We start from the raw sequence: 113,955 nt of genomic DNA, 5'->3' as shown, positions 1-113,955 counted from the left end.
CGGTGCGTTCATCCATCACGGCGGAATGGTAGAGGTCGTAGACGATGCCGATCTCGGGGCGGGCGACGTCATCGACGATGTCGAGGACTTCGCGGGTCGAGTCGAGGAAATAGCCGACATGGTCGATGCGGATGTTGAGCGGTTCGACGCCGAGGCGCACGCCACTGCCTTTGAGGATATCGGCGCCGGCTTTCAGAGTTTCGGTGAGCGACCGGCGCTGCTCCTGACGGCTGAAGCCGGGAAGATCGTCGCCGGCCTGAGCAATCAGCACGGGTGCGTCGAGACGCCTGGCAACGGCAACGGAATCGGCAAGGCCTTTCAGCCAGGCCTGCCGGTTGGCAGCGTCGGTCAGCGCGATCATCGGTTCGGCGACGAGGCTGGTGACGGCGAGGCCGGTTTCCTCCAGCGCCGCCGCGATGGGATCCAGATCCTTGTCGGTCCAGCGCCAGAATTCGACTGCCATCAGCCCGCCAGCATGGGCGCGGCGGATCCGGTCGGCAAAGCTGTCGCCCTCTTCGGCAAACAGCCACTCTATGCAGGCTGAATAAAGTCGCATGAAAACTCCTCCGGTACGGCTCAGGCTGCGACAGAACGGAGTCTGCGGCAAGAGGCGTTTGCGTGCTTGACGACCGGATTCTTTGACGGAACACTCGTTACCTTCTGCCGGGGTGGCCGGCGCTTCTGGAGGAAGACATGGATCTGGGATTGAAGGGAAAGATCGCCGTCATAACGGGTGCGTCGGTCGGCATCGGGCTGGCGATCGCGGAGGGACTGGCGGCGGAGGGCGCCGACCTGGTGCTGGCGGCGCGCGGCGGCGGGCGGCTCGAGGCGGAAGTGGCGCGTATTTCCGAAAAGCACGGTGTCAGCGCAACCGCCGTCGTTGCCGATGTGGCGACGGTGGCGGGAACGGAAGCGATCATTGCGGCAGCCGCCGAAAGAGGTGGCGCCGATATCCTGATCAACAATGCCGGTACCGGATCGAATGAGACGGTGATGGAGGCGCCCGACGAGAAGTGGCAGGCCTACTGGGATCTGCATGTGATGGCCGCCGTCAGGCTTGCGCGCGGCATCGCGCCGCAGATGAAGAAGCGAGGCGGCGGCGTGATTCTCCATAATGCCTCGATCTGCGCCGTCCAGCCACTCTGGTACGAGCCGATCTACAATGTCAGCAAATCGGCGCTGATGATGTTTTCAAAGACGCTCTCGACCGAACTCATCCAGGACAATATCCGCGTAAACTGCATCAATGCCGGCCTGATCCTGACGCCCGACTGGATCAAGACCGCCAAGCAGCTGACGGCCGAAAGCGGTGGAAACTGGGAAGGGTACCTGCAGAGCGTTGCCAATGAGCATGCGGCCTCCAAACGCTTCGGCACGCCGGAGGAATTGGCGAACGTCTTCGTCTTTCTGAGTTCGGAGCGGGCGAGCTACTGCGTCGGATCGACTTATTTCGTCGATGGCGGCATGCTGAAGACGATTTGATCGAAGCTGTCGCAAAGAGCAGTGCAGCAAGCTGGTCCGCCGCTGCTGTGGACGTTGCCGATACAAGCTATAAATATTAGCTATTTTGTTGTATCTTCACGCTTTCGACGTTATTTGCCTGCTATTGAGGGGCAAATATTACGGGGTTCCAAAAGGCGACGACGATGCTGACGAAGAAGGGAAAATACGGCCTGAAGGCACTGGTCGATCTGGCGCGTCTGGCGCCGGGCGAGACCGCCTTCATCAATGACGTCGCGGCGCGCAACAATATTCCGAAGAAGTTTCTCGACACGATCCTGCTCGAACTGCGCAATGTCGGTATCCTGCGTTCAAAGAAGGGGCCCGGCGGCGGATATTCTCTCTCGCGGCCGGCTTCCGAGATCCGCATCGGCCATGTCATCCGCACGCTCGACGGTCCGCTGGCACCGATTCGCTGCGCCAGCCGCACGGCTTACGAGGCCTGCGACGACTGCGCCGATCCGGAAACCTGTCAGGTGCGGCGTTCGATGACCGATGTCCGGGACGCGATCGCCGCCATTCTGGATAATATGACCCTCGACCAGTTCGTCGCAGCCGGCGGCCGCATTGAAGATGCCGGGGACGAATTGCCGATCTCCGCCGCCAGCTGAGACCAATTCGTTTTCACGGGCTATAGGGCGCCGTGCCGAGATCATGCAGGTTTCGTTTCGACATATATTCGCCGGCGCGGTGCAGCAATCCATCCCGCGGCAGCGACAGCGCGTGGATGCGGGCGTTGCGCCAATGTCGGTCGAGATTGAGGCCGATGCCGGTTGACGCTTCGCCCGCGAGCTCGAACAGCGCGTTTGCGGCGCTGAGTGCCGTTTCTCCGGCAGTGATCGCGGCGGCCGAGGCGGAAAAATAGGCATCCGCCATCGCAGCCTCGACAGGATTGACCTGGGCAATGTCGAGTTTGCGGCCCGCCCGCTCCAGAGCTGCCGCCGCAATTTCGATGCCGACGGCGTGTTCGCCGAGCCGGGAGGCGTTGACGGTGCGCTCGTCAATCGTTGTCTTCAGGTCGGCCCATGCCGCGCGCGCGATGCCGAGGCTTACGCCCGCCTTGAGCAACAGGCCGAGCGAAATGCCGGTCGGATATCCGGACGAAGGGGCCGGCGCAATCGCGTCAACATTGACATGAACTGCGCCGGCGATCGTCGTCGCCGATCCATTGGTGCGCTGGCCGAAACCATCCCAATCATCGACCACCTGTACGCCTTCGTCATTGCGGCTGAGGTAGAGCGTCACCAGGCGGCTGGGCGGAAGTGCGAGGGCAACAGTAATCCAATCCGCATAGAGAATACCCGGCGCCTGCCGCAGCCGTCCGCTCAGGCGGTAGCCCGGTCCTTCGGCCGACAGCTCGGTGCCGTCGGCGACCGTTGCACCGGCGAAGCGATCGCCGAGCAGGGCACGGGCAAATAGCGATGCCTTCAGGTCCTCGGCCGCCTGGGTGCGGAGCGTCTCCAGTACGGAAAAGTGATTTTCCAGGGCCTCGCCGATCGAGGCGTCGGCCTCGGCAACGATCGCAACGATTTCGGCGAGCAGGGCATTCGGTACGTCGAGCCCCTCATGCTCGGGCGGAACAGAGATTGCCGTCAGTCCCGACACCGACAGCGCGTCGAGCTCGGCAAAAGGCAGGATGCGGTTGATGTCACGCTCACTTGCCTGGTGACGGAACGTGTCCGCGAGGTTGCGAGCTGTGGATACCGCCTCCTCCTCGGTTTCGATGCGGCGTGCTGGCGGCCTCAGGCAGTCTTGAAACTGCGATACTGTTCCCATCGCTCACTCTTTCCTCGACCGTGACAGGAGTGAAGGATTTTGCTGCTAATGATAAGAACCGTTTTTCCAGAAAAACCCGATGCTTCGAATTTTCTCACCAACTTGATCGCCTCGCCCTCCACGCTACTTATGGTTAACCGGGGCTTTCTTGATTGAGGAAAATGATGGCGACGCACCAAGCGCGCCATAGCGAGGTTTGGAAAATGGGGCGCCAGCCGAGACCGCGTCTGACGCTGGATATTGCCGATATTCCAACCTATGCAATCGGCGACATTCACGGCCGCTACGACCTGCTCTTGAAAGCGGAGGAGGCGATCCTGCGCGATGGCGCGCGGCTGCCCGGACAAAAGCTGATCGTGACACTCGGTGACTATGTCGACCGCGGCCCGGAATCGGCGCAGGTCATCGATCATCTCATGGAGCCGCCGCCGGATGGTTTCGATCGTATCTGCCTTGCCGGAAATCACGAGATCGCCATGCTCGATTATATCGACGGCTGGCTTTCTTATGACGACTGGATGCGGATGGGGTCGGCGGAATTGCTTAAATCCTACGGGCTTGATCCGGAGCATCTGCCGCTGGTCTTCCCCTCCGGCGTGCAGCTCGACGCCTTCCTGCGGCAGTCGCTGCCGCATACGCATATCGATTTCATGCGAACGCTGCCCATCATGCTGGACACGCCGAGCGTGGTGTTCGTGCATGCGGGCATCGATCCGATGCTGCCGCTCTCCGCGCAGACGGAGGAGGACCTGGTCCTCATCCGGCATCGCTTTCTCGAAAGCAGAGTCCCTTTGCCAAAACTCGTCGTGCATGGCCATACGCCCAGCGACGAGCCCGACATTCGCCCGAGGCGACTCAATCTCGATACGCGCGCCTTTCGCAGCGGCAGACTGACTGTCGCCCGGTTTTGGCAGGGCCGGGTGCATCTGTTTTCCACCTGACATCATCCCGCCGGGAGGCTGTGCCACCACGGCGATCAGACGGTCTCCCTTTCGGTCGGAACGGTTTCGACCGACCTTTCAACCGAGCGGCTGCGGCGCCGGCCGCGCAGCACGACGTAGAAGACTGGCGTCAGGAACAGGCCGAAGAGCGTTACGCCGAGCATGCCCGAGAAGACGGCGGTGCCGAGCGACTGGCGCATTTCGGCGCCGGGACCGGTGGCGATTGCAAGCGGCAGGACGCCGAAGATGAAGGCGAATGCCGTCATCAGGATCGGGCGCAGTCGAAGATGACTCGCCTCGATAGCCGCCTCCACCGGCGACTTGCCTTCCTCTTCCGCCTGTCTTGCAAATTCGACGATCAGAATGGCGTTCTTGGCCGCCAGCCCGATCAGCACGATCAGGCCGATCTGCGTCAGGACGTTGTTGTCCATTCCTCTCAGCGACACCCCGATCAGTGCTGCGAGCACGGCAAGCGGAACGATGAGAATGATGGCAAGCGGCAGAACCCAGCTTTCATACTGGGCGGCCAGCGCCAGGAAGACGAAAATGACGGACAGGGCGAAGATGTAGACGGCGGTATTGCCAGTATGGGTTTCCTGATAGGCAAGCTCCGTCCATTCGAAGGTTGTCCCCGGCGGCAGGATCTTTGCCGCCAGCTCCTCCATCTTCTTCAGGGCATCGCCGGTCGAGGTGCCGGGCGTCGGATTGCCCTGCAGCGGCACCGAGACATACATGTTGTAGCGCTGAACGAGCGCCGGCCCGCTGGAATCCTGAATATCCATCAGGGTTCCGAGCGGCACCAGCGCGCCGGTCGCCGAGCGCACTTTCAGGGCGAGGATGTCTTCCCTGTCCATGCGATATTGCCGGTCGGCCTGGGCGCGAACCTGGTAGACACGGCCGAAGGCATTGAAGTCGTTGACGTAAGCGACGCCGAGATTGATCGACAGCGCGTTGAAGATATTGGGAATCGGCACGTTCAGGAAGCGCGCCTTGTCACGGTCGATCGACAGGAAATATTGCGGGCTGGCATCGGAGAAGGTCGTAAAGACGCCGGTCAGTCCCTCGGTCGTTGCCGCCGCCCCCATCATCTGACGGGCAAGGCCGAGCACGCGCGTCATATCCGGGTTTTCAAGATCGGAAATCTGCATCTTGAAGCCGCCGGAGTTGCCGACGCCGCGCACGGACGGCGGCGGGATGGCGATGATGAAGGCTTCCTGGATGCTTTGCAGCTTGCCGAAGAGCTCGCCGATGATCTTGTTGGCGTTGTCTCCGCCTTCCTCGCGCTCGGCGAAGGATTTGAACGGAACGAAGACGACGCCGGAATTCGAGGCGTTGGTAAATGTTGCTCCGCTGAAACCGGCAAATTGCACGGCATTGCCGACACCGGGCACGGTTCGGGCGATATCGCCCACCTGTTTAACGACGGCATCCGTACGGGCAAGTGAGGCGCCATCCGGAAGCTGCACCACGATGATCGCGTAGCCCTGGTCCATGGTTGGAATGAAGCCAGAAGGGACCTTCGTGGTCATATACCAGGTCGCGCCGAGAAGTCCGGCGAAGGCGACCATTGAGCAGGTCAATCCCACCCAGCTGCTGACCAGGTGCCGGACCGTCCAGGAATAGCCGGAGCTCATCCGGTCGAAGCCGCGATTGAAACCGTTCGCAAGGCCGGTTCCCAAGCGCGATGCGATGCTTCTGCGCTTTCTCTCGTGGTCGTGGGGTTTCAGCAATATGCCTGCGAGAGCGGGCGAAAGCGTCAGTGAGTTCAACGCCGAAATCGCGGTGGTGACGGCGATGGTGACAGCAAACTGCCTATAGAACTGGCCTGAAATGCCGGGGATAAAGGCCGTCGGCACGAAGACCGCGATCAGCACCAGGGAGATGGCGATGACCGCGGTTCCCACTTCGTCCATGGTGACGTGGGAGGCCTCTTTCGGCGTCATGCCGCGCGCCAGATTACGCTCGACGTTTTCCACCACCACGATCGCGTCGTCGACGACGATACCGATCGCCAGCACGAGGCCGAAGAGCGTCAGCATGTTGAGCGAAAAGCCGAAGGCCAAGAGGACGGCGAAGGTGCCGATCAGCGAAACGGGGATGGCGACGATCGGTATGATCGCAGTTCGCCAGGATTGCAGGAAGACCAGAACGACGATCGCCACCAGGATGGCCGCTTCGGCGATGGTTTTATACACCTCGTTGATCGAAGCCGAGATGAATTCGGTCGTGTCGTAGACGATGCGATATTCCAGCCCCTGCGGGAAATTCTGTGAGATCTCCTTCATGATCGTCTGAACTTGATGGGCGGTGTCGAGGGCGTTGGTGCCTGGCCGAGCGAAAATACCAAGCGCAACCGCGGGATCGTTGTTGAGGTAACTGTTGGTGACGTAGTCCTGTGCGCCGAGTTCAATGCGGGCGACATCCTGCAACTGCACGAGCCGGCCGGCTCCCGTCGATTTGACGATGACGTAGCGGAATTCGCGCACGTCGGAGAAGCGCCCGTCCGTTCGCACTGTATATTCGAAAGCGTTCCTGCCGGTCACCGGCGGTGCGCCGATCTTGCCTCCGGAGACCTGGACGTTCTGGTCCCTCAAGGCGGAGACCACGTCGTCCGACGTCATGCCGTAGGCAGAGAGTTTTTCCGGATCCAGCCAGATTCGCATCGAATACTGGCGCTCGCCGAAGATCTGCACGTCGCCCACGCCGTCGAGACGCACGAGCACGTCGCGGATGCGGTTGCGGGCATAGTTCGAGACGTAAAGCTGGTCGTAACGATGCGACGGTGACAGGAGGTGCACCACCATCATCAGGTCGGGCGAGCTCTTGTCCGTGGTGACGCCGAGCCGCTGGACTTCCTCGGGAAGACGGGGCAGCGCGATGGATACGCGGTTCTGGACCAGCACCTGGACCTTGTCGAGATCAGTGCCGAGCTTGAAGGTGATCGTCAGCGACATGGCGCCGTCGGCGCTTGAATAGGAGGACATGTAGAGCATGTCCTCGACGCCGTTGATCTGCTGTTCCAGCGGCGTCGAAACGGTGTCGGCGATGGTCTGCGGGTCCGCGCCGGGATAGGAGGTGCGCACGACGATCGTGGGCGGCGCGATCTCCGGATATTGGGAGACCGGCAACTGCGTATAGGCGATGCCGCCGACGACGAGGAAGAGGATCGAAATGACGGCCGCGAAAATCGGCCGATCCACGAAGAAGTGCGCAAATCTCATTGTCCGGTCTCCGCATTTGCGGCTTCCGGCGGCGTATCCTGCCGCTCCTGCGGCAGTTCGCTCATCTGAGGCGTGATTGTCGAACCCGGCCTTGCGCGCATCAGGCCGTTGACGATGATCGTCTCGGCGCCGTCGAGGCCCTCGCGAATAACGCGATAGCCGTAGAGCCGTGGTCCAGGCCGCACCGGCTTGGTCGAAACCTTGCCTTGCGCGTCAACGACATAGACGACGCGTTCATTCTGATCCGAACCGATCGCCTCATCCGGCACGAGAATAGCCTTATAGGTGTTGGAGGCTGCGACCTGCACACGGCCAAACAGGCCCGGCTGCAGGACGAGATCGGGATTTGCTAGGCGAGCGCGGATGCGGATGGTGCCGCTCTCATTGTCGACCCGGTTCTCGGCGAAATCGAGTTTTCCCTTGAAGGGCTTGGCGGTGGGATCCGAGATCGTGACGGAGACGTCCACGCCGCCCCCGCCTAGTTGGAGGTCCGTGCCCATCTTGCGTGCGGTGTCGGCGAAATTGAGCAGTCGGCGCTCGTCGACATCGAAATAGAAATCGATCGGATCGAGGGAAACGATCGTTGTGAGCACCGTCTGGTCGGCTTGCACTAGGTTGCCCGTCGAGATCAGACGACGGTCGATGCGGCCGCTGAGCGGCGCCTTGATCTCCGTATATTCAAGGTCGAGAGCTGCGCGATCAGCGGCAGCCTGCGCGCCGCGGACATTGGCCTGGGCGGAATCGAATTCGCGGCGGCGATCATCAAGCGTCTGTGCGGATTGGCTGCCGCTCGAAGCAAGCGACTGGGCGCGCTTATACTGCGCATCGGCGAAGACAAGGGTGGATTGCGCCGCTTCAAGCGCGGCCTTTGCCTGGTTGAGCGCGGTTATGAACGGACGTTGGTCGATGATGAAGAGCAGGTCGCCCTGCTTGACCAGAGCGCCGTCCTCGAAATGAACTTCCTGCAGATAGCCGCCGACGCGCGAGCGCACGGAAACCTCGTCGACCGGCTGGAAACGGCCGATGAATTCGTCATTATCGACCACATCACGCACGACAGGCTTTGCGACAGTGACGGGAGGAGGCGCGGAGGGAGCGCCTTGGGCCATTGCGGCCAGAGGCATGAATGTGGTGATGCAGCCGAGCATCAATATCCGTCGAAGCACGTAAGTCATACCGGTCCCTCCAATCTCGACGGCCGATCGACTGCCGCCGAAGCTAAGATGAAGTTATGCTATTCATGTCTTGCTGCTGTGAACGGAAGCCTGGGCTCCCGTGATACCCCCGGCATCCGATCGATAGAAGGGAAGGCCGGCATGCGACGCACAATGGAAAGTCTTAACGCTATGGAACGGGATATAAACGGCTGCCGCGAAAAATAGCAAATGCCAATTGCCGGCGGTTATCAATTCTTTACGAGCGGCGTCAGCTTTCGACAATCTCATCGCGGCCTGGCGGTAAGGCTGCGAGTTCGGCCCAATCAAGTTCCTGTTCCAGCATGTGAAAGACATCGTCGTCGATCTCGCCGGCGCGGCGCATCGCGGCCAGTTTGCGGCGTTTGGCGGTGATGACGTTGCGGCGCTGTTTGTCAAGCCGGCTGACCTCGCGCGGGTGTTTTCCGTCAGCGGCGATCTCGCGCTCGGAGGTGTAGACATCGCGCAAGATGCGGGTGGATTTTTCATCGCCCTCAAGCTCGGCAAGCGCTGCATCGATGAGCGCGATGCGGGCTTTTGTGAGATCACGGTCCAAGGAGTTGTCCGGATCAAATTTCAGGAAGCGGATCAGCGGCCCGAGCGTCAGCCCCTGAACGATGAGTGTGCCGAGGACAACGGCAAGGGCGCTGAGTAGGATGATGTCGCGGTCGTGGAAGTCGATCGGCAACGCGAGCGCGGTCGCCAGCGTCACGAGGCCGCGCATTCCGCACCATCCGGCGATAAGGCTCGTCGCGAAAGTGGGAACGGCCTGTTTCGTCAGCCTACGCACCGCCATAAAGGTAATCACACGGTTATAGAGAAGCACCCAAGCCAGGCGGACCACGATGACGGTGATGAAGACCGAGGCGGCCAGGGTGATCGCGAAGTCGAGTCGACCGGGGTCGATATCAACGAAGATTTGGCGGACTTGCAGCCCCATCAGCAGGAAGGCGAGCACGTTGACCAGGAAGACCGCGGCCTCCCAAACCGAATAGGAGTGGATGCGATGGCGGGCGGTCTGCCTTTCGGGCATGTAGCGGGCGATCACCATCGCATAAACGACGATGGTCAAAATCGCTGAAAGGTGCAGCCGCTCGGCGATGATCCATGCGCCAAACGTGGCGACGAATTCGAGCAAGGTGCCGCCGAGCGTGCCGGCGAGTCTTACTCCGATGACCATGTAGAGACGGCCGAGGAGATAACCGAGGATGATACCTCCCGGCGCCGCCAGCGCCAGTTGCGCAAGGGCGCCGCTGAAGAAGGTCGGGCTTGAGGCGGCGGCCACCGCCGCGCTGAAGATCAGGAGCGCGACGGCATCGTTCAAAAGGCTCTCGCCTTTAAGGACCACATAGGTCTGCCGCGGCAGCTCGAAACGGTCGAGCATAGCGGTTGCCGCTGCCGCATCGGGTGGTGCGACGATGGCTCCGAGGGCCAAGGCTGCAGCAAGCGGCAGGCCGGCCGTCGTCATGGCGACGGCGGCGACTGCGACAGCCGTCAGGATGACGGCAATGGCGGCGAGCGAGAAGAGCGGCAGCCAGTTGCGCCTCAACGTCCGTGGCGGCAGGTCATAGGCAGCGTCGAAGAGGACGGGCGCGATCAACAGCGCCAGCGCCAATTGCGGATCAATGGCGACGTCGGGCGCCCAGGGCACGGCGGCAACGATGATGCCGGCGATCGCCAGCATTGTGGGATAAGGGATGCGGAATTTTCGAGAGAATTGCAGGAAGACGATCGCTACCAGAAGCAATGTCAGCATGCTTTCGAAGAACGCCATCCAGCCCTCCTGCACGCCTCCGGCGGAGGCTATCTCTGTCGAAAATTAGGGCCGAAGCCGGTCTGCGGCCACTGTACGAAGCCAGCTTTTCTCGCTGCGGCTGCGGCATTTTAGCCGCGGCTTCGGAATTTACCTGAAGCACCCTTGTGCAGTGCACGCGGCAGGAATATATCACCCATATCATAAGTATGCTTATAAATAGCCGGCAAATGTCCCCATGAACGCCACGCCGACACTCGGTTTTCTTTTGCACGACGTCGCGCGGCTGCTGCGCAAGCGGTTCGAGCAGCGCGCGAAGTGCCTTGGGTTGACGCGTTCACAATGGCAGACACTTGCCTATCTCTCAAACAACGAAGGCATCCACCAAAGCGGCCTTGCCGAAATCCTCGAAATCGAGCCGATCACGCTGGTGCGCATCCTCGACAAGCTCGCCGAGCGCGGGCTAATCGAGCGCCGCCAGCATCCCACCGACCGGCGTGTCTGGCTGCTCTACATGCGCGAGGAGGCGCATCCGCTGCTCGCCGAAATGCGCGAACTCGGCGATGTCACCCGAGCCGAGGCGCTGGAGGGCGTTTCGGCCGAGCAGCGCGAGCAGCTTTACCGGATCCTATCTGCAATGAAGACGAACCTGGTGCAGGCTTGCCGAACACCGGTCGAAGAGAATGAGATGAACGATGGCTGATCAACCCAACCTCCGCGTCGTTGCAGACGCCGATGCCAAGACATCTGAAGCAATCCAAATCAAACAGCAGGAAACGGTAGCCGAAGCGCCTTCATCCAGTTCAGCGCCGGCTGCCGCCGTGGCTGCGCCTGGCGGCAACAAGGTCCGCCGCCGGCGCAGTCTCACACGGCCCGTCCTTTTCGCCCTTCTGCCGGCAGCGCTGGTCATCGGCGGTTATTACTACGTCAATGGCGGCCAGGTGATGTCAACCGATAACGCCTATATTCAGGCCGACATGGTCGGGGTCACCACTGATGTCTCGGGCATCGTCGACGAGATCAACGTGCACGAGAACGAGGCGGTCAAGGCGGGCCAGGTGCTCTTCAGCCTCAAATCGGATTCCTTCAGGATTGCGCTCGATGGCGCCAAGGCGCAGCTCGGCGCGCAGCGCAACCAGATCATGAACCTCAAGGCGAGCTATCAGCAGTCACTCGCCGAGATCACCCAAGCTGAGGCCGATCTGCCCTATTACCAGGATCAGTTCGACCGTCAGCAGGCCCTCGTCAACAACGGCAGTGCAACGCAATCCGCCTATGACGAGGCCAGGCACAATCTCGAAGCTGCTCAACAGAAGGTCGCCGTCGCCAAGGCGGAAGCGGCAACGACACTCGCTCAGCTCGGCGGCAGCGCCGACCAGCCGGTCGAGGAAAACCCGCTCTATCTGCAGGCCAAGTCACAGGTCGATAATGCACAGCGCGAGTTCGACCACAGCGTCGTCAGGGCCCCCTTCGACGGTATCGTCACCAATGTCAACGCGCTGCAGGTCGGCTCTTATTTGCAGGCTTCGCAGCAGGCATTCTCGCTTGTCGCCACAGACCACCTGTGGATCGCCGCCAGCCCGAAGGAAACCGAGCTGACCTACGTCAAGCCGGGCCAGACGGCCGAGATCCATGTCGACACCTATCCTGGCGTGACATGGAAGGGCAAGATCGAGAGCATCAGCCCGGCCTCCGGCTCCAGCTTCTCGCTGCTGCCGGCGCAGAACACGACCGGCAACTGGGTAAAGGTCGTCCAGCGCATCCCGATGCGCGTCAGCATCGAGGATACCCAAGGCAAGCCGCCGCTTCGTGTCGGCATGAGCACGGTCGTCGATGTCGATACCGGCCACGCCCGCGGCCTGCCGAATTTCGTCAACAAGCTTCTGGGCCGGCCTCAGGGCAAGGACCATGACTAACGCTGCCCCCTCTCCGGTGAACCCGGTCGCCAATCGTGGCGCGATCACGGCCTGCGTCATTCTTGCCGTCATCATGCAGGCGCTGGATACGACGATCGCCAACGTGGCGCTGCCCTATATCCAGGGCAGCGTGTCGGCTTCCGCCGACCAGATCAACTGGGTCCTGACCTCCTATATTGTCGCGGCGGCGATCATGACGCCGCCCTCGGGTTTCCTCGCCGCCAGGTTCGGTCGCAAGCGCGTGCTGCTCGTCGCCGTTGCCGGCTTCGTCGGCGCCTCCATCCTCTGCGGTCTTGCGCAATCGCTGAACCAGATCGTCGTCTTTCGCCTGATGCAGGGCCTTTTTGGCGCATCGCTGGTGCCACTTTCCCAGGGCATCCTCCTCGACATCTATAGCGTCGAGGAGCGCGGCTCGGCGATGGCTCTCTTCGGCGTCTCGGTCATGGTCGGGCCGGTACTCGGACCCGTCATCGGGGGTTGGCTGACCGACAATATCAGCTGGCGCTGGGTGTTCTACATCAACGTGCCGATCGGGGCGCTCGCTTTTGCCGGCATCATCATCTTCGTCTCAGAAACGAAGAGGGATCTGCTCGCCAAGCTGGACTGGTTCGGTTTCGGTATGATGAGCCTGTTCATCGCCTCGCTCCAGCTCTTCCTGGACCGCGGCGAGCAGCTCGACTGGTTCTCATCGGTCGAGATCATGCTCGAAGCGATCGTCTGCGCCGCGGCGTTCTATCTGCTCCTCGTGCACACGCTGACCGCAGAGAAATCCTTCGTCAACCCGAAGCTGTTTCTCGATCAGAACTTCACGATCAGCATGATCTTCATCTTCGTGATCGGCATCACCTATCTCGCTTCGCTGGCACTGATGACGCCTTATCTGCAGACCCTGATGGGCTATCCCGTCATCACCGCCGGTATCGTCATGGGGCCGCGCGGGCTCGGCACCATGCTCTGCATGTTCATCGTCGGGCGGCTGATCGGCAAGGTGGATACGCGTTGGCTGCTGGTGCTGGGGCTCGGGCTCACCGCCTGGGCGATGTACGACATGACGGGCTGGACGCCCGACGTCTCGCAATGGACGATCGTCTCGATCGGCTTCATCCAGGGTGCCGGCCTGGGCTTCCTCTTCGTGCCGCTGACGACGATCGCTTTCGCCACGCTGCCCTCCCAGATGCGTGGCGATGGCACCGGCCTCTACAACCTTTCGCGAAACATCGGCTCATCGGTCGGCATTTCGATCGTCTCGGCCTTGATCGTCGAGAATACTCAGCGCAATCACGAATCGATCGCGGCCTATGTGACGCCGTTCAACCATGCCTTCAACGCCGCGGCGGCGCAGGGGCTTAGTCCTGTGACGGCTGCCGGACGCGCCTCGCTTAACGAGATCATCACGCTTCAGTCGACGATCATCGCCTATATGGACGATTTCAAGCTTTTGATGCTGATGTCGCTTGCGGTGATTCCGCTGGTGCTTTTGCTGCGCAAGCCGAAGGCGGCGCCCGCCGTCGATCACAGCGCCGTCATGGAATAATCAGCGAAAAGGTTTGCTGAGATAACGCGATCCCTGAATGCCGAAACGCCAGGGTGCCTCGGCATTTTTTGTAATGCCGATGCGTTTTCCCGAGACAATGGGCACCGGCGCAGACGGCGTTAGCGCATAGGGCGGGCGGTCGAGCAGCCGGTCATTGACTTCGATGTCAATGCCGAGGGCCTGGCAGAGCTTGCCCGGGCCGCTGCAGAGCGCCGTCAGCATATCGGTGCCGCGCCGCTCCCTCATGGCGGGAATTCCGGTTTCCGGCTCAAGTGCGCGGATCAGCACCGCCGAGCCCGGATGGCAGACGAAGTTCAGGCACCAGTACATGCCGTAGATGCGGTAGATGTAGACATTGCCGGGTCGGCCGAACATGGCGCCGTTGCGCTTGGTCGGGCCACGAAAACTGTGCGAGGCTTCATCATCGGGGAAATAGGCTTCGGTCTCGGTGATCCGGCCGCCGGCGCCATCGACTGCGAGATGGCAGCCCAGAAGGTCGCGGGCCACGGTGACCGCGTCGCGCTCGAAAAACGTCCTGAGGCCTTCGCCGGCAAGCGCGCCGGCGCCGATCGCGCCCTTCGTCATTCCACCATCGGTCATGGCCGAGGCAGATAACATCCCGCGCGTCCCTCGTCACCCCGAAACCGCGTCACGCTTTCGGATGGGCGTCAGCGAGCGGCGTTGGGATCGCGCATCGGAATCGAGGAGACGGTGACGGAGACCGGATCGCTTGCCGGAAAGGAATCCTCCAGACCCTCCTCCAGTTCCTCTTCGAGCAAGGCCGGATCCTTGCTGCGCGCGCCGTCGCCGTGGGCAGATCCAATTGCTGCCGCAAGCAGGGCCTTGGCGCGCGGGACCGCGTTTTCCAATGTCAGTTCGGGTGCGCTTCGCAGCGTTACGGCAATGCTGTCTTCGCCTTCACCGCCGAATTCGACGACGAAGCCGTCTTCCGTCTGGTAGACGGTGATATCGCTGAGTGTCATGGCTCTTCCCCCCAAAATGCTTATATTAGGAAAGCGTGTTTTTGGAATTTTGTCGAGCGAAGACCTTCACCAGCCAATCGATGAAGACACGCACGCGTCGGACTGACATGGCGCGTCGTGCGTTGGAGCAGGCGCACGCCGAGGCGAGCCTCGGGCTGCTTGACCGCATCGGTAACGGTCGAGCGCGGCACGCCTGTGTCTTCTGCTGCGAGGGTGAAGCTGCGGCGCTCCACAACGCGGCAGGACACACGCATGGCATCGAATCTGTCCATGGCGGTGCGATCTGACGAAGGCGCCGTCATCGCGATTATGTGAACGACGCTTGTAGGTTTTTCCTCTTACAATCTTGTGGAGAGTGCTTATAAGTAATTTCTCGCGAGAGAGCGGAGTTCCCTGACGCTCTCTCGCGAGCCTCCAGAGCCTGCCGCGCCCATGCAGCGGCGCGACAGGCCCGATGTTCAAAATATTGCGGCCCGTCGAAGGTCTCCCCTGCCTTCCGGGCCGTATCTGTTTGCCGCTGCGGCATGCCCTATAAATCGTTCAGCCTGGCCTCGACCAGAAGCTTCACCAGCCAGTCTACGAAGACGCGCACCTTGTTGCTGAGGTGGCGGTTCGGCGGATAGACCACATAGAGCGGAACCGGATCGCGGCGCCAATCCGGCAGCAGGCGGATGAGTTCGCCCCGCCGCATGGGTTCACGCGCCATGAAGGTCGGCACCTGCGCGACGCCGAGCCCGGTCAGGGCCGCGGTCAGATAAGTCCTGCTGTCGTTGACCGAGGCGATGCAGCGCGGGGTGGTCTCGACCATTTCGTTGCCCCTGCGAAATTCGAAGGGCAGCGTCCGGTTGTTTTGGGCGCGGAAATAATTGACGGAGTAGTGCGTGGCCTCCAAATCCTCCGGCCGTTCGGGCATGCCGAATTTCTGAATGTAGCTCGGCGAAGCGCAGGTGATCAGTTCCATCTCCGAAACCCGCCGGGCAATCAGCGATTGGTCGGTGGGCGTGCCCGCCCGTAGCGCGCAATCGACGTTTTCGACCAGGTAGTCCACCGTGCGGTCGCCGACCCCCAGATCCAGGCGGATGTCGGGATAGCGCTGGTAGAAGTCACAAAGCGCCGGAACGACGATGGCGTCAGCAAAGGCGCCGCTCATCTCGATACGCAGCCGCCCGCTCGGCAGGCTTTGTGAGTTGGAGAGGCTGCCATCGAGTTCTTCCAGTTCGGAGATGATCTGGGCGGCGCGTTCATAATAAAGCGCGCCGTCCGTGGTTACCATGACCCGGCGCGTGGTACGGTTCAGAAGCTTGGTGCGCAGATGCGCTTCGAGGCCCTGAATGAGGTTGGTCACCGTCGCTTTGGGCATGGCGAGCATGTCGGCGGCGCGGGTGAAATTGCCCGTCTCCACCACACGGATGAAGACGCGCATTGCCGAGAGCTGATCCATCGGTTTCAAGTCCGCAGTTTGCGTTGCACCATTATTCGAAAATTGGAACAGTGTAATCGCGATATTGCTTCTTATTCCTTCCGCTGAATAACAATATCTTTTTTGTGGAAAATGCAAGCGGCGGATGCGCCTGTTTGCTCCAATGCGGAAAGAGACCGGAAGCATGTCGGTGGAATGGAAAGATATGGTGCTGGACAAGGTGGCCATCGGCCCCGTTTCCGCACGTATCTACCAGGGCGCCGATTACGGCAAGGGGCCGCCGATCGTGCTTTACCTGCATGGCGGCGCGTTTCTCGACAGCGAGACGAATGTCGACCGGCCGGTGGCGATGAGCCTGGCCAAGGCCGGCGCGATCGTCGCTGCCGTCGACTATAGCAGCCTGTCCGGCAATATGTTTCCGAAGGCATTGGAAGTTTCCTTCTCGGTTTTCAGCTACCTCGCCAACAAACGTGCTGCCGGTCTTGGCGACCGCAAGTCGCTGCTTTTTGTCGCCGGTGAGGAGGCTGGTGGCAACGTTGCCGCCGGTGTGGCGCTGAAGGCGCGGGACCAGTTGCCTGATGCGCTCGACGGTCAGGTTTTGATTTCGCCGCTGCTTGATCCCTTCATGGGCACGTCCTCAATTCGTAAGGCGGAAGCCATCGGTATGCGCCAGCGTTGGACCGAGGGCTGGAGTCATTACTTGAGCGGCGGCGGTTGCCATCCCTATGCGGCGCCTTGCCTCTGTTCGCGTCTTTCAGGCGTCGCGCCGGCATTGATATTTACCGCCGAGGACGATCCTCTGCACGACGAGACAATCGGTTACGGCGCCCGCCTGAAGAAGGCCGGTGTCGGTGTCCGCCAGCATGTCCTTCCCGCCGGGATGGGCTGGCCTTTGATTTATGGTGGGAAATCCGGGGAAACGCCTGGTTGGCAGGAACACGTCAGCCGCCATTTCGGGAGTTTCCTTCAGGACGTAAGCGTCCAACCGCAATTGCATTGAAGAAGATCTGATATTTCGGCGGCTTGAGGCCGCAAGGAGAGTACTGATGACGTCCAGAAGTAAACGCTGGGCCCTGGTGGGTGCCGGCCTAGGTCTTATTGCGTCCGTTTCCGGCGCGGCATTGTTTTTCGAATTGCCTATGAGCACGGCTGCCACTGCCGCTTCCGCCCCGGCGGAGGCTCCTGCGGTGCCGGTGACGGTAGCCGTCGTTGCAGCGCGCGACGTGACGGCCTGGGAAAGTTTCTCCGGTCGCCTTGAAGCGGTCGATCGCGTGCAGGTGCGCTCCCGCGTCGCCGGCGCCATCTTGTCGGTAGCATTCCGCGAAGGCGCCCTGGTCAAACAGGGCGATCTGCTCTTCACGATCGACCCGGCGCCCTACCAGGCGAGCGTGGCACAGGCGCAAGGCCAGGTCGCTTCGGCCGAAGCCAGGGTCAGCCTGGCGCAGACCGAACTCGATCGCGGCCGCAGGCTTTCCGACAACCGCACCATCTCCCAGAGCGATCTCGATCAGCGCCAGAGCGCGCTGGCCGAGGCGCAGGCCGGGCTGCGTTCGGCGCAGGCCACATTGCAGTCGGCCCAGCTCGATCTCGATTACACCCAGGTTCGCGCTCCCGTGTCGGGCCGTATCGGCAAGATCGAGGTCACAGCCGGCAACCTCGTTGCTGCCGGGTCGGCCTCGCCGGCGCTGACGACGCTTGTTTCGGTCGACCCGATCTATGCGAGCTTCAACGCCAGCGAAGAGATGGTGACGCGGGCGCTTGCCCAGCTGCCGCAGACCGATAGCGCCCTGCCTCCGGTCGAGCAGATCCCTGTCGAAATCGGCACGCTGACCGATGACGGTACGCCGATCAAAGGCAAGCTGCAGTTGATCGACAACGAGGTTGATGCGGCGAGCGGCACGATCGGCGTGCGCGCCGTCTTCGACAATCCGGGCGGTCGGCTCATTCCCGGACAGTTCGTGCGGGTGCGCATGGGCCAGCCGAAGGCGGAGAACAAGATCGTCATCAGCGATCGCGCCGTCGGTACCGACCAGGACAAGAAATTCGTCTTCGTCGTCGACGGCGAGAACAAGGTCGCCTACCGCCAGGTGCAGCTCGGAACTGTGGCTGACGGCCAGCGGGTAGTCGAAAGCGGCCTGAAGGCCGGCGAGAAGATCGTCGTCAACGGTCTGCAGCGCATCCGTCCCGGCGCCGTGGTTGCGCCGCAGATGGAAGAGAAGGTCGCCACCGCTCAGTAAGATCCGGTCTTCCCCTGCGGGGAAGGGCGATACTCGATATCATATGACCCGCCGGCGGCGCCTCACCCGCCGGAGAGGGATTTTGCATCCATGTTCACCCCGGAGAGGGCTTTGATATGAACATCTCCAGATTTTTTGTCGACCGGCCGGTTTTTGCCGGTGTTCTTTCGGTCCTCATCGTTGTTGCCGGGCTGATAGGCCTGCGGGCGCTGCCGATTTCCGAATATCCCAACGTCGTGCCGCCGTCGGTCGTCGTGCGCGCCACCTATCCCGGCGCCAATCCGAGCGTCATTGCCGAAACGGTGGCGACACCGCTCGAAGAGCAGATCAACGGCGTCGAGGACATGCTTTACATGTCGAGCCAAGCGACGTCGGACGGCGTGCTTAACGTCACCGTCACCTTCAAGCTCGGCACCGACCCCGACAAGGCACAGCAACTGGTGCAGAACCGCGTTTCGCAGGCCGAGCCGCGCCTGCCGGCGGAAGTCCGTGCGCTCGGCATCACCACGGTGAAAAGCTCACCCGACTTCATCATGGTCGTCAATCTCGTCTCCGACGGCGAAAGTCACGACATCACCTATCTTCGCAACTACGCCACCCTCAACATCAAGGACCGGCTCGCCCGCATCCCAGGCGTCGGTCAGGTGCAGGTCTTCGGCGCCGGCGACTATTCGATGCGCGTCTGGATCGATCCGCAGAAGGCGGCCGAGCATGATCTCGCCGCCAGCGATATCAGCAACGCCATCAGTTCGCAGAACGTCCAGGCCGCTGCCGGCATCATCGGCGCGTCGCCGAGCCAGCCGGGCGTCGACCTGCAGCTCAACGTGAATGCCCAGGGCCGTCTGCGCACGCCCGAGGAGTTCGGCAACATCATCGTCAAGACGGGCGCCAATGGCGAGATCACCCGCCTTCGCGACGTCGCCCGCATCGAGCTTGGCGCCGCCGACTACACGTTGCGGTCGCTGCTCGACGGCAAGCCGGCTGTCGCCGTGGCCGCCCTTCAGGCGCCCGGTTCGAATGCGATCGAAATCGCCGACAATGTGCGCGCAACCATGGATCAGCTGCAATTGGCCATGCCTGAGGGCGTCAAATACGAAATCGTCTACGACACGACGAAATTCGTGCGCTCCTCGATCGAGAAGGTCATCGACACGCTGCTCGAGGCCATCGCGCTCGTCGTCCTCGTCGTCATTCTCTTCTTGCAGACATGGCGCGCCTCGATCATCCCGCTGATCGCCGTTCCGGTATCGATCATCGGCACCTTCGCGGTCATGTATGTCTTCGGCTTCTCGATCAACGCGCTCAGCCTTTTCGGGCTGGTGCTCGCGATCGGTATCGTGGTGGACGACGCGATTGTCGTGGTCGAAAACGTCGAGCGCAACATCGAACACGGGCTGTCGCCAAGAGCCGCCACCTACAAGGCGATGAAGGAGGTCTCAGGCCCGATCATTGCGATCGCGCTGGTCCTCGTCGCGGTCTTCGTGCCGCTCGCCTTCATCTCCGGCCTTTCCGGGCAGTTTTATCGCCAGTTCGCGCTGACGATCGCGATCTCGACCGTCATCTCGGCCTTCAACTCGCTCACCCTGTCGCCTGCGCTGGCAGCTCTTCTCCTGAAGGATCATCATGCGCCGAAGGACTGGCTGACGCGGTTCATGGACGCGATCTTCGGCTGGTTCTTCCGCGGCTTCAACCGTGTCTTCGGCGCAGGCTCGAATGCCTATGGCAAGGGTGTCGGCAGCCTGGTGTCGCGCAAGAGCATCGTCATGGTGGTCTACCTGGCGCTGGTCGGCGCGACGTACAGCATGTTCACCACGGTTCCGGGCGGCTTCGTACCGTCCCAGGACAAGCAGTATCTGATCGGCTTCGCCCAGCTGCCGGATGCGGCAAGCCTCGACCGCACCGAAGACGTCATCAAGCGGATGACCGACATCGCGCTCGCGCAGCCGGGCGTCGCAAATGCGATCGCCTTCCCTGGCCTGTCGATCAACGGCTTCACCAACTCCTCGAATGCCGGCATCGTCTTCGTGACGCTGAAGGATTTCGAGGAGCGCAAGACGCCTGATCTCTCCGGCGGCGCCATCGCGATGGCGCTGAACCAGAAGTTCGGCGTCATCCAGGATGCCTTCATCGCCATGTTCCCGCCGCCGCCGGTCAACGGCCTCGGCACGACGGGCGGTTTCAAGCTGCAGATCGAGGATCGTGCGGGTCTCGGCAACCAGGCGCTCGACGAGGCTACCAAGGCGGTGCTTGCCAAGGCCTATCAGGCGCCGGAGCTTGCCGGCCTGTTCTCCAGCTTCCAGATCAACGTGCCGCAGCTCTATGCCGATCTCGACCGCGCCAAGGCCGAGCAGCTTGGAGTTTCCGTCACCGACGTCTTCCAGACGCTGCAGATCTATCTTGGTTCGCTCTATGTGAACGACTTCAACGCCTTCGGCCGCACCTACAGCGTCCGTGTGCAGGCCGACGCGAAATTCCGTGCCCAGCCGGAAGATATCGGCCAGTTGAAGGTCCGATCGGCGTCGGGCCAGATGATCCCGCTGTCGGCCCTCCTGAAGGTGGAGCCGAGCACCGGCCCGGAGCGGGCGAACCGCTATAACGGCTTCCTCGCCGCCGATATCAACGGCGGTCCGGCGCCGGGCTTCTCGTCCGGTCAGGCACAGGCGGCAATCGAGAAGATCCTTCGGGAGACGCTGCCGTCCGGCATCGATTTCGAATGGACGGATCTGACCTATCAGCAGATCCTTGCCGGCAACTCGAGCGTCGTCGTCTTCCCGCTCGCCCTGCTGCTGGTCTTCCTGGTGCTGGCCGCCCAGTATGAAAGCCTGACGCTGCCGCTTGCGATCATCATGATCGTGCCGATGGGCGTGCTGGCAGCGCTGACGGGTGTCTGGCTCACCGGTGGAGACAACAACATCTTCACACAGATCGGCCTTGTCGTCCTTGTCGGCCTATCGGCGAAGAACGCGATCCTCATCGTGGAATTTGCCCGCGAACTGGAGTTCGAGGGCCGGACGCCGCGCGAGGCCGCGGTCGAAGCCAGCCGCCTTCGCCTTCGCCCGATCCTCATGACTTCCATGGCCTTTATCATGGGCGTCGTACCGCTCGTCGTTTCCACCGGTGCGGGCGCGGAAATGCGCGCGGCCATGGGTGTCGCGGTCTTCTCCGGCATGATCGGCGTGACTTTCTTCGGCATCTTCATGACGCCGGTCTTCTACGTGCTGCTGCGGCGGCTGACTGGCAACCGTCCGCTCATCCAGCACAAGCCGGACGAGCACAAGGAGGAAGAGGCCGAGGTTATACGGCTAGCGGCGGAATAAGCGGAATTCAACCTTCCTTTGTCGAGTAAATCGGGCGGGAACTTCGGTTCTCGCCCGTATCGTTTTTCTGACTCCAGAAGAAAATGCGTTACGTTCATCAAAACGGTTGCAACCGTGGACGAGGGGACTATCAAAGACGGATAGCAACTGGAGGATCGGCGTGGGCCTCAACCCCGCTATGCGGAAGGCGAAGCCGCAAAGCCGGCGCGCGCGTGCGGAAGACGGTGAAACGGAGTTTGGCGCTCCGCTTCTCGACTTCGATGAGAAGAATGGCCGATCGGGAGGATAATGATGACGGACAGCCAACCTAAGAAACGCCGCCTGCGTTCGCAGGATTGGTTCGACAATCCCGATCATATCGACATGGCGGCGCTCTATCTCGAGCGTTTCATGAATTACGGCATCACGCCGGAAGAGCTGCGCTCCGGCAGGCCGATCATAGGCATCGCCCAGAGCGGCAGCGATCTCACGCCCTGCAACAGGGTGCATATCGAGCTCGCCGAACGGGTGCGCGACGGTATTCGCGATGCAGGCGGCATTCCGATCGAGTTTCCCACACATCCAATCTTCGAGAACTGCAAGCGTCCGACCGCCGCCCTCGACCGCAATCTCGCCTATCTTGGCCTCGTCGAGATCCTCTACGGCTACCCGCTCGACGGCGTGGTGCTGACCACCGGCTGCGACAAGACCACGCCTTCGGCGATCATGGCTGCTTCGACGGTCGATATTCCGGCCATCGTGCTCTCCGGCGGGCCGATGCTCGACGGCTGGCACGAGGGGGAACTGGCGGGCTCCGGCACTGTCATCTGGCGCATGCGGCGGAAATATGCGGCAGGCGAGATCGATCGGGAGGAGTTTCTGCAGGCAGCGCTCGATTCGGCTCCATCCGTTGGCCACTGCAATACGATGGGCACAGCCTCAACGATGAATGCCCTGGCGGAAGCCCTCGGCCTTTCGCTGACCGGCTGCGGCGCCATTCCGGCCGCTTACCGAGAGCGCGGCCAGATGGCCTATCGCACCGGACGGCGCGCCGTCGAGATCGTGTTCGAGGACTTGAAGCCGTCAGATATCCTGACACGCGAGGCTTTCCTCAATGCGATCCGCACCAATTCGGCGATCGGCGGCTCGACCAATGCGCAGCCGCATCTGGCTGCGATGGCCAAGCACGCCGGCGTCGAACTTTATCCCGATGACTGGCAGGTGCACGGCTTCGAAATCCCGCTTCTGGCGAATGTCCAGCCGGCGGGCGCCTATCTCGGTGAGCGCTATCACCGCGCGGGCGGCACGCCGGCGATCATGTGGGAGCTGCTGCAGGCCGGAAAGCTCGACGGCAACTGTCGCACGGTGACGGGCAGGACGGTGGCCGAGAACCTGCAAGGCCGCCAGGCAAGCGACCGCGAGGTCATCCGGCCTTTCGACGAACCGCTGAAGGAGCGGGCGGGCTTCCTCGTCCTCAAAGGCAATCTCTTCGATTTCGCGATCATGAAGATGAGCGTCGTCTCGGAGGATTTCCGCCAGCGCTATCTTCTGGAGCCCGGGCGGGAGGGCGTTTTCGAGGGCAGGGCGGTGGTTTTTGATGGTTCCGAGGACTATCACAGACGCATCAACGACCCTGAACTCGGCATCGACGAGGACACCATCCTCGTCATCCGCGGCGCGGGTCCGCTCGGCTGGCCGGGGTCGGCCGAGGTCGTCAACATGCAGCCGCCGGATCATCTCCTGAAACGCGGCATCCGCAGCCTGCCGACGATCGGCGACGGCCGTCAGTCGGGCACTGCGGACAGCCCTTCGATCCTCAATGCCTCGCCGGAAAGTGCAGCCGGTGGCGGTCTCGCCTGGCTTCGCACCGGCGATATCATCCGAATCGACTTCAATGAGGGGCGCTGCGACATGCTGGTCGACGAGGCTGAGATCGAACGGCGCAAGGGCGACGGCATTCCGCCAGTGCCGGCGGATGCGACGCCGTGGCAGCGGATCTACCGCCGCTCAGTGACGCAACTGTCGGACGGCGCAGTTCTGAAAGGAGCTGCGGAGTTCCGCCAAATCGCGAAAAACCCGCCGCGGCACAATCATTGATCTGGTGTGGACGCAGATTGCGCTTTGGCTATCCCGCGCCGGCAGCCGAGACAGGCCGGCTGTTCCCGTCGATCACGGGCGGAGTGGAAAAGCAAAAGGCAGCGATAGATGGCTGATTTTCGGCCGAGATGCTTCTCTGTCTTCTGGATTGAGTAACCAGGAAAATCTCGATGCGACATTTATTCGCGTCGGCAGGAGGATTATTGGGCAGCAAGTAATTTTCTTGAGCTTGCAACGGCATTGTTTCATGGTAATGCGGAACGAAGCTTACTGCATTGCATCGAAAACGATTGTGCGCGTGGTCAAGACCATAGACGCCGCTTCTCCATCATTCGTTCGGTGCGATCGCAGAGCCGTGACCTGACAATTGCTTTGCCGTTGGCGGGATTGACTTGCGGGACATTCAATCTGGGAAGGTCGCATGAATTCGGAATTTGCCGTTCGTTCGATGCGGCCCGGCGAATTGGAGCTCGTGCTCGAATGGGCGCGTCAGGAGGGATGGAATCCGGGCCTCGACGATTCGCTTGCGTTCCTCGAAGCTGATCCGTCGGGGTTCTTCGTCGGCTCCATCGGTGAAGTCCCTGTCGGTTCGATCTCGGTCGTGAAATATGGAGACAGCTTCGCCTTTCTCGGCCTTTACATCGTTCACCCCGATTTCCGCGGCAAGGGTTACGGCAAAGCGATCTGGAAAACGGGGATCGCAACGGCGGAGGGCCGGACGATCGGCCTCGACGGCGTTACGGCGCAGCAGGAGAATTACCGCAGGGCCGGCTTCAAACCCGCTTATGCCACCGTTCGCTATGGCGGCGTTGCCTCCGCTTTGCCGGCCTCCACGCTCGTCGCTCATCCGGTGCTGGATTCACGCCTGGAAGGGCTGCAGCGCTACGATTCGGCGATCTTTCCGCAGCCGCGGGAAGCCTTCCTCGCCGCCTGGTGCACCAGCCGCAAGGGACGGCGTACGGCCGTGGTCCGCAAAAGCCACAAGATCCGTGGCTACGGCACGATCCGCCGCTGCTACGAAGGCTACAAGATCGGCCCACTCTTTGCTAATGACGCTGACAGCGCCGCGGCACTGCTTGCCGAATTGATCCCCGAAGCAAAGGGGGCTCAGATCTTCGTCGACATCCCCGTCGAAAACCGCGAGGCAATCGCACTTGCCGAAGGCATGGGGCTTCAGCCCGTGTTCGAGACGCTACGTATGTATCGTGGGCCGGCGCCGGCCATCCCGTTGAAGCACGTCTTCGGTGTGACGACCCTGGAGCTCGGCTAAAGGCTCTAATCCACTGGTGAGGCAGGCACGGTCGGAGCGGAAGCTTTCGGCCGGCCCTTTTCGGCGATAGCGATGCCGCCGAGCGTCAGCATCAGCGCTATTATATGGAAGGACTGAAGCCTTTCTCCGATCAGTACGACGGAGAGCAGTGTTCCGAACACCGGCACGAGGTTGATGAAGAGACCGGCGCGGTTGGCGCCGATAGCCTCGACGCCCTTGATATAAAGGATCTGCGCCAACAATGAGGGGAAGATCGCCGTATAGAAGGTGATGCTCCAACCGGCTTGGTCCGGCCACTGCGCAGCGCCACGGCCGATCTCCCAAAGAAGCAGCGGGAGCGAGGTCAGCATGGCGGCAAGGGCGGGGAATGCCATCAGCGTGCGCCAATCGACCGGCGGTTTCCAGCGTAGCAATATCGTGTAGAGCGAGTAGGCGGCAATGGCGATCAGCATCAGCCCGTCGCCACGGTTGAGCTGCAACTGCAGCAGCGTGGCGAGGTCGCCGTGGGCGGCCGTCAGCGCCACGCCCAGCAGCGTCGTGCCGAAGCCGAGACATTGCGCCAGCGAGATGCCAGTGCGGAAAAAGAAGAAATTCAACAGGAAGATCAGCATCGGAATGCCGGCTTGCTCGATGGCGACGTTGATCGCCGTCGTATATTGCACCGCCGAATAGAGCATGGCGTTAAAGAGTGTATAGCCGATGGCGCCGTAGCAAAGGAGGAGCGGCAGGTTTTTCTTCGCCACGGGCCAATCCTTCTTCAGTTGCGGCACAGATATTATGGCGATGAGCGCGACGGCGAGGAACCAACGCAGAAAGGTCAGCATCATCGGGCTGATATGGCCGACCGCAAGTTTGCCAGCGACGGAGTTGCCTCCCCAGCAGAGGGTGGCGATGACGAGGCAGAAATAGGCTGTGGCTTGCAAGAGCGTTCTTCCTCGTCTTTTGCAATCGATAATCGGCTATTTCCCAGGGGAAATAGACTGCCGGCTGCTGATTTGTCACGTAAAAAGCCCAATCGGCTGCGACAACAGGGTCGCTTTCCCAAAAACAAAGCTTTATAGATGCGCGGGTTTGAGCAGGTGCGCGGTTTTCCGCCGGTAATAGGAAGAGTTGGATGACGAACGTAGTCGTGGTCGGTTCGCAATGGGGTGACGAAGGCAAGGGCAAGATTGTCGATTGGCTTTCGGAACGTGCGGATATTGTCGTTCGCTATCAGGGCGGACACAATGCCGGCCATACGCTCGTCATCGACGGTACCAGCTATAAACTCTCGCTCTTGCCGTCCGGCGTCGTGCGCCCGGGCAAGATGGCCGTCATCGGTAACGGCGTCGTAGTCGATCCGCATGCGCTGATCGCCGAGATCGGGCGGTTAGAGGCGCAGGGCGTGACGGTTACGCCTGACAATCTGCGCATTGCAGACAATGCGACGCTCATTCTTTCGCTGCACCGCGAGCTCGACGCGATGCGCGAGGATGCGGCATCCAACAGCGGCACCAAGATCGGCACGACTCGCCGCGGCATCGGCCCGGCCTATGAGGACAAGGTCGGCCGCCGCGCCATCCGGGTGATGGATCTTGCGGACCTCGACAGTCTTTCCGGCAAGGTCGACCGTATTCTGACACATCACAATGCGCTTCGCCGCGGCCTGGGCGTCGCCGAGGTCAGCCACCAGGCGATCATGGAGGAACTCACCTCCATTGCCGATCGGGTCCTGCCGTTCCGCGACACGGTTTGGCTTTTTCTCGACAAGGAGCGCCGCAAGGGCGCCCGTATCCTTTTCGAAGGCGCGCAAGGGAGCCTGCTCGACATCGATCACGGCACCTATCCTTTCGTGACCTCTTCCAACACTGTGGCCGGCCAGGCTGCGGCTGGCTCCGGCATGGGGCCGGGCTCGCTCGGCTATATCCTCGGCATCACCAAGGCCTATACGACACGCGTTGGAGAAGGTCCGTTCCCGACGGAGCTGACCGACGAAATCGGCCAGTTTCTGGGTGAGAAGGGGCATGAGTTCGGTACTGTGACGGGGCGCAAGCGTCGCTGCGGCTGGTTCGACGCTGCGCTGGTACGTCAGTCGGTTGCTACCAACGGCATTACCGGCATCGCACTTACGAAGCTCGATGTGCTCGACGGTCTCGAGGAATTGAAGATCTGCGTCGGATATATGCTCGACGGCGAACAGATTGATCATCTTCCCGCAAGCCAGGGAGCGCAAGCTAGGGTCGAACCGATCTATGTCACGCTGGAGGGATGGAAGGAATCGACCGTCGGCGCCCGCAGTTGGGCGGATCTTCCGGCGCAGGCGATCAAGTATGTTCGCCAAGTCGAAGAATTGATCGGGGCGCCGGTCGCGCTCCTATCCACCAGTCCGGAGCGGGACGACACGATACTTGTGACCGATCCGTTTGAGGATTAAGGTCACGGGCCACTGTGGAGGACAGTTCGGCAGAGGCCGGACTTCTTGAGAAAGTACGAATGGCGGATTTTATTGCAGTTATTCGGCGGGCCGTCGACGGCCTGGCTGAAAATACCCCCGAGATGCGGGTAAAGGTCTACGAACGTGCTCGCGGCGCGGTGCAGCGGCAGCTCGAGAACATGAAGCCGCGTCCGCCGGAAGCCATGCTGCAACGCCAGCTCGATAAGCTCGAGGCCGCTATCCGCGAAGTGGAGGCTGAACACTCCGAAGCGCTGCCCCTTGATGAGGCGGCTGTCGCTGTCGCTGCGCCGGAAACCTTAGATCAAGCGGTTCCCGTCGAAAGCGAGTCACCCCCTGCGCCACAGACGGCTGTCGACGAGCCCGCCGATGAAGCCGATGCGGAATCGCCGACGACCGACGCCGTCCACGAACCCGATCACCAGGAAGCCGACGCACAGCAGGAAACTGAGGAAGAGGCCGCGACCGAGGAGCCGCTTTCTTCGGAACCTGAGCCCGCACAACCGCCACCTCCTGCGGAGACAGCTGCACCCGTCGAGACTCATTGGCATCCTTCGCATGAGGAGGAGGCGCCGGCCGAGGAATGGCATGCCGGCGAGGCGCGTGACGTCGCTGCCGAAGAAGTGCTGCCGGAACATCACGGCTTCGAAACGCCGTCCGCCGGTCATCTCTACGAGGAAGCGGACGAGCATCGTACCGATGAGCAGCATCCCGTGGAAGCCGAGGAGATTGCGGCCGAACCGGCGACGGTGGAAAGTCATGAGCCGAACGCCGAGGCGGATTACCAGCCAATCGAGTCGTTCCAGCCGATCACACGCGGCATAGAGCATGCATCCAACCGGCTGGTGGAGCCGGTTGCCGATTTCGATCGTGCGCAGGAATTCGTCGAGCATAGCCGCGAAGAACCGCTGCAGGCAGATGCCGCGGGACATTTCGATCCTGTCTGGACCGAGCCTGCCGCCGAGACGCCGGCTCCAGCGCCCAAGGATGCCGACACCGAGTGGGCCGAAGAGGAGCTCCGGCAATATTCGGAAACGGCGCCGGCGACCGCCGACGCTTCCGCGCGCGCATTCGAAGATGTGATATCGAGCCTCGAGAAAATGGCGCCCGCCGCTGTCATGCCGGTCGCCAAGGAGGCTTTCTCCTGGGAGAAGGCCGCCTTCGACGACCTGCCGCCGATCGAGGCGGGCACCGACAAGAAGACGCCGGTGTCCTCGCATTTCGAGGAAGTCGATATCTTTGCGGAAGTGCACGATGGCAAGCCCACACCCGCCGCCGGCGCACCGGGCGAGGGGTGGCGGGAAGCGAAGGCGCTGCGTGGCTATGATCGCCGCGGCTCGATCGTCATGGACGATGACGACGCCAATCCGGCGATGGATATCGATCAGATCGTCGCCTCCAAGCTGCAGGGCAAGAATTTCCGCATGGAGCCGAAGCGTCGCCGCTTCGGCATCGGCACGATTATCACTCTCCTCTTTGCGCTTATCCTGATCGGCGGCGGCGCCTATGCCGGCTGGATGAACAGAGAAGCGCTGGTGGCGATGGTCGATGGACTCGTCAGCTCGGCACCATCGCAGGCTACGAGGAATGAGCCGGCAACGACGACGGCGGAGTCCGAGACTCCAGTCCAGGCCACGACGACGCCAGCCGAGCCGGCCACGCCGGAAGCGCAGAATACGCCGGCGGCCCCGGCACAGCCGAACCAGCAAGTGGCCTCGTTGAACAACGACGGTGCGGCAGCCAACTCGAAGTTTACGCAGCGACTGCTCGCCGACGGGACCGAAGTCGACAGCGGTCCGGCGACGGTGCCGGGAACGCCGACGCCCGAAGGAAAATCGGTAGCCGAGCAGAATGTCGCTGCAGCGGATATGCCAGCTGCCGGCGCGCAGGGGGATACGGCACCGCCCCAGCCGCTGACGCCGAGCGGTCCTGCGACATCGCCACCGCAGGCTGCGCCGGTTGGCTCGTCCGAAAAAATGTTCCTCTATGAGGAGCGTATCGGCCAGAGCTCCCCGACGGCGATCGAGGGAACTGTGGTCTGGAGCGTGCAGCACGAGGCAGGGCAGAATGGCCGGCAGGTAGCGACGGTACAGGGCAACGTCACGGTTCCCGAACGCAATCTCTCGGCTCTTGTCACCTTCAAGCGCAATTCCGATCCGTCGCTGCCGGCAAGTCATCTTGTCGAGATTGTCTTCTCGGTGCCGCCCAATTTTGAAGGAGGCAGCATCGACAGCGTCCAGCGCATCTCGATGAAGCGCACAGAGCAGGATCGCGGCGACGCGCTGATTGCGGTTCCGGCCAAGATCACCGATGATTTCCATATGATCGCGCTCAACGACTATCCCGATGCGCGCAAGGCTAATCTCGATCTGTTGTCAACCCGCAACTGGATCGATATTCCCATTACCTATCGCAACGGCCGCCGTGCGCTGCTGACGATGGAAAAGGGTGGCACGGGAACGGATGCCTTCAACACGGCCGTCAAGGAGTGGACTGCGCTCGGGGATATCTCGACGAGTCAGTGAGTGGGCTCTCGGTGCGCCCTGCCGTCGTCCCGACAAAACAAAAACGCCACCTCCCGTCTAAGGAGGTGGCGTCCAATTCTCAAGTTCAGCCGATCAGGCAGTGGCTTCGACGACGCGAATGGCCTTGGCCCGCTCCAGGGCTTCCTTGCGGACAGCATCCTGTACCTTTTCAAAGGCGCGGACTTCGATCTGGCGGACGCGTTCGCGGCTGATGTCGAATTCAGCCGACAGGTCTTCCAGGGTCACCGGTTCCTCGGCGAGGCGACGGGCCTCGAAGATGCGGCGCTCGCGTTCATTCAGCACGCTCATCGCCTTCGCCAGCATGCGCCGGCGGGTTTCGAGCTCGTCCTGTTCGATCAGCACATCTTCCTGGCTGTCATGGTCGTCCACCAGCCAATCCTGCCATTGACCGCTGTCGCCTTCGGCCGCCTTGATCGGTGCGTTCAGCGAAGCGTCGCCGGAGAGGCGGCGGTTCATCGAGATGACCTCCTCCTCCGAGACGTTCAGCTTAGTGGCAATTTCCGAGACATGCTCCGGCTTCAGGTCACCGTCGTCGATCGCCTGGATGCGGCCCTTCAGCCGACGCAGGTTGAAGAACAGGCGCTTCTGATTTGCAGTCGTGCCCATCTTCACCAGCGACCACGAGCGCAGAATATACTCCTGGATCGAGGCCTTGATCCACCACATGGCGTAGGTGGCCAGGCGGAAGCCGCGCTCGGGATCGAATTTCTTGACGGCCTGCATCAGGCCGACATTGCCTTCAGAGACAACTTCGCCAATCGGCAGGCCGTAGCCACGATAACCCATCGCGATCTTCGCGACGAGGCGGAGATGGCTGGTGACGAGCTTATGGGCGGCATCGCGGTCGCCATGCTCGGCATAACGTTTGGCCAGCATATATTCCTGCTGCGGCTCCAGCATCGGAAATTTGCGGATTTCGTCGAGATAACGATTGAGGCCGGCTTCGCCGGCGGTAATGGACGGCAAGGTATTTCGGGCCATAGTGCACCCTCCTGAAGTGAATTCCGGTTCCCGATGGAAACGCGTCCCCGCGTCGAAAAGGCAAACCGGGACGTGCGGCTTTTCCCAAGCCCGCACTAAGTCTATATACAGATAAGTATGGCAAAACGGCGGTTCAAGGGTGCCGCTCACGCAGGTGTGAGGCGGGGGGCGGCAACCCGAGCCGCCTTTATCGCCGCAGCGCCTCGACCAGTTCCACCATATCGTCGGGCATCGGTACCTCGAAATGCATGAGGTCACCGGTGCGGGGATGCTCGAATTGCAGCATGAAGGCGTGCAGCGCCTGACGGTCGAAACCCTTGACCACCTTTCGGATCTCTTCCGGCAGCAGATTTGCCTTGGTCCTGAAGCCGGCGCCGTAAACCATGTCGCCGAGCAGCGGGTGACCGATATGGGCCATGTGCACGCGGATCTGATGCGTGCGGCCGGTTTCGAGGTGGCACTCGACCAGCGACGCGAGCGCCGTCGCATCAGGGTTTTCATGAAAGCGCTCGATCACCTGATAATGCGTGATTGCGTGATCAGCATCCTGACTGTCAGGGCGCTTGACGGCGCGGCGGGTGCGGTCGCCGGTGGCGCGGCCAAGAGGCGCGTCGACCGTGCCCGACAGCGTGCGAGGGCGCCCCCAGACGACTGCCTGATAAGCCCGCTCCAGCGGCATGGTGCGGCCGTGATCGGCAAATTGAAGTGAGAGGTTGCGATGGGCAATGTCGTTTTTGGCGACGACCATGACGCCTGTCGTGTCCTTGTCGAGACGATGGACGATGCCGGGGCGACGCACGCCGCCGATACCGGAAAGAGTATCGCCGCAATGATAAATCAGCGCGTTGACCAGCGTTCCTGTCCAGTTGCCGGGGCCGGGATGGACGACCAGCCCGGCCGGCTTCGATATGACGATGAGGTCGTCGTCCTCGTGCAGGATATCGAGCGGGATATCCTCACCCTGCGGAGTCGGGTCTTCCGGTTCGGGCAGTGTGATCTCGAAACTGTCGCCGACACGCACCTTGCGCTGCGGATCGGTAACCTGCTCGCCCCGCAGAGAAACCCGGCCGTCCTTGATCAGCGCCTTGATGCGGCTGCGGGAAAAATCCTCGCCGACCTGCGCCGTCAGCCAGGCGTCGAGTCGGCCTTCGGCGGTTTCATCGGCGGTCAGGACTTTTCTAATGCCGGCTGCTTGTTTAAAGGGGTCGCTCAAGACGCTTCTTCTCCGACTTATTTTTTTGAACGGGACGCACAGATGACAGCAATCGAGCCAGACGACCAGGACGAGAAGCCCCTTGATCCGGCAATGGAAAATGTCCGGCGCAAGATGGTCCGCCTGCAGATCGTTTCCGGCGCCATCATGTTCGTGAGCCTTATGGCGGTCTTCGGCGCCGTTGTCTACAAGACGATGCGGGAGCCCAAGGAGACCGCGTCCACTGCCGCAGCCTCCGGGGTGCCTTCGGATGCGCCGCTTGCGGCGACCCTTTCCCTGCCGCTCGGGTTCAAGGTGCAGTCCACTTCGTTTTCGGCGGGGCAGATCCTGTTCTACGGCGAAACGGTCGAGGGCAGGAACAAGGCACTGGTGTTCGACCTCAAGACCGGCCGCACTGTCGCCGACGTCACCGTCGCGGGGAATTGAGGCCGGATGGCCGCCGACCCGATCGTCATCGACAGCGCCGACGATCCGCGCATCGCTGAATTTCGCGACATCAGAGAGCGCGACCTGACCGGCCGGGAGAACCGCTTCATCGCCGAGGGTACCGTCGTGCTGCGCATGCTCGCCGAGGCGCATGCGGCAGGCCGCGGCTTTTCGGCCGAAAAGATCCTGCTGCTGCGCAATCGCGTCGACGGCGTGCAGCCCATCCTGGAACGCTTTCCGGCCTGTGTGCCGGTTTATGTCGCCGAGGCTGACGTGCTCGACGGTGTCGTCGGCTTTCATCTGCATCGCGGCGTTCTTGCGCTTGGCAGGCGGGAGGACCGTGGCGAGGCAGCGCTTCTCGACGCACTCCCGGAACAGGCGCTGGTGCTGGTCGGCTGCGGCATTTCCAACCATGACAATGCCGGTTCGATGTTTCGCAATGCTGCCGCCTTCCGGGCGGATGCGGTGCTGCTCGACGAAACCTGCTGCGATCCGCTCTATCGCAAGGCGTTGCGTGTGTCGGTCGGCTCGGTGCTGAGCGTTCCGCACCGGCGCGGCGGCAAGGCGCTGGACCTGCTCATGACGCTTGCCGAGCGGGGCTTTGCCATCTGGACGCTTTCGCCTCATGGCAAGGCCGATATACGGGCCATTCCGGCGTCGGCGCGGATGGCGCTCGTCGTCGGCACGGAGGGGGAGGGCTTGCCGGAGGCGCTGCTAGCGCGCTTTCAGAGCGCACGCATCCCCCAATCAGACGAGCTCGACAGTCTCAACGCCGCGACGGCGACGGGGATCGCGCTATTCTCCATGGCTTCTGCGATGGCGCGGCTCTGACGCCTACCGCACCGGATTGGCGATGATGGCGGCCGCCCTCTCGGCTAGGCTGACGCGGTCGTTCGGGTTGTTATTGGCGGCATCCGGCAGAAGCGTGCGGATCGGTGAGGAAGGGCCTTCGCTGAGTGCGGTCAGCGCCACCATATTGGCGGCGATCGAGGCGATCTCCTCGCGGATCGCGCCATCGCGGCCGGTGACGGCCTTTGCCTTCTGCAGGCGCTCGGCAAGGGCGGCGCTGCGCTTGCGGACATCCTCGCCCATCTCAGCCGCAATGGCGGCTGTGTCGAATACGGAGGCGGGCATGTCTTCGACCGTCAGTTCTGCCGGTAGTTCCGCAGCCATCTTGGCTAGGCCTGCGTCGCGCAGCACCCGGTTGATCTTGCGGATCTCGGCATTGGCGTTTTTCAACTGCTCCTTCAACTTGGCGATCTCGTGCTGACGGCGGGCGAGCAGAGTTTCCTTCTCGGCGGCGGAAGCGCTTTCGCGTGCAGCCTTGTCCTCCAGACGGATCACCATATGCTGCTGCTGCGTCAGTTTCTGTTCGGCATCCCTAGCCCGCTTCTGCAGCAGGTTGACGTCCTGGCGCAATGTGTCGCGTTCGTCGCGCAGCGCGTTAGCCCGGAATTTCAGGCTTTCCGCCTCGGTCTCACGCGCGGCCAGGTCGATCCTCAGCCCGTCGGCCTGTTCGCTGAGCTTGCTCAGCCGAGTCCGCATTGCCACCAGTTCGCTTTCCTTATTGGCAGCGGATTGCTCGGCAATATGCAGATTGGTCTTCAGCTGGCTGATATAGTTCTCATCCTTGCGCAGGTGCGAGCGCTGCTCGGCCGCCTCGACGTGCATCTCACCGATCTGCGCCTGCAATTCGCTGATTTCGGCGGCAAGCCTGCCGGCATCGACGGCGAGCGCATCGTGGCGCAGCTGGAGCGACAGGGATTTCTCGCGCTCACGCAAAAGGTCCTGGGTGGTGCGGGCATTTTCGGCGGCATGAAGGGCGCGCACCATATCCTTCTGGGCACGAACCTCCTGGGGGCTCAGCGGCATCGTCGCCTTGAGGCGGTTCTCGGTGTACCAGACAATGCGGCGATGAACGGCCGGCGAGACCAGAAAGACGAGGAAGGCGGCGGTCAGGAAGCCCAATCCGAACAAGAGAGCGTATTCGATCACGGCGCGGCCATCGATTCGACAGTTAATACGGGGTCAGCCGCGATGATTAAGCACGCATGGCACGACTGGGCAAGGCCGCCGATGAAGCCGGCGGCGATTTCCAGCGGCCCGGTGGCTTCAGAACGGGTTCCAGGTCGGCGCCTGGGTGATCTTGAGATAGCCGACATTGACGCCGAGGCGGGCGCCGACGCCGGTGCGGATCGGCACAACGAGCACGTCGTTGTTCTTCAAAACCGTCATGCCGAAGCCGGCGATCACATAGGCCGAGCCGCTGACTCCGCCGAAACGGCCGTAGATGCCGTCGATGGAGGGCAGGTCATAGACCAGCATCATGACGCGCGAGCCCTGGCCGCCGTAATCGATGCCGAGAGACGGGCCCTGCCAGTAGAGCGGATGCTCGCCGGCGTTCTTAGTATTCAGCTGGCCTTCGCCATAGGTCAGTCCGGCTATGAAGGCGCCACCACCTTCCTGTCCGAGAATATAACCGTTCGGCAGACCGTATTTCTGGAAGGCGCTCTCCACCACCTTGGCAAGGCCGCCGCTGGCGGAGCCGAAGAAGGAGTGGCCGGTATCGATAATTTCCTGCATCGTATACTGACCGTTGTTCTGGGCGGCGGCCGGCCCGGCAATTATCAGCGAGGAGAAGACGATGGCCGAAAGCAATCTGCAGAAGCCAATGAATCGGTGCGGAATTCGAGGGCGCATGATGTCATCCGTTCGTCGTTTGGCCGGGAGCGGACACCCGCTCGCGTCGATTGCTGCATTTTGCGCCGATGATCTTAACAATCGGTTTACCAAATATGGTGTCATTATGGCACCGAGTATGATCGCAAACTTCGCGCAATTTTGATGAAGCATATTTGCGGGCGCGATGAGATTGCCGCCCCTCAGGAGACGATGATGTCCAAGAACCCTAACCTCACCCTGTCCGGCCCCGATCTGGCCGCGCTTCTCTGCAGCCGCGTTTGCCACGATGTCATTTCGCCCGTCGGCGCGATCAACAACGGCCTGGAACTCCTGGATGAAGGCGGCGCTGATTCCGATGCAATGGATCTGATCCGCACCAGCGCGCTCAACGCTTCCGTCCGCTTGAAATTCGCGCGCCTCGCCTTCGGTGCGTCTGGTTCCGTCGGCGCCTCGATCGATACCGGCGAGGCCGAGCGGGCCGCCAAAGATTTTGCGCTTGCGGAGAAGAAGACCGAGGTGATCTGGAACGGACCGCGGGCCATCGTCGCCAAAAACCGCGTCAAGCTGCTGCTCAACCTCTTCCTCGTCGCCTATTCCGCCATTCCGCGCGGCGGCGTGCTCGATGTGACGCTCGAAAATCCGGAATTCGACGCCAAGTTCAAACTCACGGCGAAAGGCAAGCTGATGCGTTTGCCACCGAAGTTCGTGGAGATATCGACCGGCACGATCGAGGAGGCGATCGACGCCCATTCGATCCAGCCTTATTATACGGTGCTCCTGGCCGGGGAGTGCGGAATGGCGCTCGATCACAGTGCAAGCCCGGACGAACTGGTGTTCACGGCGGTGGTTGCTACGGTCTGAATTCGGCGCACGGAGGGGCGTTTGCGCTCGTCTGGTAACGATTCTTTAGCCTGATGGACCTATTCTCTTAGGTTGTAGGAGACCCATCGCTGCGACGAATGCGGGGAAAAGGAGCGGCCATGCAAAGGTTCATGATCACCGATAATTCGGACATCGTCCGCAAGGTCGGGAAGCGCATTCTCTCCGAACTCGACTTTCTCGTCAGCGAAGCCTCCAATGCCGCCGAGGCGCTGCAGCACTGCCAAGCGGAGCTGCCGGAATATCTGATCGTCGATTCCGGCATGGAGGGCGCGCTTGACCTCATCGCGGCCATCCGCGCCATGGACGGCGGCAAGGAGGTCAAGATCTATTACTGCGTCATCGAGGCTGACCTAAAGAAGCTGATGGCGGGTAAGAGAGCCGGCGCCACCGATTTCCTGCTGAAGCCCTTCGATCGCAAGATCCTGACCGCCGTCTTTGGAAACCGCGCGATCGCTGCCTGAGCGCAGTTTCTTTCCGACCGTATCGGCCGCCCAAACGCAGCCGAACTCCGGGCTTGATCAAGATATCGACCTGTCCAGCATCTGGATGGATCTCGACGTTTTAGCCGGCGAAGCTGAAACGAAAAATCCCGCCGGGAAGGGCGGGATTTCGTCATCCGATAAGGGGGATCGGAAGATCAAGCGGTTTCCGCATATTCGGTGCCATCCGGCTCGCGAAGAACGTAGCCACGGCCCCAAACGGTCTCGATATAGTTGGCACCGCCGGCGGCGTTGGCGAGTTTCTTGCGAAGCTTGCAGATGAAGACGTCGATGATCTTCAGTTCCGGCTCGTCCATGCCGCCATAAAGGTGGTTCAGGAACATTTCCTTGGTGAGGGTGGTGCCCTTGCGGAGCGAAAGCAGCTCCAGCATCTGGTATTCCTTGCCCGTCAGGTGGACGCGCTGGCCGCCGACTTCGACAGTCTTTGCGTCGAGGTTGACGATCAACTCGCCCGTCATGATGACCGACTGGGCGTGGCCTTTAGAGCGGCGGACGATAGCATGGATGCGGGCGACGAGCTCGTCTTTGTGGAACGGCTTGGTCATATAGTCGTCGGCGCCGAAGCCGAGGCCACGAACCTTGTCTTCGATGCCGGCCATGCCCGACAGAATGAGGATCGGTGTCTTGACCTTGGACAGCCGGAGAGTGCGGAGCACTTCATATCCGGACATGTCAGGCAGATTCAGATCGAGCAGGATGATGTCGTAATCATATAGCTTGCCCAGATCGACGCCTTCTTCACCGAGATCGGTGGTATAAACATTAAAACTCTCTGATTTCAGCATCAACTCGATGCTCTGCGCCGTAGCGCTATCATCCTCGATCAGAAGTACCCGCATAATTATCCCCTTTACCGCCGCCGAAAGGTGGTCTGGCCCCCTACACGATACCGAATAAGCTACGTGATTTGGAAGCTGCCACGAAATGGTTAACAAATTCTAATTCACTCTGGCAAGGAGTATCGAATTTATTAAATAATTTTTCCATTTCTCTGTTTTCCAATAGGAATCTCAAAAAGGCGTCCTCAAGTTTAACATGAAGAAACAGCGCTAATTGATTCATCCGACTCACCAATGAAAAGGTTCGGAATTCCTGCCGCGGCATTTACCGAGCCTTAAATCATCGGGCCTATCATTAACGATGCCCGTAAACGAAAGGTTACCAGCGGTAGGTTTTTGTTAATATCGCAGGAAATTTTTTAGCAAACCGTGTCAAAGCGGCGCGCAGGGCGGTTTCAAGTTGAGCCGGGGTCTCGCATCACGGGAGTAATGCGTATGAAGTCGCGAGAAAGTCTCGTCCGCCTGAAGGAGTTTCAGGTGAACGAAAAACGACGTCAATTGCAGCAATTGCAGATGATGATGTCCGAATTCGAACGGATGACGAAGGATCTGGAGAGCCAGATCGTCGTCGAGGAAAAGAAGTCCGGAATATCAGACCCGAATCACTTTGCTTATCCGACCTTCGCCAAGGCTGCGCGTCAGCGGGCCGACAACCTGCAGGTTTCGATCAAGGAACTGAAGATGCAGGAAGAGGCGCTGGAAATGGCGCTCGAGGAGATGCAGGCGGAATATGCAAGGGCGACGGCGCTGGAAGAACGGGACAGCGGCGCCCGCGCCAGGGCCTAAAAAACAAACGGGCGCCGGCTTCGGCGCCTGAGGATCGCCAGAGAGAAGCCATGTATGACGGGCGCGCTGTCCGTCATACATGGCTTTTGGTGTTTCGCCTTTTACGTCTGAATGTCGTCGCCCAAACCTCATCTGCTTCAGGCCACGGCATCAGTTCACGACATCCTGCCATTCCGGGTGGCGTTGCGCTTGCGCCTTGAAGAAAGGGCAGAGCGGGATGATCTTCCAGCCGCCCGCGCGAGCCGCTTCCACTGCATGAAGCGCCAATGCCTGGCCGACGCCCTTGCCGCGCAAGGCGTCGGGAACCGCCGTATGATCGATGATGACGAGCTTCGGCGACGCGCGCGAATAGGTCATCTCCGCCTCGTGCCCCTCGACCTCGGCGGCATAACGGCCGCCGGAGCCGCCTTCTTCATTTCGAATGTCCATCGCCTTACCTCGTACACAGATATTGTTGCCGCCGACGGTGACACGGCGGCGCGGCCGTGCCAAGCCGGTGAAATCATTCCTGAGGGAGACACAGTGTTCATGGAAAATATCGGATCGACACGAGCCTCTGGGCAATGAGAGCGCTTTCGATCGTCCGTCCCGCTCTTCTCGTTGCGGCGCCGTTCCTCCTGGCACTCGGGCTCATCTTACCGCTGGTTCGTTTCGAGACGCTTTATTTCTTCGATCAGACTCCGTCGCTCATCGAAATCGTCGTCTCGCTCTGGCAAGGCGGCGATGCGCTGCTGGCGGCGATCGTTGCGCTGGTCTCAATCGTGCTTCCGCTTCTGAAGATGATCGGGATCGCGGCGGAAGCGACGGCTGCCGGCGGCGGGGCCGGGAGCCTGTTCTATCGTCGCGTCGTGCCGCATCTGTCCAAGTGGTCAATGATGGACGTGCTGCTTGTCGCGATCGTTATTGCTGCGGCGAAGACAACGGGGTTGGCGGATGCGTTCACGCAGCCAGGCCTTTGGTGCTACGCCGCCTCGTCAATAATTTCGGGCCTTCTTCATTCCCTGATGGGAGATGCGTCCGGCCCGAAATAAATGTCGACGATGGCATGCGATCAGTGGCGGTATTGCTGGATGCGGGTGGTGCGCAAGCCAGCCAGGCCATGGCTGTTGATCGACGACTGCCAGGAAAGGAACTCTTCGACCGTGAGCGTGTAACGCTCGCAGGCCTCTTCCAAGCTCAACAGGCCACCGCGCACTGCCGCGACAACCTCTGCCTTGCGGCGGATCACCCAGCGCCGCGTATTGGGCGGCGGAAGATCGGCGATGGTCAGGGGGCTGCCATCGGGGCCGATGACATATTTCACTCGGGGACGTATCATTTCGGTCATTGGACTCTCTACACAACGCAAGACCACGAGCGCCACTCTAGCCTGCCACATTTAAAAATTGCCTAAGCCCAACGTAAGACTTTGATAACAAATTTAGATGCCCGCTGCCGCCGGTGAATGAACGACCGGATCAGCAATTGGCCCCAAAGGTCGCCGGCTTTCAAAGGCGCGTCGATCCTTTTCATTGCAGCAGATTGGTGACGCCGATGAAGCGATCATCTGCAAGGAGGGATCGTTTGCGGGGGGGACGGCGCCACGACACTGGCCTGAAACAAGACACTTTCGCCTTCTCAGACAGGTCCATGTCGGCTCGGGAGTGCCCAATGGCAATGTTCTATAGCTGTACGAGCTTCTGGACCAGCTCTCGTGAACAACAATCCGGAAGATCGCTCGCCGGAAACGTTTGCCCGGCGCCAGATCGAAGAGCTGCGCTGTCGACGGCAGGCAAGAGCAGCGATGAGACTGCGATCATTCTCGCTCCCTCGTCGCACATGGTCGATGATTGTTTGAAGAGCGCGATGCGCGAATCCCATGCGGTCAACCGCACGCAGGCGGTCGCCGGAAAGGACCGGCTGCCCCGAGGCAGCCGGTCCTTTCTCACTAAAAGCTTAGAAGCCTTTTCCGCCGGTCAGTTCAGAGACGACGGTACCGACGATGATGCGCATATCCATCCAAATCGAGAAATTCCCGACATAATAAAGATCACAGGCGATGCGCGCGCGCGCCTTGGCGGGACGATCGGTCGGGCCACGCAGGCCACGCATCTGGGCAAGACCGGTCATACCGGGGCGCATCGCGTGGCGTTGATGATATTCCGGTACCAGCTCTTCGTAGAGCATGCCGCCGGCGCGCATGCCGATTGCATGGCAGCGAGGACCGACGACCGACATGTCGCCCAACAGCACGTTCAACAACTGCGGCAGCTCATCGATGTTAGTGCGGCGCAGAATAGCGCCGATGCGGGTGATGCGCGGGTCGTTCTTCACCGTCTGGGCAACGCCCGAGACATCGCAGAGATCGGTGCGCATGGAACGGAACTTGTAGACCTTGATGGCCTTGCAGTTCTTACCCCAGCGGGTCTGCTTGAACAGCACCGGTCCCGGGCTGTCGAGCTTGATCAGCAGGGCGACGAGGAGAAGGAAAGGGGCGAGGACGAGGAGGGCGCTCAACGATGAAACTATGTCGAACGCCCGCTTCAGGGCGAGATCCACCCACGGCGCCTGGGAGGCATCGCTGTGGATGACAGGGGTTTGAATCTTCAGGCTCGGCTGCTGGCGGCGGCTCGGCCGGAAGGAATCAGTCGAAATGGTGTTGTTTAATTCCGTGATGCTCAAGGATCGTACTCTGTTGTCTTCGAGGGGCGCGGCGGCAATAGGCGATCAATGGTTTACCCTGTCACCAGGGCTGCACTCAGGTGTTGGTAACCCTACTAAAACGGAAAAATGCGACAATTGTGTAATGCTGTCCAGAGAAATATCGCATCGCAATAAATCTTTCGCACTTGCGTTAAGTTGAGGCAAGCTCATGATATTTCGTTAAGAATTGGAATTTCGTCAAGGTTTTTAGGCCTTTGGCGAGGGCTTCCAGGGGTCTGTCGCCGTGTTGTTTCGACACGCGACCGACAGTTGGCATACGGCATTTTTAACGAATTCCGACGTGAATTTTTTCGCCGGTTATGTTCGGCCGTTCTCAAACTGTGTCACAATATGACAAAATCAAGGCCGAATCGACGCGGTCGAAATTGCTGGATGAGGCCTCGTTAAGACCCGACTCGGCAGTTGCTGATCACCTGCCGATTCTGCGGCAGTCTGCTTTGCGCTTCGATCGCTGCAGGATTATCTCTGGAGAACTAATAGCTGGGGCCGCGACGGGCGCTGCGCGCCAAGGCATTTGTGCATGGCGCCACAAGTGCAGGACATCATAATGAGCGGTATCGCGCCATCACAGTATTTGCGGACTTCCCCGCGATGATCACGCTGGCTCGAGCACGCGTTTCCTGCCGCCCCAGGAGATGAAGTTCGGGTTGGCGAAGTCGAAATCCGCCGCCGTTCCCGTCTTGCCATAGGTCAGCGGCGCTCCGTCGAGCGTCACCGTCGATCCCCCGGCGGCGCGCAGCACCGCGTCGCCGGCCGCGGTGTCCCATTCCATTGTGCGGGTGAACCGTGGATAGACATCGGCCTTGCCCTCCGCCAGCAGGCAGAATTTCAGCGAGGAGCCGATATTGGTGCATTTGGAGATCGCGTGATCGGCGAGGAAGGTTCCCGTCTCCGGGCTGTTGTGACGAAGGCTTGCAAGCGCAAGCCGATCGTCCGGCTGCTCGCGCACGGTGATTGCGGTCCGTGCCCCGATGATGAAGTCCTCCGTGACGACGAGCCTTTCGGCACGGCCACGTTGCCCACAGAAGGCGAGCCCGAGCGCCGGCGCATAGACGATCCCCGCGACCGGGGCGCCGTTCTCGATGTAGGCTATATTGACGGTGAATTCGTGCCGTCCGTCGACGAATTCGCGGGTGCCGTCGAGGGGATCGACCAAAAAGAAGCCCCGGCCGTGAATGTCGGGCACCTTGCCGGCCGCAACCGACTCTTCCGCCACGACGGGTATATCGGGATAATCCCTGGCGAGATGGGCGAGTATGATGCGTTCGGCTTCCTCGTCGGCGACCGTCACCGGGCTTGCATCCGCCTTCATGGCAATGGGAAAGCCTTCGCGCAAGACCCCGATGATGGCCCTACCGGCTTCGAGCGCCGCCTTTTCAAATGTCGTCAGCATTGTCCTTTGCCGTCCGCCGCGCGGCGAGCGCCCGCTGTCGCTCGTCCGTCAACCATCCCTGTCGCACCAGATTTCGATATGGTGGTTCTCGCCGCGTCCCGCACCCCCGATACGCAGATTGAAGATGCTACCATAAGTTCACGCAGCTGTCAGGCGAGGATCATGGCATTTGCTTGTGAAATACCATTCGCAAAAAGTCAGGGCTCGGGGGCTGAATTTGCGCCTTCTTCTGATCTTCTGGAATAGCTTACGCCGGAGGCGACGCAGGAAATTGAAGGTTCGATTGCTGGATGGTTAAGCCAGGGCGAGGTTTTGGCTAAAAATGGGTCTGTCTTTGCCGATTTTCTGTGGATTTTGGTTCAAAATGCACCATTTCGGCCTGTTCGAACAAGAATCTGCTGGAGTAAATCCTTTTTGTCTTCACATTTTCAACGAAACCGCTATGCATGCGGCCTATGAGGTCCCTGCATGGGGAGCCGAATAACCAAAAAGAGGTGCAGCGTCTTCCGCTCGCATCCAGGGGAAAGCGACATATGGAGTATTTCGTCCAGCAGCTCTTCAATGGGCTGACGCTCGGATCCATCTATGGCCTTGTGGCTATTGGCTATACGATGGTTTATGGCATTATCGGCATGATCAACTTCGCCCATGGCGACATTTTCATGCTCGGTGGTTTCGCCGCTCTTATCGTCTTTCTCGTCCTCACATCCATCTTCGCAGGTCTCCCTGTGGCAATTTTGCTGTTGGCGATGCTTGTGGTCGCGATGCTGATGACGAGTTTGTGGAATTGGACGATCGAGCGTGTTGCATACCGTCCGCTGCGCGGATCCTTCCGCCTCGCGCCGCTGATCACCGCGATCGGCATGTCGATCGTACTGTCCAACTTCATCCAGGTGACTCAGGGGCCGCGCAACAAGCCGATCCCGCCGATGGTGAGCTCGGTTTACCAGTTCGGCAACATCTCGGTGTCACTGAAGCAGATCATCATCATTTTGATCACGGCGGTGCTGCTGACGGTCTTCTGGTACATCGTCAATCATACCGCCCTCGGCCGCGCCCAGCGCGCCACGGAACAGGATCGCAAGATGGCGGCGCTGCTCGGCGTCAACGTCGACCAAACGATCTCGATCACCTTCGTCATGGGTGCGGCGCTCGCTGCCGTCGCCGGCACGATGTATCTGATGTATTATGGCGTCGCTTCGTTCGCTGACGGGTTCACGCCGGGTGTGAAGGCATTTACCGCAGCCGTTCTCGGCGGCATCGGCTCGTTGCCCGGCGCCGTTTTTGGCGGCCTGCTTATCGGCCTTATCGAGTCGCTGTGGTCGGCATACTTCACCATCGCTTATAAGGACGTCGCGACCTTTGCGATCCTGGCTTTCGTGTTGATCTTCAAGCCGACCGGCATCCTCGGGCGGCCGGAAGTCGAGAAGGTATAACGTCATGGCAAACATCGAAGATTCTGTAGGCAAGCCCGATGCCGGACTTGTCCGCAAAGGCCTTACCGAAGCTCTTTTCGCAGCGGTCCTGTCGTTCGGCATGTTTGTTCTCTATGTCGGCCTCAAGACCGATCAGAACATCAGCAATGAGCTGATCATTGTCCAGCGCTGGGGCCTGCTTGCGATCTTCGTCGCGGTCGCCGCTATCGGCCGCTTCGCCATGGTCGTTTTCATCAGGCCGAATATTGACCGCCGCAAGCTCAGCAAGGCTCGCGAGGGCGAGCTCGACATCTCGACAGAGAAGAGCTTCTTCCACCGGCATTTCCTGAAGATCGCGCTGATCGCGCTGCTGCTTTATCCGATGGTAGTGGTTGCGATCAAAGGCCCTCAGGGCTCGCTCACATATGTCGACAATTTTGGCATCCAGATCCTGATCTATGTGATGCTCGCCTGGGGGTTGAACATCGTCGTCGGCCTCGCCGGCCTGCTCGACCTCGGCTACGTCGCCTTCTATGCCGTCGGCGCCTATTCCTACGCGCTGCTTTCAAGCTATTTCGGCCTGTCCTTCTGGGTGCTGCTGCCGCTTTCGGGCATCTTCGCGGCGCTTTGGGGCGTCATTCTCGGATTCCCGGTGCTGCGCTTGCGCGGCGATTACCTCGCGATCGTGACGCTTGCCTTCGGTGAGATCATTCGTCTCGTCCTCATCAACTGGACTGAAGTGACGAAGGGCACCTTCGGTATCTCCAGCATCCCGAAGGCAACCCTCTTCGGCATTCCCTTCGACGCGACGGCCGGCGGTTTTGCGAAGCTGTTTCACCTGCCAATATCCTCGGCCTATTACAAGATCTTCCTGTTCTATTTGATCCTGGCGCTCTGCATGCTGACAGCCTATGTCACCATCCGGCTGCGCCGCATGCCGATTGGACGCGCCTGGGAAGCTTTGCGCGAGGATGAGATCGCCTGCCGTTCGCTCGGCATCAACACGGTGACGACTAAGCTAACCGCCTTTGCGACAGGCGCGATGTTTGCCGGTTTCGCCGGCTCGTTCTTCGCCGCCCGCCAGGGCTTCGTCTCGCCGGAATCCTTCGTCTTCCTGGAATCGGCCGTCATTCTCGCCATCGTTGTCCTTGGCGGCATGGGGTCATTGACCGGCATTGCAATCGCCGCCATCGTCATGGTCGGCGGCACCGAGTTGCTGCGCGAGATGAGCTTCCTAAAACTCATCTTCGGACCGGATTTTACGCCGGAACTTTACCGCATGTTGATCTTCGGCCTCGCCATGGTCATCGTCATGCTGTTCAAGCCGCGCGGCTTCGTCGGCTCGCGTGAGCCGACAGCCTTCCTCAGAGAGCGCAAGGCGATATCCGGAAGCTTTATCAAGGAGGGCCATGGTTGATGAGCCCCGTAACGAATACTATGTCTGATGACACCCTTCTCAAGGTCGAACATCTGTCGATGAAGTTCGGCGGCCTGATGGCCATCAACGACTTCTCCTTCGAAGCGAAGCGCGGCGATATCACCGCTCTGATCGGGCCGAACGGCGCAGGCAAGACCACTGTTTTCAACTGCATCACCGGCTTTTACAAGCCGACAATGGGGATGATCACGTTCAACCAGAAGAGCGGCAAGCAATATCTGCTAGAGCGCCTGCCGGATTTTCGCATCACGAGGGATGCCAAGGTCGCGCGTACCTTCCAGAACATCCGGCTGTTCTCCGGTCTGACCGTTCTCGAAAACCTGCTGGTTGCCCAGCACAACAAGCTGATGAAGGCATCGGGTTATACGATCCTCGGCCTTATCGGTGTCGGCCCCTATAAGCGGGAAGCGGCCGGGGCGATCGAGCTCGCCCGTTTCTGGCTCGAGAAGGCCGACCTGATCGACCGTGCCGACGACCCCGCCGGCGATTTGCCCTACGGCGCCCAGCGGCGTCTGGAAATCGCCCGCGCCATGTGCACCGGCCCGGAGCTGCTTTGTCTGGATGAACCGGCTGCCGGCCTCAACCCACGGGAATCGGCAACGCTCAACGCGCTGCTCAAGAGCATTCGCGCCGAAACCGGAACGTCGATCCTGCTGATTGAGCACGACATGTCGGTGGTCATGGAAATCTCCGACCACGTCGTCGTCCTCGAATATGGTCAGAAGATTTCCGATGGCACGCCGGATCACGTGAAGAACGATCCGCGGGTCATTGCGGCCTATCTCGGCGTCGAGGATGAAGAAGTGGAAGAGGTGATCGCAACCGTCGAGCAGCTCGAAGGAGGCGCAAACTGATGGGCGATGCAGTAATGACGGGTCAACCGCTCCTTCAGGTGAATGGCGTCGAAACTTATTATGGCAATATCCGAGCGCTCGCCGGCATTGATGTACAGGTCAACAAGGGCGAGATCGTCAGCCTGATTGGCGCCAACGGCGCCGGCAAGTCGACGCTGATGATGACGATCTGCGGCAGCCCCCAGGCGCGCACCGGTTCGGTCGTCTTCGAGGGCCGCGAGATCACCCGTATGCCCACACACGAAATCGCACGGCTGCGCATTGCGCAGTCGCCGGAAGGGCGCCGCATCTTTCCGCGCATGACGGTCATGGAAAATCTCCAGATGGGCGCCGGCCTCGACAATCTGAAACACTTCGCCGAAGACGTCGAGAAGATCTTCACGCTCTTCCCGCGTCTCAAGGAACGTCATGCCCAGCGTGGCGGAACACTTTCGGGCGGTGAGCAGCAGATGCTGTCGATCGGCCGCGCGCTGATGGCGCGCCCGAAGCTATTGCTTCTCGACGAACCCTCGCTCGGACTTGCGCCGCTGATCGTCAAGGGCATCTTCGAGGCGATCAAGAAGCTCAACGAGGCGGAGGGGCTAACCGTTTTCCTCGTCGAGCAGAACGCGTTCGCCGCCCTCAGGCTTTCTCACCGCGCCTACGTGATGGTGAACGGCAAGGTGACGATGAGCGGCTCCGGCAAGGAGCTTCTTGCCAATCCCGAGGTCCGCGCCGCCTATCTCGAAGGCGGAAGACACTAGGTCGAAAGGAGAGTTTGATATGCAGGGACTTTTCTTCGAAGCGGATGCCGGTCCCCTTGTGGCGATCCGTGTCATCGTCTTGCTCTTAGGCTTCTGGACGGCTTGGCGCGCTGGCAAAGCGGTTGCCGAGGGCTGGGGCGACTATCCGCTGGTCATCGTCTACACATTTCTGCTCGCCTGGGCGATGCAGTTCCTGCATCATGCCTTGTTCAATGGGCCGATGCTCAACGCCTTTTACTATATCCTCGACTTCGTGACGCTGCTGGTCTTCTCGACGGCCGGCTTCCGCTACCGCCGCACCAATCAAATGGTCAACAACTATTACTGGCTGTACGAAAAAACTTCCGCGTTTTCGTGGAAGGACAAACATTGACAGTCCGTTGAAACTAGGCATGAATTGCCTTCAGAGTGGAACAGCTTTCCTGGCGCAGTCAATGGTGGGTAATGCGTCGGGCCTTGGACCGGAACCCGCCCAAAAATTGGGAGTAACAATATGAAGAAGTCTCTTCTGTCGGCAGTGGCTCTGACGGCGATGGTCGCCTTCAGCGGCAACGCTTGGGCCGACGTCCTCATCGCCGTGGCTGGTCCGCTGACCGGCCCGAACGCCGCTTTCGGCGCTCAGCTTCAGAAGGGTGCCGAGCAGGCGGCTGCCGACATCAACGCTGCCGGCGGCATCAACGGCGAGCAGATCAAGATCGAGCTCGGCGACGACGTCTCCGACCCGAAGCAGGGCATTTCGGTCGCTAACAAATTCGTTGCCGACGGCGTCAAGTTCGTCATCGGCCACTTCAACTCGGGCGTTTCCATCCCGGCTTCGGAAGTCTACGCCGAAAACGGCATTCTCGAAATCACCCCGGCCGCCACGAACCCGAAGTTCACCGAGCGCGGCCTCTGGAACACGTTCCGCACCTGCGGCCGTGACGACCAGCAGGGCGCCATTGCCGGCAAGTATCTTGCCGACCACTTCAAGGACGCCAAGATCGCAGTCGTCCATGACAAGACCCCCTACGGTCAGGGCCTCGCCGACGAAACCAAGAAGGCCATGAATGCCGCTGGTGTCACGGAAGCCATGTACGAAGGCATCAACGTCGGCGACAAGGACTTCTCGGCCCTCATCGCCAAGATGAAGGAAGCCGGTGTCTCGATCATCTATTGGGGCGGTCTGCACACCGAAGCCGGTCTCATCATCCGTCAGGCTGCCGACCAGGGCCTGAAGGCAACGCTGGTTTCGGGCGATGGTATCGTTTCGAACGAACTGGCATCGATCGCTGGCGACGCCGTTGCCGGGACCCTGAACACCTTCGGCCCCGATCCGACGCTGAACCCGGCCAACAAGGAACTCGTCGAAAAGTTCAAGGCTGCCGGTTTCAATCCTGAAGCCTACACGCTCTATTCCTACGCCGCGATGCAGGCGATCGCCGGTGCTGCCAAGGCTGCCGGTTCGCTCGATCCTGAAGCCGTCGCCACGGCGATGAAGGAAAAGGGTCCGTTCCCGACCGTTCTCGGCGACATCTCGTTCGACGAAAAGGGCGACCCGAAAATTCCTGGTTACATCATGTACGAATGGAAGAAGGGCCCGGACGGCAAGTACACCTACGTCCCGCAGGGCATGTAAGCTTTACTTCCTTTCCGAGAATATGATCATTGAAGCCCGGTTTCGACCGGGCTTCTTTTTTGGCAGCACTTCACCACCGCGGACGCGGCGCTGGCTTGCACGGAGGGAGAAGTGGAATCTGCTGCCGCATGTCGGCGGTGCGGCGGAGGAGACGCGAACCACGGAAGGCCCTCCGCTATCCCTCACATCTCATGCAGGACATGCGTCGCCTTGACTGCGGCCGATGCCCGGTTTTCCACGCCGAGCTTCACGTAGATCTGCTCGAGGTGTTTGTTCACGGTGCGCGCCGACAGTCCCAGTATTTCGCCGATATCGCGGTTGGCTTTGCCCTTGGCAATCCAGAGCAGCACTTCGGATTCCCGTTGCGTGAGCGAGAAGCGCTGGCGCAGCACCTCATCATCGCTGCGCTGGCTGGCGGCGGTAAGACGGAAGAGATATTCGTCCGGGCCGATCGCGCCGAGGAAGGCGAGCTGCAGCGCAGCCTGGCCAGCATGGGTGATCGAGATGATGCCATCGCGCGCTGCTGCCATGCGGTCGCGCATCCAGCCAGCGATTTGGCGGACGACGATCTCCATGCCGTCGTCGCTGCCCAAGGCGGCATTGACCAGCCGCGTCGCCTGCGGCGTCGACCAATGGATGGCGCCATCGCCCTTGACAGCCAACAAATGGCGGCCGGCGGCATCGAGTGCAACACGGGCGCTCTGGGTCGAGCGGGCATTGCGCAGGTGAACGCGGATGCGGGCGCGCAGTTCGTCGATGTTGATCGGCTTGCTGAGGTAGTCGACGCCGCCGGATTCCAGCGCATGCACGACATGCTCGGTTTCCGTCAGGCCGGTCATGAAGATGACCGGCACCTGGGCGACGGCGGCATTCGCCTTCAGCCTGCGGCAGGTCTCGAAGCCGTCCATCACAGGCATGACGGCGTCGAGCAGGATGAGATCGGGCGTGATCCGCTCTACGATGCCAAGTGCTGCCGTGCCCGAGGTGGCGATCAGAACGGAGAAGCCGGACTGTTCGAGCGCATCTGTGAGGAAGCCGAGCGCTTCGGGCGAGTCGTCGACAAGCAGAACAATGTCGCGAGGGAGGGCCGGCTCAGCCAATGTATTCCACCTTTTCGTCGAAGTCGTTTAGGAAGGTCATGAAGCCGGCCAGATCGAAGGCGGCGACATAGGGTCGAAGAGCTTCCGTGAATGGCCGATTTTCCTCCAGGTTGGCAAGGTCCGAAAGCTTGGCTTCGATGCCCCTGATGTAGCCGATCTCGCCGAGCCGCAGCAATTCCTGCACATGGGCAGCACCCGGGCTCAGCATCGGCGCTTCGGTCTTTGCAGGAGCGATGGGCGCCTCATCGGCATAGACCCAGTTCAGGCCGAGATGCAAAGCGAGCCTGTCGCGCAGCTGGCGGATATCGACCGGTTTGCCGATGGCATCATTGTGGCTGTCGTCGCTATCGCTCAGAACCATCGCATCGCCGATATTGGCCGAAAGCATCAGCACCGGCGCTGTCTGGCCGGCCTCGCGCAGGCGCGAGACGAGCTGCCAGCCGCTCATGCCGGGCATCAGTATATCCACGAGGAAGAGATCGGGCATGATGCCGTCGATCAGCGTCAGGCATTCCGCACCTCCTGCCGCCGTGAGCACGGTGAAATCGAGCGGCGCGAGGATTTCGCGCATCATCTCGCGGTGATCCTCATTGTCATCGACGACGACGATTGTGCGGCGCGGGCCGTCGTAGCCGGCGATGCGTTTTTCCTGCGGCGGAGCGGCGGCGCGCATGACGGCGGACAGCATCAACCGCACGCGGAAGGTCGAACCTTCGTCCTTGACGCTCGAAACCGCAATCTCGCCGCCGAGCGTGTTGGTCAGAAGTCGCGTAATGGTAAGGCCGAGGCCAAGGCCAGGCATCGGCCGCACGCTGTCTGCCTCGCCCCGCTGGAAGGGTTCGTAGATGCGCGTCAGGTCCTTCTCGGCGATGCCGCGGCCGGTATCGGTGACGGTGAAGGTCGCAACCTGGCTCCGATAGCCGACATCGAAGGTGACGCTGCCCTCGTCGGTGAACTTGATGGCATTGGAGAGCAGGTTGACGAGGATCTGGCGCAGCCGCTTTTCATCGGTGCGGACGAATTGCGGCAGGGCTGGCGAGCGCTCATGCAAGAAGGCAAGCCCCTTCGCCTGCGCCTGCGGGCGGAACAACTCGATGATCTGGTCGAGGAAATCCTGGATGTTGGTCTCATTGGAGTAGACCTGCAGGCGGCCGGCCTCGATCTTGGAGATGTCGAGAAGACCATCGATCAGGCCGGAGAGATGCTCGGCGCTGCGGCGGATGACCTTGATCGAGGATTGGCGCGGCGCCGGGATCGTCTCGTCGCGCTCGAGGATCTGGGCATAGCCAAGCACGGCGTTCAGCGGCGTGCGCAGTTCGTGGCTGAGGCCGACGACATAGCGGCTCTTGGCGCGGTTGGCGGCTTCGGCCGTTTCCTTGGCATTCTGCAGGGCGGCGTCGGTCTTCTTGTGGGCGGCGATCTCCTTGAGCAGCAGCGTGTTCTGGCGCGAGGACTCCTCCTCTGCGACGACGCGGCTGTCATGGGCGAGCACATAGAACCAGCAGACGACGCCGGAAATTACCGAGAAGACGAAGAAGACGATGAGGATGGTGCGGTTGACGACTTCGGCCGTCTCGGGCGAGGCGGAGGCGACCTGATGGGCGATCATCGCCAGGATCGCACCGATGGCGGTCAGCGCCAGTGCGACAGCGATGCCATAGCGTCCGAGGCGCGTCGTCAGCTTGCCGATGATGCTTTCCGGCAGCAGCGTCCTAGCGACGGTGCCGACCTGCGCGTTGAAACGGGCCGCCGGCTTGCACATGTCGTGGCAGCGGCTGTCTAGCGAGCAGCAGAGCGAGCAGATCGGCGCGGCGTATGCCGGGCACCATGCCATATCTTCCGGCTCGAAAGGATGTTCGCAGACCGAGCAGGTGATGCTCGTCAGCTTCTTCCAGCTCTGGCGCGGTTTGCGGGCGAGATAGAATTTGCCATTCGTCGCCCAGGCGAGCGTAGGCGTGGCGATGAGCGCGATGACGAGGGTGATATAGGGTGCGAGCGAAGCGGCTGTCTCGCCGAAAGCGCCGAAATGGGCGACCAGCGATACCGTTGCCGACAGCGTCATGGCGCCTAGACCGACCGGGTTGATATCGTAGAGATGGGCGCGCTTGAATTCGATTCCGGGAGGGGCGAGCCCCAGCGGCTTGTTGATGAAAAGATCGGCTGATATCGTGCAGAGCCAGGCCATGGCGATGATCGAGAAGATGCCGAGCGTCTCTTCCAGTAGCCTGTAGATGCCGAGCTCCATCAAAAGCAGCGCGATCGCGACGTTGAACACCAGCCAGATAACGCGGCCGGGATGGCTGTGTGTCAGTCGCGAGAAGAAATTCGACCAGGCTAGCGATCCGGCATAGGCGTTCATCACGTTGATTTTCAGCTGCGAGACAACGACAAAGGCCGCCATCAACAGCAGTGCGGCGTTGTGCCAGGGAACCATGTAGCCGAAGGCGGTCAGATACATCTGCGCCGGATCGGCGGCACGGTCGAGAGGCACGCCCGAGGTGAAGGTCAGCACGACAAGGAACGAGCCAGCAAGCAGTTTCGGCGCCCCGATGATGACCCAGCCAGGACCGGCGAGGAAGACGGCGAGGCGATGGCGCCACTTGCGCTGCGGGACCGGCGGCAGGAAGCGCAGGAAATCGGCCTGTTCGCCGATCTGCGACATCAGCGCCAGGATAACGGCGGAAGCTGCGCCGAATTCAATCAAATCAAATTCGGCGACGGTTCCCGGAGGGCCGGAGGCGTCGCGGATGCCGGCGAAGGCGCGCCAGAGATCGAACTTTTCCCAGTCCATGAAGGCGATGAAGATGAAGGGCAGGATGTTCAACACGATCCAGAAGGGCTGGGTCATCAGCTGGAACTTGCTGATCAGCCGTACGCCGTGCGTCACCAGCGGAATTACCATGACGGCGCTGACGATATAGCCGATCCAGAGCGGTATGCCGAGGGTGAGTTCCAGCGCCCCGGACATGATCGAGGCTTCGATCGCAAACAGCATGAAGGTGAAGCTCGCATAGATCAGCGAGGTGATGGTCGAGCCGATATAGCCGAAGCCGGCGCCGCGCGTCAGAAGATCGATGTCGACGCCGTGACGGATGGCATAGCGACTGATCGGCCATCCGATCGCAAGCATGGCAATCGAGGCGCCGATGATGGCATAGAAGGCATTCGTGGTGCCGTATGAGAGGGTGATCGCGCCACCGATCGCCTCCAGCGCCAGGAACGAAATCGCGCCGATCGCCGTCTGCGAAATGCGCTCGGAGGAGAAATGCCGGGCGCTCTTTGCGGTAAACCGCAACGCGTAATCTTCCAGCGTCTGATTGGCGACCCAGCGATTATATTCGCGTCTCACCGGAATGATGCGTTGACGCGCTGTCATGCCCTCTTTCCGGCGCTCCGGTTAGCTTATCGTCTTCCGGGCAGTTTTGGCGGGATGAGCGGGAAAGGCAAGAGGCGGAACACCGGCGGGTTCACAGAACGGCGATATTTTTGAAAGCGGTCTGTCGCATGAGCGCTCTAACTCTCGCGCTGTTCGTTCAACCATTACACCAATGTCTGCTTTGAGCCTTTGCCGCCTCAGTGCAGCCCGACCTCGGCCAGCCTGACGATCAGCGGATAATTCCACCGGCAATTGGAACGCCATGCTCTGGGGAGGGGCGCCCCTCCTCCTCTTACATGCGCGTTTGCCCCCTGCGCCTACGTCATTTTGCGTATGTGTTTTTGCGCTGCAGCACCCGATAGTCCCATCGGCAACAGTAATTTCCGTTTCCGGCCTGTTGCGGAACAAGAGAGGGGAGTTCAATCAGATGAATCTCAAAACCACAATTGCAGGTGCCGCGCTCAGTGCCGTCATGGCGGCGTCGGCTGCCTTCAGCGGTGCGGTTGCTGCAGACGATACGATCAAGGTCGGTGTGCTGCATTCGCTGTCCGGCACGATGGCGATATCCGAAACCACGCTGAAAGACGCCATGCTGATGCTCATCGACGAGCAGAACAAGAAGGGCGGCCTTCTGGGCAAGAAGCTCGAAGCCGTCGTCGTCGATCCGGCCTCCGACTGGCCGCTCTTTGCCGAAAAGGCACGCGAACTGATCGAAAAGGACAAGGTTGCCGCCGTCTTCGGCTGCTGGACGTCGTCCTCGCGCAAATCCGTCCTGCCCGTCTTCGAAGAGCTGAACTCGCTCCTCTTTTATCCCGTGCAGTATGAGGGCGAGGAATCGTCGCGCAACATCTTCTATACGGGTGCGGCTCCGAACCAGCAGGCGATCCCGGCTGTCGACTATCTGATGAACACCGAGGGCGTGAAGCGTTTCGTGCTCGAAGGCACCGACTACGTCTATCCCCGCACGACCAACAAGATTCTTGCAGCCTATCTCGAATCCAAGGGCATCCCGAAGGAAGACATTCTCGTAAACTACACGCCGTTCGGCTTCTCCGACTGGCAGACCGAGGTGGCCAAGATCAAGCAATTCGGCTCGGCCGGCAAGAAGACCGCCGTCGTCTCCACCATCAACGGTGACGCGAACGTTCCTTTCTACAAGGAACTCGGCAACCAAGGCATCAAAGCGACCGACATCCCGGTCGTAGCCTTCTCGGTCGGCGAAGAAGAGCTTGCCGGTCTCGATACCAAGCCGCTCGTCGGCCATCTCGCCGCCTGGAACTACTTCGAGTCCGTTGAAAGCCCGGCCAACAAGAAGTTCATCAAGGAATGGCATGCCTTCACCAAGAACGACAAGCGCGTGACGAACGACCCAATGGAAGCCGCCTATATCGGCTTTAACGCTTGGGTGAAGGCCGTCCAGGCCGCCGGCACCACCAATACCGATGCCGTTCTCGACACCATTATCGGCGTCACCGTTCCGAACCTCTCGGGCGGCTATGCCACCGTCATGCCGAACCATCACATCACCAAGCCGGTGCTGATCGGTGAAATCCAGGCCGATGGCCAGTTCGAAATCGTCCAGCAGACGCCCGCCGTCGTCGGCGACGAATGGTCCGACTACCTGCCCGACTCCAAGGACCTGATCTCCGATTGGCGCAAGCCTCTCTCCTGCGGCAACTTCAATGTCGCGACCGGCAAGTGCGGCGGCAAGGGCTCCTGAGCAGGGCCCAACCGTTGACAGCCCGAAGACTTCCGCCCGGAGCTGATCCGGGCGGAAGCTCCGTCCTTACCGCTGTGCCGCAAGGCCGACGACAATCCAGGCGAGAGAGCCGATGTTTCGCGCCATCAAGATTTTCCTTCTGACTTTTTGCCTGATGCTTTCGGGCCTCACTCTTTCGGTAAGCAGCCTTCGCGCCGAGGGCGACGTGCACACTCTCGTCGATGCGCTCGGCGTCGGCGGCTTTCCCGAGCGCGACGCGGCCATCCGGGCGCTCGCCGCTTCGGGGGATCCGCAGGTCAGCCAGATCCTGCAGCAGTTGAGCGATGGCCAGCTCTACGTCAATTCGGAAGGCGGTCCCGTTCTTGTTCTGGGCGGCACGGAGGACGAGCCTGTCTATTCCGATCCGATAACCGGCGAGGCGGTCGCCGATGTCGACCCCGACATGATGTCGAAGGTCAAGATCAACAATGCGCTGCGCACCACGATCACGACGTTGATGAGCCAGCTGACGCTTCTGAGCCCGGATCGTTCCGCGCGGCTCGCTGCGGCTGAGGGCATGCTCAGGGATGCCGATCCCGCCAATCTCGATCTTCTGAACTCGGCTCTTTCAGGCGAGAAGGACGGCGAGATCAAAAACACGATGGAAGCGGCGCGCGCCGTGATGACGCTGAAGAGCGATGCCGGCAGCGAGGAAAAGAAAGCCGCGATCGATACGATCGCCACCCGCGGCGGTCGCGATGCGTTGACGATCCTGACGACGGCGATGGCAAGTGCGCCTGATGATCTGAAACCCGCGATCCAGGCGGAGATCAATGCAATCAACCGCGACCTGGCGCTCTGGGATGTCGTCCAGAACGTCTGGTACGGCCTGTCGCTCGGCTCGGTGCTGCTGCTGGCCGCGATCGGCCTTGCCATCACCTTCGGCGTCATGGGCGTCATCAACATGGCGCATGGCGAGATGGTGATGATCGGCGCATACACGACCTATGTCGTGCAGGAAACAATCGCTTCGGCCTTCCCCTCGCTTGCCGATCATACGCTGGCATTCGCCGTGCCGGCCGCCTTCATCTTCACCGGCTTCGTCGGCCTCGTTATCGAACGATCGGTAATCCGCTATCTCTACGGCCGGCCGCTGGAAACCCTGCTTGCCACCTGGGGCGTTTCGCTGATCCTGCAGCAGGCAATCCGCAGCTATTTCGGCCCGACCAATCGCGAGGTCCGCAATCCAAGCTGGATGTCCGGCGCCTTCGATTTCGGCGGTCTCGTCATCACCTGGAACCGGCTCTGGATCATCGTTTTCTCGCTGGTGGTATTCCTGACGCTCTTGATGCTGCTCAAGCGCTCTGCTTTCGGTTTGCAGATGCGGGCGGTGACGCAGAACCGGCGCATGGCCTCGTCGATGGGCATCCGGACCGGCTGGGTCGATGCCTTCACCTTCGCGCTCGGCTCCGGCATCGCCGGAATGGCCGGCGTGGCGCTCTCGCAGATCGACAATGTCTCGCCGAACCTCGGCCAGAACTACATCATCGACAGCTTCATGGTCGTCGTCTTCGGCGGCGTCGGCAATCTCTGGGGCACGTTGGTGGGCGCGCTGTCGCTCGGTGTCGTCAACAAGTTCCTCGAGCCCTTCGCCGGCGCCGTCCTCGGCAAGATCCTGGTGCTCGTCCTCATCATTCTCTTCATCCAGAAGCGTCCGCGCGGGCTCTTCGCACTCAAAGGAAGGGCGGTGGAAGCATGATAACGGCCTTCCTTCTCCGGTCTCTCGATCGCAGGATCTCCTTCGCCGTCGCCCTGCTGCTGGCGATCGCCATTCTCGTGCCGGTGCTGAACCTTGCGACCGGCCCCAGCCATCCGCTGCACGTGCCGACCTACATCATGGCACTATTCGGCAAGTATCTTACCTATGCGCTGCTGGCGCTGGCGCTCGATCTCGTCTGGGGTTTCTGCGGCATCCTTTCGCTCGGCCACGGCGCCTTCTTTGCACTCGGCGGTTATGCGATGGGCATGTATCTGATGCGCCAGATCGGTCCCCGCGGTGTCTACGGCGACCCGATCCTGCCGGACTTCATGGTGTTCCTGAACTGGAAGGAATTGCCCTGGTTCTGGTACGGCTTCGATCAGTTCTGGTTCGCGGCCCTGATGGTGCTCCTCGTGCCCGGTCTGCTCGCCTTCGTCTTCGGCTGGTTCGCCTTCCGCTCGCGCGTCAACGGCGTCTATCTCTCGATCATCACCCAGGCGATGACCTATGCGCTGTTGCTTGCCTTCTTCCGCAACGACATGGGTTTCGGCGGCAATAACGGCATGACCGATTTCAAGGACATCCTCGGCTTCAACATCCAGGCCAATGGCACGCGCGCCAGCCTCTTTGCCGCGACCGCGATCTTCCTGGCGCTGTCGCTCGCGATCGCATCGGCGATCGTGCGTTCGAAGTTCGGCAAGGTGCTCGTCGGCGTGCGCGATGCGGAAAGTCGCACCCGCTTCCTCGGCTACCGCGTCGAGCATTTCAAGCTCTTCACCTTCGTCGTCTCGGCGATGATGGCGGGCATCGCCGGCGCGCTCTATGTGCCGCAGGTGGGCATCATCAATCCCGGCGAATTCGCGCCTGCCAATTCGATCGAGGTCGTCATCTGGACGGCCGTCGGCGGACGGGGGACGCTGATCGGGCCGATCATCGGCGCGATCCTCGTCAATGGCGGCAAGACCATCTTTACCGGCCTCTTCCCGGAAATCTGGCTGTTTGCGCTCGGCGGCCTCTTCGTCGCCGTCACGCTGTTCCTGCCGAAGGGCGTAGTCGGCACGATCACCCACCATCTCGGCAGGCGGAAAGCCGTCTCCGAGGCTGCGCCGCCGGCGACGCAGGAAGACGGCATCGAGCCGAAAATCCAGGCAGCGGAGTGAACTCCATGATTCCCGACGTCAAACCGAACAGCGTGCTCTATCTCAGCGGCGTCTCCGTTTCCTTTGATGGTTTCAAGGCGCTGAATTCCTTGTCGATCGTCATCGAACCCGGCGAACTGCGCGCCATCATTGGCCCGAATGGCGCCGGCAAGACGACGATGATGGACATCATCACCGGCAAGACCCGGCCCGATGAGGGCGAGGTGTTCTTCAATGGTACCATCGATCTTACGACCAAGGATGAGGCTGACATCGCTCAGCTCGGCATCGGCCGAAAATTCCAGAAGCCGACGGTATTCGAAAGCCACACGGTCTGGGACAATCTGGAATTGGCGCTGAACCGTCGGCGCGGAGTGTTTTCGACGCTGTTATACCGGCTTTCGGGCGAAGACAGGGCGCGCATCGAAGAGATCCTGGAAACGGTGCGGCTGACGCACCGGCGCGACGAGCTGGCCGCCAATCTCTCGCACGGGCAGAAGCAGTGGCTCGAGATCGGCATGCTCCTGGCGCAAGAGCCGAAGCTGCTCCTCGTCGACGAGCCTGTTGCCGGCATGACGGATGCGGAGACGGCGGAGACGGCGGTCCTGCTCAAGAATATTGCCAAGACCCGGTCGGTCGTCGTCGTCGAACACGACATGGGCTTCATCCGTGACCTCGGCGTCAAAGTTACCTGCCTCGCGGAAGGGTCGGTGCTCGCGGAAGGGTCGATCGATTTCGTGAGTTCGGATCCGAAGGTGATCGAGAACTATCTGGGGCGGTGACCAGTGCAACTTGAAGGCTTGAACCCGACAACAGAACAAGCTCTAAAGCGAGGGGGTTTTATCGTGGGGTTTCAGCATGGCTTTTCTCGGTATTCTGGTCGCCGCGGTCAGCGGTGCGGTCATCTGGTATTGGCGTTTCAAAATGGTGCGTGAGGCGGGAAACGAGATCATCGATTCCGTCGAGCGGATGCGGGGTGCTTACAAGCGCGGAAAGCGCCGCAAGCAGGCGGAGGCGGCGCCGCTGGCTTCGATTGCTGATCCGGCGATTGCGGCGGTGGCCTTCTTCTTCTGCCTTGCCAAGGAGAAGCCGATGTATGCCGACGCGGCGAAGGATGTCATCCGCAGCCGCATGAAAGGCATCTTGCGGCCGGGCGACATGGAAGAGGTTCTGGTTTTCGGCGAGTGGGCGTCCAAGAACGTCACCAGTCCCGAAGATCCGATCCGCCGGTTCCGGGACCGCTGGATGAAGACGCTCGACATGGAGGAGCGTCAGCAACTGATCGGTATTGCCGAGGATGTGGCCGCTGTCGGCGGCGAGAGAACGAAAGAACAGGACTACGCCCTGCAGACGCTGAGGCGTAGCCTGATGAACTGATGGGAGCGGGTAAACGGATGCTGACAGTCGAAAACGCAAATCTGCATTATGGCTCGGCGCAGGCTTTGCGCGGCATCTCCATCAAGGCGGAGATGGGCAAGATCACCTGCGTGCTGGGCCGCAACGGCGTCGGCAAGAGCTCGCTGTTACGCGCTGTCACCGGCCAGCACCCGCTGTCGGCCGGCACCGTCACCTTCAACGATACGAAGCTGAACGGCTTGCCGCCCTTTGCCCGTGCCAAGCACGGCATCGGCTACGTGCCGCAGGGGCGCGAAATCTTTCCGCTGCTTACCGTGAAGGAAAATCTCGAAACCGGCTTTGCGCCGCTTGGCCGCCGCGACCGCAATATTCCCGACGACATCTTCAGTCTGTTCCCGGTTCTGAAATCGATGCTGTCGCGTCGCGGCGGCGATCTTTCAGGAGGACAGCAGCAGCAGTTGGCGATCGGACGCGCCATGGTGACACGGCCGAGGATTCTCGTGCTCGATGAGCCGACGGAGGGCATTCAGCCGTCGATCATCAAGGATATCGGCCGGGCGATCCGATATCTCCGCGATTCCACCGGCATGGCGATCCTGCTCGTCGAACAATATCTGGATTTCTGCCGGGAGCTTGCCGACTATGTCTACATCATGGATCGGGGCGAGATCGTGCATCAAGGGCCCGCCGAGACGCTGGATACGCCGGAGGCGCGCCGTCATCTGACTGTCTGATCGGCAAATGCCTCATTTAACAGCAGTGGGAGCAGCGGCGCGCTGATCTCTTCCGCGCGGAGTGAAGCCCGGTCGGGCGGCACGAGAATTGCTTGCATTCCGTCATCCTCGCGATTGAATGGAACTCCGATCGCGCGACCGAAAGGAACGATATGACGATTGCGGCGGCAAGTTCGAGACCGCAAAGAGCGGAGGGACGCGGGCATCTGGCGGCAAGGCTGCTCGATGGCCGCACGCGCATCCGTGAGCTCTATCAGGAAGGCGCGGCGAAGATCCGTCTGCCCGATACTTTCGATGGTTCGATGGAAGCCGTCATCATCAATACATCAGGCGGGCTGACCGGCGGCGACCGGATGAATTGGAGCGTCGTTGCCGGCGCCGGCACGAAGATCGATGTCACCACCCAGGCCTGTGAGAAGATCTATAAGGCATCGGCTGGAACCGCCGAGGTGACGACGCGCATCGAAGTTGGAGCGGGAGCGCGCGTCGACTGGCTGCCGCAAGAGACGATCCTCTTCGACCACGCCTCACTATTCCGCCGGCTCGATGTCGATCTCGACGAGCGCGGCGAATTCCTGGCCGTCGAGGCGGTGCTGCTCGGCCGCAAGGCGATGGGCGAGGCGGTGGAGACGGGGCTCTTTCGCGACCGCTGGCGTATCCGCCGTTCGGGCCGGCTGATCCATGCCGAGGAGCTCCGGCTTTCCGAGGGCGTCGCGGCATTGGCAGCGCGCCAGGCGGTGCTCGGCGGGCAGGTCGCGTTCGCGACGCTGCTATATGCCGGTCCGCTAGCAGAAGCCTATCTCGGCCGGGTGCGGCCGCTCGTCGAAGTGCCGATGGGCGGCGCAAGCGCCTGGAACGACAAGCTCGTCGTGCGCCTTGCCGCAGCCGACGGCTTCTCGCTCAGAAAAATCCTGATCCCGGTCATTTCCACCTTGCGCAATGGTGCGCCTGTGCCGAAAGTCTGGAATCTATGAATTCAAGCACGAAGCAGATGGGCACGTAATGAACCTCACTCCGAGAGAAAAAGACAAGCTGCTGATATCGATGGCGGCGATGGTGGCGCGGCGGCGGCTGGAGCGCGGCGTCAAGCTGAACTATCCCGAAGCGATCGCGCTTATCAGCGATTTCGTCGTCGAAGGCGCTCGCGACGGCCGTCCGGTCGCCGAGCTGATGGAGGCTGGCGCCCATGTGATCGGTCGCGACCAGGTGATGGAGGGCGTTGCCGAAATGATCCACGACGTGCAGGTGGAGGCGACCTTCCCAGATGGCACCAAGCTCGTCACCGTGCACGAACCGATCAGGTAAGGAGAGGATATGCTGGAGCTCAGGCCCAATTGTGAATGTTGCGACAAGGATCTGCCGCCGGAGAGCATGGAGGCGCGGATCTGCACCTATGAATGCACCTTCTGCGCCGATTGCGCTGATGGCGTGCTGAAAGGTCTCTGCCCGAATTGCGGCGGCAATCTCGCCGCGAGGCCCACCCGGCCGTCCGCCATGCTTGCCAAAAATCCGGCGTCGACGAAACGTGTGCTGAAGGCCGAGGGCTGCACGCCCAGGGCGGCTTAAGGAGAACTGGATGATTCCGGGCGAAATCATTGCCGCAAGCGGCGACATCGAACTCAATGCCGGCGCGCCGACGATCACGCTGGAGGTTTCCAATACGGGCGATCGGCCGGTGCAGGTCGGCAGCCATTATCATTTCGCTGAGACCAATGCCGGGCTTTCTTTCGACCGCGCGGCGGCGCATGGCAAGCGGCTCGATATTCCGGCGGGAACCGCCGTACGCTTTGAGCCCGGGCAGACGCGCTTGGTGACGCTGATCCCGCTTTCAGGCAAGCGCGAGGTCTATGGCTTTCGTCAGCTGGTAATGGGCAAGCTTTAGAAGACCGGGAGGGATGGAATGCGCTTGAACATGTGCCTCATCGGGCCGGCAATGTTGCTGGCTTCAGGCGCGGTCTCTGCCGAGGATATCGACTGCCAGAATCCCAAGACGCAATCGGACATGACTTCCTGCGAAGCGGCGCGTCATGAGACTGCCGACAAGGCGCTGAACGAACAATATAAGAAGACGCGTGCCGCCATGATTGCGATCGACAAGGATCTCGATGGTGACATGAAGGGTGCCGAAAAGGCGCTGGTCAAAGCCCAACGCGCTTGGATCGACTATCGCGACGCCCAATGCGACGCCTTCGGCTTTCAGGCCCGCGGCGGCACGATGGAGCCGATGCTGGTTGCTGGATGCCTGGCCGAAGAGACGGATAAACGCACGAAAGAGCTGAAAGAGCTCGAAGACTCGATGAGCAACTAAGGTGATGAAAAAGATCGTGATCGTCGGCAATGGCGAGGTCGGAGAAGGACAGGCAGGCATTATCGACGCTGCCGATTTCGTCATCCGCTTCAACGATTGCCGCTCCTACGGGGCGGGCGGCAGCCGCACCGATGCCGTGGCGGTCTGCAATACCGGCCGACCGGCAAAGGCAATGCTCTGCTCGCCCGAGTGGCGCGCTCATCCTGGCGTCGTTGCGGCGCGCGAAATCTGGAGCGTACGTGATCCGGAAAAGTTCGCCGCGATGCGGGCGCCGCTTGCCGTCTCGCATCCTGATCTCGACGATTTCTGCGACGACTATACGGATGAATTCAGCGCCTTCTGTGCCAACACCGGCAAGACGCATATCGTCATCGATAAATCCGTTCATGCGTCAGTCGACGCCTCGCTTTCGGCCTTTGCGACCGCGCCCTATGTCGTGCCGAGCAGCGGCATGATCGTCATTGCCGAGGTGCTGAACAAATTTGTCGACGCCGAGGTGATGTTGGCCGGCTTCGGTCATGTTGGCTGGGAATGGCACCCGTTCGCGGCTGAAAGGCAATTGGTCGATAGCTATGTTGCCGCCGGCCGGCTCACGCGGCTCAGCGGAAAAATACTTGTTTCTTCCTTCTAAGGAGCCTGATGGATGCCCTACAAGATCTCGCGCGCCGCTTATGCCGGCATGTTCGGACCGACCACCGGCGATAAGGTGCGCCTTGCCGATACGGAGCTCTTCATCGAGATCGAGAGGGATTTCACCACCTATGGCGAGGAGGTGAAGTTCGGAGGCGGCAAGGTGATCCGTGATGGCATGGGCCAGAGCCAGGTGACGCGAGCGGACGGCGCGGTTGATACCGTCATTACCAATGCCGTGATCTTGGATCATTCGGGAATCTACAAAGCCGATATCGGGCTGAAGAACGGGCGCATCGTCGCGATCGGCAAGGCGGGCAATCCCGACATGCAGCCCGGCGTCAATATCATCGTCGGTCCCGGCACGGAGGCGATTGCCGCCGAAGGCAAGATTGTCACCGCGGGCGGCATGGACAGCCATATCCACTTCATCGCGCCGCAGCAAATCGAGGAAGCCCTGATGTCAGGCATGACCTGCATGCTCGGCGGCGGCACGGGGCCGGCGCATGGCACGCTCGCCACGACCTGCACGCCCGGCCCCTGGCATCTCGCGAGAATGATCGAAGCGGCGGACGCTTTCCCGATGAACCTTGCCTTTGCCGGCAAGGGCAATGCCTCGCTGCCGGGTGCGCTCACCGAAATGGTGCTTGCCGGTGCCACCTCGCTGAAACTTCACGAGGACTGGGGCACGACGCCGGGCGCCATCGACTGCTGCCTGTCGGTCGCCGATGAATACGATGTGCAGGTGATGATCCACACCGACACGCTGAACGAAAGCGGCTTTGTCGAGGATACGATAGGTGCCATCAAGGGCCGCACCATTCATGCCTTCCACACGGAAGGCGCGGGCGGCGGGCATGCGCCCGATATCATAAAGATTTGCGGCCAGCAGAACGTCATCCCGTCCTCCACCAATCCGACGCGGCCCTACACTGTCAATACCATTGCCGAGCATCTTGATATGCTGATGGTCTGCCATCACCTGTCGCCGTCGATTCCGGAGGACATCGCCTTTGCCGAAAGCCGCATCCGCAAGGAGACGATCGCCGCCGAAGACATTCTGCACGATATCGGCGCCTTCTCGATCATTTCGTCCGACAGCCAGGCCATGGGCCGCGTCGGCGAGGTGGCGATCCGCACCTGGCAGACGGCCGACAAGATGAAGCGCCAGCGCGGCCGGCTGAAAGAGGAAAAGGGCGATAACGACAATTTCCGCGTTCGCCGCTATATTGCCAAATACACGATCAATCCGGCGATCGCCCACGGTCTCAGCCATGAGATCGGCTCGGTCGAGATCGGCAAGCGGGCCGACCTCGTGCTCTGGAACCCGGCCTTTTTTGGCGTGAAGCCCGACATGGTGCTACTCGGCGGCTCGATTGCCGCCGCTCCGATGGGCGATCCGAACGCCTCGATCCCGACGCCGCAGCCGGTGCACTACCGGCCGATGTTCGCTTCCTATGGCCGCAGCCTCACCAGTTCTTCCGTGACCTTCGTCAGCCAGGCCTCGCTCGATGCCGGTCTGAAGGGCCGGCTCGGGGTCGCGAAGGAACTCGTGGCGGTGAAGAATACGCGCGGCGGCATCTCCAAGGCGTCGATGATTCACAACGACCTGACGCCAGCGATCGAGGTCGATCCGGAGACCTATGAAGTCAGGGCAAACGGCGAATTGCTGACCTGCGAACCGGCAACGGTGCTGCCGATGGCGCAGCGTTATTTCCTGTTTTAGGCCATTCTTTCGTGCGCCCCGGGCGGCTGATGAGGACGGGGACCCGCTGGCTGTTGCGGGTCCTATTCCTGCTCCTGGTTATGGCGGCGGGAGGGACGTTCATTCCCCGGCCGCTGATTGCGCCGGTCAAGGCGTCGTCCGCAGCCCACCGGGTCCTTCTGCTGTCGGGGCCGATTCATACCGACATTGCCATTCCGCTCGATGAGGAGACGCGGGCGGCCTTTTCCTTCCTCGATGATCCCGATTTTCCACTCAGTCAGCCAAATGCAGAATGGCTCGTGGTCGGCTGGGGCGGCCGCGCCTTTTACCTGGAAACACCGACCTGGGCTGAGGTGAAGCCACTCCCGGTGCTACGGGCGCTGACGATCGATCGTTCGGTTCTGCATCTGGATCTCGCGGGCCATATTGCTGAGCCGCACCCGGCCGTTACGGCATTCGATATCGGTGATCATGAACTGACGCGGCTTCGTCGCTTCATCGCTGACAGCTTCGTCCGCAACGCGGGGGAGATCGCGCCGATACCGGATGCCGGTTACGGGGAGGTCGACCGGTTTTTTGAAGCCAAGGGATACTTCAACGCCCTCTTCGGCTGCAACACCTGGACCGCCGCTGCACTTCGCTCGGCGGGGCTTCGGACAGGCTTTTGGAACCCGCTTCCACAATCACTGCGATTATCTGTCAGTGTCTACAATTGACGCGTCCTCCGGCCGATCCGCGCTTAAACGCAATTGTGAATGGATTCCCCATTCGGTTGTAAAAATCGGAGAGAAAACCTGCGTTTTCCCCAAATAGACCATTCTGGAACAACCTGGCTTCGAAACCCAAAACAAATATTATCTTTCAGACACTTAAGTACTCCTATACCTTGTTCGATTCAGGGATTGGAAGCTTGCAGCCCATGCTAGAAAAAATCTGCGCGGCGAATCGTCCAGAACCGTTCGGATTTTAACGAGTCGATTAAGACACCCGCAGCAATTGGGCTTCTATCAATGCCTTGAAACGCCGGGCAGGAAGGTCGATTCTGATGAGAAACTGGATGTCGCTGCAGGCCGATTTCGGCAATTTTCAATATCGCAGGAACGTCTATGTCTTTGCGTTGAAGATGAGCTTTCTTGCCGTCATTCTCTCCGGCGCCATCATCGCGCTGACAATACCGCCGCTCGGTTTTCTTGGGTTGCTGCCGGTGACGCTTTCGCATGCGATCGGCTTTGGCGCCATTTTCTCCTGGCTCGTCGGCGGAACCGTTTCCGGCATGCTGTCGCTTGCGGCGGGTTTTACAATGCATGAGCTGACGCTGTCGCGGGCGGAGTTCGAAAAGCTCAGCCGCACCGATACGCTCTCCGGACTCCTGAACCGGCGCGCCTTCACCGAAGCGCTGGACAGGACCGAAGGCGATGCCTCGCTCGTCATCTTCGATGTCGACCGCTTCAAGGCGATCAACGATCGCTTCGGTCACGCCTGCGGCGATGCCGTCATCACGGCGGTCTCGGCGGTGCTGCTCTCCGCCTTCGACGAATTGTCCGTCGTCGCGCGCCTGGGCGGGGAGGAGTTCGGCGTCATCGTCTCCGGCGAACCGCTGGAGGCGCGGCTGGAGCGGATCGAGGCGGTGCGGGCGAATATTGCCGGCAGGCCGATCGTGGCGGATGGGTGTCAGATCGCCATCACCATTTCCGGCGGCGTTGCCGATCTTGTCGCCGGGCGCAACAAGCAGCAGGTCTATGCTTCGGCAGACCGGGCGCTTTATCTCGCCAAGGCACTCGGACGCAACCGCGTCGTGCATGAGCGGGAGGGATTGCATCACGCCTGGCACGGGCTTGCCGAACCCCGTGCCGACGCCGAGGGCAGGGGGCTGGGCAGCGACAACGTGATGCAGGCCTACGGAATATAAAAGCCGATCTCCCATACGAAAGGCCATTGGTGCTTGCATCAGCAAGAGCTATTTTGCATGTTCGCCCTTTCAGCAAAACGGACATGTCATGCAGCGCGTCACCTCCTATCTTCCTGCCGGAACCCCTTCCTCGCATCCGACCGCTCAGGTCAAGCTGCCGCATGACCTGCGCCATTTGCGTCGCAAACTGCTGCATCTGGAAAATGGCGAGATGGTCATGCTCGATCTCAAGGATCCGGTGCTCTTCGCCAATGGCGACCTTCTCGTGCGGGAGGACGGGGAGCTGATCGAGATCCTGGCCGCCGACGAGAAGCTCTTCGAAATTCGCGGACGCGACCGCACGCATCTGGTCGAGCTGGCCTGGCATCTCGGCAACCGTCATCTCGCCGCGCAGATCGAGGAAGACCGCATCGTCATCCTGCGCGACCATGTCATACGCACCATGCTGCAGGGGCTTGGCGCCACCGTCCTCGATATCGAGGAACCCTTCCAGCCGGCGCGGGGAGCCTATCATTCCCATGGCGGGCATTCGCATGATCACGGACATGCTCACCATGACCACGGGCACCACCATGACCACGGGCATGATCATGGGCACGATCACGATCATGATCATGGCCACAAGCACGACTGAGGCGCGATGACTGGAGATCGCGAGTTGCAGGCCGTGCTGCGCCTGACGGCATGGCTTTCACCGGCCTTTCCCATCGGTGGTTTTGCCTATTCGAGCGGATTGGAGCGTGCGGTGGCGGACGGGCTGGTCACCGATGCGGCTTCGCTTGCGGAGTGGATCGGAACGCTGATCGGCCACGGCTCGACCTGGAACGATGCTGTGCTTCTGGCCGAGAGCCACAGGCGCCAGGCGGAAGCGGCACGCCTTGCCGAGATTGCCGCACTCGCCGAGGCTCTTGCCGGATCGCGCGAGCGTCATCAGGAAACCATACTGCTCGGCGAGGCCTTCCTCGCGGCGGCGCGGGCCTGGCCGGACGCGGTCTTCCAAAGGCTGCCTGGCAAGACCGCCTATCCCATCGTGGTCGGAGCGGTTGCGGGCGCGCATGGCATAAGGCCTGAGAAGGTGCTCGCGGTCTTCCTGCATGCCTATGCCTCGCAAGCGGTTTCAGCAGGCATCCGCCTCGGCGTCGCTGGGCAAGCGAGCGGCGTTGCCGTGCTTGCCGGTCTTGAAGAGCACATAGCGAAGGTGGCGCGGCGGGCGGCAGGATCGACGCTCGATGATCTCGGTTCGGCAACGGTCCAGGCCGATATCGCCATCCTGCGCCACGAAACTCAAACTACGCGGCTTTTCCGCTCGTAGCGGACCAAATTATCCATGCAACTGCGTCATTTGACGGTGGCGCGCGCGTGCGGCGTCGCTATCATCGGCATCCTATTGGAGTACAACATATGAAATCGAGAAACGGACCCTTGCGCGTCGGAATCGGCGGCCCGGTCGGCTCTGGCAAGACGGCGCTGACGGAAAAGCTCTGCAAGGCGATGCGCGACGATTATTCCGTCGCCGTCGTCACCAACGACATCTACACGACCGAGGATGCGGAGGCGCTGGTGCGCATGCAGGCATTGCCTTCGGACCGCATTGTCGGTGTCGAGACGGGCGGCTGTCCGCATACCGCCATTCGCGAGGATGCGACGATCAATCTTCAGGCGATCGCGAGTCTCAACGAGCGTATCCCCGATCTGGACGTCGTCTTCATCGAGTCCGGCGGCGACAATCTGGCGGCGACCTTTTCGCCCGATCTAGCCGATATCACCATCTATGTGATCTCCGTCTGCCAGGGCGAGGAAATCCCGCGCAAGGGCGGACCCGGCATTACCCGCTCCGACCTGCTCGTCATCAACAAGAAGGATCTGGCGCCCCATGTCGGCGCCGATCTCGAGGTGATGGATCGGGATGCGGCGCGCATGCGCGCAAGCCGCCCTTTCGTCTTCTCCGACATGAAGCGCGGCGACGGCGTCAGCTCGATCGTCAGCTTTTTGAGAGAGCAGGGCGGCCTCTGAGCGGCAAGCCCGCAGCAGGCCGAAGTCGCTGACGGCGACGAGGGTGATAAAACAAAAGGGGCCGGGAAATCGCTCCCAGCCCGTAGTTATTTCTTCGGTTTCGCTCACTCCGCCGCAAAGGGCGGCAGGCGGAGCACATTGGTGTCGTTGGCGTTGGCGCTCTTGCGCTTGCCCTCCGGCTTTTCGATCGCTGTGAGCCGCTCGTCCAAAGCGTCGATGTCGCTGCGGTTCTCGCGGGTCACGCGGGTGAGATCCTCGCGCGACAGCGGCAGGTCCTCCTCGTCTTTCCTGCCGACCAGGCGGCCGAACATCCAGCCGAGCAGGCGGGACAGATCGTCCATGATCAGGAAGAAAGACGGTACGACAACGAGCGAGAGCACCGTCGAGACGATGATGCCGCCGATCACCGCAATCGCCATCGGCGCGCGGAACGAGCCGCCTTCGCCGACGCCGAGTGCCGAAGGCAGCATGCCTGCCGACATGGCGATCGACGTCATGATGATCGGCCGTGCGCGTTTGCGGCCGGCTTCGACCATGGCTTCCACCCGAGGCATGCCCTGATGGCGCATTTCGATTGCGAAATCGACCAGCAGGATGGCATTCTTGGTGACGATGCCCATCAGCATCAGAATACCGATCATCACGGGCATGGACAGCGGATTGCTGGTGATGATCAGGCCTGCCGCGACGCCGCCGATGGCGAGCGGTAGCGAGAACAGGATAGTGAAGGGCTGGATGACGTCCTTGAAGAGCAGGATCAGCACCGTCAGCACTAGCAGGAGGCCCATCAACATGGCGTTGACAAAGCTCTGCTGCATCTCGGTCTGCACCTTCGTATCGCCGCTTTCGGCAAGATGCACCGTGGCCGGGATGTTTGCCGCCTGGACGATCTCGCGGAACCGGGCCGAAGCCGTGTCGAGCGCCACACCCTGCGGCAGATCGGAGCCGATCGAGACGACGCGGTTACGGTTGTTGCGCTTGATCGAGCTTACGCCTTCCGAATAGTCGATATTGGCGACGCTCGATAGCGGAACGGTGCTGCCGCTCGCGGTCTGGATCTTCAGCGCCCGGATGGCGGCAAGGTCGCGGCGCATGTCGAGCGCCGCCTGCACGCGGATCGGAATCTGGCGATCGTCGAGCGAGATCTTGGCGAGAGCCGCATCGACATCGCCAATGGTGGCGACGCGGATCGTCTCGGAGATCTGCTGCGGCGTGATGCCGAGGCGGGCGGCCTCATCCTTGCGCGGGTAAACCTGCAGTTCCGGACGGGGCAGGGCGCCGTCGGCGCTGACATTGGCGAGCAGCGGGTCGGCGCGAAGCTTCGATTCCAGAATGCCGACGGCGTCGTTCAGGTCCTTCTCGTTCTTGGAGAGGAAGTTGAAGGAGAGGTCACGTTCACCACGGTCGTTGAGCTTCAGGATATGAACGTCGGGAATGTCGCGCAGCTTGGCGAAGACTTCCTTTTCAATGTCCCATTGCGGGCGCTCACGGCCGTGGACCTCCACCTTCGGCAGCATTGGCCCAATGAACGGGATGACGCCGAAGACGTCGTTGACCACCTTCTTGACCAGCGACTGATCGAGTTTGTGAAGCGCCAGCGTGATGGTCGCACGACGCAGTTCGAGATCACCCTTCGGCGATGCGCCGCCGAGTACGAAGACGCTTTCGACGCCGTTGATGTCCTTGACCCTGTCATAGATCGCCTTCGTCGTCTTCTCGGTGTCGTCGAGCCGCGCATTGGGCGGCAGTTCGACGGAGAGAACGATGCGCGAGGCATCTTCCGGCGGCAGGAAGCTGCCGGGAACCTTCATCAGCAGCATAACTGAACCGACGAGAAAGCCAATCGCCGCAAGCAATGTCAGATATCTCGAATATTTATGTCCCGTCGTGGCGCGGATCAGGCGCGTATAGCCCTTCATCAGCAGACTGTCATTGTCGTGATGGTCGTCCACGCCGTCTTCGGCGCGCATGAGGTAGGCGGCCATCATCGGGGTGATGAGGCGCGCCACCATCAGCGAGAAGAAGACGGAGAAGGCGACGGTCAGACCGAACTGGATGAAGTATTGACCCGGAATGCCAGGCATGAAGGAAACCGGCACGAAAACGGCGATGATCGTGAACGTCGTGGCGATGACTGCAAGTCCGATTTCATCCGCCGCCTCGATCGCCGCCCGGTAGGGCGTCTTGCCCATCTTGATATGACGGGCGATGTTCTCGATTTCAACGATGGCGTCGTCGACCAGGATACCCGTTGCGAGAGTCAAAGCGAGGAAGCTGACGAGGTTCAGCGAGAAACCCATGATATCCATGACCCAGAAGGTCGGGATCGCAGACAGCGGCAGCGCGATGGCCGAGATCAGCGTCGCTCGCCAGTTCTTCAGGAACAGAAGGACAACGATGACGGCAAGCAGCGCGCCTTCGAGCAATGTGTGGATCGCGGCTTCGTAGTTGCCGTAGGTGAAATAGACCGAATCGTCGATCATCTCGATCTTCACATTCGGGTTTTCTCCTCGCACCTTGTCGAGGCTCTGCGCCACGGTCTCGGCGACACTGACCTCGCTGGCGCCCTTAGAGCGGAAGACGCCGAAGGTTACAACAGGCGTATCGTTGAAGCGCGAGAAGGATTTCGGCTCCTCATAGGTGTCCTTGATGACGCCGAGATCGGACAGCTTGACGAAGCGTCCGCTCGGCAGCGCAATCGTCGTGTCTGCAAGCTCAGCGACGTTGCGGGCGTCGCCAAGAACGCGGATCGCCTGTTCGCTGCCTGCCACCTGACCGCGACCGGAGCCAAGGTCGATGTTGGTGCCGCGCAGCTGCTGGTTCACGCTTGCGGCGGTGATGCCGTAAGCATCGAGCTTGCCGGGCGTGAGTTCGATGCGCACTTCGCGCTCCGCGCCACCGTATCGGTCGACGCGGCCGATACCGGCTTGGCCCTGCAGCGCGCGCTTGATCGTATCGTCGACGAACCAGGACAGTTCTTCTAGCGACATGTCGGGCGAGGAAACGGCAAAGCTCTGGATTGCCTGACCTTCGACATCGACCTTGGTGACGATCGGGGTTTCGGCCGTTGCCGGCAGATCACTGCGGATGCGGTCGATCGCGTCCTTTACGTCCTGTACGGCCTGTTCCGTCGGTATTTCCATCCGGAACATGACGTTGGTCTGCGAGCTGCCATCGGTTACGGTCGACTGGATTTCGTCGATGCCGGTGATCGAGGCGATCGCGTCTTCGATCTCCTTTGTCACCTGCATTTCCAATTCGGCCGGCGAAGCGCCGCTCTGCGTGACGCTGATCGAAACGAGCGGCACGTCGATGTTCGGGAAGCGCGTGATCGGCAGCGTGTTGAAGGACTGGATGCCGATGAAGATCAGCAGGCAGAAGGCCAGGAGCGGCGCGATGGGGTTTCGAATGGACCAGGCTGAAAAATTCATCGGATGGTCTCTTTAGTTGGAAGCCGAGGGCTGTTCGCGCACCGGCGTGATGTGGTCGCCGTCGCGGACATAGGCGCCCGCCTTGGCGACGACTTCGTCGCCGCTCTTCAATCCATTGACGATCTCGACATAGCCGCCGTCCTGGATGCCGGTCTCGATCTTGGCGAATTTCACTATGCCACCTTCGACCTTGCGGGCGGAGGAGCCTTCATTGCCGGTGAGCACTGCTGTCAGGGGAAGCGATACGCCCTCGGTTTCGCGGACGATGATCTCGGCACTGCCATACATGCCGGAACGCGCCTTGCTGTCATCGTCGATCGAGATATGGACCAGGCCGAGGCGGGTCACCGGATCGACGGTGGGCGAAACAAGGCGCACGGCGCCGGAAAGCTTTTCGCGGCTGCCGGAAAGGGAAATGGTCGCCTTCTGGCCGGCCATGATCCTGACGATGTCGCTTTCGGCGACTTCCGCGACAAGCTCGATATCGCCGTCGCGAATGATGGTGAACAGCGGATCGCCGTTGCCGGCAGCGATCGCGCCGACCTTGGCGTTCTTTGCGGAGACCACGCCGGCAACAGGCGTCTTCACGTCGGTGCGGGCGAGTTTCAGATCGGCGTCGGCGATTTGGCTATCGAAGACCTTCAAATCGGCTTCGGCGACCTCGATCGCCTGTTCGGCGGAGACGACGCGGGCATTGGCGGCGGCGGCGGTAGCATCGGCCTGCTCGACCTGGGCGGTGGAAACAGTGCCCTTCTTGACCATTTCCTGGGCTCGGGCCTGCTGCTGCCTCGCCTGTTCGGCATTGGCCTGCGCCTCGATGAGCTGGGCACGCAGCTGAGCGAGGCTGGCCTCCCCCTTGGCCCTCGTCGCCATCATCTGGCTCTTCTCCAGGACCAGCGCGTCGTCGTTGAGCGTCGCCAGCGTGCTTTCGGCCTGAACCTTGTCGCCGACATCGGCCTTCAACGTCCGGATCGAGAGGCCCTCGACCTGCGGCTGGATATAAACTTCCTCGACGGGCTTGACCGTTCCGGTGCCGATGACACGGTCGACAAGTGTGCGGTTCACAGCTGTGGTGACGACGATTGCCGGCAGGTTCTGCAGCGGCTTTGCGGCCGGCGCTTCTTGCGAAAATGCGGTGGATGCAGCCAGCGCCGCTGCAAAAAGGGTGGATGCGCCTAGAATTCCATTCGGCTTGCGTGCCATTCGTTTTCGTCCAATCTCGTCACAAGGTTAGCCGAATTCGCGCGTCTGCCATTGAGGTCGCGACCAGGCCACTGCCTTTCCTGCATTCTCAGGGGTATCCACACATCATTTGCCGTCTTCATCCCTCGCCGGCAAATCGGCTTGTAGTTGGTATCGATTTGCTCGATATGCAAGCCCGGCAGAAAACAATTCCCCATGAGCCGATAATAAATACCCTCGGAACCTGAATCAATCACCGTAAGGTTATGTGAACATTACGATGATTGATCCTGCTTTTCCCTCAATGACGTTTGAGGCCCGAGAAATGCGACAGTTGCGAAGTGTTTTTTTATAACTGCGGAAAAAATACGAAACGCGCGGGGATGTCCCCGCGCGTTTCCCTTCAATCCGCCGCCTTACTTGGATGCGGCGTCGGTGATCTCATGCGTCCAGGCGCCTGATGGCTCTTTGCTGATGATCTTCTGATCGAGCAGCGCCTTCGCCGTGCGAGCATAGAGCGCTTCGTCCAGCTTGCCGGAGCCGTCGCCGACGAGTTTAGCGACTTCGCCCATCATCCGCTTCTGATGGTTTTCGTCCTGGCCGCCGTTGTCGACGACGATCTCGGCCGCCTCGTCCGGGTTTTCGGTCGCATATTTCCAGCCCTTCATCGAGGCGCGAACGAACTTGACCATCTTCTCCTTGAAGGCCGGATCCTTCAGCTTGTCTTCCATCGCATACAGGCCGTCTTCCAGAAGGTCGTTGCCCATCTCGGTATAATTGAAGACAGTCAGTTCCTCCGGCTTGAAGCCGGCATCGATCGCCTGCCAGTATTCATTGTAGGTCATGACGGAGATGCAGTCGGCCTGCTTCTGGACGAGCGGCTGTACGTCGAAGCTCTGCTTCAGCACGGTGACACCGTTCGGGCCGCCATCCGTGGATAGACCGAGCTTATTCATCCAGGCGAAGAAGGGATATTCGTTGCCGAAGAACCAGACGCCGAGCGTATGGCCCTTGAAATCGGCCTCGGTCTTAACAGGGCCGTCCTTCCGGCAGATCATTTGCAAGCCGGACTTCTGGTAGGGCTGGGCGATGTTGACGAGCGGAACGCCCTTTTCGCGTGCAACCAGGGCGCCGCCCATCCAGTCGACGATAACATCGGCGCCGCCGCCGGCGATCACCTGCTCGGGGGCGATGTCGGGACCGCCCGGCTTGATGTCGACGTCGAGGCCTTCTTCCTTGTAGAAGCCTTTGTCCTTGGCGACGTAATAACCCGCGAACTGGCTCTGTGTGACCCATTTCAGCTGCAGCACCACCTTGTCGGCTGCCATCGCATGAGCAGCGGCCAGCGACATGGCGCCCGCCACCATTGCAACCATCAACTTTTTCATTTTCTTGTCCTTACCCTCTGAAGTTATGCCCGGACCCCGTTTGCGAAGCCCGCGCGCGCCTAGCCACCACGGATAGACGGATGCCAGAACGTCACCGCCCGTTCCGTCAGGGCGATGATGCCATAGAAGATCGAGCCGGCCAGCGCCGCAACGGCGATTTCCGCCCAGACCATGTCGACATTCATGCGGCCGATCTCGGTCGAGATGCGGAAGCCCATGCCGACGATCGGCGTCCCGAAGAATTCGGCAACGATGGCACCAATCAGCGCCAGCGTCGAGTTGATCTTCAGTGCGTTGAAAATGAAGGGCATGGCTGCCGGCAGCTTGAGCTTGAGCAGCGTCTGCCAGTCGCTCGAGGCATAGGTGCGCATTAGGTCGCGCTCCATGCTGCCGGAGGCGGCAAGGCCCGCGACGGTGTTCACCAGCATCGGGAAGAAGGTCATGATGATGACGACGGCGGCCTTCGACGGCCAGTCGAAGCCGAACCACATGACCATAACGGGTGCGATGCCGATGATCGGTAGAGCCGATACCATATTGCCGATCGGCAGCAGACCGCGGCGCAGGAAGGCGATGCGGTCGGCCAGAACCGCCACCGCGAAGCCGGCGAGGCAGCCGATGATATAACCAATCAGCACTGCCTTGAAGATCGTCTGCCTGACGTCGTCACCAAGGATCGGCAGCGAGGCCATGATGCGCGCGCCGATCGCGCTCGGCGGCGGCAGCAAAATGAAGGGGACGCCGGCGCCACGCGTGATCGCCTCCCAGAGGATGAGAATCCAGGCGCCGAAGATCGCCGGGATCAGCAGCTCAAACGCCGACTTTCCGAAGGTGGTGACGGGCTGCTGGTTCGACAGCTCCGTGACGCAGCGCCAGGCAAGCAGCCAGCAGGCGAAGAGCAGTAGAAAGAATGCCCGCGTCGCCATGCCTTCATTGCCGGAAAGAGCCGAAAGCAGCATCCAGGCGGCTCCATGCGCGCCGATAAACAGCACAGTGGCGCGGTAGGCCGGCGGCTGCGGCGCGAAAGACAGGAGGGCGGCCGCAATGACGATGATGAAGACGAGGCTTGCCATGCCGTCCGTCAAGGGTTGCGCCGCGCCCTCGGCCAGAAGCGGTAGGCTCGTCAGCGCCAAGAGGCAGAGGAGGAGGGCGACGACGCCCTGCCAGGAGAAGTTCAGATGTCTCATGCCGGTCTCCCGCCCATGGCGCGATCAACCATCTTGCCGGCAAGGCCGACGATTGCAACCAGGATCCCCGCCAGCAGCGACCCGGCGACAAGGGCTGCCCAGATATCGATGGTCTGGCTGTAATAGGAGCCGGCGAGCAGCTTCGAACCGATGCCGGCAACCGCGCCCGTTGGTAGTTCGCCGACGATGGCGCCGACCAGGCTTGCCGCGATCGCGACCTTCATCGAGGTGAAGAGAAAGGGGATCGAGGCAGGGACGCGCAGCTTCCAGAAGGTCTGCATCGGGCTGGCGTTATAGGTACGCATCAGGTCGAGATAGATGATTTCGGGCGACCGCAGCCCCTTCACCATGCCGACGGCGACCGGAAAGAAGGAGAGGTAGGTGGAGATCAGCGCCTTGGAGACGAGGCGCGAGGCGTCGGAGTCGAGATTCAGGAGATGCGCCAGCGCATTGTCGCCGGTGAGCACGTTGTAGGAGATGATGACGATCATCGGAGCGATGGCGAGGATCGGTATCGTCTGGCTTGCCACAAGCCAGGGCATCAGCGAACGGTCCATGGCGCGGTTGTGCACGATCAGCACGGCAAGAAGAATGCCGAGCAGCATGCCCAAGCCAAAGCCGAGCAGGGTGGAGGAGAGCGTTACCCAGCTGTGATAGACGAGGCTGCGGCTGCTCGAAAGGCTGCGCAGGAAGGTGTTCTCGTAGACATTCTCAGCCACCTGATGCGGTGCCGGCAGGATCGGCTTCGGCTGGGCCAGCGTCTTGCCGATGAATTCCATCGTGGTCGGCGTGACGCCGGCGCGGCTGTCCATGTCGCGCTGGAACGGCGCATTCATCAGGATGGCGGCAACATACCAGATGACGATGAGGGCGAGCAGGATCGTGGTGACAGGAACGATCTTGTATTTGAAGGTGTCGGGTTTCACAGCGACTGCCTCCATTTGTTGGCGTCGAATGCGCAGCCACCCACCCTTGAGCTCAACGCCCTAAACCTCATGGCTATGCCCCGTCCTCAGCCCCTCGCGGACGCGATGGGCGATTGCCAGGAATTCGGGAGTGTCGCGAATGTCGAGCGGGCGTTCGGCCGGAAGAGTGGATTCGATCACGTCGGTTACGCGGCCGGGGCGCGGCGACATCACCACGATCCGGGTCGAGAGGTAAACCGCCTCGGGGATGGAGTGGGTGACGAAGCAGATCGTCTTGTTGGTGCGGGCCCAGAGTTTCAGCAGTTCTTCATTCAGATGGTCGCGGACGATCTCATCCAGCGCGCCGAAGGGTTCGTCCATCAAGAGCAGATCGGCATCGAAGGCGAGCGCGCGGGCGATCGAGGCGCGTTGCTGCATGCCGCCGGAGAGCTGCCAGGGGAATTTCTTCTCGAAGCCGGAGAGACTGACAAGGTCGAGCGCTTCGGCGATCCGCCTCGTCCGATCGGCGCCGCTATAACCCATAATCTCCAAGGGCAGGGCGATATTGTTTTCGATGGTGCGCCAGGGATAGAGCGCCGGCGCCTGGAACACGTATCCGTAGGCGCGAGCCTTGCGGGCTTCCTCGGGCGTCATGCCGTTGATCGAGATCTCGCCTGAGGTGCTCCTTTCGAGATCGGCGATGACGCGCAGGAAAGTCGTCTTGCCGCAGCCGGAGGGGCCGATGAAAGAGACGAAATCGCCCTTGCGGACATCGAGATTGACATCGCTCAGCGCCCGCACCGGGCCATCATTCGCCTGGTAGGTGAGACAGAGGTCCTTGGCGGATACGACGGAGGGTGCTTGCATTAATGCGACCGATCTTGTTTTCCCCGCTTGAAGGCGGTTTGCATGTTACCATCGCCGCCAGCTATGCCGGCGGCACAATTCTTGGAGGAAGAAAATGGACGCGACATCAAAACCCACCTGCCACATCGTTCGCCCCAAGCACGCCTATGACGGCAAGCAGGGGCTCAGCTATTTCGAAGGGATCGCGGCCGAGACCGTCGGCGCCACAGGCATTTGCATGCATCTCCTGACGATCCCGCCAGGCGTGCGCGCCAAGGCGCACCTGCACGAGGCGCATGAGACAGCGATCTACGTGCTCTCCGGCGAGGCCCATACCTGGTATGGCGACCGGCTGGAGCATCACGTCATTACCCATGCCGGCGAGCTCTTCTACATCCCGGCGGGCGTGCCACATATGCCGGCGAACCTCAGCAGCACGCCATGCACGGCGGTCATTGCCCGCACCGATCCGCACGAGCAGGAAAGCGTCGTGCTTCTCCCGGAGCTGGACGCTCTCGTGCCCGCGTGAGGTCATCCGCATGGAGACGTCGTTCCCCGGTTGATGGCCGTATCTTTATGCTCCATCGTCATACGCCGGTTGCCGGGATGCCGCTGCGTTCCACCTTGCGCGGAGAGGTGATCTCCTTCCAGGTGGATAGTGCCTTGCTGACGGCAGTGACCGGTTCGCGCCTGACGAACTCGCCGTGGCCCTCGCGGGTCTTGACCGTGCTTTCCTCGATCGCCACGACGCCGCGCGTCAGCGTGAAGCGCGGCAGGCCCGTCACTTCCTTACCCTCGAAGACGTTGTAATCGATCGCCGACTGCTGGGTCTTGGACGAGATGACCTTCGAACGGTTCGGGTCCCAGACGACGATATCGGCATCGGCGCCGACGAGGATCGCGCCCTTCTTCGGATAAATGTTGAGAATCTTGGCGATGTTGGTCGAAGTAACCGCGACGAATTCGTTCATCGTCAGCCGGCCGGTGTTGACACCGTGCGTCCAGAGCATCGGCATGCGGTCTTCGAGGCCGCCGGTGCCGTTCGGAATCTTGGTGAAGTCGCCGACGCCGAAACGTTTCTGCGCCGTGGTGAAGGCGCAATGGTCGGTCGCGACCACCTGCAGCGAACCGGAGGCAAGACCGGCCCAGAGCGAGTCCTGATGCTGCTTGCTGCGGAAAGGCGGCGACATGACGCGGCGGGCGGCATGATCCCAGTCTGGGTTGGAATATTCGCTCTCGTCGAGCGTCAGGTGCTGGATCAGCGGCTCCCCATAAACGCGCATGCCTTTAGCACGAGCGCGGCGGATCGCCTCGTGCGCCTGTTCGCAGGAAGTATGGACGATGTAAACGGGGCAGCCGGCCATATCAGCGATCATGATGGCGCGGTTGGTGGCCTCGCCCTCGACTTCGGCGGGGCGGGAATAGGCATGCGCCTCGGGGCCGTTATTGCCTTCGGCGAGCAGCTTTGCTGACATGGAAGCGACGACGTCACCGTTTTCGGCATGCACCAGCGGCAGCGCGCCGAGTTCGGCACAGCGCTGGAAGGATGCGAACATCTCGTCGTCGTCAACCATCAGCGCGCCCTTATAGGCCATGAAGTGCTTGAAGGTATTGATGCCCTTGTCGCGGACGATGGTCTCCATCTCCTTGAAAACCTGCTCGCTCCACCAGGTGACCGCCATGTGGAAGGAATAGTCGCAATTGGCGCGGGTGGACTTGTTGTCCCACATGGTCAGCGCTTCGAGCAGCGACTGGCCGGGTGCGGGAAGGGCAAAATCGACCACCATGGTCGTGCCGCCGGAAAGAGCCGCGCGCGTACCGCTCTCGAAATCGTCGGAGGAATAGGTGCCCATGAAGGGCATTTCGAGATGCGTGTGCGGATCGATGCCGCCAGGCATGACGTAACAGCCGGAGGCGTCGAGCGTCTCTTCAGCCGACAAGTTCGGACCGATCTCGACGATCTTGCCGCCGTCAATCTTGACGTCAGCCTTATAGGTGAGGTCGGCGGTGACGATGGTGCCGTTTTTGATGACTGTAGTCATGATCGTTCCCTATTCTTTATCGTTGTTCGGCTGGCGAATGAAAGCTGGGCGGATCGGCGCTGTATTCGAGCCGGCCCTGCAATGCCGCCAGGATCGTTTCGAGAACCGAGCGTCTTTCCCGCGAGATTTCCTGGTCCGCGGCGTCCACCGTTCCCTTCCCCCAGCGGGGAGAAGGTGGCCCGAAGGGTCGGATGAGGGGGCGGGCGCTGCGTTGGACATCACACCACGATCTCCGCCGTCTCGGCCACCGCGTGGAACAGCACATCGGCGCCAGCCGTCGCCCATTCCTTGGAGATCTCTTCCGCCTCATTGTGCGAGAGGCCCCCCACGCAGGGGCACATCACCATCGTCGCGGGGGCGACCTTGGCGGCCCAACAGGCGTCGTGGCCGGCGCCGGAGATGATGTTCATATGGCTGTAGCCGAGGTGTTCGGCGGCAGTGCGAACCGCGGTGACGAGCTTTTCGTCGAAGGTGACTGGCTCAAAGTGGCCGATCGCCTCGATGGAACAGCCGACACCCAAGGCGTCGCAAATGCCAGGCGCTTCCGCTTCGATCTTTGCCCGCATGCGGTCGAGCTTGGCCTTGTCGGGCGAGCGGATGTCGACGGTGAAGACGACCTTGCCGGGCAGGACGTTGCGGGAATTGGGGGAGAAGAAGACCTGGCCGACGCCGCCGACGGCGCCCGGCTGCTCGCCCATCGCCACGCTCTGCACCATTTCCAGGATGCGTGACATGGCAAGGCCGGCATTGACGCGCATGTCCATCGGCGTCGAGCCGGTATGGGCTTCCTTGCCGGTCAGCGTGAATTCCAGCCACCAGAGACCCTGACAGTGGGTGACGACGCCGATCTGCTTGGCCTCGGCTTCGAGGATCGGGCCCTGCTCGATATGGTATTCGAAATAGGCGTGCATCTTGCGGGCGCCGACCTCTTCGTCGCCGACCCAGCCGATGCGTTTCAGTTCATCGCCGAAGAGATTGCCCTCGGGATCCCTGCGGTTATAGGCGAAGTCCAGGCTGTGCACGCCGGCAAAGACGCCTGAGGCGAGCATGGCAGGGGCGAAGCGCGCGCCTTCCTCGTTCGTCCAGTTGGTAACGACGATGGGATGTTTCGTCTTGATGCCCAGGTCGTTCATCGTGCGCACGACTTCGAGCGCCGAAAGTACGCCCAGCACGCCGTCATATTTTCCGCCGGTCGGCTGGGTGTCGAGATGCGAGCCGACATAGACGGGCAGGGCGTCGGGATCGGTGCCGGGGCGGGTGGCGAACATGGTGCCCATGCGGTCAATACCCATAGTCAAGCCCGCTTCGTCGCACCACGTCTTGAAGAGGTTGCGGCCTTGCGCATCCGCATCCGTTAGCGTCTGGCGGTTATTGCCGCCCGCAATGCCTGGGCCGATCTTCGCCATGTCCATGAGACTGTCCCAGAGACGGTCGCCATTGACGCGCATGTTCTCGCCTGGTGCTGCCACCATTCTTCAAGCCCTCACCTGTTTGCGGCAGCCATGCAAGGGCATGCCCGCCTGTTCCCGTGGTCAGTCCCGCGCCTCTTATTGGTTTTGTCGAGCGCGGGAAAATCGCCAGTTGCCTTTGGTTTTCATCTGACGGATATTTGACCGATTGGTAAACATTACAGCTTCCACCGCCGGGCTCAAGACGAAAATCACGAAAATTGCCGATAAAAATGCGGGAAGTTGCTTAGAAAAGGGCAGGGAGCGTAACCTGCCGAAACTTGAGCGAAGAAGTTGAATATCAAGGGGAAACAATAGCCGATGGCTATTCCGAGAGCAGCGAAGACCTTGAGGCGGACGCGGATCCAGGAGGAGAAGGAAGAGCAGATCTTGGAGGCGGCGCTCGACGTGTTCTCGGCACGCGGCTTTCGCGGCTCGACGATCGACCAGATTGCCGAAGTGGCCGGCATGTCGAAACCCAATCTGCTCTATTACTTTCGCACCAAGGAAGCCATGCACCGGGCGCTGATCGACCGGGTGCTCTATACTTGGCTGGAGCCGCTGCGCGCCTTTGACGCCGAGGGTAATCCGGAGGAGGAGATCCGCAGCTACATCAGACGCAAGCTGGAGATGGCGCGCGATTTTCCGCGCGAGAGTCGGCTTTTCGCCAACGAGGTGCTGCAGGGCGCGCCCCATATCGAGGACGAGCTGAAGGGGCCGCTGAAGCAACTGGTCGACGAGAAGGCGGAGGTCATCCGCGCTTGGGCCAAATCGGGCAAGATCGTCGAATGCGATCCCTACCATCTGATCTTCTCGATCTGGTCGACCACCCAGCATTATGCCGATTTCGACGTTCAGGTGCGCGCAGTGCTGGGACAGGAACATTCCGGCGAAGGGCGCTTCGAGGATGCCGCGCGGTTTCTGGAGCAACTCTTCATTGGCGGGCTGCGGCCGAAGCTCGCTTGACCGTTCTACCCTCGCTTGGGAAGCTGCACCCGGGCAAGGAAATCCGTGATGCCTTCTGTCGTATATGGCTTCTGTAGCACCGGCGCGTCCGAGTGGCTGTTGGCCTGGGCGATGCCTTCCCCATAACCGGTGGCAAAAACGAAGGGTACGCCGTCGGCTGCCAAGCGGTCGGCAATCCCGAAACTCGTCTCGTCGCCGAGATTGACATCGAGAAGCGCGAAATCGAAGGACTGGCCGGCCAGGATCTCCATCGCCTCGGCGACACTGGGCACCGTTGTCACTTCGGCGCCGAGCCGGCGCAGGATATCCTCTCCATCCATGGCGATAATCAGGTTGTTTTCCACCAGCAGGATTTTCAAGCCCGAAAGCGGCTCTCGATCGACGGAAGCAGCCGCGCTTTGCGCAGCGCCGGCAGGCGCTACATCCGGCAATGGGCTTGAACCGACTGCATTCACATACCGAACCGGAATAAAGAAATCCGCCTCCAGCCCCTCCTTCATGTAGCGGACTTCGGCCTTGCCGCCGAGGTCGTAGGGAATGGAACGCCGGATGATCGTCGAACCGAAGCCGTGGCGTTTCGGGTCTGCGACGGGCGGGCCGTCCTTTTCGCGCCAGCCGATGCGCAGATTGCCCTCATCGTCACGATGCCAGTCGAGTTCGACGGTGCCGCTGCCGGCGCCTGAAAGGCTGCCATATTTGGCGCTGTTGGTCATCAGCTCATGGAAGACCAGAGCGGCGGTCGAAAAGGCCTGGGGATCCAGCAACACGTCTTCGCCGCTCATCCGGAAGCGTTGCGCGTTCTTTCCAAGATAGGCCGCGGTTTCGGCGGAAAGCAATTGACGCAGCGAAGCTGGCGCCCAGTGGTCCCTGGTGATCTGGTCATGGGCGCGGGCGAGCGACTGAATGCGGCCCTCGAGCTGGCGGATATAGTCGCCAAGGCTGACCGACGTCGTCTGCGACTGCCGAATGATGCCGGTGATGAGGCTCAATATGTTGCGGACTCGGTGATTGAGTTCGGCAATCAGCAGTTCCTGCCGCTCGTTCGCCATCTGGCGTGCCATACTGGCCTCGTCGGTCAGCCGCAGCACCACCTCGATCAAGGTGACGCGGATCGTTTCGGCGACCCGGCGCTCGGCCTCGGTAAAGGGGAGGGAGCGGCCGCGCACCAGTTCCGACCAGGCTTCGAAGCTCTTGCGCGGCGTCAGCCGCGGGCCGTTGGGGCCGTATTCCACCGGTTTGTGCGGATCGCCGCCCCAGCGGACTGTGCGCACCAATTCCTGACGGAAAAGCACGACATAGTCCCGCGGCGAACGCGAGATCGGTATGGCGAGCATGCCTGCCGCTCCATGGTCGATCTCAAGATCCGGGTAGGTTTCGCCGAGCCTGTCTACGGCATAGATGCGTCCGCCGGCGTTGCGGTTGAGATGGCGCACGAGGGCCGCGAAAGCCTTCTCGTCCGGCCCGGTGCCGGCAAGCGCGATCCGGCCGTTGATCCAGACACCGATCCCGTCTGCAGGAACGGCGTCGGCGAGAGCCTCGATCAGCCAGGCAGGGTCGTCGAGCAGGCTGGCATTATCCGCCACGGAAGTGAGAAGCCGGTCGGCGATGCGGCGCGCCTTCGTCTCGTAGTCGAGCGCCAGCCGCCGCTCGCGGCTTTCAAGGCGTGAAGCGAACATCTGGCCGAAGAGTTCGGCCGTGGAGCGGATTTGTGCCGACGGCAGACGCGGGCCGTAATGATGGCAGGCAAAAAGGCCCCAGAGCTTGCCGTCGACGACGATCGATATGGAGAGCGAAGCGCCGACTCCCATATTCTTCAGATATTCGATGTGGATCGGCGAGACCGAACGCAGCACCGACATGGAGAGATCGAGTGGCTGGCCCTGTTCGTCGAGCTGCGGGAGAACCGGCACGGGAATTGCATCGACATCGGCGATGATGCGGAACAGATTGCGCAGATAAAGAGCGCGCGCCTGCACCGGAATGTCAGAGGCCGGATAGTGTAGCCCCAGGAACGAGCCGATGCCGCTGCGGGCGGCTTCCGCCACGACCTCGCCTGAGCCGCCTTCATCGAAGCGATAAACCATGACCCTGTCGAAGCCGGTGAGTGCGCGTGCCTGCCTTGCGCCCTCGCGGAAGAAGGCTTCCAGCGTTTCAGTCTGATCGAGGCGCGACATCATGCTGCGCATGGAGAGCGAAGGGGCGTTGCGCTTGTCTTGCGGGCAGCGCTCGCCTTCGAGGATGACCAGATTTTCCTGGAGGTGGACGGCGAGGTCGAAGCGGGACTGATCAGGCAGCAGAGCAATGTCGAAAATGCGCTCGACGACATCCGAGCTGCGTATGGTGGTCAGCTTGTTGCGGATCGTGTGGACCGCCTCGGGCAAAATCAGCGAGGAAACGGGACGCCCGAGCGCGTCGGCCTGCTCCACCCCGAGAAACTCCGAAAGATTTGTGGAGGCCCGCGTGACCATCCAGTCGAGCGATACCGCCAGCAGGAAACCGAAGGGCTGGATTGCGCCGAGTTGATGGATGGGCTCGCGATCGCAATTGGTGAGATCAACGGGTTCTCGCAAGTCGCTCATGGGACGGCTTCCAATTCGAGCTGCCCTGCCTTGAGGAAAAGATCGAAGAGCGTGCGAGCAGTCCGAACGGCGGCAGCAGGATCGTCGATGTTGCTTGCATCGAGACGATCCATAAAAGTCCTGACGGCGCCCTTCGGGCCTCGAGGGGTGAGATAGCTGTTGGGTAGGCGATTGGGAACGGATTTAGCGAGCAGTGCGCCGCCGAGTTTGGAGCCTTCGAGGACGTATACGGCGCCCCAGAGCGCTGCGTCGCCGTCCAAGGCCGGCGGCGGAAGGCGCTCGGGCAGACGGTCGCCGAGTTCGCCGATATCGGCAAACAGCAGCTGCGCGCGCCTTCGTTCCGGCCAGTCGGGCAGCAGGCGAACGATCCCGGCTTCCTCAAGCGCATTTTCGGCTGCGGGGATGACCCGGGCGTGGGCGCGCAGGAATGTCCTGTACTGCTCTTTGCTGGAGAGGTCGAAAATGCCGAATAGCTTATCGACTTCGGCGTGGCAATCTGCTGTCTGTGCGCGGAGCACGCTGCGAAGTGACATATGGACCGTGTTCTTAGTGATGTGGCAGACGATGCCGAGAATGCGAGAGCGACAAACTAGCGATATATTGCAGCGTCTCGGCATTTCCAGAGAAAGACATAGAAAAACATGGGCTTCCCGGTCGGCTCGATTTCGTGCGACGGTACCTCTTTTAGCTCATGATCGCCGGCAGTTCCGCGGCCAGCATATCGATGGCAAGGCGCACCTTCGGCAGCATGACCGGCGATCTCGGCCAGACAGCATAGGCCTCGAAGATGGTGGACGGCACGTCGGTCAGAACCCGTACAAGTTCTCCCGACAGGACTCTATCCCGTACGAGCCAGCAGGTCAGCCAGGCAAGTCCACGACCTTCAACCGCGGCGTCGGCGATCGAGGCGAGATCGTCGAGCCGCAGCCGCGATTTCGGCAGGACGTCGCGCGGCGGACCGGCCGCCGTCGGGAAGGTCCAGGGCCTATCATTGTCGCCTCTGCGATAGACGATGCCCTGATGGTTGGCGAGATCGTCGAGCGTTTGCGGCACGCCGTACTCTTTGAGATAAGCGGGCGAGGCGCAGACCGTCATGGACTGCCGGGCGATTGTCCGCGCCATCAGGTCAGGATTGTCCTTCAGCGGGCCGTTGCGGACGGCAAGGTCGAAGCCATCCTCCAGAAGATCGACGACGCGATCGCTGAAGGATAAATCGAGTTCGAGGTCCGGATGTTCGTCCAGCAGGCGTGTCAGGATCGGGGCGGCGCAATGGCGGCCGAATAGTGCCGGCATCGATACCCGCAGCCTGCCGCGGACCTCACGTCTTCCAGATTCGAGCTGGGCTTCGCCGATGCGGATTTCCTCGATGGCTCTCAGGCAGCGCTCATAAAAGAAGCGGCCTTCGTCGGTGAGGGTCTGGGTCCGGGTCGTGCGGTTGAAAAGCCGGACGCCGAGCCGCTGTTCGAGCCTCGCGATCGTCTTGCTGACCGCCGAGCGGGTGAGATGAAGCCGTTCAGCGGCAACGGAGAAACTGCCCGCTTCCACTGTTTCGACGAAGATCGAAATGCCCTTCAGCCGCTCCATATTGTTTCCATTATGGCACCATTGTGGCGATCTAATATCGCAACAGGAGATGAAAGTTCAACGATATATCTGGTGCTCCTCCAATCGAGAAGGAGCAGAAAGATGCAGACGACAAGGCAGTGGCAAACCAATGCCATCGGGCCGGAGGCCAATCTGAAAATCGGTGAAGCCAGAATTCCCGAAGTGTCCGGCACGATGATCAGGGTGCGCACACAGGCGGTCTCCCTCAATTTCCGCGACAGGCTGGTGCTCGAGAGTGGCATGGGGCTGCCGTTGCAGTTTCCCTTCGTGCCGGCATCGGACATGGCCGGCGTGGTCGAGGCCGTCGGCCAGGATGTCACACGCTTCAAACCAGGCGATCTCGTTATCTCCACCTTTTCCCCGGACTGGATCGACGGCCGCGGGCCGGGCACCGCGCGTACTCCGCCCTACCAGACGCGCGGCGGCCTCTATCCGGGCGTGCTCTCCGAACACACGGTGCTTTCCGAGGAGTGGTTCACGCTTGCTCCGAAAACGCTCGATGCCGCCGAAGCGAGCACGCTGCCCTGCGCTGGACTGACGGCATGGGTCGCGCTGATCGAATGCGGCAGGCTGAAGGCCGGGGACAAGGTGCTCGTGCAGGGGACTGGCGGCGTCGCGCTTTTTGGCCTTCAGATTGCCAAGGCGCATGGCGCCGAGGTCTTGATCACGTCAGGCAGTGCCGAAAAACTGGAACGGGCGCAGGCACTCGGCGCTGATCATCTGATCAACCGACACGAGGGCGACTGGGTGGAGCGGCTCCATCATCTGACCGGCGACTACGGTGCCGACCACGTGCTCGAAATCGTCGGCGGGTCGCATCTCGGCCAGGCGCTGAAGGCCGTGGCGGTCAACGGCCGAATTTCGGTGATCGGTGTGCTCGAGGGTTTCGAGGTCTCGGCGCCGGTGGCACCGCTGCTTCTCAAGGCGCCTATCGTGCAGGGAATTGCCGTCGGTCATCGCCGGGCGCTGGAAGATCTGGTGCGCGCCGTCGACCAGACCGGGCTGAAGCCGGTCATCGACAGGCGTTATGCCTTCGCGGAACTGCCGCAGGCCCTCGATCATCTCTATCGGGGCCCCTTCGGCAAGGTCGTGATTGAGTTTTAAGAGATGCGCTCCTCTCTCATTGTTGAGGGAGCGTCAGCCTATTCGGCAGCAACGGCTTCGCTTTCGAAAGCGAAACCCTCGTCGGCCCAGCCCGTCATGCCGCCGATCATCAGCTTGGCCTTAAGGCCGAGCTTAGCAAGGCGGAAGGCGGCCTTGTCGGCGCCGTTGCAATGAGGGCCGGCGCAATAGACGACGAAGAGCGTGTCCCTTGCCCATTCCGACATGCGATGCGCGGTCATCTTGCCATGCGGCAGGTTGATCGCGCCCGGCACATGGGACTGCGCAAACAACGCCGGCGAGCGTACGTCGAGAAGAACGAAATCAACCTTCCCGGCCGCAAAGGCGGCACGGACATCCGAACAATCGGTCTCGAAGGCCAGCTTGGCGGCGTGATGGGCGGCAGCGAGATCGGGCTCGGCGGCGGGGATTTCGGAGACGGCGCTTGGCATCGGTCCTTCCTTTCGTGTTGGATTGCCGCCTGGTATCGCTGATGCTACAGCTTGGCGAAATTGGCCATCGTGACTGACAGCGTAAAGATCATGCCAAACGTGTCTCCGCAGACGAAGGGACCGCTAGTAGCAGTGCTCGCCTATGACGGGCTCTGCACCTTCGAATTCGGTATTGCCTATGAGGTCTTCGGCTTGCCGCGTCCGGAGATGGGTGAAGCCTGGTATCGCTTCGCGGTCTGCGGCATCGAGCCGGGGCCGCTTCGCGCCGCCGGCGGATTAACGGTCGCGGTCGATAAGGGGCTGGAGGTGCTCGACGAGGCGGACCTGATCGTCGTTCCCGGCTGGCGGGCGATCGATGCACCTGTGCCGGAACCGCTTTCCACGGCACTCAGGGCAGCGCATCAGCGCGGTGCGCGCATCATGTCGCTCTGCTCCGGCGTTACGGTTCTTGCCGGCGCCGGCCTGCTTGCCAACCGCAGGGCGACCACGCACTGGCGCTATGTCTCGTCGATCGCGGCGCGCTATCCGGACGTCACGCTCGATGCCGATGTTCTCTACATCGATGAGGGCAGTCTGCTGACGGCGGCCGGCAGCGCTGCCGGCATCGACCTCTGCCTGCACGTCGTGCGCGGCGATTTCGGCTCGGAGGCCGCCAACAACGTTGCGCGCCGCCTCGTCGTGCCGCCGCACCGCGAAGGCGGGCAGGCGCAGTTCATCAGAGCGCCCGTCCCGGAGGAGCGCGAAGGCATACGCCTCGGCCCGCTTATCGAGTGGATGCGCGAAAGCCTGGCCGAGGAGCAGCCGATCAGCCTCCTGGCCAAGAGGGCGGGCATGAGCATGCGCACCTTCCAGCGCCGCTTCGAAGCGACGACCGGTCTCAGCGTCGGCGAATGGTTGCTGAAGGAGCGGCTGCGCCATGCGCGCGACCTTCTCGAAAGAGAGCTTGCCGTATCGCTCGACGATATCGCGACATCAAGCGGCTTCGGCACGCTGGCGACGATGCGGCACCACTTCCGCAAGCGGTTGGGGACGAGCCCGCATGCCTATCGGAAGTCATTCGGCGGCTGAAACGCGTCGTGCCGAAGTAGCGTGCAACTTTCGATGTTGTCGAACCCGTACCCGTCGCTCGGCGAAACCACGTTCCCCCGAGAGCTTCACTTACACTCAATCGCGAAAGTTTCGTACGGCTTGAGCTCAACAGTTTCGCCGATCATGTGTACGGATTCATAATTGCAGATCAGGCATTCTCCGTTGATGGCCAGCTCCTTCGGCAAACTCAGCGTTATCTCCCTGGGTGTGAAGTTGGCGACCACGATGATCCAGCTCCTGTCGAGGGTGCGGGTATAAACGAAGACATCGGGGTGCTGGTCGAGCCAGGACCGGTATTCGCCATAGACGATGACGGGGTGGTTTTTCCGGAGAGCGATGAGTTTGCGATAGTGGTTCCAGATCGACTTTTCGTCGTTGATGGCCGCTTCGGCGTTGACCTTCGAATAATTAGGGTTGACCTCTATCCAGGGCACGCCGGTTGAAAAGCCGCCATAGGGGGCGGCGCTCCATTGCATCGGGGTGCGGGCGTTGTCGCGGCCGTTCTCATTTGCTCCCCGGATGAATTCCTCCGGTGAAAGGCCGGCCTCCACATGCAGCCTGTGCATGTTGATTGTTTCGATATCCCGATATTGTTCGATGGAGGTGAAGGGGACGTTCGTCATGCCGATCTCCTCGCCCTGATAGACGAAAGGGGTGCCCTTGAGGAGATGCAACACGGTCGCCAGCATCTTGGCCGACTCGACATGATAGCCGGTGGCATTGCCGTAGCGCGAGACGGCGCGCGGCAAATCGTGATTGCCCCAGAAGAGGGAATTCCACCCGTCTTCCGACAAGGCGAGCTGCCACTTGCTGAGGACCGTCTTGAGATTCACCAGATCGAACGGTTTCGGGCGCCATTTCCCATAGACCGCGTCCCACTGCTGGGTGACGTGTTCGAATTGGAAGATCATCGACAGTTCCCGGCGTTCGCGCCCGGAATAGAGCAGCGCTGCGCCGGGGGTGGCGCTCCAAGCTTCGCCGACCGTCAGTATGTCGCGGCTGCCGAAGGTTTTGGCGTTCATCTCCTGCAGATAGTCGTGCAGATGCGGTCCATCCTTGACGAGCTCCCGGTCCACCTGTTTGCCGATGTAGTCGATGACATCCATGCGGAAGCCGGCGATGCCCCGCTCCAACCACCAGTTCATCATGTCATAAATTTCCGCCCGTACCTTTTGGTTCTCCCAGTTGAGGTCCGGCTGGCGGCGGGAAAACATATGCAGGTAATATTCGCCGGTCGTGGGATCGAGGGTCCAGGCCGGGCCGCCGAAGGAGGATTTCAGGCCATTGGGCGGGCCTCCGTCCGGGGCGGGCTTGCGCCAGATGTAGAAATCGCGGAATGGATTGTTAGGCCCCTGGCGGGATTGAAGAAACCACGGATGCTCGTCGGATGTATGGTTGACGACGAGATCGAGCATGATGCCGATCCCTCGCTCTTTTGCCTCAGCTACCAGCTTGTCGAAATCTAGGAGCGTGCCGAACTCGGGTGCGATGTCTCGATAGTCGGATATGTCGTAACCATTATCGTCCATCGGCGACTTATAGATCGGCGAAAGCCAGATGATGTCGATGCCGAGCTTCTTCAGGTAGTCGAGCTTTGAAGTGATGCCGGGAATATCACCAATGCCATCTCCGTCGGAATCGCAGAAGCTGCGCGGATAGACCTGGTAGACGGTTGCCGTATGCCACCATTTCGGTTGGAGAGGGGAGCGCTCGGGACCTCCCAGCGGTGTCGTGGACTGATCCATCAAAGGCTTTCCTAGATGTTTGGGATATGGAGAAAACACCCCGGATGCCGGCAGGTTCCAACAAAGTGAGGCCTGCCTTGCCGTTTCCTGCCGCGCCCTGTCGCGTCAGCGGAAACGGAACCTGGTCCTTCCGGAACAGTTAGAAGCTTCCAAAGGACTGGCAGGAGAGTGGCTGTGCCGAACCGAAGCAGTAGCTGGTATGAGGAGGCTGTGATCTACAGCATCGATGTCGAAAAGTTCGCCGATGGCAATGGCGACGGCATCGGCGACTTCATCGGCCTTGCCGAGAAGCTGAGTTATCTTTCGGAACTCGGAATCACCTGCATCTGGCTCCTGCCGTTTTATGGCAGCCCGGACCGCGACAATGGTTATGACGTCAGCGATTTTTATTCGGTCAATCCGAAGGTGGGAACGCTTGACGACTTCCTGACCTTCCTGCACAGCGCCGGTGAACATGGGATTCGAGTGATCATCGACCTTGTCGTCAATCACACATCCGATCAGCATCCCTGGTTCCAGGCCGCCCGGCGGGACGACATGACGCGATACCGCAACTACTATGTTTGGAGCGCCGATCCTCCCCCCGTCGCCTCCGGGGCGAAATCGATTTTTCCGGGCGAAGTGAACAGCCTGTGGACCTATGACGAGGTGGCAAGAGCCTATTACTTACATAGTTTCTACGAATTTCAGCCCGAACTGAATGCCGCTAATCCGCAGGTCCGCGAAGAGATATTGCGCATCGTCGATTACTGGATCGCGTTCGGCGTCAGCGGGTTCAGGCTCGATGCCGCCCCGCTCATCATTGCCGACAAAGGACTTGAACATGCCAATCCCCGCGATCCTCATGGCATACTGAGGCAGATCGGCGGCTATCTGCAAAGCCGGCGGCCCGGCGGTGTGCTGCTCGGGGAAGTCAATCTTCCGCCGGAGGCATCCGACGCTTTTTTCGGAGAAGGGGACCAACTCCAGCTTCTGCTCAATTTCATGCTTGCCTGCTATCTCTTTGCCGGTTTTGCCGGAGAAGACGCCGCTTCGATCAATCAGGGGCTGAGCCTGCTTCCGGAGCCGCCGCCGGGTTGCGGCTGGGTCAACTTCCTGCGCAATCTCGACGAACTCGATTTTTCCCGCGTTCCCGAGGATTTGAAGAAGAAGGTCTTCGAAGTCTTCGCGCCGAAAGAAGAAATGCGGGTTTTCGGCCGCGGCATCCGGCGCCGCGTTGCGCCCATGCTTCAAGGCGACCAGCGGCGGATCGAACTCGCCTTCAGCATCATTTTTTCTCTGAGCGGGCCGCCCCTCATCGTCTACGGAGATGAGATCGGCATTGGCGAGGACCTTTCCCAGGCCGGACGCAATACGGTGCGGGTTCCGATGCAATGGTCGGCGGAGAAGAATGCAGGCTTCTCCGGCGCCAGCACCGGAAAACTGTGCCAACCGCTCGTCGCCGATGGGCCGTTTTCCTACAAGAAAGTGAATGTCGCCGACCAATCGGCGGATTCCAATTCCCTGTTGAACAGAATCAAGCGCTTCATTTCTCTTCGCCGGAACCAGCCGATTTTCACCAAGGGTCGGCTGGTGCGGTTGAGCGCCGAGGATCCGGCGGTTTTGGTCCATGGATTCGAAGATGCCGGGTCGCTCCTGTTGCTCGTCCACAATCTCTCGGATCGTCAAATCAAGACGGAAATCAATTTTGGCGGCATGCAACCCAAAGGGTTTCGAGATTTGATTGACGATGTCGAGTACGAGGGTCTCAAGGAACCACGCCTCGAGCTCCAGCCTTATTCCTATCGTTGGTTTATTTCAGAAGGCAATGGAACATGACGCTCATCGGCTATCACGCGTCCCACGAACAATTTTCGCCAAGCGAGCTCCTTGGTTATGTGCAGGCTGCGGAGGCTGCAGGTTTCGACTCCGTGATGTCATCCGATCACCTAACGCCATGGAGCGAGAGGCAGGGACAATCAGGCTTTGCGTGGGCATGGTTGGGCGCGGCGCTGCAGGCTACGCGATCCATTCCCTTTGGTATCATCACCGTTCCTATGGGCTGGCGTTATCATCCGGCGATTACTGCACAGGCCGGCGCGACGATCGCCGAGATGTTTCCGGGACGGTTGCCGTGGATCGCGGTAGGCAGCGGACAGGCCATGAATGAACACGTCATCGGCGAACGCTGGCCTTCCAAGGCTGAAAGAAATGAACGACTGCGTGCCGCGGTCGAAATCATGCGGGACTTGTGGATGGGGAAGCTTGTCAGCCGGGAAGGACCTATCAAAGTCGATCAGGCCCGCATCCATACTCTTCCAGAAGAGATACCTCGCATTGTTGCCGGCGCTCTTTCGCCGGAAACGGCCGAGTGGGCGGGAAGCTGGGCCGATGCGCTCATCACCATCAACCAGCCGCCCGACAAGCTCGGCGAAATCGTCGATGCCTTCCGGCGCGGCGGCGGGGAGGAAAAACCGCTCTACTTACAGACACATGTTTCTTATGCAGGCTCCGAAGAGGAAGCCAGAGCAAACGCCTTCGAGCAGTGGCGGAGCAACGCAATTTCCGCCGCGATCTCGGAAACGCTTCGTTTGCCGCAGGAATTCGATGAGGCGTGTCTGAAGGTGCGTCCGGAAGACATGGATGAGCACGTGCGCATCTCGGTCGATCCGCAACAGCATGTCGCGTGGCTGAAAGCCGACATCGCGATGGGATTTAAAGAGATTTATATTCACAATGTCGGGCGCAATCAGCGCGAGTTCATCAAAGCCTTCGGACACGAGGTCCTACCCGCTTTCAGGACAGGCGCGCCAGCTGCTGCATCGACCTCTCTAGGGGATGACTTGAAGGGCAGGCCAGGGGTCAGCTGATGAGGATCTCGCAAATGTGCCTGATCTCGCACTCGCACCGGTTGCCTGACCAAAGGAGGTAGCATGTTCAAGAAATACGCCTACGCCTGGATCACTGTCGGCTTCTTTCTATTTTCGCTCACCGGCCATTGGTTATTTGGTTGGTTTGCTTTTGTCGGCGAGCAGCAGAGCCACGGTCAGGTGCCTGATTTCAATGCCTATATCATGGAGATGGGCAGAGACACATTTGAAAATTGGCAGTCCGAATTCCTGCAGTTGCTCTGGCAGGTCGTCGGTCTTGCCTACTTTCTCTATATCGGGTCTCCTTCTTCGAAGGAAAACGATGACCGCACCGAAGCGAAACTGGACGCTCTGATCAGATTAAATGGCGGAGAGAAGGCTGAAGCGATCATCGCCGAGATCGATAAGCACTTCATGAGAACCGGCGGACATGCGGGACCATACGCCCACGAATTGGAAACGCATAGGGGCCCCCAGAGGGTTAGTGACGCCACGTAGGCCGGCTCAGGCGGATGACGGAGCTGCCGGTCGGTGGCCGCCCGCCCAGGACCCGCCGAGGGAGGCCGCGAACCGCGATGCGTGGTGAAGGATTGCGGGGCACCTCAGTCACGCGCGCCAATGGGTGGTACGTTATCGCACGGAAACAAGTCTCCCCAGACGACGTTCGGTCTAAGGAGTCAGGAGGATTCGTGCCACACGATGAACAGATATTGGCGATCGCCAGCGCGCTTGAACGCCGGCAGGCCATTTTGTTCGTTGGGGCAGGAATATCGATGAACGTCGGCTTGCCGTCATGGACCTGCCTCATCGACCAAATGTTGATAGATTTAGGGCTGCCTTCGTCATTCGCCGCCGAGCACGGCACGACCTACCAGGAAATCGCCGAATATTACCGGTTGAAACACGGTTCATTGTCTCAGTTGGTCGAATGGATGAAACGCGAGTGGCAGGTTTCGCCGGAGCAACTGAGGGCCTCGGAGTTGCATCGGCTCATCGTGGAATTGGATTTTCCTCTCGTCTACACCACAAACTACGATGACAACCTTGAAATGTCCTATGAGACGTTCGGGCGGGCGTTCACGCGGATTACAAGTGCGAAAGACATGGCGACCGCGCCGGTCGGCAAAACTCAGATCGTCAAATACCATGGCGACTTCTCCGATCCGGACACGCTGGTGCTGACGGAGTCGGATTATTTCGACCGCCTGTCGTTTGACGCTCCCTTGGATATCAAGTTCAGGAGCGATGCCTTCGCCTCGACGTTGTTGTTCATCGGCTACAGCATGTCCGATCTGAATATTCGCTTTCTGCTCCATCACCTGTGGTCAACATGGCGGCGGACAGGGATGGACCGACACCGGCCACCGCTATTTCTCTTCATGCACGAGCCAACCGAAGTCCAGGTGCATGTTCTGAAGAGGTGGGGCGTCACTGTCCTTGGTGGCGATGGCGAGAATTCAGGCCACTCCCTCGCTCAGTTCCTCAAACGTCTGCTTGAACGACGAACACCGGATGCCTGCAGTTAGAGCAATTCCAGCAAAAATGTGCAGCGGTTTTGCCGCCGGTATTGCGTAAAACAACGAGATGGAGCAATTCCGTGCTTCGAAGAAAGACGGAATTGCTCTAGGTGCCCGGACCGGCGGCTCTCAAAATGCCGGCTTGCCATTCCTCCATCGATACCGCCGAGGCGTTTTGCTGGTCGTCAACTTTTACGGGGGCGAGAACCAGGGCGATATCGCCATTCAATACCCAACGCTTCTGGAAGTCATAGGGGCGGCGTCCGCCGCCACCGTAAGAGGCATCTTCACTTGACCAAGAGAGATGCCATTGGTGAGCCTCTGGTGGAGCAAAAAGCGGGTCCGGCAGACTGTCGATCACGAGATCATTGCCGAAGTTGATCAGCAACAGCCTCTCGTCAGAAGGTTTCTCGGCGAAGAACCTGAGGAGGAAGGCGGTGCTGGACAAGATACTGCCGTCCATTTGGCCATCACGGGCGCAGGCTTGCTGAGAAAATGCCTTGTCTGTCTGACGTAGATTCAGCAGGTCGCGATGAAGCAGAACGACCGCCGCGTTCCTCTCCCATTCGGCCCAATCAAGCTTCACCTTGTCGAACGTTGCGCGAGCGCATGGATCTGCCATGCGTTTGATGAGTTCTTCATCTCGCAGGTTCGGGAATTGGCTAATGAAACTGCGCCGCCCTTGCCGTACGATGTCGGCGATTTCTCCGTCGTGATCCGCGAAATAATAGAACGGAGAAGAGGAACCAAACTCCTGCCCCTGAAAGAGCATCGGCGTCTGCGGCCCCAGTAGCTGGAGTGTCGTCAGGACCCGAAGGCGGGCCGGCGATGTTATGTGGCCGATCCTGGCTCCTGTGCCGGAGTTGGCGATCTGATCGTGATTTTGGAGGAAGTGTATGAAGTTCCAGGGCTTGAGGTCCAGCCCGGCGCTCCCCCGCGGTTTGTCCTGCCAATCATATCGCTGTCCTTGAAACAAGCAGCCATATTTGGCGGCAGAAACGAGCTCCTGGGCCGTACCCCGATGATCGTGATAATAGGCTTCGTTGCGGCCCGTCGCCGCCACTGTCGCGGAGCGGTGGAAATCCTCATTCCACAGGGCATCCAGCCCATGCCCTCCTGTACCTGCCGACCGCACCATATCGGTTTGTTGCGGCTCATTTTCGCTCACGAGATAGATCTGACGCCCTCCCGATGCCGCGCGAGCTTTTCTGGCGATGAGGGTGACTATGTGTTCGCGGCTTGAGTCGAACAAGGCCTGCGTTGCATCGATGCGCAGTCCATCAAAATGGAACTCCTCGATCCAGTAGGCCGCGTTCGTTGCGACATATTCGCGAACGCCACGGCTGTTCGGACCATCGAAGTTGATCGACTTACCCCATTCGTTCGAGTAACGCTCGGTAAAATAGTCTGATGTGAATTCGCAAAAGCGCTCGCCGTTACCGAAGTGATTGTAGACCACGTCGAGGATCACTCCCATGCCGATCCGGTGAGCTTCGTCGACGAAAGCGCGCACATCATCGGGTGATCCATAGAGCCGGGTCGGAGCATAGAGCAACGTGCCGTCGTAGCCCCAGCCGAATTCGCCTTCGAACTCATTGATTGGCATTACTTCCACGCAGTTGATGCCAATCGCACGAAGTTTGGCCAGCTTTTCCCGGGCTGCCGCAAAGGTACCATCCCTTGTGAAGGTGCCGATGTGCAGCTCATAGAGAGCAGCTCCGAAAGCGGGAATTCCTTGCCAATCGTGATCGTTCCACTGATACCGCGCCGGATCAACGATGACTGATGGCCCCAATGGACCATCCGGCTGAAATCGCGAGGCAGGATCGGCAAGAAGATCATCCGCGTCTCCAAAGTGAAACTGGTAGCGCGTCCCAGCAGTCAGACCGGGCAGATGGAGGCAGAAGTAGCCGCCATCCTCCGCCGACATCTCGTATTCGGAATTTCCCTCGATCACGAGGAAGCAGCGTTCTCTGGCAGGAGCCCATAGCCGGAACGAAACGCCGCCAGCATCAACCTCCGCTCCGATCGGGAGGCGTCGGCTCGAACTTGGAGGTATCGGTGTTGACTTTTCGCTGCCTGAGTGGTCGTGCATGGTTCTCTCGTGGAGATCGCCTGCGCTAACTTCGGTAGCCTTATGATGTTCCCATCATTGCTATTCGCTCCCTTTCGGGCTGCCTATCAACCCCCAAATCCGCATTTGGGGTACGTCGCAACGCCGCGGACCGAGCTTGTCCGCGGCGTTGTAAAGCCGTCACTCCGCTGCCTGGCGGGCCATCGGGTTGTTCGGGTGGGTCGTCCAGTTGGCATAGTTCGGATCGACGGCGCGGCCGGTACGTTTGTCGATGGTGCCGGCGGCAAGCGGTTCCATGGTGATGCAGTTCTCGACCGGACAGACGTTGACGCAGAGATTGCAGCCGACGCATTCCTCTTCGATCACCTCGAAGTGACGCAGACCGTTGAGGACATTGGTAATCGCCTGGTGCGAAGTGTCCTCGCAGGCAATATGGCAGCGGCCGCATTTGATGCAGGCGTCCTGATCAATCTTCGCCTTGGCGACGTAGTTGAGGTTCAGATATTGCCAGTCGGTGACGTTGGGCACGGCGCGACCGGTAATGTCGTCGAGGGTGCCATGGCCCTTTTCATCCATCCAGTCGGAGAGGCCCGATATCATCTCCTGTACGATCTTGAAGCCGTAGGTCATCGCCGCCGTGCAGACCTGAACGTTGCCGGCACCGAGGACGAGGAATTCGGCCGCGTCCCGCCAGGTGGTGATGCCGCCGATGCCGGAGATCGGCAGGCCGTAGGTTTCGGGGTCACGAGCGATCTCAGCCACCATGTTGAGCGCGATCGGCTTGACCGCCGGGCCGCAATAGCCGCCATGGCTGCCCTTGCCGCCGACCGTCGGGTTGGGGGCGAAGTTGTCGAGATCGACGGAGACGATCGAATTGATCGTGTTGATCAGCGAAACGGCGTCGGTGCCGCCGGCCTTGGCGGCGCGGGCGGGGCGGCGGATATCGGTGATATTTGGCGTCAGCTTGGTGATAACGGGCATGCGGGTGTACTGCTTGCACCAGCGCACGACCATTTCGATATATTCCGGCACCTGGCCGACGGCCGAGCCCATGCCGCGTTCCGACATGCCGTGCGGACAGCCGAAATTGAGTTCGATACCGTCGGCGCCGGTCTCTTCGACCAGAGGCAGGATCGCCTTCCAGGCCTGTTCCTCGCAGGGCACCATGATCGAGGCGATCAGCGCCCGATCCGGCCAGTTCATCTTCACCTGCTTCATTTCGCGCAGGTTGGTGTAGAGGTCGCGGTCGGTGATCAGCTCGATATTGTTGAGGCCCAGTAGGCGGCGGTCGGCGCCAAAGATCGCGCCATAGCGGGGGCCGTTGACGTTGACGACGGGCGGTCCTTCCTCGCCGAGCGTCTTCCAGACCACGCCACCCCAGCCGGCCTTGAAGGCGCGCTCGACGTTATAGGCCTTGTCGGTCGGCGGCGCGGACGCCAGCCAGAACGGGTTCGGGGATTTGATGCCGACGAAATTGTTGCGGAGATCAGCCATTGGTCATTCTCCCCTTCAAGCAACCGCGACAGCCGGAGCGGCCGTTGCGGAGAGGGCGCGATGGATGGATTCAGCCGCATCGCGGCCGTGGGCGACAGCGGAAACCGTGAGGTCCTCGCCGCCGAAGACGCAGTCGCCTCCGGCCCAGACGCCGTCAAGCGAAGTCCGGCCTTCGACGTCGACGGCGATGCGACCGGATTCCATGCGCAGTGAACCGAGGCCGGAGGCATCAAAGGTCTGGCCGATCGCCTTGAAGATCTGATCGGCGGCAATCACGCCGGTCTCGCCGGTACCGACCAGGCGGCCTTCGACGATTTTGGTATATTCCACCTCGATGGCGGCGACTTTGCCGTCCTGCGACAGGATTGATTTCGGCGCGAGCCAGTGGCGGATGATGACGCCCTTGGAACTGGCCAGATCCTGCTCGTATTCCGAGGCGTTCATATGTTCCTTGCCACGGCGGTAACAGATCGTCACTTCCTCGGCGCCGAGCAGCTTTGCCTGCACGGCAGCGTCGATCGCCGTCATGCCGCCGCCGAGCACGACGACACGGCGGCCGATCGGGATCTGACCCTTGTCTTCCGCCTGGCGGAGCGCGGCAATGAAGTCGACGGCATCATCGACGCCGGCAAGCCTTTCGCCTTCGATGCGCAACGCGTTGACGCCGGCAAGGCCGATGCCGAGGAAGACAGCGTGATACTGCGCCTGCAGATCGGAAAGCGAAAAATCGCGGCCGAGAAGGACGCCGTGCCTGACGTCGATACCACCGATCGACAAAACGTACTCGACTTCCTTCTGGGCGAAGTCATCGACCGTCTTGTAGGTGGCGATGCCGTACTCGTTGAGGCCGCCGGATTTTTCCCTGGCGTCGTAGATGGTCACGCTATGGCCCTTCACCGCCAGGCGATGGGCGGCGGCAAGGCCTGCCGGGCCGGCGCCGACGACCGCGATCCTTTTTCCGCTCGCCTCGCCTCTGACATAGAACTGCTTGCCTGCCTGCATGGCGGCATCGGTCGCATAACGCTGCAGGCGGCCGATCTCGACGGGCCGTTCCTCGGCGGTGTTGCGTACGCAGGCCTGCTCGCAGAGCTCTTCGGTGGGACAGACGCGGGCGCACATGCCGCCGAGGATGTTCTGGTCGAAGATCGTCTTTGCCGAGCCGAGCGGATTGCCGGTCGAAATCTGGCGGATGAACAGCGGAATGTCGATCGAGGTGGGGCAGGCCGTCATGCACGGCGCGTCATAACAGAAATAACAGCGGTCGGCGGCGACCAGCGCCTCATGATTGTCGAGGCGCGGATGCAGATCGGAAAAATTAGCTTCATACTCGGCGGGCGAAAGCCGCCCGGCATGAATCCCAGTTTCCAGTCGTTCCATTGAAGTTCCCTCATTATTGGTAAACGGCCTGTGAGGGAAAGCGTAACTCAGGTTCAAAAATTTATCAAACGGTAAAATTTTCCAACGATGGCTCCTGCATGCGTCTGTTTTTACACGATAAATTTCTTCATCTCGAACTGGTGATCCATTTGAGCGTGCGGGAGGGGACGGCCATTCAAAAAAAAATAAAAATAGGTCGATTTTTTTTGATGCCCAGGGAACCAAAGGTGAGCTTCGCCGTTATTGCGATATCCGGATGGTGATCGCATCGACCCAACATGCGCGCCCCCAACCCACCGTCCGGACGTACTCACGGTCCCCTCCCGGTGAGTGAAGACAGCCGGTGCGCCGCCCTCGCACCGGCTGTTTTTCCGTTGCCGGCGGCTCATCAGTTCTGGCTTTCACATGCGCTTGAAGATTTCGAATTCTGTTTCCGGAATGGTCAGCCGATATTCGATTCGGCCCGGCACGAGGCTCAGCTCCGCTTTACCGTTGACTGACGAGGGCACGACACGCTCCAGTACGGTGCGCCCGAAGCTGTTGTCGCTGAATTCATGGACTTCCGACTGATCCTGCAACACCTCGGCCCAGGCAATCTCGATCGCTTTCCTGTCGTTGATCATCGCCTCGCGGCAGTTCAAAGTGATTGAGGCGGCGCCGCTTGATATCGCTCCATAGGAGGCGGAGTTGACGATGAGTTCGTGGAGGGCAAGCCCGAGATGCACGGCTGCATTCGGCGTCAGGTGGGCATTGATGCCATAGATCGGCATGGAGCCGGCCGTCTCCGGCCAATAGGGGGCGAACTGTTTTTCGGCAAGCTCGAAGAGGTAGGCGCCGCGCCAGCTGGAATCCGTGACCAGGTCCTGGGAATTGGAAAGCGACTGCAACCTGCCGCGGAACTTGAGAAGGAAGCTGTCGAGCGAGAGCGTGTTGCGCGCTGTTTGCGTCGCGATGCCCTGAATGATGGCGAGAAGGTTCTTCGAACGGTGCGAGAGTTCGCGCAACAGCGATTTCAGCACCTTTTCACGATGCCGGCTTTCGGTCACCTCCGTCATCACGGATAGTAGCCCGAGCGTGCCGCGTTCGCCGGTTCGCTGGATTTTCAATTCATAGGTTCGCATTTCGCCGTCGACATCGATGTCGACCTCGGCATTGTTGGGAATACCGGTCTCCAGCACCTTACGCTTCAGCGCCGTGAGATATTGCCCCTGGACATCCCCGAAAAGGGCGGCATCACTGCCGCCGGGCAAAAAAAGCGCTGCGAAATGCGGCGGCAGATTTTCGGCGTAGAAGATCGAAAGCCGGGCGTCCTGGCAGAGGATTGAAATCCCAGCGCTGCCGAGCGCTCGCTCCATCATTGCGGCTTTGCCTTCGAAGGTGAAAGGCGTGTCCGACAATGGTTCAGTCGTATTCACTCGGCCGCCTTTCCTTTGTGACATCTCGGAGCGTCGCTGAACGGGACCCCTTTCAGAAACGCCTGCCAACTCTAGAATAAAGCGCTGCAAAAACCGTTAAAGTCGCCGGGGCGCCCCGGTAGCACCGGAACGCCTGTTTCGGCGGTTTGGTTCCGAGAGCCGGAAAATTGCGTCTCAGGCGGCTACCTTGGTCGATTCATTGAAGAAAAGCGCTTGACTGATCAGAGCCTTGACCATGTCGGGGTTGAACGGTTTGGTCACGAGGAAAGTGGGTTCGGGGCGCTCGCCAGTCAAAAGCCGTTCCGGGAATGCGGTGATGAAGATCACCGGCACGCTCGACGTCTTGAGGATGTCGTTCACCGCGTCGATGCCGGAACTGCCGTCGGCAAGCTGGATGTCGGCGAGCACCATGCTCGGCTTCGTCTTATTGTAGAGCGCGACGGCTTCGGCGTGCGTGCGGGCGATGCCGGTAACACGGTGGCCGAGGCTTTCGACCATTTGCTCTATATCCATGGCGATCAGCGGTTCATCCTCGATGATCATGATGTCGGTTGCGACCTGACGGGAGATTTCCTGTGAGGCCTTGTCGAGTAACTGCATGACATCCTGTTCATCGAGTTCGAGAATTTCTGCAATCTCTGCAACGCGGAAATTTTCCACCGAAGCGAGCAGGAAGGCCTGGCGTGCACCCGGTGAAACCTTGGACAGGTTGAGCGTAGCGCGCTGTTCCCATGCATAAGGGGAGGTAGGCTCTGGAATCTGGACTGCGGTGGAACCAAACAGTTGCGTGAACAGTTTGTAAAGTGCGACCCGGTCATTGGCCGTATCCGGGAAAATCGACAAGTCGGCTATAATGGCTTCGAGAACGGCAGCGACATAAGCGTCGCCTGAAGTCTGGGTGCCGGTAAGGGCGCGGGAATAGCGACGCAGATAGGGAAGGTGCGGCGCAATTCGAGTAGAAAGTGTCATTAATGGCTCCCGTATGCAGGCCGGTCATAGGTTCAATGAGCGATTAACGCTGCCTTGATAAAAAAGTTCCGGAACGGCAGGAACTTTTTTTGTCGCGCCGCATTATTCCAGCCGACAAAGAAAGGGCGTAGCATTTTGACCCATGCCGCGGCTAATATCAGCGACATCGATAGTGTAACGGTCGGTGTCGGTGTTTGATTTCGTGATTATCCGTGCACGCTCTGCATCAGACAAACGGCGAGAAGACGAATTGATGACGACACGCAAGAAAGATGCAGCTGATCAGCGAAAGCTGGAGCTGCGGGCAAGCGATATTTTGGACCCGAACAATCAGATCGGTGTCAGGTTGCGGTCGCTTTACGCGGCTGCACAGGATGAGGCGATCCCGGATCGCTTTCTCGATCTTCTCGAAAAACTCGACCATGCCGAGATGATGGCTTCCGCCAAGATGGCCGAATAGGATCGTCGCATGGTAGAAAAAGTGCAACCCAGCTTCAAGCGGGAACTGCTGGCCGCCCTACCTAGTCTTCGCGCATTCGCGATATCACTCATCGGCCGCCATGACCGTGCCGACGATCTCGTCCAGGATACGATCATGAAAGCCTGGGCCAAGCAGGATCATTTCGAGATGGGCACCAATATGAAGGCCTGGCTCTTCACGATCCTGCGAAATGAGCTCTATAGCCAGATGCGCAAAAGCGGCCGCGAGGTACAGGACAGCGACGGGCTGTTCACGGAATCGATGGCGATGCACCCTTCGCAATATGGCGCGTTGGATCTGCAGGACTTCAAAAAAGCACTCGACCAGCTTCCGCCCGACCAGCGCGAGGCGATCATCCTCGTCGGCGCCTCGGGCTTTTCCTACGAAGAGGCAGCAGAAATCTGCGGTTGCGCCGTCGGCACGATCAAGAGCCGTGTCAACCGCGCTCGTCAGCGGCTGCAGGAATTGCTGCAGATTTCAGGCGAAGCCGATTTCGGCCCGGATGCGACGTCCGCACCGCTGACGTCAAAGGCTTTTGCGTTCTAAGAAGTAACTGAGGCCGGCTGCTCTTTGGGATCCCTTTTGGGCTGTCATGAGCGTAGGCGCCACACGCTGCGGGCACCAAGCGCTCTCTTCCCTCAATCCTGTGCTCGTCACAAGACTCCAGTGCGTCCAAGTCCTTGGGCGCGAAAGACTCATTTGTTGCAATAAGAGTCATTCACGGCGCGGACGCGCCGTGGCTGGATATCTGTGACAGGCACAGGAATGAGGGAGGAGAGGTAGTGCGTTTCATTTCACGATCGATTTCAGGCCTTGTCCTGCTTACTCAATCCTCGCGCTTCGAACCCACAAGATTGGCCGCGACGATCGCCGCAAGCACGCCGGCGGTGAGCAGCGGCTGGGCGCGGACGAGGCCGAGGCCCACCGTCGCCAGAGATTCCAGCGCCGCGCGGCGATCGCGGGCGCGACGTGCCTCACGGGCGTTGATGATCGACATGACCACCAGCATGATGATTGCGATCAGCAGTGCGCAGACGGCCAGGAACAGGACTGCGGCAAGCGGACCATAGATGCCGGCGAGCCAGATGGCGCCGGCGGCCACCGCCAGCGCATAGGCCGTGAGGAGGAAGAGCGCGGCAAGCGCGATGAAGATGCTGTTGCGTTTGACGCGCGCGATGGTCCGATGCATGCTTGCGCCGGTCAGCAGGCTGAGGATCGAGAGCATCGAGCTTCCTCAGCGACGGGCGAGGAAGGCGAGGGCCAAGCCGAAAGCGGCAGCGGCGCCGATGGTCGCCAGGGGATGTTTGCGCACCGTCTCGCGCATTTCGGTCGCTCCGCGCTCATAGCCGTGCTGCAGCTCGCGCAGCAGGTCCTCGCTGCGGCTGAGCAGTTCCTCATAGCCGGCGTTGGCCTGACTGCGAATATTCTCGCTCTGGTGGCGCGAGTTCTTGCCGACGAGGCGCGTCAATGCAGCGAGCTCATCGCGCAATGCCTCGATCTGTTCTTCGATACCGGATTCGAGGTGGCGGAAGGTGCCGTTGCGGCGGCTGCGGCCGGACTGGAAGATAGAATAGCTCATGGCTGTCTCCATTGGCTGGGGCGCGCGCGAGCCCGCCTGTTTCGCACGAGGGTCACCACCGTCCGTTGCATGAATGATGTCGCCCGGCATTGACCCAGATCATTGCCGACAACGTCTTGCCGGGGCAAAAGTTCCGCTTGCGCAGGCTCAGGCGTGGGAGACGGCGCTGTGGGCAAGCACGAAAGGCGTGCCGTCGGCCGGGATTTGGTTGATCCTTAGCGCGCAGCCGAACACCGAAAGCATCGTCTCGTCCGTCATCACTTCCTCGATGCTTCCGGCGGCGGCGAGGCGACCGGATTTCATCAACACGATGCGGTCGGCAAAAAGCGCTGTCAGGTTGAGATCGTGCATGACGGCGATGACGCCGCCGCCGCGTTCGCAGAACGTGCGGGCAAGCGACATGATGGTCAGCTGGTGGCTGATGTCGAGACTGGAGACCGGCTCGTCGAGCAGCAGCCAGCAAGGCTTGCCGTCGGCGACGGGCTCGGAGATCTGGCAGAGCACGCGGGCAAGCTGCACGCGCTGCTGCTCGCCGCCCGAAAGTTCCTGATAAAAGCGGCCTTCGAAGCCGGTCAGGTCGACGGAGGCGAGGGCGGCTGCTGCCGTCTCGTCGGCCTTGTCCGGATGCAGGTTCAAGCCGGAGGTCAGGCCCATGCGGACGATCTCGCGCACGGTGAAGGGAAAGGAGATGGTGCTCGCCTGCGGCAGGACGCCGCGAATAGCAGCGAGTTGCCACGGCTTCAGCCCCTTCACCTCATCGCCGCCGATGCGCACGGAACCGTCGTAAGCGAGCTCACCGGAGATCGCTTTCATCGTTGTCGTCTTGCCGGAGCCGTTCGGTCCGGCGATCGCCGTCAGCTCACCCGCCTTGGCAATAAAACCGACGTCGCTGATGATGGTCTTGCCGGAAAGGTGCACGGAGAGGCCGGATACTTCGATCGTCTGCACATCGCTCACAAAATCACTCACAGGGCAAGACGCGAACGCTGCTTCAGCAGAATCCACAGGAAGAACGGCCCCCCGACCCCCGCGGTGATGATGCCGATCGGAAGTTCGGCCGGGGCGACCGCGGTGCGGGCGAGCACATCGGCGAAAATCAGCAGCGAGCCTCCGAGAAGGGCTGAGGCGGGCAGCAGGAAACGATGGTCCGGCCCGATCGCCATGCGCAGGACATGCGGTACGACGATGCCGACGAAGCCGATGCCGCCGCTGACGGCGACGGAGGCGCCGGTCGCAGCCGCGACGCCGACTATCGCCACATTCTTCAGCCCCTGCACCGGCACCCCCATATGAAAGGCGGCCGCCTCACCGAGAGTGATGGCATTGAGGCCGCGGGCCATGAAGGGCAGGGCGGTGAAGGACAAGAGGATGATCGGACCCGCGGCGGCGATCTTCGTCCAGGTGGCGCCGGCAAGCGAGCCCATGCTCCAGAACGTGAGATCGCGCAACTGCTGATCGTTCGCCATGTAGATCAGCAGGCCGGTCAGGGCCAGCGCGAGCGCGCCCAGCGCAATTCCGGCAAGCAGCATCGTCGCCACCGAAGTCTGGCCGTGGCGCGTCGCGATCCGGTAGAGCAGCAGCGTCGTGACGAGGCCGCCGCCGAAAGCGGCCGCCGGCAGAGCATAGACGCCGAAAAGTGCCTGTAGCGGGGCTGCGACACCGCTGCCGAGCACGATCATCACGACGGCGCCGAAGCTGGCACCGGAGGAGACTCCGACGAGGCCGGGATCTGCCAGCGGATTGCGGAACAGGCCCTGCATCACCGTGCCGGAGACGGCGAGCGAGGCGCCGATCAGGAAGCCGAGGATCGTCCGGGGCAATCGGATATCGAAGATGATGATCCGGTCGCGGGCGCTGAGCGCCGTCTCGGAGCCAGCCATGTTGGCGATAACGTCGACGATAGAGGCATCCGAGGCGCCCGTCGTCACCGAATACAGCATCGAGAAGGCAGAGCCCGCGATAAGCATGGCGATCGCCAGGAGGGCGAGAGGCGTCCTGTCGCCTGCCTGCCTGCTCTCGTGTATTGGCGCCATCGGGAATAATCGCCTTCGCTCCGTCAAGGCTTGCGGCAGGGCCATGATCAGCCCCCGTAGATCGCCGCGTTCAGGTCACGCACAGCGCTTGCCGTGCGTGGGCCGAAGCCGAGCAGGTAGACGCCGTCCATCCGTATGATCGCTTTCTTCTCACCGGCCGGCGTCAGAGCGATCGCCGGCTGCGCCAGCAGATCCTCGTTCCTGGTGCCGGCGCCATCGCCGCGGTTCATCATCAGGATGATGTCGGGCTTCGCTTCAATGATCGCTTCGTCCGTCAGCGGCTTATAACCCGGGAATGCGCCGACGGCGTTGATGGCACCGGCAAGTTTGATGACGCCATCAGCTGCCGTGCCGGTGCCCGATGCCATGATCCGACCGTTCTGGGCGCTGAGGATGAAGAGAACACGCTTGCGCTCCGCCTCAGGACGCTTTTCAGCGTCGGCAATCGCCGCGTCGAGACCGGCCGCGACCTTTTCTTCGAGCGCTTTCGCCTTGTCGGATACGCCGAGCAGCGCACCCACCCGGTCGATCTTGGCGATGATGCCGTCGCGTGTAAAGGTGTTCGGCACGCTTTCGAAAGGCACGCTGGCATTCCTCAAAACGGTCAGCGCCTCCGGCGGGCCTGATCCTTCGACGGCGATGATCGCTGTCGGGTTCATGGCGAGAATGCCTTCCGGGGAGAGCGCGCGCATGTAGCCGACGTTCGGCAGTTTCAGCGCCGCCTCCGGATAGAGGCTCGTGGTGTCACGGGCGATCAGCCGGCTTTCTTCGCCGAGCGCATAGATGATCTCGGTGACGTCGCCGCCGACCGAAACTAGGCGCGACGTATCGAGCTTCTTTTCCTCGGCCTGGGCGGCGCCTACAAAGGCGAAGCTCTTGCTGGCCGGCGTCGTCGGGATAAGCGGCAGCGCCATGACAACAGCCGTCACGGCCAGTTCCCAAAGGCGGATCCGGCGCAGATTGTTACGCATCTTCATCGCTATGATCCTTATGCGGCGACACTTGCCGCGCGCGGCAGGTTTTCCATGATCTCGCGCCATGCTGCGCGTTCGTCGAAACCTTCCTGCCGCTTGCCGAAGAACTGGATGATCATTTCCCCTTCGGCGTTGTAGGCCTCCAGCGAGGTCACATGGCCATCCTTGGTCGGCTTGCGAACCGCCCACGTCTCGGCGATGTGATCCTGGCGCAGATGCAGGTGGAAGGTCGGGTCCATGATATTGATCCACGGACCCATCGCCTGGACGTTGAAGATCGGGCCGGAATGGATCTGGACGATGCCGTTATTGGCGACGAAGCACATGATCGGCAGGCCCGATTTCACCGAAGCGTGCATCATCTCCGCCGTCGCGGTGTTGTCGAGCTTCCAGGCATAGTCGTCGCCGACGCTTCGGATGGCCGCCTGGCGGCCGATCTTCAGGCGCTTCAGCATGCCGAAGAACTCGTGGGTGTCGGTGAGCTTGCTCCAGTTGTCGCGCAGCTCGTCGCGGCTGACGTCGCCGGCTTCGTCAGCGGCATTCGAAACCTCGGCCTCGATGAATTCCTGCGACTGGTCTTCGAGCTTCAGCTCGGCGACGATCGCGTGATAGGCTTCGACATTCGAATTCGGGCGCAGATGCACCTTATGCACAGCGTTGCCTGCCTTGTCGAAATATTGCAGGCTGAGGCGTTCCTGATCGCCATCCCTCTTGGAGACGGCGAAACCGTACTCCCAGCGGCTCGGGAAGATGCGCAGGTCGATATTCTCGCCCAGCACGATCGCGCTCTGCATGCCCGTCTTGATGTTTTCGAAGACGCCGACCTTCTCGTGCACGGCGCTTTCGTTGCGCGAGAGCGCCATCACTTCGCCGAGGCGTTCCACGCGCTCGAGAAGTCTCATCGCGCTACCGTCGATGCGGGTGACGCTGATGCCGGCTTCCGCGGCGACGAGGGCTGCCTCGGAAATCTTCAGCTGGGCGGCGATATCGCGCTCGCGCATCTTCGGATTCTCGGCGCGAAACGCGCGGATTTCTGATGGAGCCGGTCTTTTCTGCTCAGTCATGTCTTGCCCTATTTATTGAGAATGAGTTTGCCCTGGCGGGTAATCTTCAGGCGGTAAACCAGCCCGTCGTGTCTGATCATGATCTCGTTCGTGCCGCGGAAAAGATCCGCGCTTTCGACGATCCGGTGTTGCGCCGCCGGCTCGCTGGGCAGTGGCGCATGCTTAAAGGTGTCTGGCTTTTCAACCATCATTTCGGCTGGCAATTCCGTGAGACCGGGGATCTGAAGGTCCCCGGTTGCGTTTACAATTATCTTGACTTTCTTACTCATAGTTTTTTAAAGACGCAATAGAAGACTAATGCAGTCAAGTTTTTGAGATTGCTGATATGAAGCCGCCCGCCGGCGGCTTGCGACAATGCGGAGAAGATCATGACGGGTAAGTTTGCGGCCGTTGCGGCCGGCATCGTGATGGCGGTTTCGAGCGCAGCCCAGGCGCAGGAGGCGGCGCCTGCAGCCTCCCTCGATGTCGAGCTCAATGCGCTGGCGACTTCGCAGAAGGGCTGCATGATGACCTTCGTGGCGCTCAACACGCTGCCTGCCGCCATCAACAAGGTTTCCTTCGAGCTCGCCTTCTTCAACGACAAGAATGCCGTCGACCGCATCACCGTTCTCGACTTCCGCGATCTGCCGCAAGGCAAGAAGCGGGTGCGCCAGTTCGACATGCCGAATGTCAAATGCGAGAGCGTGACCCGCATCCTCATCAATGACACGCCGGTCTGCGACGGGCCGGCTGCCGGCGAATGCATGAAGGGTCTCGTCACCCGCTCGCAGATCTCCGTTCCCTTCGAAGGATGAGAAGACGCCGGGGATGGACCCCGGCCGACATGTTTCCGGCTGTCCGAGGCGTAAAGAATGGCGACTTCAGCGAAATCCAGATCGAGACACGTGCTCGTGGGGGAGGAGAGCGCCGACATCAGGCTGAACGACAACATGCCCGGCATGCACCCCGGCCACGAGCTTCCCGAACTGCGAAACGCGCAGCGGCAGCCGGCCGGAGAGACGGTGATCCACTACACACGTTCTGCTCAGATCTCCTCCTTTCCAGACCATCCGGAAGCCGAACCGGCCGCTCCCGCTTCCGCGCCGCCGATGGATGCGGCGGTGGACAGGCGGGAAGACGAGCAGAAGCCGGTGCGGCGGCAGGTGGCGCTGACGTGTGCCGGTTCGTTCTTCTTTCATGTCGCGCTGGCCGCGGCGCTGCTTGTCGTTATGCCCAAGCCTTCTGAGGAGACACTGATGGAAGCGGGCGAAGCGATCAGCGTCGTTATGCTCGGCAGTTCTGATGTGGATCAAAGCGCAGCCGGCGAGACCGATGTCACGATCCAGCAAGAAATCGTTCCAGAGGCTGTCGAACCCGATGAGATCAACCCGATAGAGACAGCAGATGTGCAGCCGGAGGCCGTCCAGCCGACCGATGCGGAGCCTGTCGAGGCGGTTCAACCGACGCAGGAGATTACACGTCCGTCAGCGGAGACGGTTACGGCTGCGGAGCCGGAAGTTCTTGTATCGGAAACTCCGGCGGAAACTTCAGTCGTACAGCCGATGTCGACGGTGGTGCCTGAACAACCGGTGGACACTCAGGTGATGTCTGCCGAGCCGCCTGTGGTAGCCGCGATGCCCGAGCAGGAAGAGATTAAGCCTGTCGAGACGGCCGCCATTTCTCCCGAGCCGGAACAGCCGGCAGAAATCGTTACGCCAGCGCCGAAACCGAAGCTTGAGAAGACAGTGGAAAAGAAGCCGGTGGAAAGAAAACAGCCGCCGAAGAAAGCGCAGGGCTCGGAGGGCGATGACAAACAAGAAGCGCGCAGAGGCGCGGCAGATGGGCACGCAGACGCCAATTCCGATAGCAATTCACGGACATCGGGCGGGCGGAATGGAGCCGGCGGTGCGTCGGAAGCCAACTACAAAGGTAAGCTCGTTGCACGATTGTTCCGTTGCGTCGATCGGATGGAGGCGCGGTATCGGACGGCTCGCGCCAGCTTAACCGTTCGCATCACGGTCAGCCGCGGCGGCGATATCACAGCATCGGGTATCGTCCGCGGGTCAAGCTTGCCAGAGGTGGATCGTGCCGCACTTGCCAGGGTAGCTTCCTGCAATCTTCCGGCTATGCCCGATGACCTGACGGCATCCCAGCGCACATACACCTTTCCGGTTGAGGTCACCCCGCGGTAAATATGATCTTAAAACTCAACTTTATACTTTACTCTAAAAATCAAGTTTAATAAGGTCCGTCCGCACACGCAGGAATCGTGTGACGATCAACCAGCGATACGGGTGGCATATGGCTCGCAAGGGCAAGAAGGGATCGAACCGGGAGGTCCGCGACAGCGTGGGCGAGGAGGCCAGCCTGGCATCCAACGGACGATCCAAACTGGATGGCCGGAGTTTTCTTTATGTCGGCGGGCGTGACTGCCAGGTGGCGCATCTTCGCCAGATCGCCAGCAATTTCGGCGCCGAGCTCATTCATCACGACGGCGGCCTTCGCGAGGCGGTTTCCCGCATCGACACGCTGCTTCCCTCTGTCGACTGCGTGTTCTGCCCCATCGACTGTATCAGCCATGATGCGTGCCTGCGCGTGAAGACCGGCTGCAAGAAGTTCAGCAAGGCATTTATCCCGCTTCGAAACGGCAGCAAGTCCAGCCTGGAACGTGCGCTGCAGACGATGAACGAACGAGACAATTCCCGATGAATGACCAGCGCCTTAACGGCTTCACCATGATCGGCCTGCACAAGCTCGCCGCGCAGAGCGGCGAAGGCCTCGTGCCGGAGCTTTACGAACTTTTCCAGCAACATGCCGAACGCCAGCAGATCAATCAGAATGTGACACTCTTCCCGACCTGGGAAGCTCGCATGCCGGGGGAGGCGGCGACGAGGCCGCTTGGCGCGGCGGCGGCAACCGGCAATAATATTCTCGCCTTTCCCTCGCCTGCGGTAAGGGCGGCGGCCAAGAGAAAGGCGTAAGGGGAATTCATGTATATCGCAATGAACCGCTTCAAGGTCGCAACCGGGGCCGAAGGCGATTTCGAGACCGTCTGGCGCAATCGCGATTCCAGCCTGGCCGAGGTGCCGGGCTTCGTCGAATTCCGCCTGCTGCGCGGCAAGGCCAGCGAAGAGGAGGGCTACACGCTCTATTCCTCGCACACCGTTTGGAAGAGCGAAGAGGATTTTCAGAACTGGACTAAGTCGGAGAACTTTCGCGCGGCCCATCGTAACGCCGGCGACCGAAAGACGATGTATAAGGGGCCGCCGATGTTCGAAGGCTTCAACATGGTCGACGGTATATGAATCACGGGTCTGATCGCATCGAGGTCCTGCCGGTTCTGCCGTCGCTCGATATCGATGCGACGCTGGCCTTCTATCGAGACAAGCTCGGCTTTGCCAATGTCGTCTATCACGCAGAAGACTATCTCATATTGCGGCGTGACGACATGGAACTGGTTTTTTGGCGCACCAGAGATGCCGGGCTTTGATGAGAAGGCCACCATCTATCTCAGGGGCGAACCTATCGGCGCCCTCCACGCGGAATATCGCGAGCGGGGCATCGAGCGCCTGACCGAGATGGAAGTGCGGCCGTGAACATGGGGGGAATTCTACATCCATGATCCGCACCGCAATCTCTTGCGCTTTGGCCGTGTGCCACAGCAGCGCGCCTAAGCCCTTACGCGGAAGATGGCGCCTCCCGCAACGGCCAGCCAGCCAAGCATCATCGCCCAGCCGCCGGTCGGCGCGGCATAGGGGAAGAGACCGGAGCCGGAAAAGCGGAGCGTGACGAGATCGCCGGCGAAGAGCAGCGTTCCGACAATCATCAGAAAACCGGCCAGCCAGGCGGTTTTGAGCCGGGTGGTGCCCAGCGCCAACGCCAGCAGGGCAGGCGCATGCGCGAGGCACATGGCGGACGCGGATGCGGCAAGGCTGGATTCACCGCCGCCATGCGCGGCAAGCGCTGCGAGCGCCACGCCGGCTACGCCGAACAGGCCGGCAAAGAGATGGAGCACCGGTTCCAGACGCGCGTTGAGGCTCATGGTTATTCCTTGTTCTGCATGTGATAGGCAAGGCGCTCGACCGGCGCCCAGATGAGATCGCGCAGCGCCTGGCTCGCGATGGTCTCATCGAGCGCGCGGCGGAAGCAGAGCAGCCATTCGTCGCGCTCGATCGGCCCGATCTCGGCGACGAAATGGCGGCTGCGCAGGCGCGGGTGGCCGCGCTTATCAGTATACAGTGGCGGGCCGCCGAGATATCCGGTCATGTATTCGTAGAATTTCTCTTCGCTGCCTTCGAGGCTCGGCGGGTGCACGGCGCGCACGTTGCTTGCCTCCGGGAGTGTATCCATCAGCTTGTAGAAGCGGTGCGTCAGTGCCCGTACGGCCGGATCACCGCCAATCGCTTCATATAAAGTGGTGACCTTCTCCGTCACGAAACCATCCCGCTGTCATCCCATAGCAATTGCGCGATCCTTCATGCACCGGAGATAACATGATCGCAACTGTCATCAAGGTGCCGCGTCATTTCGCGCATAGTCCCGACACAGTTGGCCTTACGCCGATTTTTCTTGACAAAACCGTCTGGACGGTTTCTTTTGCTTGCATGTCGAAAGCTCACCATCGCAAGAAGCAGCCCGCTCTCGTGCGCCAGCAATTGCTGGAGGTTGCGGCGCGTCTTGTGGTCAGCGAAGGCATGGCCGCCGTGACGCTAGACGCGGTTTCTGCTGCCTCCAGCGTCAGCAAGGGCGGACTACTGCATCACTTCCCGACGAAGAATGCGTTGCTCGACGCGTTGTTCGAGAGCCTGCTCGACAGGTTCGACGCCGACATCGAGGAGCTGATGCGCGGCGATCCATTGCCGCAGGGTCGCTTCACCCGCGCCTACCTCAAAGCAGTCTCCGGCCTCAAGGATCGTCCCGACGATTCCAAAAGCTGGACTCAGGTAACCATCGCCCTGCTCGCCGAGCCCCGGCTGCGCCTGCGCTGGCGTCAATGGGTGCAGGCGCGGGCGGAGGAATATGTCGGCACCGATTCCTCGCTCGATGCGCAAATCGTGCGTTTCGCCGCCGATGGGTTGTGGTTCGCCGATACGTTGGACAGCCATGATATCAACGATGCTTTAAGGCGCGACCTCATCAACCGCCTTGTCGATCTGACCGGAAAGTAATCTAGGGAGTTCGCCATGAGCCAGGCTGCCGTTTATGGGCTGCTTCTCGTCGCCGTCGTGCTCGAAGTCATTGGCACGACCGCGCTGCAACTATCCCAGCAGTTCAGCCGCATGGGGCCGACGGCCATCGTTGTCGCCTGCTACGCTGCCGCCTTCTACTGCCTGTCGCTAACGCTGAAGAGCATTCCCGTAGGCATTGCCTACGCGATTTGGAGCGCTTTGGGAATCGTGCTGATTTCCTCGGTTGGCCTGGTATTCTTCAAGCAGCGTCTCGACGTGCCGGCAATCGTCGGCCTCTGTCTTATCATATCAGGCGTACTCGTGGTCAATCTGTTCTCGAAATCCGTTTCGCATTGATTCCATAGCGATATTGCGGAAAACCTCTTCTAGAGGCCGACGAGAGATTTTCCCCTTTGTCAAACTCCTGACAAAGGTCTATGTGTTCCTCTGACGTCGAGGAGACGAGGCGCTGTCAGCGACACTTTCCAAAGCGCTTTGAATTCGGCCTTTCCCGCCTGTTGATACTTCCAGCTTCCAGAGGAGCAAATCATGGCCATACGCACCGTCGTCTGGGGAGAGAATATTCACGAGAATACCAATGAAGTCGTCCGGGGCATCTATCCCGAAGGCATGCATACGACGATCGCGAATGCGCTGAATAAGGATCCCGGCATCTCGGCGACGACGGCGACGCTGCAGGAGCC

General features: G+C 60.9%; 107 protein-coding genes and 3 pseudogenes (1 of these 110 only partly in view). 62 read left to right on the top strand and 48 right to left on the bottom strand.

The genetic code is table 11. The features are described 5' to 3' along the window. Positions 1-556 carry the 5' portion of a TIM barrel protein gene (locus FFR93_RS34545; RefSeq protein WP_138396480.1) on the bottom strand. It extends 215 nt beyond the left edge of the window, so only the first 556 of its 771 coding nucleotides appear in the window; the start codon lies at positions 554-556; the stop codon falls past the left edge of the window. Positions 557-693: 137 nt separating this feature from the next. Here FFR93_RS34545 and FFR93_RS34540 point away from each other — a divergent pair, with 137 nt between their 5' ends. Both FFR93_RS34540 and FFR93_RS34535 read left to right on the top strand, forming a co-directional pair. Then, entirely contained in the window at positions 694-1,482 is a 789-nt protein-coding gene (locus FFR93_RS34540; RefSeq protein WP_138396479.1) for an SDR family oxidoreductase, read from the top strand. 164 nt (positions 1,483-1,646) lie between these two features. Next, a complete protein-coding gene (locus FFR93_RS34535) occupies positions 1,647-2,111 on the top strand; it encodes an Rrf2 family transcriptional regulator (protein ID WP_064706035.1) in 465 nt (154 codons plus the stop codon). A 13-nt stretch (positions 2,112-2,124) separates the two neighbouring features. On the opposite strand, the gene FFR93_RS34530 is transcribed toward FFR93_RS34535, so the two are convergent. Further along, the gene (locus FFR93_RS34530; RefSeq protein WP_138396478.1) at positions 2,125-3,276 is read right to left on the bottom strand and encodes a monooxygenase; all 1,152 of its coding nucleotides are present in this window, start codon (positions 3,274-3,276) and stop codon (positions 2,125-2,127) included. 164 nt (positions 3,277-3,440) lie between these two features. Between FFR93_RS34530 and FFR93_RS34525 the strand changes: the two genes are divergently transcribed. Next, positions 3,441-4,217: a metallophosphoesterase family protein gene (locus FFR93_RS34525; RefSeq protein WP_171049303.1), complete on the top strand. Its 777-nt coding sequence runs from the start codon at positions 3,441-3,443 to the stop codon at positions 4,215-4,217. A gap of 35 nt (positions 4,218-4,252) precedes the next feature. Here the strand turns inward: FFR93_RS34525 and FFR93_RS34520 are convergent, their stop codons facing one another. The 3 genes from FFR93_RS34520 to FFR93_RS34510 form a co-directional block, all read right to left on the bottom strand. Next, complete coding sequence (locus tag FFR93_RS34520; RefSeq protein WP_138396477.1) at positions 4,253-7,438, bottom strand: multidrug efflux RND transporter permease subunit; 3,186 nt, start codon at positions 7,436-7,438, stop codon at positions 4,253-4,255. After that, entirely contained in the window at positions 7,435-8,613 is a 1,179-nt protein-coding gene (locus FFR93_RS34515; RefSeq protein WP_138396476.1) for an efflux RND transporter periplasmic adaptor subunit, read from the bottom strand. The genes FFR93_RS34520 and FFR93_RS34515 overlap by 4 nt, the downstream gene beginning before the upstream one ends. Before the next feature lie 250 nt (positions 8,614-8,863). Then, entirely contained in the window at positions 8,864-10,405 is a 1,542-nt protein-coding gene (locus FFR93_RS34510) for a cation:proton antiporter (protein ID WP_138396475.1), read from the bottom strand. A gap of 217 nt (positions 10,406-10,622) precedes the next feature. Here FFR93_RS34510 and FFR93_RS34505 point away from each other — a divergent pair, with 217 nt between their 5' ends. The 3 genes from FFR93_RS34505 to FFR93_RS34495 are packed head-to-tail and all read left to right on the top strand — an operon-like array spanning position 10,623 to position 13,834. Beyond that, positions 10,623-11,087 (top strand): MarR family transcriptional regulator, encoded by a 465-nt coding sequence (locus tag FFR93_RS34505; protein WP_138396474.1) that lies wholly within the window; start codon positions 10,623-10,625, stop codon positions 11,085-11,087. Continuing rightward, entirely contained in the window at positions 11,080-12,300 is a 1,221-nt protein-coding gene (locus FFR93_RS34500; RefSeq protein ID WP_138396473.1) for an HlyD family secretion protein, read from the top strand. The genes FFR93_RS34505 and FFR93_RS34500 overlap by 8 nt, the downstream gene beginning before the upstream one ends. Continuing rightward, positions 12,293-13,834: a DHA2 family efflux MFS transporter permease subunit gene (locus tag FFR93_RS34495; RefSeq protein WP_138396472.1), complete on the top strand. Its 1,542-nt coding sequence runs from the start codon at positions 12,293-12,295 to the stop codon at positions 13,832-13,834. The genes FFR93_RS34500 and FFR93_RS34495 overlap by 8 nt, the downstream gene beginning before the upstream one ends. Here the strand turns inward: FFR93_RS34495 and FFR93_RS34490 are convergent, their stop codons facing one another. The 4 genes and pseudogenes from FFR93_RS34490 to FFR93_RS34475 all read right to left on the bottom strand — a co-directional run bounded on the left by FFR93_RS34490 (position 13,835) and on the right by FFR93_RS34475 (position 16,258). After that, complete coding sequence (locus FFR93_RS34490; RefSeq protein ID WP_138396471.1) at positions 13,835-14,452, bottom strand: DNA-3-methyladenine glycosylase; 618 nt, start codon at positions 14,450-14,452, stop codon at positions 13,835-13,837. A gap of 50 nt (positions 14,453-14,502) precedes the next feature. Beyond that, the gene (locus tag FFR93_RS34485) at positions 14,503-14,817 is read right to left on the bottom strand and encodes a hypothetical protein (protein WP_138396470.1); all 315 of its coding nucleotides are present in this window, start codon (positions 14,815-14,817) and stop codon (positions 14,503-14,505) included. A gap of 95 nt (positions 14,818-14,912) precedes the next feature. After that, positions 14,913-15,089 (bottom strand): annotated as a pseudogene (locus FFR93_RS34480) (LysR family transcriptional regulator); the annotation flags it as partial. Positions 15,090-15,346: 257 nt separating this feature from the next. After that, positions 15,347-16,258, bottom strand: coding sequence for a LysR family transcriptional regulator (locus FFR93_RS34475; RefSeq protein WP_064706024.1), 912 nt, complete (start codon positions 16,256-16,258; stop codon positions 15,347-15,349). A 163-nt stretch (positions 16,259-16,421) separates the two neighbouring features. Between FFR93_RS34475 and FFR93_RS34470 the strand changes: the two genes are divergently transcribed. The 5 genes from FFR93_RS34470 to FFR93_RS34450 all read left to right on the top strand — a co-directional run bounded on the left by FFR93_RS34470 (position 16,422) and on the right by FFR93_RS34450 (position 25,137). Then, complete coding sequence (locus tag FFR93_RS34470) at positions 16,422-17,237, top strand: alpha/beta hydrolase fold domain-containing protein (RefSeq protein ID WP_138396469.1); 816 nt, start codon at positions 16,422-16,424, stop codon at positions 17,235-17,237. 46 nt (positions 17,238-17,283) lie between these two features. Next, the gene (locus tag FFR93_RS34465) at positions 17,284-18,474 is read left to right on the top strand and encodes an efflux RND transporter periplasmic adaptor subunit (RefSeq protein WP_138396468.1); all 1,191 of its coding nucleotides are present in this window, start codon (positions 17,284-17,286) and stop codon (positions 18,472-18,474) included. 116 nt (positions 18,475-18,590) lie between these two features. Continuing rightward, positions 18,591-21,791, top strand: coding sequence for a multidrug efflux RND transporter permease subunit (locus tag FFR93_RS34460; RefSeq protein ID WP_138396467.1), 3,201 nt, complete (start codon positions 18,591-18,593; stop codon positions 21,789-21,791). Between the two features lie 291 nt (positions 21,792-22,082). After that, positions 22,083-23,867, top strand: a complete 1,785-nt coding sequence (locus tag FFR93_RS34455) for an IlvD/Edd family dehydratase (RefSeq protein ID WP_138396466.1) — start codon at positions 22,083-22,085, stop codon at positions 23,865-23,867. A gap of 421 nt (positions 23,868-24,288) precedes the next feature. After that, positions 24,289-25,137: a GNAT family N-acetyltransferase gene (locus FFR93_RS34450; protein WP_138396465.1), complete on the top strand. Its 849-nt coding sequence runs from the start codon at positions 24,289-24,291 to the stop codon at positions 25,135-25,137. Positions 25,138-25,142: 5 nt separating this feature from the next. On the opposite strand, the gene FFR93_RS34445 is transcribed toward FFR93_RS34450, so the two are convergent. Then, the gene (locus FFR93_RS34445; protein ID WP_064706019.1) at positions 25,143-26,060 is read right to left on the bottom strand and encodes a DMT family transporter; all 918 of its coding nucleotides are present in this window, start codon (positions 26,058-26,060) and stop codon (positions 25,143-25,145) included. A 191-nt stretch (positions 26,061-26,251) separates the two neighbouring features. On the opposite strand from FFR93_RS34445, the gene FFR93_RS34440 reads away from it, so the two are divergent. Together FFR93_RS34440 and FFR93_RS34435 are read left to right on the top strand one after the other, a co-directional pair. Then, entirely contained in the window at positions 26,252-27,550 is a 1,299-nt protein-coding gene (locus tag FFR93_RS34440) for an adenylosuccinate synthase (protein WP_064706018.1), read from the top strand. A 59-nt stretch (positions 27,551-27,609) separates the two neighbouring features. After that, positions 27,610-30,093, top strand: a complete 2,484-nt coding sequence (locus FFR93_RS34435) for a hypothetical protein (protein WP_138396464.1) — start codon at positions 27,610-27,612, stop codon at positions 30,091-30,093. Positions 30,094-30,186: 93 nt separating this feature from the next. Here FFR93_RS34435 and rpoH read toward each other — a convergent pair whose 3' ends face one another. Then, complete coding sequence (gene rpoH, locus FFR93_RS34430; protein ID WP_064695517.1) at positions 30,187-31,095, bottom strand: RNA polymerase sigma factor RpoH; 909 nt, start codon at positions 31,093-31,095, stop codon at positions 30,187-30,189. Positions 31,096-31,282: 187 nt separating this feature from the next. After that, positions 31,283-32,308: an RluA family pseudouridine synthase gene (locus FFR93_RS34425; protein WP_064706016.1), complete on the bottom strand. Its 1,026-nt coding sequence runs from the start codon at positions 32,306-32,308 to the stop codon at positions 31,283-31,285. A gap of 42 nt (positions 32,309-32,350) precedes the next feature. On the opposite strand from FFR93_RS34425, the gene FFR93_RS34420 reads away from it, so the two are divergent. Next, a complete protein-coding gene (locus tag FFR93_RS34420; protein ID WP_064706015.1) occupies positions 32,351-32,734 on the top strand; it encodes a hypothetical protein in 384 nt (127 codons plus the stop codon). A 6-nt stretch (positions 32,735-32,740) separates the two neighbouring features. Beyond that, on the top strand, positions 32,741-33,565 hold the full coding sequence (locus tag FFR93_RS34415) for an RNA methyltransferase (RefSeq protein ID WP_064706014.1): 825 nt from the start codon (positions 32,741-32,743) through the stop codon (positions 33,563-33,565). A gap of 3 nt (positions 33,566-33,568) precedes the next feature. Here FFR93_RS34415 and FFR93_RS34410 read toward each other — a convergent pair whose 3' ends face one another. Both FFR93_RS34410 and FFR93_RS34405 read right to left on the bottom strand, forming a co-directional pair. Beyond that, entirely contained in the window at positions 33,569-34,729 is a 1,161-nt protein-coding gene (locus FFR93_RS34410; RefSeq protein ID WP_138396463.1) for a hypothetical protein, read from the bottom strand. A 117-nt stretch (positions 34,730-34,846) separates the two neighbouring features. Next, entirely contained in the window at positions 34,847-35,434 is a 588-nt protein-coding gene (locus FFR93_RS34405; protein ID WP_138396462.1) for an EipA family protein, read from the bottom strand. A 195-nt stretch (positions 35,435-35,629) separates the two neighbouring features. Between FFR93_RS34405 and FFR93_RS34400 the strand changes: the two genes are divergently transcribed. Both FFR93_RS34400 and FFR93_RS34395 read left to right on the top strand, forming a co-directional pair. Further along, positions 35,630-36,277 carry a histidine phosphotransferase family protein gene (locus FFR93_RS34400; protein ID WP_138396461.1) on the top strand — a complete coding sequence of 216 codons (648 nt, stop codon included), beginning with the start codon at positions 35,630-35,632 and terminating at the stop codon, positions 36,275-36,277. A 119-nt stretch (positions 36,278-36,396) separates the two neighbouring features. Further along, a complete protein-coding gene (locus tag FFR93_RS34395) occupies positions 36,397-36,759 on the top strand; it encodes a response regulator (RefSeq protein ID WP_064706011.1) in 363 nt (120 codons plus the stop codon). A gap of 176 nt (positions 36,760-36,935) precedes the next feature. Here the strand turns inward: FFR93_RS34395 and ctrA are convergent, their stop codons facing one another. Continuing rightward, positions 36,936-37,637 carry a cell cycle two-component system response regulator CtrA gene (gene ctrA / locus FFR93_RS34390; protein ID WP_007533606.1) on the bottom strand — a complete coding sequence of 234 codons (702 nt, stop codon included), beginning with the start codon at positions 37,635-37,637 and terminating at the stop codon, positions 36,936-36,938. A 435-nt stretch (positions 37,638-38,072) separates the two neighbouring features. Between ctrA and FFR93_RS34385 the strand changes: the two genes are divergently transcribed. Further along, positions 38,073-38,423 carry a hypothetical protein gene (locus tag FFR93_RS34385; RefSeq protein ID WP_064695510.1) on the top strand — a complete coding sequence of 117 codons (351 nt, stop codon included), beginning with the start codon at positions 38,073-38,075 and terminating at the stop codon, positions 38,421-38,423. 150 nt (positions 38,424-38,573) lie between these two features. Here FFR93_RS34385 and FFR93_RS34380 read toward each other — a convergent pair whose 3' ends face one another. Next, positions 38,574-38,852 carry a GNAT family N-acetyltransferase gene (locus tag FFR93_RS34380; RefSeq protein ID WP_138396460.1) on the bottom strand — a complete coding sequence of 93 codons (279 nt, stop codon included), beginning with the start codon at positions 38,850-38,852 and terminating at the stop codon, positions 38,574-38,576. Between the two features lie 134 nt (positions 38,853-38,986). Here FFR93_RS34380 and FFR93_RS34375 point away from each other — a divergent pair, with 134 nt between their 5' ends. Beyond that, entirely contained in the window at positions 38,987-39,454 is a 468-nt protein-coding gene (locus FFR93_RS34375) for a paraquat-inducible protein A (RefSeq protein WP_064711354.1), read from the top strand. A 20-nt stretch (positions 39,455-39,474) separates the two neighbouring features. On the opposite strand, the gene FFR93_RS34370 is transcribed toward FFR93_RS34375, so the two are convergent. The 3 genes from FFR93_RS34370 to cysQ all read right to left on the bottom strand — a co-directional run bounded on the left by FFR93_RS34370 (position 39,475) and on the right by cysQ (position 42,519). After that, complete coding sequence (locus tag FFR93_RS34370) at positions 39,475-39,750, bottom strand: DUF1153 domain-containing protein (RefSeq protein WP_007533628.1); 276 nt, start codon at positions 39,748-39,750, stop codon at positions 39,475-39,477. A 608-nt stretch (positions 39,751-40,358) separates the two neighbouring features. Further along, positions 40,359-41,084, bottom strand: coding sequence for a sugar transferase (locus tag FFR93_RS34365; protein ID WP_064706008.1), 726 nt, complete (start codon positions 41,082-41,084; stop codon positions 40,359-40,361). Positions 41,085-41,721: 637 nt separating this feature from the next. Further along, the gene (cysQ, locus tag FFR93_RS34360; RefSeq protein WP_138396459.1) at positions 41,722-42,519 is read right to left on the bottom strand and encodes a 3'(2'),5'-bisphosphate nucleotidase CysQ; all 798 of its coding nucleotides are present in this window, start codon (positions 42,517-42,519) and stop codon (positions 41,722-41,724) included. 533 nt (positions 42,520-43,052) lie between these two features. Here cysQ and FFR93_RS34350 point away from each other — a divergent pair. The 6 genes from FFR93_RS34350 (at position 43,053) to FFR93_RS34325 (ending at position 48,584) form a co-directional block, all read left to right on the top strand. After that, on the top strand, positions 43,053-43,955 hold the full coding sequence (locus FFR93_RS34350; RefSeq protein WP_064706006.1) for a branched-chain amino acid ABC transporter permease LivH: 903 nt from the start codon (positions 43,053-43,055) through the stop codon (positions 43,953-43,955). Positions 43,956-43,959: 4 nt separating this feature from the next. Continuing rightward, complete coding sequence (gene livM, locus FFR93_RS34345) at positions 43,960-45,351, top strand: high-affinity branched-chain amino acid ABC transporter permease LivM (RefSeq protein WP_064706005.1); 1,392 nt, start codon at positions 43,960-43,962, stop codon at positions 45,349-45,351. After that, the gene (locus FFR93_RS34340) at positions 45,351-46,226 is read left to right on the top strand and encodes an ABC transporter ATP-binding protein (RefSeq protein ID WP_138396458.1); all 876 of its coding nucleotides are present in this window, start codon (positions 45,351-45,353) and stop codon (positions 46,224-46,226) included. Before livM ends, FFR93_RS34340 begins: the two co-directional genes overlap by 1 nt. Next, positions 46,226-46,969, top strand: coding sequence for an ABC transporter ATP-binding protein (locus FFR93_RS34335; RefSeq protein ID WP_171049302.1), 744 nt, complete (start codon positions 46,226-46,228; stop codon positions 46,967-46,969). The genes FFR93_RS34340 and FFR93_RS34335 overlap by 1 nt, the downstream gene beginning before the upstream one ends. Positions 46,970-46,988: 19 nt before the next feature. Beyond that, on the top strand, positions 46,989-47,342 hold the full coding sequence (locus FFR93_RS34330) for a DUF6867 family protein (RefSeq protein WP_064706003.1): 354 nt from the start codon (positions 46,989-46,991) through the stop codon (positions 47,340-47,342). A 120-nt stretch (positions 47,343-47,462) separates the two neighbouring features. Next, a complete protein-coding gene (locus tag FFR93_RS34325; protein ID WP_064706002.1) occupies positions 47,463-48,584 on the top strand; it encodes a branched-chain amino acid ABC transporter substrate-binding protein in 1,122 nt (373 codons plus the stop codon). Positions 48,585-48,766: 182 nt separating this feature from the next. Here FFR93_RS34325 and FFR93_RS34320 read toward each other — a convergent pair whose 3' ends face one another. Further along, positions 48,767-49,684, bottom strand: a complete 918-nt coding sequence (locus FFR93_RS34320; RefSeq protein ID WP_064706001.1) for a response regulator transcription factor — start codon at positions 49,682-49,684, stop codon at positions 48,767-48,769. Then, on the bottom strand, positions 49,677-53,060 hold the full coding sequence (locus FFR93_RS34315) for an ATP-binding protein (protein WP_138396457.1): 3,384 nt from the start codon (positions 53,058-53,060) through the stop codon (positions 49,677-49,679). Before FFR93_RS34315 ends, FFR93_RS34320 begins: the two co-directional genes overlap by 8 nt. Before the next feature lie 427 nt (positions 53,061-53,487). Between FFR93_RS34315 and urtA the strand changes: the two genes are divergently transcribed. From urtA to ureG, 18 genes are all read left to right on the top strand, one after another. Next, complete coding sequence (urtA, locus tag FFR93_RS34310) at positions 53,488-54,780, top strand: urea ABC transporter substrate-binding protein (RefSeq protein WP_064705999.1); 1,293 nt, start codon at positions 53,488-53,490, stop codon at positions 54,778-54,780. A gap of 112 nt (positions 54,781-54,892) precedes the next feature. Beyond that, on the top strand, positions 54,893-56,518 hold the full coding sequence (urtB, locus tag FFR93_RS34305) for an urea ABC transporter permease subunit UrtB (RefSeq protein WP_064705998.1): 1,626 nt from the start codon (positions 54,893-54,895) through the stop codon (positions 56,516-56,518). After that, entirely contained in the window at positions 56,515-57,678 is a 1,164-nt protein-coding gene (gene urtC, locus FFR93_RS34300) for an urea ABC transporter permease subunit UrtC (protein ID WP_138396456.1), read from the top strand. Before urtB ends, urtC begins: the two co-directional genes overlap by 4 nt. Positions 57,679-57,683: 5 nt before the next feature. Then, positions 57,684-58,439, top strand: coding sequence for an urea ABC transporter ATP-binding protein UrtD (urtD, locus tag FFR93_RS34295; RefSeq protein WP_064706165.1), 756 nt, complete (start codon positions 57,684-57,686; stop codon positions 58,437-58,439). 76 nt (positions 58,440-58,515) lie between these two features. Next, entirely contained in the window at positions 58,516-59,034 is a 519-nt protein-coding gene (locus FFR93_RS34290) for a hypothetical protein (protein WP_138396455.1), read from the top strand. A 17-nt stretch (positions 59,035-59,051) separates the two neighbouring features. Further along, positions 59,052-59,747 (top strand): urea ABC transporter ATP-binding subunit UrtE, encoded by a 696-nt coding sequence (gene urtE / locus FFR93_RS34285; RefSeq protein ID WP_138396454.1) that lies wholly within the window; start codon positions 59,052-59,054, stop codon positions 59,745-59,747. A 152-nt stretch (positions 59,748-59,899) separates the two neighbouring features. After that, the gene (locus tag FFR93_RS34280; protein ID WP_138396514.1) at positions 59,900-60,721 is read left to right on the top strand and encodes an urease accessory protein UreD; all 822 of its coding nucleotides are present in this window, start codon (positions 59,900-59,902) and stop codon (positions 60,719-60,721) included. Positions 60,722-60,749: 28 nt separating this feature from the next. Next, positions 60,750-61,052: an urease subunit gamma gene (locus FFR93_RS34275; protein WP_064695492.1), complete on the top strand. Its 303-nt coding sequence runs from the start codon at positions 60,750-60,752 to the stop codon at positions 61,050-61,052. A 9-nt stretch (positions 61,053-61,061) separates the two neighbouring features. Then, positions 61,062-61,313, top strand: a complete 252-nt coding sequence (locus FFR93_RS34270) for a DUF1272 domain-containing protein (protein WP_138396453.1) — start codon at positions 61,062-61,064, stop codon at positions 61,311-61,313. Positions 61,314-61,323: 10 nt separating this feature from the next. Then, the gene (locus tag FFR93_RS34265) at positions 61,324-61,629 is read left to right on the top strand and encodes an urease subunit beta (RefSeq protein WP_138396452.1); all 306 of its coding nucleotides are present in this window, start codon (positions 61,324-61,326) and stop codon (positions 61,627-61,629) included. A gap of 18 nt (positions 61,630-61,647) precedes the next feature. Then, on the top strand, positions 61,648-62,055 hold the full coding sequence (locus FFR93_RS34260; RefSeq protein WP_138396451.1) for a lysozyme inhibitor LprI family protein: 408 nt from the start codon (positions 61,648-61,650) through the stop codon (positions 62,053-62,055). A 16-nt stretch (positions 62,056-62,071) separates the two neighbouring features. Next, entirely contained in the window at positions 62,072-62,686 is a 615-nt protein-coding gene (locus FFR93_RS34255; RefSeq protein ID WP_171049307.1) for a Urease operon accessory protein, read from the top strand. 12 nt (positions 62,687-62,698) lie between these two features. Continuing rightward, positions 62,699-64,411, top strand: coding sequence for an urease subunit alpha (gene ureC / locus FFR93_RS34250; RefSeq protein WP_064705990.1), 1,713 nt, complete (start codon positions 62,699-62,701; stop codon positions 64,409-64,411). Positions 64,412-64,440: 29 nt separating this feature from the next. Next, a complete protein-coding gene (locus tag FFR93_RS34245; protein ID WP_138396449.1) occupies positions 64,441-65,106 on the top strand; it encodes a TIGR02117 family protein in 666 nt (221 codons plus the stop codon). 329 nt (positions 65,107-65,435) lie between these two features. Next, on the top strand, positions 65,436-66,299 hold the full coding sequence (locus tag FFR93_RS34240; RefSeq protein ID WP_138396448.1) for a GGDEF domain-containing protein: 864 nt from the start codon (positions 65,436-65,438) through the stop codon (positions 66,297-66,299). Positions 66,300-66,387: 88 nt separating this feature from the next. Then, on the top strand, positions 66,388-66,933 hold the full coding sequence (gene ureE / locus FFR93_RS34235) for an urease accessory protein UreE (protein WP_138396447.1): 546 nt from the start codon (positions 66,388-66,390) through the stop codon (positions 66,931-66,933). A gap of 6 nt (positions 66,934-66,939) precedes the next feature. Then, complete coding sequence (locus FFR93_RS34230; protein ID WP_138396446.1) at positions 66,940-67,611, top strand: urease accessory protein UreF; 672 nt, start codon at positions 66,940-66,942, stop codon at positions 67,609-67,611. Positions 67,612-67,700: 89 nt separating this feature from the next. Beyond that, a complete protein-coding gene (gene ureG / locus FFR93_RS34225) occupies positions 67,701-68,312 on the top strand; it encodes an urease accessory protein UreG (protein WP_064705985.1) in 612 nt (203 codons plus the stop codon). A 104-nt stretch (positions 68,313-68,416) separates the two neighbouring features. Here the strand turns inward: ureG and FFR93_RS34220 are convergent, their stop codons facing one another. The 6 genes from FFR93_RS34220 to FFR93_RS34195 form a co-directional block, all read right to left on the bottom strand. Beyond that, a complete protein-coding gene (locus FFR93_RS34220) occupies positions 68,417-71,743 on the bottom strand; it encodes an efflux RND transporter permease subunit (RefSeq protein ID WP_064705984.1) in 3,327 nt (1,108 codons plus the stop codon). A 12-nt stretch (positions 71,744-71,755) separates the two neighbouring features. Continuing rightward, positions 71,756-72,946 carry an efflux RND transporter periplasmic adaptor subunit gene (locus FFR93_RS34215; protein WP_138396445.1) on the bottom strand — a complete coding sequence of 397 codons (1,191 nt, stop codon included), beginning with the start codon at positions 72,944-72,946 and terminating at the stop codon, positions 71,756-71,758. A gap of 395 nt (positions 72,947-73,341) precedes the next feature. Then, positions 73,342-74,313: an ABC transporter substrate-binding protein gene (locus tag FFR93_RS34210; RefSeq protein ID WP_138396444.1), complete on the bottom strand. Its 972-nt coding sequence runs from the start codon at positions 74,311-74,313 to the stop codon at positions 73,342-73,344. A gap of 59 nt (positions 74,314-74,372) precedes the next feature. Next, positions 74,373-75,500: an ABC transporter permease gene (locus FFR93_RS34205; RefSeq protein ID WP_138396443.1), complete on the bottom strand. Its 1,128-nt coding sequence runs from the start codon at positions 75,498-75,500 to the stop codon at positions 74,373-74,375. Continuing rightward, entirely contained in the window at positions 75,497-76,426 is a 930-nt protein-coding gene (locus tag FFR93_RS34200; protein WP_138396442.1) for an ABC transporter permease, read from the bottom strand. Before FFR93_RS34200 ends, FFR93_RS34205 begins: the two co-directional genes overlap by 4 nt. A 60-nt stretch (positions 76,427-76,486) precedes the next feature. Beyond that, the gene (locus FFR93_RS34195) at positions 76,487-77,272 is read right to left on the bottom strand and encodes an ABC transporter ATP-binding protein (RefSeq protein ID WP_138396441.1); all 786 of its coding nucleotides are present in this window, start codon (positions 77,270-77,272) and stop codon (positions 76,487-76,489) included. A 94-nt stretch (positions 77,273-77,366) separates the two neighbouring features. On the opposite strand from FFR93_RS34195, the gene FFR93_RS34190 reads away from it, so the two are divergent. Then, positions 77,367-77,780, top strand: a complete 414-nt coding sequence (locus FFR93_RS34190) for a cupin domain-containing protein (RefSeq protein WP_011426527.1) — start codon at positions 77,367-77,369, stop codon at positions 77,778-77,780. A gap of 58 nt (positions 77,781-77,838) precedes the next feature. Here the strand turns inward: FFR93_RS34190 and hydA are convergent, their stop codons facing one another. Together hydA and FFR93_RS34180 are read right to left on the bottom strand one after the other, a co-directional pair. Then, positions 77,839-79,293, bottom strand: coding sequence for a dihydropyrimidinase (gene hydA / locus FFR93_RS34185; protein ID WP_064705978.1), 1,455 nt, complete (start codon positions 79,291-79,293; stop codon positions 77,839-77,841). 218 nt (positions 79,294-79,511) lie between these two features. Further along, entirely contained in the window at positions 79,512-80,765 is a 1,254-nt protein-coding gene (locus FFR93_RS34180) for a Zn-dependent hydrolase (RefSeq protein ID WP_064705977.1), read from the bottom strand. Between the two features lie 297 nt (positions 80,766-81,062). Here FFR93_RS34180 and FFR93_RS34175 point away from each other — a divergent pair, with 297 nt between their 5' ends. Beyond that, positions 81,063-81,707, top strand: coding sequence for a TetR family transcriptional regulator C-terminal domain-containing protein (locus FFR93_RS34175; protein ID WP_138396440.1), 645 nt, complete (start codon positions 81,063-81,065; stop codon positions 81,705-81,707). A 5-nt stretch (positions 81,708-81,712) separates the two neighbouring features. Here FFR93_RS34175 and FFR93_RS34170 read toward each other — a convergent pair whose 3' ends face one another. From FFR93_RS34170 to FFR93_RS34160, 3 genes are all read right to left on the bottom strand, one after another. Beyond that, the gene (locus tag FFR93_RS34170; protein ID WP_138396439.1) at positions 81,713-84,286 is read right to left on the bottom strand and encodes an HWE histidine kinase domain-containing protein; all 2,574 of its coding nucleotides are present in this window, start codon (positions 84,284-84,286) and stop codon (positions 81,713-81,715) included. After that, a complete protein-coding gene (locus FFR93_RS34165) occupies positions 84,283-84,819 on the bottom strand; it encodes a biliverdin-producing heme oxygenase (RefSeq protein ID WP_138396438.1) in 537 nt (178 codons plus the stop codon). Before FFR93_RS34165 ends, FFR93_RS34170 begins: the two co-directional genes overlap by 4 nt. 151 nt (positions 84,820-84,970) lie before the next feature. Continuing rightward, entirely contained in the window at positions 84,971-85,870 is a 900-nt protein-coding gene (locus FFR93_RS34160; RefSeq protein ID WP_138396437.1) for a LysR family transcriptional regulator, read from the bottom strand. Between the two features lie 102 nt (positions 85,871-85,972). On the opposite strand from FFR93_RS34160, the gene FFR93_RS34155 reads away from it, so the two are divergent. After that, complete coding sequence (locus tag FFR93_RS34155) at positions 85,973-86,995, top strand: NAD(P)-dependent alcohol dehydrogenase (RefSeq protein WP_138396436.1); 1,023 nt, start codon at positions 85,973-85,975, stop codon at positions 86,993-86,995. A 38-nt stretch (positions 86,996-87,033) separates the two neighbouring features. Here FFR93_RS34155 and FFR93_RS34150 read toward each other — a convergent pair whose 3' ends face one another. Continuing rightward, on the bottom strand, positions 87,034-87,444 hold the full coding sequence (locus tag FFR93_RS34150) for a rhodanese-like domain-containing protein (RefSeq protein ID WP_138396435.1): 411 nt from the start codon (positions 87,442-87,444) through the stop codon (positions 87,034-87,036). Positions 87,445-87,513: 69 nt separating this feature from the next. On the opposite strand from FFR93_RS34150, the gene ftrA reads away from it, so the two are divergent. Beyond that, positions 87,514-88,512, top strand: a complete 999-nt coding sequence (ftrA, locus tag FFR93_RS34145; protein ID WP_138396434.1) for a transcriptional regulator FtrA — start codon at positions 87,514-87,516, stop codon at positions 88,510-88,512. An 86-nt stretch (positions 88,513-88,598) separates the two neighbouring features. Here ftrA and FFR93_RS34140 read toward each other — a convergent pair whose 3' ends face one another. Then, a complete protein-coding gene (locus tag FFR93_RS34140) occupies positions 88,599-90,278 on the bottom strand; it encodes an alpha-glucosidase (RefSeq protein WP_138396433.1) in 1,680 nt (559 codons plus the stop codon). Positions 90,279-90,452: 174 nt separating this feature from the next. Between FFR93_RS34140 and FFR93_RS34135 the strand changes: the two genes are divergently transcribed. The 4 genes from FFR93_RS34135 (at position 90,453) to FFR93_RS34120 (ending at position 94,653) form a co-directional block, all read left to right on the top strand. Beyond that, the gene (locus FFR93_RS34135) at positions 90,453-92,096 is read left to right on the top strand and encodes an alpha-amylase family protein (protein WP_138396432.1); all 1,644 of its coding nucleotides are present in this window, start codon (positions 90,453-90,455) and stop codon (positions 92,094-92,096) included. Next, positions 92,093-93,127 carry a TIGR03885 family FMN-dependent LLM class oxidoreductase gene (locus tag FFR93_RS34130; RefSeq protein ID WP_138396431.1) on the top strand — a complete coding sequence of 345 codons (1,035 nt, stop codon included), beginning with the start codon at positions 92,093-92,095 and terminating at the stop codon, positions 93,125-93,127. The genes FFR93_RS34135 and FFR93_RS34130 overlap by 4 nt, the downstream gene beginning before the upstream one ends. A 63-nt stretch (positions 93,128-93,190) precedes the next feature. Next, positions 93,191-93,625 carry a DUF6766 family protein gene (locus FFR93_RS34125; RefSeq protein WP_138396430.1) on the top strand — a complete coding sequence of 145 codons (435 nt, stop codon included), beginning with the start codon at positions 93,191-93,193 and terminating at the stop codon, positions 93,623-93,625. A gap of 191 nt (positions 93,626-93,816) precedes the next feature. After that, positions 93,817-94,653, top strand: coding sequence for an SIR2 family protein (locus FFR93_RS34120; protein WP_138396429.1), 837 nt, complete (start codon positions 93,817-93,819; stop codon positions 94,651-94,653). Between the two features lie 97 nt (positions 94,654-94,750). On the opposite strand, the gene treZ is transcribed toward FFR93_RS34120, so the two are convergent. The 5 genes from treZ to FFR93_RS34095 form a co-directional block, all read right to left on the bottom strand. Next, a complete protein-coding gene (gene treZ / locus FFR93_RS34115) occupies positions 94,751-96,739 on the bottom strand; it encodes a malto-oligosyltrehalose trehalohydrolase (protein ID WP_138396428.1) in 1,989 nt (662 codons plus the stop codon). 159 nt (positions 96,740-96,898) lie between these two features. Continuing rightward, positions 96,899-98,212: an NAD-dependent dihydropyrimidine dehydrogenase subunit PreA gene (preA, locus tag FFR93_RS34110; RefSeq protein ID WP_138396427.1), complete on the bottom strand. Its 1,314-nt coding sequence runs from the start codon at positions 98,210-98,212 to the stop codon at positions 96,899-96,901. Between the two features lie 15 nt (positions 98,213-98,227). After that, entirely contained in the window at positions 98,228-99,589 is a 1,362-nt protein-coding gene (locus FFR93_RS34105) for an NAD(P)-dependent oxidoreductase (protein WP_138396426.1), read from the bottom strand. A 401-nt stretch (positions 99,590-99,990) separates the two neighbouring features. Then, positions 99,991-100,986 (bottom strand): HWE histidine kinase domain-containing protein, encoded by a 996-nt coding sequence (locus FFR93_RS34100; RefSeq protein WP_171049306.1) that lies wholly within the window; start codon positions 100,984-100,986, stop codon positions 99,991-99,993. 192 nt (positions 100,987-101,178) lie between these two features. After that, positions 101,179-101,973, bottom strand: a complete 795-nt coding sequence (locus tag FFR93_RS34095; RefSeq protein ID WP_020922074.1) for a response regulator — start codon at positions 101,971-101,973, stop codon at positions 101,179-101,181. 253 nt (positions 101,974-102,226) lie between these two features. On the opposite strand from FFR93_RS34095, the gene FFR93_RS34090 reads away from it, so the two are divergent. Further along, a complete protein-coding gene (locus tag FFR93_RS34090; RefSeq protein ID WP_064695530.1) occupies positions 102,227-102,433 on the top strand; it encodes a NepR family anti-sigma factor in 207 nt (68 codons plus the stop codon). Positions 102,434-102,442: 9 nt separating this feature from the next. Beyond that, complete coding sequence (locus tag FFR93_RS34085; RefSeq protein ID WP_138396425.1) at positions 102,443-103,000, top strand: RNA polymerase sigma factor; 558 nt, start codon at positions 102,443-102,445, stop codon at positions 102,998-103,000. A 280-nt stretch (positions 103,001-103,280) separates the two neighbouring features. Here the strand turns inward: FFR93_RS34085 and FFR93_RS34080 are convergent, their stop codons facing one another. From FFR93_RS34080 to FFR93_RS34050, 7 genes are all read right to left on the bottom strand, one after another. Beyond that, complete coding sequence (locus FFR93_RS34080) at positions 103,281-103,679, bottom strand: hypothetical protein (protein ID WP_138396424.1); 399 nt, start codon at positions 103,677-103,679, stop codon at positions 103,281-103,283. A gap of 9 nt (positions 103,680-103,688) precedes the next feature. Beyond that, on the bottom strand, positions 103,689-104,033 hold the full coding sequence (locus tag FFR93_RS34075) for a DUF883 family protein (RefSeq protein ID WP_138396423.1): 345 nt from the start codon (positions 104,031-104,033) through the stop codon (positions 103,689-103,691). A gap of 147 nt (positions 104,034-104,180) precedes the next feature. Further along, positions 104,181-104,990: a heme ABC transporter ATP-binding protein gene (locus FFR93_RS34070; protein WP_171049301.1), complete on the bottom strand. Its 810-nt coding sequence runs from the start codon at positions 104,988-104,990 to the stop codon at positions 104,181-104,183. An 8-nt stretch (positions 104,991-104,998) separates the two neighbouring features. Next, positions 104,999-106,111 (bottom strand): iron ABC transporter permease, encoded by a 1,113-nt coding sequence (locus FFR93_RS34065; RefSeq protein ID WP_138396422.1) that lies wholly within the window; start codon positions 106,109-106,111, stop codon positions 104,999-105,001. 2 nt (positions 106,112-106,113) lie between these two features. Then, entirely contained in the window at positions 106,114-107,043 is a 930-nt protein-coding gene (locus FFR93_RS34060; protein WP_138396421.1) for a hemin ABC transporter substrate-binding protein, read from the bottom strand. Positions 107,044-107,054: 11 nt separating this feature from the next. Then, positions 107,055-108,104: a ChuX/HutX family heme-like substrate-binding protein gene (locus FFR93_RS34055; protein WP_138396420.1), complete on the bottom strand. Its 1,050-nt coding sequence runs from the start codon at positions 108,102-108,104 to the stop codon at positions 107,055-107,057. 8 nt (positions 108,105-108,112) lie between these two features. Beyond that, positions 108,113-108,295 (bottom strand): hemin uptake protein HemP, encoded by a 183-nt coding sequence (locus tag FFR93_RS34050; protein WP_064706159.1) that lies wholly within the window; start codon positions 108,293-108,295, stop codon positions 108,113-108,115. Positions 108,296-108,472: 177 nt separating this feature from the next. Between FFR93_RS34050 and FFR93_RS34045 the strand changes: the two genes are divergently transcribed. From FFR93_RS34045 to FFR93_RS34020, 6 genes and pseudogenes are all read left to right on the top strand, one after another. Next, complete coding sequence (locus FFR93_RS34045) at positions 108,473-108,898, top strand: hypothetical protein (RefSeq protein WP_138396419.1); 426 nt, start codon at positions 108,473-108,475, stop codon at positions 108,896-108,898. A 57-nt stretch (positions 108,899-108,955) separates the two neighbouring features. Further along, positions 108,956-110,275, top strand: coding sequence for a TonB family protein (locus tag FFR93_RS34040; RefSeq protein ID WP_138396418.1), 1,320 nt, complete (start codon positions 108,956-108,958; stop codon positions 110,273-110,275). A gap of 109 nt (positions 110,276-110,384) precedes the next feature. Then, entirely contained in the window at positions 110,385-110,792 is a 408-nt protein-coding gene (locus tag FFR93_RS34035; protein ID WP_138396512.1) for a DUF2325 domain-containing protein, read from the top strand. Next, the gene (locus tag FFR93_RS34030) at positions 110,789-111,064 is read left to right on the top strand and encodes a hypothetical protein (protein WP_138396417.1); all 276 of its coding nucleotides are present in this window, start codon (positions 110,789-110,791) and stop codon (positions 111,062-111,064) included. The genes FFR93_RS34035 and FFR93_RS34030 overlap by 4 nt, the downstream gene beginning before the upstream one ends. Positions 111,065-111,073: 9 nt before the next feature. Further along, the gene (locus FFR93_RS34025; protein WP_138396416.1) at positions 111,074-111,388 is read left to right on the top strand and encodes an antibiotic biosynthesis monooxygenase; all 315 of its coding nucleotides are present in this window, start codon (positions 111,074-111,076) and stop codon (positions 111,386-111,388) included. Further along, positions 111,385-111,757: pseudogene (locus FFR93_RS34020) on the top strand (VOC family protein). The gene FFR93_RS34025 and the pseudogene FFR93_RS34020 overlap by 4 nt, the downstream one beginning before the upstream one ends. Here FFR93_RS34020 and FFR93_RS34015 read toward each other — a convergent pair. Both FFR93_RS34015 and FFR93_RS34010 read right to left on the bottom strand, forming a co-directional pair. Further along, positions 111,754-112,125, bottom strand: coding sequence for a DUF423 domain-containing protein (locus tag FFR93_RS34015; RefSeq protein ID WP_138396415.1), 372 nt, complete (start codon positions 112,123-112,125; stop codon positions 111,754-111,756). The pseudogene FFR93_RS34020 and the gene FFR93_RS34015 overlap by 4 nt on opposite strands. Positions 112,126-112,127: 2 nt before the next feature. After that, positions 112,128-112,517 carry a group II truncated hemoglobin gene (locus tag FFR93_RS34010; protein WP_138396414.1) on the bottom strand — a complete coding sequence of 130 codons (390 nt, stop codon included), beginning with the start codon at positions 112,515-112,517 and terminating at the stop codon, positions 112,128-112,130. Between the two features lie 170 nt (positions 112,518-112,687). Here FFR93_RS34010 and FFR93_RS34005 point away from each other — a divergent pair, with 170 nt between their 5' ends. The 3 genes and pseudogenes from FFR93_RS34005 to FFR93_RS33995 all read left to right on the top strand — a co-directional run. Then, the gene (locus tag FFR93_RS34005; protein WP_138396511.1) at positions 112,688-113,251 is read left to right on the top strand and encodes a TetR/AcrR family transcriptional regulator; all 564 of its coding nucleotides are present in this window, start codon (positions 112,688-112,690) and stop codon (positions 113,249-113,251) included. A 15-nt stretch (positions 113,252-113,266) separates the two neighbouring features. Further along, positions 113,267-113,608, top strand: a complete 342-nt coding sequence (locus tag FFR93_RS34000; RefSeq protein ID WP_064705951.1) for an SMR family transporter — start codon at positions 113,267-113,269, stop codon at positions 113,606-113,608. A 192-nt stretch (positions 113,609-113,800) separates the two neighbouring features. Beyond that, positions 113,801-113,955 (top strand): annotated as a pseudogene (locus FFR93_RS33995) (trehalose utilization protein ThuA); the annotation flags it as partial.

The organism is Rhizobium sp. MHM7A (assembly GCF_005862215.1).
Classification (GTDB): domain Bacteria; phylum Pseudomonadota; class Alphaproteobacteria; order Rhizobiales; family Rhizobiaceae; genus Rhizobium; species Rhizobium bangladeshense.
The sequence above is the reverse complement of the archived record's forward strand: the minus strand, read 5'-3'. Positions and strand labels throughout refer to the sequence as shown.

Coding starts and splice junctions, on each gene's coding strand:
- FFR93_RS34015 (WP_138396415.1), bottom strand. CDS start 112,125: ATGAGCCTCAACGCGCGTCTGGAACCGGTGCTCCATCTCTTTGCCGGC.
- FFR93_RS34465 (WP_138396468.1), top strand. CDS start 17,284: ATGACGTCCAGAAGTAAACGCTGGGCCCTGGTGGGTGCCGGCCTAGGT.
- FFR93_RS34370 (WP_007533628.1), bottom strand. CDS start 39,750: ATGACCGAAATGATACGTCCCCGAGTGAAATATGTCATCGGCCCCGAT.
- FFR93_RS34490 (WP_138396471.1), bottom strand. CDS start 14,452: ATGTTATCTGCCTCGGCCATGACCGATGGTGGAATGACGAAGGGCGCG.
- FFR93_RS34400 (WP_138396461.1), top strand. CDS start 35,630: ATGTCCAAGAACCCTAACCTCACCCTGTCCGGCCCCGATCTGGCCGCG.
- FFR93_RS34330 (WP_064706003.1), top strand. CDS start 46,989: ATGCAGGGACTTTTCTTCGAAGCGGATGCCGGTCCCCTTGTGGCGATC.
- FFR93_RS34475 (WP_064706024.1), bottom strand. CDS start 16,258: ATGGATCAGCTCTCGGCAATGCGCGTCTTCATCCGTGTGGTGGAGACG.
- ctrA (WP_007533606.1), bottom strand. CDS start 37,637: ATGCGGGTACTTCTGATCGAGGATGATAGCGCTACGGCGCAGAGCATC.
- FFR93_RS34510 (WP_138396475.1), bottom strand. CDS start 10,405: ATGGCGTTCTTCGAAAGCATGCTGACATTGCTTCTGGTAGCGATCGTC.
- urtE (WP_138396454.1), top strand. CDS start 59,052: ATGCTGACAGTCGAAAACGCAAATCTGCATTATGGCTCGGCGCAGGCT.
- FFR93_RS34240 (WP_138396448.1), top strand. CDS start 65,436: ATGAGAAACTGGATGTCGCTGCAGGCCGATTTCGGCAATTTTCAATAT.
- FFR93_RS34040 (WP_138396418.1), top strand. CDS start 108,956: ATGGCGACTTCAGCGAAATCCAGATCGAGACACGTGCTCGTGGGGGAG.
- FFR93_RS34325 (WP_064706002.1), top strand. CDS start 47,463: ATGAAGAAGTCTCTTCTGTCGGCAGTGGCTCTGACGGCGATGGTCGCC.
- FFR93_RS34220 (WP_064705984.1), bottom strand. CDS start 71,743: ATGAATTTTTCAGCCTGGTCCATTCGAAACCCCATCGCGCCGCTCCTG.
- FFR93_RS34205 (WP_138396443.1), bottom strand. CDS start 75,500: ATGAGACATCTGAACTTCTCCTGGCAGGGCGTCGTCGCCCTCCTCCTC.
- FFR93_RS34215 (WP_138396445.1), bottom strand. CDS start 72,946: ATGGCACGCAAGCCGAATGGAATTCTAGGCGCATCCACCCTTTTTGCA.
- FFR93_RS34080 (WP_138396424.1), bottom strand. CDS start 103,679: ATGCTCTCGATCCTCAGCCTGCTGACCGGCGCAAGCATGCATCGGACC.
- FFR93_RS34105 (WP_138396426.1), bottom strand. CDS start 99,589: ATGGAACGACTGGAAACTGGGATTCATGCCGGGCGGCTTTCGCCCGCC.
- FFR93_RS34155 (WP_138396436.1), top strand. CDS start 85,973: ATGCAGACGACAAGGCAGTGGCAAACCAATGCCATCGGGCCGGAGGCC.
- FFR93_RS34075 (WP_138396423.1), bottom strand. CDS start 104,033: ATGAGCTATTCTATCTTCCAGTCCGGCCGCAGCCGCCGCAACGGCACC.
- FFR93_RS34460 (WP_138396467.1), top strand. CDS start 18,591: ATGAACATCTCCAGATTTTTTGTCGACCGGCCGGTTTTTGCCGGTGTT.
- FFR93_RS34025 (WP_138396416.1), top strand. CDS start 111,074: ATGTATATCGCAATGAACCGCTTCAAGGTCGCAACCGGGGCCGAAGGC.
- ureG (WP_064705985.1), top strand. CDS start 67,701: ATGAAATCGAGAAACGGACCCTTGCGCGTCGGAATCGGCGGCCCGGTC.
- FFR93_RS34455 (WP_138396466.1), top strand. CDS start 22,083: ATGACGGACAGCCAACCTAAGAAACGCCGCCTGCGTTCGCAGGATTGG.
- FFR93_RS34335 (WP_171049302.1), top strand. CDS start 46,226: ATGGGCGATGCAGTAATGACGGGTCAACCGCTCCTTCAGGTGAATGGC.
- FFR93_RS34090 (WP_064695530.1), top strand. CDS start 102,227: ATGACGACACGCAAGAAAGATGCAGCTGATCAGCGAAAGCTGGAGCTG.
- FFR93_RS34440 (WP_064706018.1), top strand. CDS start 26,252: ATGACGAACGTAGTCGTGGTCGGTTCGCAATGGGGTGACGAAGGCAAG.
- FFR93_RS34060 (WP_138396421.1), bottom strand. CDS start 107,043: ATGAAGATGCGTAACAATCTGCGCCGGATCCGCCTTTGGGAACTGGCC.
- FFR93_RS34245 (WP_138396449.1), top strand. CDS start 64,441: ATGAGGACGGGGACCCGCTGGCTGTTGCGGGTCCTATTCCTGCTCCTG.
- FFR93_RS34525 (WP_171049303.1), top strand. CDS start 3,441: ATGGCGACGCACCAAGCGCGCCATAGCGAGGTTTGGAAAATGGGGCGC.
- FFR93_RS34315 (WP_138396457.1), bottom strand. CDS start 53,060: ATGACAGCGCGTCAACGCATCATTCCGGTGAGACGCGAATATAATCGC.
- FFR93_RS34055 (WP_138396420.1), bottom strand. CDS start 108,104: ATGACTGAGCAGAAAAGACCGGCTCCATCAGAAATCCGCGCGTTTCGC.
- FFR93_RS34270 (WP_138396453.1), top strand. CDS start 61,062: ATGCTGGAGCTCAGGCCCAATTGTGAATGTTGCGACAAGGATCTGCCG.
- urtC (WP_138396456.1), top strand. CDS start 56,515: ATGATAACGGCCTTCCTTCTCCGGTCTCTCGATCGCAGGATCTCCTTC.
- FFR93_RS34005 (WP_138396511.1), top strand. CDS start 112,688: ATGTCGAAAGCTCACCATCGCAAGAAGCAGCCCGCTCTCGTGCGCCAG.
- FFR93_RS34485 (WP_138396470.1), bottom strand. CDS start 14,817: ATGACACTCAGCGATATCACCGTCTACCAGACGGAAGACGGCTTCGTC.
- rpoH (WP_064695517.1), bottom strand. CDS start 31,095: ATGGCCCGAAATACCTTGCCGTCCATTACCGCCGGCGAAGCCGGCCTC.
- FFR93_RS34180 (WP_064705977.1), bottom strand. CDS start 80,765: ATGGTGGCAGCACCAGGCGAGAACATGCGCGTCAATGGCGACCGTCTC.
- FFR93_RS34265 (WP_138396452.1), top strand. CDS start 61,324: ATGATTCCGGGCGAAATCATTGCCGCAAGCGGCGACATCGAACTCAAT.
- FFR93_RS34275 (WP_064695492.1), top strand. CDS start 60,750: ATGAACCTCACTCCGAGAGAAAAAGACAAGCTGCTGATATCGATGGCG.
- FFR93_RS34160 (WP_138396437.1), bottom strand. CDS start 85,870: ATGGAGCGGCTGAAGGGCATTTCGATCTTCGTCGAAACAGTGGAAGCG.
- FFR93_RS34050 (WP_064706159.1), bottom strand. CDS start 108,295: ATGATGGTTGAAAAGCCAGACACCTTTAAGCATGCGCCACTGCCCAGC.
- FFR93_RS34190 (WP_011426527.1), top strand. CDS start 77,367: ATGGACGCGACATCAAAACCCACCTGCCACATCGTTCGCCCCAAGCAC.
- FFR93_RS34350 (WP_064706006.1), top strand. CDS start 43,053: ATGGAGTATTTCGTCCAGCAGCTCTTCAATGGGCTGACGCTCGGATCC.
- FFR93_RS34375 (WP_064711354.1), top strand. CDS start 38,987: ATGAGAGCGCTTTCGATCGTCCGTCCCGCTCTTCTCGTTGCGGCGCCG.
- FFR93_RS34280 (WP_138396514.1), top strand. CDS start 59,900: ATGACGATTGCGGCGGCAAGTTCGAGACCGCAAAGAGCGGAGGGACGC.
- FFR93_RS34045 (WP_138396419.1), top strand. CDS start 108,473: ATGACGGGTAAGTTTGCGGCCGTTGCGGCCGGCATCGTGATGGCGGTT.
- FFR93_RS34165 (WP_138396438.1), bottom strand. CDS start 84,819: ATGTCACTTCGCAGCGTGCTCCGCGCACAGACAGCAGATTGCCACGCC.
- FFR93_RS34535 (WP_064706035.1), top strand. CDS start 1,647: ATGCTGACGAAGAAGGGAAAATACGGCCTGAAGGCACTGGTCGATCTG.
- FFR93_RS34500 (WP_138396473.1), top strand. CDS start 11,080: ATGGCTGATCAACCCAACCTCCGCGTCGTTGCAGACGCCGATGCCAAG.
- urtB (WP_064705998.1), top strand. CDS start 54,893: ATGTTTCGCGCCATCAAGATTTTCCTTCTGACTTTTTGCCTGATGCTT.
- urtD (WP_064706165.1), top strand. CDS start 57,684: ATGATTCCCGACGTCAAACCGAACAGCGTGCTCTATCTCAGCGGCGTC.
- FFR93_RS34435 (WP_138396464.1), top strand. CDS start 27,610: ATGGCGGATTTTATTGCAGTTATTCGGCGGGCCGTCGACGGCCTGGCT.
- urtA (WP_064705999.1), top strand. CDS start 53,488: ATGAATCTCAAAACCACAATTGCAGGTGCCGCGCTCAGTGCCGTCATG.
- FFR93_RS34495 (WP_138396472.1), top strand. CDS start 12,293: ATGACTAACGCTGCCCCCTCTCCGGTGAACCCGGTCGCCAATCGTGGC.
- preA (WP_138396427.1), bottom strand. CDS start 98,212: ATGGCTGATCTCCGCAACAATTTCGTCGGCATCAAATCCCCGAACCCG.
- FFR93_RS34260 (WP_138396451.1), top strand. CDS start 61,648: ATGCGCTTGAACATGTGCCTCATCGGGCCGGCAATGTTGCTGGCTTCA.
- FFR93_RS34450 (WP_138396465.1), top strand. CDS start 24,289: ATGAATTCGGAATTTGCCGTTCGTTCGATGCGGCCCGGCGAATTGGAG.
- FFR93_RS34125 (WP_138396430.1), top strand. CDS start 93,191: ATGTTCAAGAAATACGCCTACGCCTGGATCACTGTCGGCTTCTTTCTA.
- FFR93_RS34175 (WP_138396440.1), top strand. CDS start 81,063: ATGGCTATTCCGAGAGCAGCGAAGACCTTGAGGCGGACGCGGATCCAG.
- FFR93_RS34470 (WP_138396469.1), top strand. CDS start 16,422: ATGTCGGTGGAATGGAAAGATATGGTGCTGGACAAGGTGGCCATCGGC.
- treZ (WP_138396428.1), bottom strand. CDS start 96,739: ATGCACGACCACTCAGGCAGCGAAAAGTCAACACCGATACCTCCAAGT.
- FFR93_RS34505 (WP_138396474.1), top strand. CDS start 10,623: ATGAACGCCACGCCGACACTCGGTTTTCTTTTGCACGACGTCGCGCGG.
- FFR93_RS34515 (WP_138396476.1), bottom strand. CDS start 8,613: ATGACTTACGTGCTTCGACGGATATTGATGCTCGGCTGCATCACCACA.
- FFR93_RS34065 (WP_138396422.1), bottom strand. CDS start 106,111: ATGGCCCTGCCGCAAGCCTTGACGGAGCGAAGGCGATTATTCCCGATG.
- FFR93_RS34150 (WP_138396435.1), bottom strand. CDS start 87,444: ATGCCAAGCGCCGTCTCCGAAATCCCCGCCGCCGAGCCCGATCTCGCT.
- FFR93_RS34520 (WP_138396477.1), bottom strand. CDS start 7,438: ATGAGATTTGCGCACTTCTTCGTGGATCGGCCGATTTTCGCGGCCGTC.
- FFR93_RS34210 (WP_138396444.1), bottom strand. CDS start 74,313: ATGAAAAAGTTGATGGTTGCAATGGTGGCGGGCGCCATGTCGCTGGCC.
- FFR93_RS34035 (WP_138396512.1), top strand. CDS start 110,385: ATGGCTCGCAAGGGCAAGAAGGGATCGAACCGGGAGGTCCGCGACAGC.
- FFR93_RS34380 (WP_138396460.1), bottom strand. CDS start 38,852: ATGGACATTCGAAATGAAGAAGGCGGCTCCGGCGGCCGTTATGCCGCC.
- livM (WP_064706005.1), top strand. CDS start 43,960: ATGGCAAACATCGAAGATTCTGTAGGCAAGCCCGATGCCGGACTTGTC.
- FFR93_RS34130 (WP_138396431.1), top strand. CDS start 92,093: ATGACGCTCATCGGCTATCACGCGTCCCACGAACAATTTTCGCCAAGC.
- FFR93_RS34405 (WP_138396462.1), bottom strand. CDS start 35,434: ATGCGCCCTCGAATTCCGCACCGATTCATTGGCTTCTGCAGATTGCTT.
- FFR93_RS34420 (WP_064706015.1), top strand. CDS start 32,351: ATGACAGCAATCGAGCCAGACGACCAGGACGAGAAGCCCCTTGATCCG.
- FFR93_RS34140 (WP_138396433.1), bottom strand. CDS start 90,278: ATGGATCAGTCCACGACACCGCTGGGAGGTCCCGAGCGCTCCCCTCTC.
- FFR93_RS34340 (WP_138396458.1), top strand. CDS start 45,351: ATGAGCCCCGTAACGAATACTATGTCTGATGACACCCTTCTCAAGGTC.
- FFR93_RS34230 (WP_138396446.1), top strand. CDS start 66,940: ATGACTGGAGATCGCGAGTTGCAGGCCGTGCTGCGCCTGACGGCATGG.
- FFR93_RS34195 (WP_138396441.1), bottom strand. CDS start 77,272: ATGCAAGCACCCTCCGTCGTATCCGCCAAGGACCTCTGTCTCACCTAC.
- FFR93_RS34540 (WP_138396479.1), top strand. CDS start 694: ATGGATCTGGGATTGAAGGGAAAGATCGCCGTCATAACGGGTGCGTCG.
- ureE (WP_138396447.1), top strand. CDS start 66,388: ATGCAGCGCGTCACCTCCTATCTTCCTGCCGGAACCCCTTCCTCGCAT.
- FFR93_RS34385 (WP_064695510.1), top strand. CDS start 38,073: ATGAAGTCGCGAGAAAGTCTCGTCCGCCTGAAGGAGTTTCAGGTGAAC.
- FFR93_RS34395 (WP_064706011.1), top strand. CDS start 36,397: ATGCAAAGGTTCATGATCACCGATAATTCGGACATCGTCCGCAAGGTC.
- FFR93_RS34530 (WP_138396478.1), bottom strand. CDS start 3,276: ATGGGAACAGTATCGCAGTTTCAAGACTGCCTGAGGCCGCCAGCACGC.
- FFR93_RS34000 (WP_064705951.1), top strand. CDS start 113,267: ATGAGCCAGGCTGCCGTTTATGGGCTGCTTCTCGTCGCCGTCGTGCTC.
- hydA (WP_064705978.1), bottom strand. CDS start 79,293: ATGACTACAGTCATCAAAAACGGCACCATCGTCACCGCCGACCTCACC.
- FFR93_RS34415 (WP_064706014.1), top strand. CDS start 32,741: ATGGCCGCCGACCCGATCGTCATCGACAGCGCCGACGATCCGCGCATC.
- FFR93_RS34085 (WP_138396425.1), top strand. CDS start 102,443: ATGGTAGAAAAAGTGCAACCCAGCTTCAAGCGGGAACTGCTGGCCGCC.
- cysQ (WP_138396459.1), bottom strand. CDS start 42,519: ATGCTGACGACATTTGAAAAGGCGGCGCTCGAAGCCGGTAGGGCCATC.
- ureC (WP_064705990.1), top strand. CDS start 62,699: ATGCCCTACAAGATCTCGCGCGCCGCTTATGCCGGCATGTTCGGACCG.
- FFR93_RS34170 (WP_138396439.1), bottom strand. CDS start 84,286: ATGAGCGACTTGCGAGAACCCGTTGATCTCACCAATTGCGATCGCGAG.
- FFR93_RS34095 (WP_020922074.1), bottom strand. CDS start 101,973: ATGACACTTTCTACTCGAATTGCGCCGCACCTTCCCTATCTGCGTCGC.
- FFR93_RS34290 (WP_138396455.1), top strand. CDS start 58,516: ATGGCTTTTCTCGGTATTCTGGTCGCCGCGGTCAGCGGTGCGGTCATC.
- FFR93_RS34030 (WP_138396417.1), top strand. CDS start 110,789: ATGAATGACCAGCGCCTTAACGGCTTCACCATGATCGGCCTGCACAAG.